Genomic DNA, 109,829 nt, shown 5'->3' on the forward strand with positions numbered 1-109,829 from the left:
AGCAAGCCCTTGGTCGTGAGTTGAGTTCATCATGGTGGATTTCAAAACTGATGATCCCTGGTGTGCAAAAAGTCATTGCTGTTAACCCAACAAATGATATTGCCGTCTCCAGTGAAGAGGTTTTAGCCATTGGTAAAGTAACACTCAATTTCAAAGGGCGTCTATAGTAATGCTTGGGTGCTTACTTCCAACAAATACAACACAATTTGAAAAGCGCCTTGCCGATGCTTGTGACTTTCATAAAGACATTGAAGATTCAATCAATTTTATCTCTCGTGCAAAGCTTGATATCATAGACCCAAGCTTCTTGCCATGGTTGGTTGAAGAATATGGGCTTGGAGAACTAACATCTTATGTTCCGGATTTCTCTGTTTTGCTTGAAACGGGACCGGAATGGCAGCGGGTACGTGGATCTTTAGCGGCTATTGATAAAGGGCTTGAATGGTTAGATCTGAATGCACATTTCGTAGGAGCATGGCCAGAGCGAAAATGGTGGAATTCATTCCAGCTTTATTTTGATCAATTGCCTGATACAGACAAACTTAAAGCTATTGAAGGGATCGTTAAGCTTTCTGAATGTTTGCGCTCTGATCTTTGGCGTGGTATTCATGGTTATGACGCTCCCATTGTAGAAGGGAATATATCTCGCTTAGATGACAGCATGTTTGACTCTCAAAGTGGTGTGTGCGTGACAGAAAGCGGCACAGTATTTTCCTTTGGGCGTTCTAAAGAAATAAGCCTCACTTTAACTGAAGAAGACGGAAAGTTCATTGGCAATTGGATTGATGATCAAGAAGAGCTCGTTTGGGAAGGTTTAGATTATCCATGGGATAGAGCAAATTTCCCTTGGGAGTCAGCGCAAATAAGTGAGCATGATGTATTGATAGCATCTCAGTTTAAGGATCGTTCCCTTTATAATGAAAATGATGAACTTATTGACAATTGGATTGATGATGAGAATGAGGAGTTCAGTTGGAAAAGTTTAGATTATCCATGGGATGAAGCAAATGTTCCTTGGGTATCAGATCAAAAAAATGGGCGCGATATATTGATGGCGAATTGGTTTAAAGATCGCACCCTTTATCTGGCTTTAAGAGATAACAATAATAAGCTGATTGGTTATCGAAGATGTAACATTGTCCAGCAAGTGACAAGAGTTTCAGATGGAGTTTACAGTTATTCAGGTCATCGCTTTACACCCTTTATAAAGGGTACAAAAGTTTTGCTTGCAGCACGAACACAGTTTGATGATATCAACGATAAACAAGCAGCGTTTGTTTCCGTTTTCGTGCATGCGGCTCCTGCAAAACATATCTCGCCTGGCAAACTATGGTTAGAGCCTGATGAGCTTATTGATGGCGTGGAGATTCTCAAAACCCCTGTCTCTCTATCTTTACGTAAAGACGTTCGTGAACAATTCAAAATTTTATTGAGGTTTTAATATGGAGCATGAAAGCGGTTTGCCGTTTGCAATTGACCGATCTGTAGGCAAAGACGAACAACAAAGCGTCGTATTCTATGGAGAACGCCCCTTTATTCAAAGCGCAGAACTCAATGAAGTTCAAACCATTATTCGTGGCCGTCATGATCGTTTAGGAAGACTTGTGGCCAAAGAAGGTGACCGTATTGAGCGTGCCGATGCTTTCGTTGATCAAAGCACTCAAAAAGTCACTTTGACAGAAGGGAAAATCTTTATCGCAGGGGATATTTTCCCTGTAGCAGAAACCGTTTTAAACAATGTCCCCATGCTTGGACGTGTAGAGATCGGTGTGAAACTCCAAAAACAATGGATAACCCATGAAGATGATCCACAGTTATTAGGTCAAATTCCAGGCACATTGGCAGAAGGTGAACCAGGAGCAGCAAGGGAAACAGCAAAGCTTGTATGGGCTTTACAAAATGACAAACAAGAAGGTGTTTTCTTCCCCGTCTATATCTTACAAGATGGCACTTTGATTGATCAGAAGCCCCCTTCATTGTTAGAGCCTGCCTTGCAAGCTATTGCAACTTATGACCGTGCTCATGGGCATTATATTGTCAATGGTTGTCGGGTGACAGCCTTAGGACAAAATGATGGCAAACAAATATTTAGTATAGAAGAAGGCGAAGCCAATATTAATGGCTTTAAGCATAAACGCCTTGCTGCTTTAAGGCATGAAGAGCCAGAAGACTACTGTGAAGGTATAGTGCCAAGTGAAACACATCTCTTTACATCCAAGAAAGCCAAGGCAACTAAATCGGAGAAGACAAGCTTTACGTTTGAAACTTATTATTTTCCCATCGCAACTGTTCACTCTATTTTACTCACAAAAGAAAAGACCACTAATGTCACCCGCGGTGGCGTAGCCTCAGGGCGTGATGGAGTTCCCGATAAAAGTGTTGTCAGTTTTGTGAAAGTCGTTCAAGGGGATAAGGAATTTAAAGAAGGTGTAGACTTTAAAAAGACTGGTGATACGATTGACTGGTCTTTATCTGGTGATGAGCCTAAACCAGGTAGCACTTATGAGGTCACCTATCATTATCGTGCAAAGGTGGATGCTGATAAGGTCACAGCGCGGGAAATTACTGTTTCAGATGGTGCTGAAGGTGGAGATATTATTGTCAGTTACACCTACAAACTCCCTCGTATTGACCGCATAGGCTTAAATGCTCAAGGTGGAGTGGTTTACATTCAGGGGATTTCAGCAGACAATCCCATAGCACCTAGTGTTCCTGATGATATCTTATCGCTTGCAACGATCACAAATAATTGGCTTGATTATCCACGTGTCGATAATAATGGCACACGTGTTGCCCCTTATGCTGAAATGTGGCGCTATTTTAACCGTGTTCTTGACCTTGATCGGTTGTTACAGCTTGAAAAGATTAAGAGCAATGTTGATTCAAAAGAACCTGTCTCTAAAAAAGGGATGATTGCCGATCCTTTTCTTGATGACAGTCTTCGTGATGAAGGAATCGAGCAAACAGGTGCCATAGGTCATGGCTTGTTACGCCTTGCCATTGAGCCTACATTTTACTACGCTTCCTTAAATGAGCCTGTTACCCTTGATTGGGAGAATGAAGTCATCATTGCGCAAGAATTGATGACTGCTTGCGAGAAAATCAATCCTTATCAAAACTTTGACCCATTGCCAGGCACACTCGCTCTCACCCCTGCAACGGACTTCTGGCGTGTTCAGCGTACAGATTGGCTTTCAGGTGTGACCAATGAATTGTCGATGGGCAGCCGTCCTGGGGGTGGTCGTACTACAGAAACGAAGGATGAACTGGTCAGCACACATCAAGAGCAAATTGATTTCTTAAGACAAATTGATCTCAACTTTAAGATTGAAGGCTTTGGTAAAGGAGAGATTTTAGAAAGTCTGACATTTGATGGCGTTAATGTTTTACCAAAAGAGACACTTACTGCCAATCCTCAAGGCATTATTGAAGGGAAATTTAAAATTCCCAAAGACATCACAGCAGGAACAAAGAACGTCATTGCTGTTGGTACAGGAAAAACAACGGCTACAGGCCTTTTCACAGGGCAAGGTGTGATTGATGTGCAGGTTATGCGGCGTGTGACAACAGTGCGTGTATGGAAGAAATCTGATCCGCAAGCACAAGTCTTTACGCCTGATGAAACGCGGCAAATAACAGGTATTGATTTCCATATTTGCAAGATTGGTAATCGTGCTCATGATTTGATGATTGATCTTGTTACAACAGACAATGGCTATCCTACATCTGACATTCAAGCACAAGCTCTTTATTCAATGAAAGAGGCTGAAACGGGATGGGCTGCAGCACGTTATAGTGTTCCATTAACTGTGCTTAATGATCGTTTAACCGCCTTTGTCATTAAAACAGATGATGGCGATCATTCTGTTTCATTAGCAAAACTTGGAGATTTTGACGAAGAAAACCAAAGATATGTTTCTAGCCATCCTTATATCACAGGTCCTCGTTTTTCTTCTGTGAATGCGCAAACATGGACAGCTCATCAAGATGAAGCCTTAGCATTTCGTGTACTTGCTGCTCGTTATACACAAACAGAAAAAACTGTCGATTTAGGTGAGTTTGATCTTAAAGAATGTTCTGATTTGCAGGTGCGTGCAGCGATTGAATTGCCTTCCAGTGAATGTTCTGTCATCTTTGAAATTGAACGCAACAACGGTACAATTTATCAACTCTTACCGTTCCAATTGCTGAGTTTAACGGAATATATCAGTGAAAAAGTCCAGTTACGTGCCATTTTAAAAGGGACCGGGAAGCTATCGCCAGTGTTGTTTGCTCCCATTGAATTGATCGCGGGCAAGATTAGAAAAGAAGCAACCTATGTCACACGTGCTTTTTCCTTTGGAGAAAAGTCGAGACTAACCAGTTATATTAAAACTTTTTTACCAGGCGGTTCGACTTTCAAAATGGAGCTGCAACTGGATGATGGTGATTTCACTTCCCTAAAATTAGAAGAAACAGAACAACTCGCACAGCCACTTTGGACGGAACGTAAATTTGTCAGTGAAGATAAGACAGCTGGGCAAGCGCGTTTGAGACTGACATTAACTGGCGGTCCTGCTGCACGTTCTATGGCAAGTGATTTTGGTGCGGGAATTATGTGACAGGAGTAATATCATGGCGAAAACAGAGAAGTTAGGAATGGAATTACCTCAAGAAGGTCGTTTTATCAGCGCTGAATTTCCTCTTTTACGTAAAAACCTGATTATCATTGACCAAGCCGTTTCTGATCTGGATGAAAAAGTGGATGAGAAGGCTCCTTCACAGCATACTCATGAGATGAGTGAAGTCAGTGGACTTGAAGATGCACTCAGTGGAAAGATGGAGGTAGATAAGACCTTTGCCTTGGTTGATTTAACTGATATCCAAGGTGCCAACGATGCAGCTGAAAATCATGTTTTGTATAAATCAGGTGAGGATCGCTTTGCCTTTGGCACTGCTCTCTCGCTCTTAGGCGAACACCAGCATACCATTGAAGATATCACAGGTCTTGAAGAGTATGTAGAAAGCGTCAATGTAGATTTGAAAGATTATGGGTGTTTGTCTGGTGAAAATGCGTGGGAAGATACCAATGTTTTCAAAGGTAAAGTCAGTGTTGAAAAGGACATTGAATTAACTGAAACCTCTTCTTTAACTTTGAAACAAAGTGATAAAGTGGTGACACAGTTAAATGCAACTGGAAGTTTGCTTAAAGGGCCTCTTAAGGTTGATGGCAAACCCGTTTACACCAAACCGCAAGCGGATAAAGCTATATCGGAAGAAATAGAAAAACTAAAACAGTCTTTGACTGATGAGAACTCGAGTTGCTCTGTTGTCATCAATAAGCTCGTTCATTGGCCTAAGCGTGCTGATGCCGAGTTACTTTACACACAAAGTGGGAAGATTAAGTGGCCAGATTGGATAACCGATGAAGCCGTGGTTGAAATCCAAGCGTGGGGCGGCGGCGGTTCTGGTGGGGGAGCTGGTCAGATACATTTGGGCGGCGGTGGCGGTGGAGGAGGATGCTCAGTATGGTATGGCCATAAATCAAGTTTGAATGAGCATGAAGACTTCATCATTGGTAAAGGTGGAGCTTCTGTAAAAGATAAAAATACGTCAGGCAATCCTGGTGGAAAAACAACTGTTGGAAAGAATCTTATCGTAGCCACAGGCGGCGGTGGGGGGTGGGGAGCTTCTGACACTAGTTCAGGACAAGGTGGTGTTGGAGGAGAAGGAAAAACCGTTACTGAATTAATGGACGGTCGTCCAGATCTTGCCAAAAGTGGCAATGGTAGCTCGGGAACGAAAGGCAATGCTAGATTTAAAAGTGGCTTTGGTGGTGATGCTGGAGGGGATACATCAAGAGGCGGCTGTGGAGGGACTGGCAGGGGGCACTTTATTTCAGGTAAACCAGGTCGTGGATTTGGTGGTGGCGGTGCTGGATCGCATTATCAAAATAATCCCAGTGGCAATGGAGCTAATGGTGCTGTTCTTATAAGAATATGGAAGAAACCATATGAAAAAGATCAGTGATCTAAATTATAAAGCTTTCAGTACTTTAATGCGACAGGAATAATATGATGGCGAAAACAAATAAGTTGGCAATGGAATTACCCTTAGAAGGTCGTTTTATTAGTGTTGAATTTCCTATTACACGTGAAGATTTGATAATAATTGATCAGGCGGTTTCTGATCTTGACGAAAAAACAGATGGTAAGGTGCCTTTACAGCACACTCATGAGATGAGTGAAGTCAGTGAGCTTGAAGAAGCATTAAGTGGCAAGATGGCAACAGATAAAACATTTGCTTTGGTTGATTTGACTGATGTCGAAGGTGCCAACGATGCACCTGAAAATCATGTTTTATATAAATCAAGTGAGGATTGCTTTGTCTTTGGTGATCCGACATCACTCTTCCACCCGCACCAACATGAAGCTGAAGATATTACAGATCTTGAGAAATATATAGCAACTGTCAATGTAGATCTGAAAGATTATGGATGTTTATCGGGTAAAAACGAATGGGAAAATACCAATGTTTTTAAAGGTAAGATCAACATTGAAGAAGGTGTTGAATTAGCTGAAACCTCTTTTTTAACTGTAAAGCAGAAAGATAAAGTGGTGACAAATTTAAGCACAACTGGAAGCTTGCTTAAAGGACCTCTCAAGATTGATGATGAACCCATTTATACTAAATCGCAATTGGATGAAGCTATGTCAAAAGAAATCGAAAAACTGAAACAATCTTTGACTGATGAAAATACAAGTTGCTCTAAGCTTGCTGATGCGGAATTACTTATTACACAAAGTGAGAAAATTAAATGGCCAGATTGGGCAACTGATGAAACCAAAGTTGAGATCCAAGCATGGGGCGGCGGCGGCGGTAGTGCAAAGAACAATGATTATCCGGGTGGCGGTGGCGGTGGTAGTGGCTGCGTAGTGTGGTATGGCTATAAGTCAAGTTTAAATGGACATCACGATATCATCATTGGTAGTGGGGGACATGATGGTGGTGGATCAGGCTATGGTGGTAATTCTGGAGGACACACAATTATAGGCAATAATTTTATTGCCGTCGCAGGTGGTGGCGGTGGTGGGCCCGGTGTTGAACAGAAGGTAGGAAACAGTGGCTACGGGAGTAGAGGAGATAACTTTGGTTTGGTAACTGATGAACATCCCGGTCTTGTCAGAGCTTGTAATGGTTATGCCGGAGGGCATGGAGAATATAAACAAAGAAGTGGCTTTGGTGGCAATGCAGGCAATGCGATAAAAGGGGTTACTGGAGCACAGGGAGGTGGTTTAGGTAACCTTATCTCAGGAGTTGGAGGTGCAGGTTATGGTGGTGGTGGTAGTGGTGCTCGTGGAGCTCAAGATGCTGGCGGTAAGGGAGCTAATGGTGCTGTCCTTATAAGACTATGGAAGAATTAACGTCCTAAAGATTTTTACAAAGGAGTTTTTATGCAATATGCAGTTGTTGAAAATGGTATGGTAACTAATATTATTGTTGCACCAGAGGATTATGTTTATCCGTTTGAAGGGGAAGCTATTGCTTCAAATGAAGCACAAATCGGTTGGATTTATAAAGATGGACAGTTCTCTCCTCCCCTTGATGAGGAAGGAAGCGTTTTAGAGACATCTGTAGAGTCTGTGAAGTAAATCGTATGAAAGAATAATTTCACCTAGGCTATAAGACTTTCAAGAGGAATATTAAATTGTTGGTGCAAATTTTTAATCATACGCAGTGTTAATTTCCTTTTGCCATTTAATATTTCATAAACACGATTTAAACGGCCAATTGCAGGAACTAAATCTTTAGCACTTAAACCCATCTGCTCCATTCTAAATTTAATGGCTTCAATTGGATGAGGAGGAGAAACAGGAAAATGTTCCGCTTCATAAGCCTCAATTAACAAAACAAGGATCTCCATTTTATCAAATTCTGGAGTATTCATTTCAGGTTGATTGTCAAACATTGCAGATACAATTTCTAATGTTTTTTGATAATCTTCTTCAGTGCGAATGGGTTTAATATTCATTGCTAAAACTCCTTTAATTCTACAGTATTGGCATCAATAGTATCGTATTGTTTATGTGTTCCTATGAACTTTATATAAAGCCAACCTGCTGGATAAAAGATTGATACAATTAAGCGATAGTCATTGCCTTTAATATTAAAAACAACACGATTATTTTTTAGTATGCTCGCGCTTTTATATTTCTCTTTAATATCATGAGGAAAACGCCACTGCGCATTTTTTGCTTCATCTACCCACGCTTTTAAAGGTTGCTCAGCATCAGGATGTTGCACCCAAAAAGTTTGAAGTGTGGAAACTTTAATAATCTTCATAAGGATATCCTGACTTTTTATTTAGAATAGTACCGTTTTGGGACTAAATCAAGATCTTTTAGTAATTTCCCTAAGGCCAAATAGATTTATTTGGCCTTTATTTTTTATCAGCCAATCATTTAAAGGAGCACCAAGAATGGCATCAGGATTTTTACATGGGGTTGAAGTCATCGAGAACGACGATGGCACACGCCCTATTGCGCCAATTCAGTCGGCAATTATAGGCATTGTAGGTACAGCACCCAATGCAGATGAAGAGGTCTTTCCTCTTAATACACCGGTTTTAATATCAGGATCTCTTTCTAAGGCAGCTAAACTCGATAAATACAACAGAAGTGAAGGGACACTGCCCAATGCTGTTGATCTGATTTTCAAACAAGCAGGTGCCATTGTTGTTGTGGTGCGCGTAGAAGAAAGCAAAGATGAAAACGGAACATTGATGAATGTTTTAGGTGGTGTCAATGCCAATGGCGCTTACGAAGGTGTCCATGCTTTAATAGGAGCACAATCCATCGTTGGGCAAACGCCACGTATTCTAATTGCTCCTGGTTTTACTCATAAACGCCCTACTGGCGTAGATCGGATAAAAGTCACAAACCAAGGCAGTGGTTACACTGAAGCTACTGTTACAATAGAAGGCAATGCCAAAGCAACAGCCAGTACTAATGAAGGAAGAGTATACGGCGCTTGGGTTAAAGAGAGTGGCAGTGGTTATGAAAAAGCACCTCGTGTAACCATTGAAGGTGATGGAAAAGGCGCCACAGCCGAAGCCTTCATCAAAAAAATGTCTAATCCTGTAGCAGCAGAACTGATTGGTATTGCTGAGCGTTTACGTGCTATTGTGGTGATTGATGGACCAAACACAACGGATGAAAAAGCAATTGAAGCCAGCAGAGATTTCGGTTCCAAGCGTGCTATCATAGCTGATCCATTTGTAAGCATTTTGCATAATGGAAAGATTTCACAAGAACCAGCAAGTTCAGTAGTTGCTGGTATTATTGCTAAAACAGATTTCACTCACGGTTTTTGGCACTCCCCTTCAAACAAAGTAATCAATGGCATTAGTGGCACAGCGCGACCCATTGATTTTGCTATTGGTGACAGTTCTAGTCGTGCTAATCTGCTTAATGAAAAGAATATAACAACAATCATTCGCGAAAACGGTTATCGCTTATGGGGTAATCGTACGCTTTCATCAGATCCAAAGTTCGCTTTTATATCCGTAGTGAGAACTGCAGATATGATCAATGATGCCATTTTACGTGGGCATATGTGGGCAGTCGATCGAAACATCACAAAAACTTATCTGAGCGATGTGAGTGAAAGCGTCAATGCTTATTTACGTGACTTGAAAGCACAAGGCGCCATCATTGGAGGGCGTTGTTATCCCGATCTAGAGCTTAATACACCAAGCGCCATTGAAAGCGGAAAAGTCTATTTCAATGTCGAATTCCAACCAACCACGCCAGCAGAACGTATTACGTTCCGTTCGCGTATTGTCAATGACTATATAGAGGAGATCCTTTAATGATTGCACCTAAATTACCAAGAACTTTGAAGCATTTTAACATTTATATTGATGGGATTCCCTATAGAGAAAAATGTGACAGTATTACTTTACCAAGTTTAAATCTCGTTGTTGAAAGTTTTCGTGCAGGTGGCATGGATGTTCCTGTTGGAATCGAAATGGGAATGGAAGAGCTCACGCTTTCTATGACTATTGCAGATTGTTCTGACCAACTTCTAGGTCTTTTGGGCAAAGAAAATATTGATATTTCTCTGCGTGGTGCAATTAAAGCACAGGGTTCAGGAGCAGAAGGAATTGTAATCTCCATGCGTGGATTTTGCAAAGGCTATGAATATGGCCAATGGCAGCCTGGCGCTAAGGTTGCCACAACGATCAATTATACACTGAATTATTTCAAATATGTCCAAAATGACAAGGAAATCGTTGAGATTGATGCTTACAACATGGTGAGAAAATTCAATGGCGTTGATCAATTAAAAGAATATAGAGAAATTTTAGGAATGTAAAATGACTACAAAACAAAACTCTACTTATAAATTGATTGCTCCTTTTACACTTGAAGACAAAGATTATACCGAAATCACCTTACGTCACATCAGAACAAAAGACATAAAAGCCACTATGCAAGAGAAAGAAGGCATAGATCAGGTAGCTGCTATGATCGCGCGTCTTTCTGGGTGGTCTTATGATGCTGTTGATGAACTTGACGCTCGTGACCTAAAAGCTATTGGAAAAATTTTGGAGGATTTTACAGAGCGGCGGGGTACCTAACCTGGGAAACCGCCGTTAAACTCATGGCAGATCTTGCTATCGTTTTTCATTGGTCTCTTCCAGATATGATGGAAATGGAAGCTCAAGAGCTCTGGATTTGGCGCAATGAAGCTGCAGAAAGGTATAAGAAAAATGAGTAAAACAGTTGCAGATGCTAAGGTGCGATTGACCCTTGAAGACAAGATAACCGCACCCATTAAACGTATTCAAAAGCGTTTGACGCACTTATCAAATAAATTAAGAGTCCCTCGCCTTATGGCTGCAACACGCAAAATGACAGCAAGCTTAAAAGGGGTCGGCAATGCTCTTGGTACAGTAACCAACCGTGTTTCTATGTTATCAGGAGCATTGGGCCTTGCTGGTGGTGGTCTTGTTGCAAGCTTGACTGCAGTGACTATGAAAACCATGCATATGGGGGATAGTCTTCACCACGCATCGCGCCATTTAGGTATGAGCGTTAAGGATCTTCAGTTATGGGGTGATGCAGCAGATAATTCAGGTTATTCTGCTGAAAAATTCCAACAATCCCTGGCTGTTTTAAACAGGCGTTCAGCACAAGCTTTAGCAGGACAAAAAAGAGGGATTATGGGGTTTCAGGCGCTTGGCATGTCTGTAAAAGATGCGTCTGGAAAGCTTAAATCAAACTCAGACTTGTTGGAAGAAATAACCGACAAAATGAGTAAGATAGACAATCAAGCGCAAAGGCAACATATTGCTGCCTTGCTTTTTGGTGGTGACGGTAAAGAAATGGCTGCCATGCTCTCACAAGGTATGGAACCTATCAAGGAGTTGTTTGAAAAGGCAAAAAAGAGCGGATGGCTTATGGGGGCTGATGTTGCTCACTATGCTGCAGATTTAAGTGATAAGCTCGGGGCTTTTAAGAAAAAACTGGGTGGTGTTGCCACTTTTATTGGGGCACGGTTCATGCCGGTAATCAATGATATGATTGATGCCTTTTCAAAGCTGATTGATGAAAACCGTGATCTCATTCAAACAACTGTCGCAAATTGGGCGAGGGTTTTAAGAAAAGCTATACAGGATTTATGTGATCCTACTTCTGAATTAAGGCAAAATATCACAAATGTTACAGAAAGTATTAAAGGCTGGTTTAAATGGTTAGAACCACTCACTGGCGAAATAAGCCTCTTTAAAATAGGTCTTGCAGCCCTTGTTTCTTTCATTGTAGGGCCACTTATAGCGGCAATTGCTGCACTTAGTGTGGCCTTTTTTACATTTGGTACAGCCATTATGACCACACCTATTGGATGGATCATTGGTGGTATTGCGGGGCTTATTGCAGCAGGAGTCGCGCTTTATGTTTATTGGGATAAAATCAAGAAATGGTTTAGTGCGCTATTAGATGGAATTGCAGATGCTTTTTATAAATTTGGGGCTATTATCATGCTTCTGCCCGGTGGTTGGATTGTAGGGCTCATTGTGGGAATATATAAGCTTTATAAGCATTGGGAAACGGTCAAAGCCTGGTTTATTTCAGCACTCAATAAGATTTGCGATGCCTTTGTTAAGCTGGGTGACTTCATCATGAAGTATACGCTTATCGGTTATGTAATTAATGGTATTAAGAAGCTTGTTGCAACAGCTGTTTGGCTTTACGAAAATTGGGATGAAGTCATGGCCTCTTGTGGGCGGTTATGGGACTCTCTTGGGGAGACAATTAATCAATTTTTTGATTGGTTTTCTAATCTCAATTTATTTGAAGTCGGTTCCAATCTAATTACGGGACTGTGGGATGGCATTAAAAGTAAATGGAATGCTATGACACAATGGCTTTCTAGTGCGGTGCAAAAATTAATGAGTTGGATGCCTGATTTTGTCAAAGACAAGTTAGGCTTCAACGTTACAGTAAGCAAAAGCACGACCGAGAGTTTAAAGAATCTCACACAAGAGACAACAACATACGCACAAAAGATTATTCATTCAACTGTTGTTCCAAACATCCCTCCTGAGCAACGTGATTACAGAAATGGAGAATATGTTAACGATGGAAGCAAACAACCTTCCGTAGTGGTATTTCAAGCGCCTGAACCGATTATGCCATATAAGGAACATAATAATAAGCCCACTAATTTTGATGCATCTATTAAAACTGGCGATTTAATCATCAATGGGGGCAACGGCTCTCCACAAGAGATCAGTGCTGCTATCAAAAAAGCTCTTGCAGATCAGGCTAGACAGCAACGTTTAGCGATTAACTCAAGTTTTTCGGATTAAGCGTCATGATATTAGCATTGGGGGATTTTATTTTTTCTGTTCAAACAGCTGCCTATCAAGAACTTGAGATGACTTATGATGTTCCATGGGTAGAACAAGGACGTCTAGGCAGTAAAGCAGCGTTTCAGTTGCCGGCCATTGCCAATGCAGAATATTCTCTATCAGGCGTGATTTATCCGGGTTTTAAGAGAAGTTATGGTCAGTTAAACAGACTACGGAGTATGGCTCATATGGGGCCACATTTGCTGGTCAGTGGAAAAGGCAAAATTTTCGGCAAATTTGTTATTCTTTCCGTAGATGAAAAACAGAGCTTTTTTCGTCTAAACGGTGATCCACGCAAGCAAGAATTCACATTGCAACTGAGAGAATATGGTGGAGATGGAGGCATTTGGTGAGTGATATTTACGTTACCAAAGATGGCGATATGGTTGATGCCATTTGCTGGAGACACTATCCAAAGGGTCAGCAAGCATTGGCTGTTGAGCGTGTTTACACAGCTAATGATGGACTTGCAAATCTCGGACCCATTTTAAAAGCAGGGGTTAAAATTATTTTGCCTTCCCTTCCCTACCCTCAAGCAACACCCGTCATTAAGCTCTGGGGCAGCAAACAATGAAACCTTTCTGCAGAGTGATGTCTAATGGTGAGGATGTCACAAAAGCTTTAATGGATTATGTTCTATCCATTGAAATAACCGATGAAGCAGAAGACAAAAGTGATCGGATCACCATAGAGCTCGATGATCGTGCGCGTATCAGTGATAATGGTTTTTTAGAGATCCCTTTAATTGGAACAGTTCTTTCCATAACGCTTGGCTATGAAGAGGGTAAAGCACGTGACATGGGATCCTATCTGATTGATGAAATATCTGTCAGCAGTCCACCACAAAGTTTAAGTGTGACGGGACGTGCAGCTTCTATGAGCACATCTTATCGAACCCCCAAAAGCCAATCTTATCATCAGACAACACTAGGCAAGATCATTTAAGAAATAGCAACGCGCAATGGCTATATTCCCGAGATTGATCCTTCTCTTGCAAAGATTGTCGTGCGTCACATTGATCAAACGGGTGAAAGCGACATGGCTTTTGCAGCACGTCTTGCTGCAGAATATGACGCTGTGCCAAAACCTATGGATAGCAGACTTGTTCTGGCTAAACGTGGTGAAGGCAAGGCTACCACTGGAGAGATGCTGCCTGTGGTCGCTATTCATGAAAGGATGTGTAGCTCTTGGGATTTTAAATATAGTGCACGTGATGAAGCAGGTGAAGCCCAGGGCTTAACTCCAGGTGAAGGAGATGATCAAAAAGCAGCATCAGCAGCACAAAACCCAGAGACAATTGAAGAGTATGATGAAGAAACATCCATTCATATGGATGAATCCCCTTTGCGTTCATTAGCTCGGTCAGAAAAAACACTTAAAAAGCAAGACAAAGTTGAAAACCAAGAGGAAGAAAAGAAAGGAGGTGTGATAGCAACCTATCATGATTTACGCAGTGGTGAAAAGAAAGAGGTCAAAACCGGTCAGGCGCCTTTTCATGAATTAAAATATACCTACCACAATCAATCAGAAGCCGTTGCTGCTATTGCCGCTTATCGTAATAAATCATCACGGGGTAAAGCCACATTTTCGTGTGATATGGGTGGAGATCCATTCATTCAAACTGAAATGAAGCTTATCCAAGTCCCTCCTTTCCGTCCTTACATTCCAGAACAATGGCGCATTAAAAGTGTCAAACATCGGTTGGATACAGCGGGCGGTTATACAACAAGCATAGAGTGTGAACTGTTTAATGAAGCACAAGAGAATACAGCGCAAAACGTCATAAACACCACACCCGATAAAGACGACACAATAGATGATAACGCCCCGCCTCATGCTTACGATGAAGGTGAAGGTGTTATTCATATGGAAGGGGAAGATACATGACAGAGATTGTAGAAAAATTACTCAATGGTGAATGCAAAGCACGTACACAAGGTCTGGTGAAATCCTTAGCACAAGAGATTGGTTGTGAAGAAGCTGTCGTTGCTGCGATTATTTCTGTGGAGTCAGATGGTAAAGGTTTTGATGATGAACAGCGTGTAAAAGTCCTTTTTGAAAAACATCAGTTTTATAAGAATTTACCCCCTCATAAGCGTAAACAAGCTGTCAAAGAAGATCTTGCGAGAGAGAAGTGGATTAGCCCCAAAGATGGAGGATATAAAGAGCAAAAAACAAACACTCAAGCTTTACAATTACTTATTGCAGCTATGACCATTGATGAAGACGCTGCTTTAAAATCTGCTTCTTATGGTGCTGGTCAAGTTCTTGGAAAAAACTATGGTCTTCTTGGTTGGGACAGTGTTCAAGATTTTGTCACCAGCATGTGTTCATGTGAAGACGAACAAATAAGAGCGATGTTTTCTTTTTTCAAAGTCCGTGGTCTTGCTTCAAGTTTACGAGACAAAGATTTTGATGCCATTGCACGTGCTTACAATGGCAGTGGTATGGTTAAAGAATATGGCCGACGCATGCGTAATGCTTATTGTGCCATCACAAAGAAATCAGCAGAGGTTAGTAATCCTGTTCGTGCCAGTGGTTTACGACTAGGATGTAAAGGCTACCGTATTGAAGCTCTGCAAAAACGTCTCAATGATCTTGGTTATCCTGTTGCCATTGATAGTGATTATGGACCAGATACACGCAGTGCAATCTTTTCTTTTCAAACTGATCATAATTTAGAGGTTGATGGTGTTGTTGGTGCAAAAACTCAAGCAGCGCTTGATGTGGCCACGCCAATGATTAGTCTTCGCCGTTCTGGTGTCAGCATGGCCGATTTGAGAAAAAAGGGTACACACATTATTAAAGATGCAGATAAAACCCAAATGGTGGGGGGTGCTGTTGCTGCCAGTTCAACTCTCATAGGAGCAGAACAAATGGGGGCATTCGATAGTCTTAAACTCTCAATAGGAAAAATGAGTGCTCTTGTCGAACCGCTTGTTCATATTGGTAAAGCAATCTCGGATCATTGGTGGATGGCTGCTATTTTTGTAGGATTGATTATTGTTCTCGTCTCAGATCGTGTCAAAAGAACTTATCTAAAAGCTTACAAGAAAGGCAGAACTATTTAGGAAGCTATTTTAAGAAAAAAGGAGAGCAGCGGATGAAAAGATATTTGGTGATTATAATAACAGCATCCATCGCTTTCTTTATAACTTTAGCAAAGGCATTTCGTCTTGGAAAGAAAGTTGAACAGCACAAACAAACTAAGGAATCTTTAAAAGTAGCTACAACAAGGTTGGAAATAGAAAATGAGATTAATAAGAAACGTGATGATGATGTACGTGCTGCTCTCTCTAACTGGGTGCGCGACAAATAAATACGCTTCCTCTTGTCTTGGATGGTTGCCTATTTATTTAGACAGAAAAGATCTCAATGCAATCAGTCCAAACTTAGCACGAGACATTTTAAAGCATAATGAACACGGTAAACAGTTGTGTGGATGGAAGCATGTTCAGAAAACCTGAATAACTTGCTCTGCATACAAATACAAAACTGGACCTCTCCCCATCTTACAGGGGAAAGGTATGGTTATATTCTTTGCGATTGTGACCGCCTCTGCCTTTGCTTCCCAAAATTGGGAAGCAAAGGCAGAGGCGGTCACAATCGCAAAGAATACCATCTTACTTTAGACATGGCGAAAGAACTTGCTATGGTTGAACGTAATGAAAAGGGTAAACAAGCACGTCAGTATTTTATCGAATGCGAACGGAAAGCAAAACAGCCTTTAGACCTCGTCAGTGCTTTGCAGAATCCTCTCGCAATTAGACAACTGCTTTTGGAAAGCATTACGCAATTGGAAGATTTGAGAACTGAGGTTAAAACACTTAAACCGAAAGCAGAAGCACTTGAAAGTTTAAAACGCTCTGACGGTCTGTTTGCTTTATATGAAGCTGCAAAGATGTTAGATGTACGTCCCACAGATTTTACTAAGCACTTACAGTTCCATAAGTGGGCTTATCGTAATTTTCCGGGTGGGCCTTTGTTACCTTGTCAGGATAAAATCAATAGAGGATTGATGGATTGTGTAATCCACACCATTCAAAAATCAGACGGAACAAAAATGAGCGTTTCCAGTGCAAAAATCACAGTCAAAGGATTGGCATGCCTGAGAGAACAGTTCCAAAAACAGACTCTGCATTAAGGATAAAGATAATGACAACTTCTATCGTAGAAAAAGTGGCGCAGAAATATGATTTATCAGAACAAGAGTTTCGCAAAAAAATCATAAAAAATTGTATCAATTTCAATATTTCTAAGGAAGATTTTGAAGATTTTATTTATCTTGCTGATGGGTATAAATTAAATCCCTTGAGAAAAGAAATATATGCTGTTCCTAAAAGAGGAGGGGGCATTGAAGCGGTTGTCGGTATTAAGGGGTGGTACAAGCTTATACGTTCACAGGATGATTACGATGGAATAGATATTATCTATCAACACGATAACAACGGAAAACTGCATGCTGCTCAATGTATTATATATTTGAAAAGCAAGAAATACCCTATAAAATTTACCGAGTTTTTAGAAGAATGTAGGCGCGATACAGAACATTGGCGAAAATCTTCTTCTCGCATGTTATGTTATAAGGCCATTACACAATGTGCACGTCTTGCCTTTGGTTTTGATGATATCTATGACGAAGACGAGGTCGATTGTATTGATGAAGCTTTTATCAATGAAGTTAATCACAATCCCCAAGATGAGAGAATATCTCATGATTTACTTGCGCAAATCAAAGAATTGATGAAACAAACAAAAACAGAAGAAGAAAAGGTACTCTCTTTTGCAGAAGTCGCAAGCCTCACAGAAATGTCTCATGAGACGGGGCAAATTATTTTAGAAGGTTTGAAAGAAAGACAACGCTTCCAAATGGAAGAAGAGCAACAAGCTTTACCTTCACCAAAACAACCAAACACACCAACTCAACAAGATCTACCAGGGGTGTGACATGGAACAAAGGACGCCAGAGTGGTTTCAAGCTCGTTTAGGTAAAGTTACAGCTTCAAATATTGACAGCATTGTCGGAAAAACAAGTAAAGGTTCACCGACAAGTAAATATGACGAGTACAAAAATAAACTTATCAGAGAACGTTTAGAAGATGAAATAATACCATCTTATGAAACGCCAGCCATGCGATGGGGGCGTAAATATGAAGATGAGGCAATTAAAAAATACAGTCTTAGACGTTTGGTTACTGTCACACGGTGTGGGTTTATTCCTCACCCGACAATTGAAATGGCAGGGGCTAGTCCTGATGGTCTCATTGGAGATGATGGCCTCATAGAAGTCAAATGTCCTCAACCGGCAACGCATATGTTTTTTTTGCGACATGGCAAAATCAAACCTGAATATATCTTGCAAATGCAATTTCAAATGGCTTGCACAGGGCGAAAATGGTGTGATTTTGTCAGTTATGATCCTTTGCTCAAAAAAAAATTAATTGGCTTTCGTTTAAAGATTCAACGCGTTCAACGTGATGATGAGCAGATTGAACGTATCAATAAAGCTGTCGAAACTTTTTTAGAAGAAATAGAACAAGAAACCCGAATCTTTACACAAGCTGCTTAAACCCCATAGGGGGCGCTGTTCGTTCCTCACACTTCCTCCCAACCAGCGCCCCCACCAATTTATTTAATATAAAAAGAAAGGTAATGAGATGATATTTGATGATGGCGATAGATACGTTACGACACGTGAATGTGCGCAGCTTTTTAGCGTATCGACAACAACGATTCGCAATTGGGTGACACGAGGATTGTTTCCCAAACCATATAAGCTGGGTAAATCAGTAAGATGGAGAAAAAAAGAAATCTTGGCATTTATTCCAAAGGAAATAAGCTGCAAATAACAACAATTTAGATAAAATTGTATAAACTTTAAAGGGTGGACTAAAAGGTGGACTAAAAATTATCTAATTAAGTAAAAATCTATATATTTCAACACGCTAAAGATAAAAACTGGTGCCGCATGCCGGATTCGAACCAGCGACCCCATCATTACGAATGATGTGCTCTACCAACTGAGCTAATGCGGCATAGATTTATTCATTAATCATTAAAATCAGTTCAAGGGTAATAACCAAAAGTATGCGCAAAAGCAAGTATGCAAATTTTTACAAGAACTCGCAAGACTCAACCATTACTGAGATTGGAAAAGGAGATTTACAGGAATTAATAATAAAGCCGTATCTTTTGCTTTTGGTAGTATGAAACACAAACAAACTATTTTACTCATTTTACAATTACACACCACTTTGAAGAATATAAAGAGAGATTATGCTTTTAAAGTGGCAAAATGATGTTAAAATGTTTTATTAAGCAAAAGACATCCGTGTAAAAATGAAAAAACTCACTTGATCTAAGCATTTTAAAATGAAAAAATCTGAATGCAATATTTAAAAGATTTAATGCTTTAAATAAACTTTTAGCCTAAAAAGAATAAAGTTTCCTCAAAATTTTCGTCGAGTAAAAATTTTAAATTATTTTTACTTAAATTATCGTGTATGTTTTCCATATAATTGTGACAAATATTTGTTTTTTAAAGATATACTTAGTAAAAAACTATAAAATGAATAATCTTTTAGTGAAATTTAAATTTTATATTTTTCATTGTTTATTTGATGTGATTTAAAGAGAATTTTATTATCTTTACAATATTTATGCTCTTATTATTACTTTACAAATATCACATTTACAAAAATCAGCTATTACATCATTTTTGGATATATTGTTTGTCGGGAAGATTACAGTATTTTCAAAAACACAAAGAAATTTTTTAGAAATAACCTCATGATGGTTACAGATAATTTAACCATTCCAGCGTATTTGGTACCCTTCCGTACTGATTTTCCATAAAATAAGGATTGGAAATGAAAATTGTACAGAGCTTCATATTTTCAAATTAATCAGAACTAAGTACTTAGCGTTTCTTAATAGATCTATAGTGATTATGAGATAGTGCGTATATTCAAAATAAAGGATTTTAATTTGTAGTTGTTAAAGATAATAAATTTTAAAGAAGCTTTTCATGATCTACACTAATACTTGATCTAACTGTGTTGTAGCCCATATGATGCATTTGCACGGTGTACACTATCAATATCAACGATTGATATTATAACAGTCAATATGACAAAATTGACAATATGAATATCGTTAATTCAAATATAGAGGAGCGTATCCGATTTTATTATTTTAACGGAATATCCATATAACGCGTTAACAGAAATATATATTATTGAGTTATTTTTATAAAAGTTAAACACCACAAGAGTAATAAATAATAATGCTTGAAGAAAAAAACAATGAATTGAAGCGTAGTCTTCAAAGTCGCCATATTCAAATGATTGCTTTAGGAGGCGTGATTGGAACGGGCCTTTTTTACGGATCAACAGAAGCTATTCAATTAGCTGGCCCTTCAATTATTTTAGGCTATCTTATTGGAGGATTGATTGTCTATTTCATTATGCGAATGTTAGGGGAAATGTTAGCAGAAGAACCAACCTCAGGTGCTTTTAGTTTTTTTGCCTATAAATATTGGGGACATTTGGCTGGTTTTATCACAGGCTGGAATTATTGGTTTCTTTATATTGTTGTGAGCATGACTGAACTTATAGTCATTGGCTTATATCTTGACCACTGGATCTTAATTGATCACTGGAAATCAGCTTTTATTGTTCTTTTACTTGTTACATTGGTTAATCTTATTGACGTTCGCCTCTATGGAGAATTTGAATTTGGCTTAGCTTTCATCAAAATAGCTGCTGTTGTTGGTATGATTGTTTTCGGAATTTTTCTTATTGTCACTGGAATGAACGGCTCCCAAGCGAGCATTCACCATCTTTGGGATCATGGTGGTTTTTTTCCTTATGGGGCAATGGGAGTTGCACTAGCTACTGCTATAGTAATGTTTTCTTTTGGGGGAATAGAGCTTATTGGTGTAGCTGCTGGAGAAGCTGAAAATCCACAAAAAACAATTCCAACGGCCATTCGTAAGGTTATATGGCGGATTATTATTTTCTATGTTGGTTCTATTAGCGTTATTATGATGATAATTCCATGGAATATGATTGGAAAAGACAGTAGCCCTTTTGTTGCTATTTTCGAAACAATCGGTATTCCTGCAGCTGGTCATATTCTGAATTTTGTAGTGATTATAGCTGCCATTTCAGTTTACAATAGTAGCATGTATTCCAATGGCCGTATGCTTTATAGTTTAGCTACGCAAAAAAATGCACCACGCATCTTTAGTCAATTGAATACTGCTCGTGTTCCTTATATTGCTATCCTTTTTTCATCGGTTTGTACCGCAGTGATAGTTGTTATTAATTTCTTTATACCAGAGAATATTTTTATCCATATCATGAGCATTACAACTGCAACAGCAGCACTCACTTGGGCTATTATTATTATTGTTCATTTAAAATTTCGAAAAGCGCATAAAGACAAAAAAGATGCGTTTGTTTATGGATTTGGTTTATATCCTCACGCAAATTATCTTTGTCTTTTCTTTCTGGCAATTTTGTTTGGCATCATGTTTGCAAGTGGTTTTAGAGAAAATGGGTTAATGATCCAACTCTTTAACACGATGGGAATTAGAGAAACCTTTATTGAATCATATATTCCTGCACACATGCCTGATATGAGTTTGGCAGTTGTCATCATTCCTATATGGTGCTTACTTTTATTGTTAGCGTATAAATTGAAGCGATAACTTTAAAAAGGCAATGTCAATGAATTGATTGGAATAAATATTGGGGATAATAAAATTTGATAAGGTGACACAAGTCTTTGGTGATTTGTGTGTTTTAAAAAACATCACTGTACAGCTTACTGAAAGGCGAGTTGCAATTATTGGTGCGAATGGTTCTGGAAAAAGTACATTTGTTCGCCTTATTAATGGTTTACAACTCCCATCAAGCGGTTTTGTGTGCGTTGATGGACTGGATACAAAGCACAATGCAAAAGCAGTAAAGCGTAAAGTAGGATTTGTTTTTCAAAATCCCGATAATCAAATCGTGTTACCATTGGTACACGAGGATTTGTCATTTGGCCTTAAAAATTTGAAATTAAGTAAGGAGGAAATTAAGCAGCGTGTTGATGAGATTTTACAGCGTTATGATCTGCAGAACTTCAAAAATCACGCAGTGCATTTATTAAGTGGTGGTCAAAAACAATTAATCGCTATTTCAAGCGTGATAATCATGAAACCAGACTATATTATTTTTGATGAGCCAACAACTTTACTCGATTTACGCAATAAACGTAAAGTTGCACAAATCATAGAAGAATTACCACAAACAGCAATTGTTGTATCGCATGATTTAGAGTTTTTAAAAAAATTTGATAGAGTATTAGTTTTTGATAAAGGAGAAATAATTGTTGATGATGTGCCTTCGGTTGCTATCAAAGAATACATGATGAAAATGTCATGATCAGTCTATATCTTCCACAGGATACATTTATTCATAGGCTTCGACCAGGAGTTAAGTTACTTTTCCTTACTGTATGTGGAACCATTATATCTATGGTTTCATCTATACCTATTTTAGGCCTGTTTTTATTATTAGTGGTTTTATTATATAGAATTGCTAAGATTCCTTTGAGCAATATGATAAGGCAGCTTAAACTGATAGGTTTATTGTTAGTTTTTATATTTATTTTTCAAGCTATTTTTAACAATTGGCTGACAGGCCTTGAAGTTATATTGCATTTTATCATTCTTATTCCTTTAGCATCCCTTATTTCATTTACAACAAAAATTTCTGATATGATGAATTCAATTGAAGCAGGACTTCAACCTTTCCGACGCTTTGGTATTAATCCATCAAAATTGAGTATGGTTTTATCTATGGCAATTAGATTTATTCCAGTTGTTAGTGAAAAATTCAATGAGGTACGTGAAGCACAAAAAGCACGCGGATTAGATACAAATATTATAGCTCTTGCAATACCTGTAATTATACGAATAATAAGAATGGCTTCAGAAGTTGCTGAAGCATTAGAAGCTCGTTCCTATGATAGTAATATTGATGATACACTTTCTAAAGATGATGGAAATACTCATATTGAAAGAATAATTTGATGAATACGAAAGATCTGGCTTATATCGCTCTATTTGTTGCCCTTTACGCAGTTTTAGGTCTTTTCCCTCCTATTTTTCTCCCCTTTTTAAATGGGGTTCCCATTACTGCTCAATCTATGGGGCCGATGTTAGCTGGATCTATACTTGGAGCAAAAAGAGGGGCTTTAGCATCAGTATTGTTTCTCTTACTTGTTGCCATTGGTCTGCCTTTGTTAGCTGGTGGACGTGGAGGTATTGGTAGCTTTTTAGGAATGGGAGGTGGCTACTTGATTGGTTTTCCAATTGCTGCATTTTTTATTGGATTTATGGTGCAATTGTTTTGGCTACGGTTAAACTTTATAACATTAGTAATCATAAATATTATATGTGGTTTTGGGATTGTGCATCTTTTTGGAGTATTGTGGTTAGCTTATGTTGCTAAGATTTCTTTGTTAGCAGCTTTGATGAACTCATTAGGTTTTTTTATAGGTGATTTTTTGAAAGTTTTGATTGCATCTTCTATAGCAATTATGATTAAAAAATCTGTTCCTCTAATTCACTCAAAAGAAGAGTAGTTAATATTTACTGCTAGATATAATCGCAAGACTCCACCTTTAAGAGCTACAAATATTACTCTAAAAACATATTTTAGTTATTCTTACCACTCCACTTTTATTCATGCTCTAAAAATTTTGCTTTAATCAATAAGTTAAGTGGTATTGATATTACATTGAATAAAAAGTTGATGTGTAAACTTTACGTTTACAAAGGATTAAAACACCAACAAGAAGGCTTCTTTGATATAACATCAATATCGATCAGAAACGATAACGTAGCCCCCCTGAGAAAGTACTTCCCGAAAGACCAGCTTTGGTTATTTTTTGCTGATAAACCATATCACCATGCAAAGCTATCTGAGACGACAATTGAGCCTGCACACCTACACCTGCTTCCATAGAAGAACCAAATGCGCCTAACTGGAATGTATCTTTGAACTGTACAAATTGCTTTCCTCCAAAACTACTCATAAGATGTAGTTTACCATAGAAGGACACTGAACGCCTCTCTCCAATTCTAGTAAGGGTTTTGATAAGACGTCCACCCAAACGCGTTGTTAATTGGCTTGGAGATCCTATTTTAATATCAAAACCACCAACATCTCGAGCGGAATTAAACATCAAATATTGATAGACAAGTTGCATCTGTGGCTCAAAAACAAGGCCTTCATATCCAGTCAAGAAAGCCTTACCACCTGTCAAAGCTGCACGCAGTGGCTTGCTCGTTATTCTTGCTGTTTTACTTTGCTCAAATGTTTCGACATTTCCTCGTGATAAACCATATGATAAAAGGCCATTAATATAAAACCCCATATTATGCTGCAAATTCGCATAAGCCGTTACAGACCAGTTATCAAAATTACTTTTCTTACTTTTTTCAACATCTTGAGGTTGGAGTGATAATTTACCATAAGTACCTACAACTCCAATAAATATATCGCTTTGTTCACTCTCTAACCTATTCAAAAGAGCAGCCGCCTCTATTGTGTGATAACCAAACTTGCCGCCATAACCATATTCCGAAATAGACAAATCAGAAGTGTAGTTGTGACTACCACCGTAACCACGTACGAAAAAGGCCGGCTTTCCATTGAAAAATGGATCAAACGACGTTACCATTGTTCTTAATAACTCAGTTTGATTGTTGATATCCATCAGCCCAGCATAGAATAAAGCATTGGGCAAAAGCAGATAAGTTGGAACTTGTGGAACAACCGCTTTAATCCCAAACTTGATATATTTATTTTCAAGACGGAAATCCCAAAAGTCCCCCTTACCTTCAACCAATCTTTGCCGAGGATTCGCTTTCCCAAATTCAGAACCGGGACCATATGCAATAAGATGATATTGATAAGGAAAATTAGGCAGTACAACATATTCAGAATTTAGTACAAAAGAATTTTGCTTTGCTCTTCCAGAAACCTGTATAATTGATATACCCGGATCATTTTTACTTGTGCTCACTTTTTCTCTTAAATGACTTAACATACCAAGCACATGAACCGTAGTGGTTCCAGAAACATCACCATAAATCAAAACTCGATCAGACTTTTGATCACTTGACCGACTACCACTTTCCAAAGATACATTAAGATAAATATGTGCACCACCGCCTTTTGCATTGTAAGCCTCACCTGATCCTTTTCCAATATGCAATGTTTTATAATCGTCTAAAGTTGGTCTTTCAAAAACAATAGCACTATCTTTAATCATCACATATGAAACAGATGACCACTGCGGATCTTGAACTTTACTTGTTGTTATAATCCATCTCGAACCGTTAGTTAAATAAAGCTCACCAGTATTTCCATCAAAAACGCGAGTACCACCACTTACTAAAGAAGCATCAGCCATAACTGTTACAGAAGACCCATTTTTAGCTTCTAATAATAAATCACCAGAAATTTCTGATTTTGATAAACTAATATGACCTTCAGCTCCAACACTATAAATAGCCGTATTATCTGGAACATGGAGGGCTGCTTTCTTAAAGGAAGCAAGTCCTGCTGCTAAAAAACCAGCCGTCCGTCTTGTCTCTTGAGTCTGATCTCCCTGAAAATATACACCATAAGATGCTTCACCCTTCACTATGATGGTTGAATTTTCAACATTAACCTTATTAATCCTAGGCTCGATAGGCGACGCACCTCCCCTTGCAGAGGCATCAACAGGCGCATTATCAATAAAAAAACCGTGCGCACGAATAACATCAACATTGCCATTCCTAAAATTAATCCACCCCCCAAGTCTTGCATGAAAAGCCGTATTACTGTTCACATTGCTTGCGTTATTACCATGCCCACTAATTTCCACTCCATCCAAATCAGCAGTCCCTCTTAAAAACGATTTAACACCTGTTCCATTTGTAAAAATAATCGACCCATTATTCATCAAACTTGTGGCAGCAGCAGAAATAAACAAACCAGCATTACGTTCTTTAGATTGAGAATCTCCCTGAACATTAATATTTGTCCTGACCAAACTAATACTTGAACCTTTATTGGTTACTACAACAGCCGCATGTGTTCCAGGATCCGTACGAACTACTCCGTCACTTATTGCAATCATCCCACCGCTCTCAACCTTAAGCTGCCTAAGTGAATCCTTAACCTCACTATTTTGTATTGCACTCATTGGTTGTTTTCTACCGCTTGCTATCGCTTTCTTTATTATTTTAGATATAAAATGATAAGGATTTTCGAAACCCAGATTGGTAATAATCACGGTTTCACTTCCTGCATCAACTGTTCTTGCTTGTGAAGAATTTCTTTCTTGTAACAAGGTACGTACACCTGCAGCTGTTCTCGATGTTCTCGATTCTGCGTTAACATCTATACTTTGAAAAAAACAAAGAGCGCTTATTGTAAAAACACACAAACACCTACGGTCTTTAAGCACTGTGATCATCATTTAATTATCCCGATAGAAATAAATAGAAATAATTTACAAAAATACTAAATAACCAAGAAAGGGCTCATAACATATTTTGAGCTGCTTTACAACATAATGTGCCTTATGTAGTATGTTTTATTTTAATTGTGTGTAAAAAAAGTCTCATTATGGGTTCTAATATTTTATAAGGGAAAGGATAAACAATGATTACAAAATATATAATACGAATAGCGTCTATTGTGACTGCAATAATGAGTTTTACAACTTTTTCTGCGGCAAATATAACCATTGAGCATGCTTCAGGTTCTACTTCTATTTCCACTTCTCCCCAAAAAGTTGTAGTGTTTGACCTTGCATCACTTGATAATATGAACCACCTTGGCATTAAGGTAATCGTCGGTGTTCCTGAAGGTAAAAAGCCTGCATATTTGCAACATTTTGATGATGCACGTTATGAAAAAATTGGTACTTTTTTTGAACCAAATTATGAAAAAATTGCTGCCTTTCAGCCTGACCTTATTATCATCTCTTCACGTACTCAATCCAAATATAAAGATTTATCAAAAATTGCCCCAACCATTGACTTGACAGTAGGAAATGAAAACTCTCTTAAAGACATCGAGCGCAATATCACTATTCTTGGAAAAATTTTTGGCAAAGAACAAGAAGCTGAACAAGAAATTACTAAACTCAATGAAATATTAGCAAAAGTTCGTAAAAACACCGAAGGGCAAGGCAAAGGGCTGATACTTATGACCTCTGGTGGAAAAATAAGTGCTTTGGGCCCTAAATCACGTTTTGATATCCTTCATTCTAATTTTGGAATTGCTCCTGCAACAGACAAACTGATTGTGCAAAAGCATGGACAACTCATTTCCCCTGAATTTATTTTTGACACAAATCCTGACTGGTTATTGGTTATCGATCGCGATGCTGCAATCGGGCGAGAAGGACAATCTGCAGCACAACTTCTCGACAATGAACTTATTCACCGTATAACAGCTTGGAAACAAAATCAGATCATCTATCTAGACTCTTGGAGCTGGTATCGAGCAAGTGGTGGTCTAACCGGATTATATGAAGCTGCACAACAACTCAACGAAGCTTTTGCAAAAAAGTAAATAATTTTACAAATAACTTGCTTACCATAAAAATAAAATTTAAGAGCAGAGGTTGTTTTAACCTCTGCTATTTTCATTTTTCTTAAAGGAAGTTCAGTATGAAAAGTTACTGGATAGCCATAATAGTTATTGTTTTACTTTCTATCGTAAGTATTTTTGTTGGTTATTCCGATGTAACACCTTCTAGCCTATTGTCAGGAAATCCGAATGCGTGGCTTCTTTTCTGGCAAACACGTATTCCCCGCACAGCTGCAGTGCTTTTAGCAGGTATGGCACTTGCACTTTCAGGCATGATTATGCAACTTCTTACACGTAATCGTTTCGTTGAACCCTCAACTGCTGGAACTGTTGAAACTGCATCACTTGGTATTCTTTTTGTTATGATTTTTGTTCCCAATATGCCTGTTCTTGGGAAAATGGTTGTTGCCACAACTTTTGCTATGGCTGGCACGTTACTTTTTATGTTTTTATTACGCCAGATCCCTTTAAAATCTACCCTCATTGTACCACTTACAGGAATTATGCTGGGATATGTTATTGGTTCCTTAACCAACGCTATTGCCGATTATGAAATGCTACTTCCTTCCCTTCAAGCTTATTTATTTGGCAGCTTTTCAATGGTTCTTGATGGAAAATACGAATTGTTATGGTTATCTTTTCCTTTATGCATACTTGCCTATTTTACTGCCGATCGCTTTACAGTAGCTGCTCTTGGAGAAGACTTAACCAACAATCTTGGCCTTAATTATCGTGCTGTCATGTTATGGGGGCTCTTTATCATTGCGTTAATTACCGCTGTGGTTATCTGCACAGTTGGTCGTATTCCCTTTGTTGGACTCATTGTTCCAAATCTTGTTTCAAGTTACAGAGGCGACAATATGCACCGTAGTGCTCCTTGGGTAGCAATTAGCGGCGCAGGAATGGTACTAATTTGCGATCTTTTAGGGCGAATTATTCACCATTCTTTTGAAATTCCTATCAGTGTAATGATGGGTGTTATTGGCAGCTTTATTTTCATTTTGCTTCTTTTACACTGGAGAAAACGTTTTGGGTAAAAAGAAAGCAACTATTCTCGTATTAACAATACTTATTGTCATAGCATGCGTTGCAAGCAGCCTTTATATGGCATGGAATATAACCATTTATACATGGACATTTCGTTTAACAAAATTAGTTTCCCTTCTTCTTATTGCTTATACGATAGCTGTTTCTACTGTTTTATTTCAGACAATTGTTAACAATCGTCTTCTTACTCCTTCTATTATGGGGTTTGATCAACTTTATATTTTAATTAAAACTGTTACCCTTTATTACCTTGGTTCTCTTTCTTTGCCCTTTTTGAACGAAGAAGGACAATTTATCTTTGAAGCGCTTATTTTAATTGTTTTTTCAATAAGTCTTTTTCACTTTCTATTTTCAAGAAACCTTAGAGGGTTTCATCTCACTTTATTAATTGGTGTTGTTTTAGGCGGATTTTTTTTCAGCTTGCGTATGTTTATGCAATTACAACTCAACCCAGATCAAATGATGAATTTAACTGACATCATGTTTGCGAATTTTAATAAATTAAATACATCATTAGTAAGCTTTTCTACAATCATTGTCCTCATCATTGCTTTGATTGGTTGGCGTTTGCATTATTTGCTTGATGTTCTTGCTCTCGGGCAGGAAACTGCTCTTAATCTTGGAGTTGATTACCGTAAAAGTGCCACAACTATTCTCATTTTTATTTTTATTCTTGTATCCATCTCGACAGCACTTGTTGGGCCAGTTACATTTTTTGGATTATTAGTGGCCAACTTGTCTTATGAACTATCACCTCAGGCAAGACACAGTGTTGTTGTGCCCATTGCAATATTATTGGCTATAATTTGTTTGGTTGGGGGACAATTTATTTTAGAACAATTCTTAAATATGGGAGGACGCTTGAGTTTTATTATTGAATGTTGTGGTGGAATTGTTTTCTTAACTTTGTTGATGAAGGGAAAATTTAAATGATTGAAATCAATCATCTTTCCAAAACTTATGGAGCCAGATTGGTTATTGACAATTTATGCCTTCATCTACCAAAGGGGGGAATTATTTCTCTTATTGGTCCCAATGGTTCGGGAAAATCAACTCTTTTAATGATGATAAGACGTCTTCTGCCAAGTGATAAAGGTACAATTAACATCGATGGTCTTGATATTTATAAAACTCCCCATGATGTTTTAGCTAAAAAACTCTCACTTTTGCGCCAAGATAATCCATTATCTGTCCGTTTAACCGTATATGATTTAGTCAGCTTTGGACGCTACCCTTATTCGAAAGGTCTATATAACAATGAAGATAAACAGTTCATTGACAGTGCTATCCGATATCTCGGTTTACAAGATCTAAAAACAAGATTTTTAGATGAACTTTCTGGGGGACAGCGTCAACGAGCTTTTATTGCAATGGTCATCTGTCAAGATACTCATTATGTATTGTTAGACGAACCATTGAATAATCTTGATATGAAACATTCCGTTTCCATAATGAAGCAATTACGCCGTACTGCCAATGAACTAAAAAAAACCATTCTTCTTGTCATGCATGATATTAATTTTGCATCATCTTATTCAGATATGATTGTTGCACTCAAAAATGGTAAAGCAGCTTATTGTGGAAACCCAAAAGAAATTATACGTTCAGAAATTCTCAAAGAGATTTATGATATGGATATCCAAGTAAAAACAATCAACAATGTGCCCATAGCTCTCTATTATCAATAATTTTAAGATTCTTCTTTTAAACTTGCACACACTTTAAAATCTGCTAGAAACAATGAAGTCGCATATTGGGGAATAGTTTAATGGTAGAACAGCGGACTCTGACTCCGTTAATCTTGGTTCGAATCCAGGTTCCCCAGCCATTTTGATTTAATGATTTTAATTTATGCGTCTTTCTCTCACACTTATTAAAACTATAATTCTCTATCTCTAAAAACTAAATTCTTTATTGAATTCAAAGGACGATTCTTAAATGCTTGATTTTATAAAACAAATCTATTATTCTAAGGGATAGCTTATTATGAAAAGTGACAATAATAATCTCACAAACATTATATCTATGATATGTTTGGTAAATAATGAGGGAATACAACTATGAAGCCAGAAACTATTGCTTCTGTTATGCATTCTATAACGTTGGCTTCAACAACGATAGAGACAATGGAAGCCTCTCAAAATCAGGTAGAGCCAATACAGAAAATGGCAAAACCTATTCCTATTATTAAACCTATGCCTCATTATCCCCTTTCTGCAAATATCTCTGATATGATGGCACATATTAACGAGCTTATTAGTCAGAAAACAACAAAACTTGTTACAGAAATTAATCACGTTTTCTCTTTAGAAAAAAACAAAGAGCAAAAAAAGCAATCAACTCAACAAGGTGCAATAATAGAACAAGAAGGATTCTATGAAGCAGCAAGAGTAGTAGAAAGAGTAACTAATAATTAAAGTAGAGTCACACAGTCAGATTACCACTCATAACACTAAAGTAAGTTTGTGAATATTCTGATTTAGTCGCTGATATAATATTTTGTTATCAATGTGATGAAAAATACAAATATAGCCTCACTTAGTCTAACAATTAGTGAGATAAAATAATATTTATTTTTGACACATAATCAATTAAGTATAATTTCATTTTTCTAAACATGAATATGAAAAATACTTGAGTAAAAGAAAATATAAAAAGAATTATTCATCAAGAATTTTTGCATAAATCAAGCATTCCCTCATAAACCTTGATCCCCTCTTTACCCTTTCCACTTCCCTTTCCCTCGATAGCGACCTCTCCTAAAAAAGCATATCCTGTTGTAAGACTGATCCCGTGCTCTCCACCAAAGATAATCGACCCTTTATGCGAACAACCCCCGTTTTCGACAGTCATACCTTTTGCGACATTCCTTAAGGTAGTATCATCCAACCATACTGCTCCTTCCCCCACATAAACCCCATACTTCCCTTTAAACTGAATCGTCGAGCTCCCACTGATCATCAATGCCCCCGTCCCATTCATCTCCACCCCCGTTGCAACTTTTGAAATCTTCACATCCGTCAACGTCAAACTCGCAGTCGCCTTATCTTCCACCTTCACCCCCGTACCACCTCCTTTTCCCGTAATTATTGTCCCTGTTAAAGTAGCACTTATTACCGAAATCCCCACACTCATCCCCTCTGTCGTAAACTCTTTTATCGTCCCATCCTTCATCGTCAAGCTCTTACCACCCGAAATATCCACCCCCGTTTCAACCTGTGCAATTGTCACCCCATCCAACTCAACCGTTCCCTCTGTCGCATACACCCCATTCCCACCCCCACTTCCTGTAATCACCGTCTTCGTCAACTTAGCCGTCATCTCTCCCCCCACATAGACCCCATAACTCCTCGTAAACCCAATCGACCCCCCAGTCATCGTCAAACTCTTCCCTCCCATCATATACAGCCCCGTTGCAACCTTTGAAACCGTCACATTCGTCAACGTCAAGTTAGCACTTACCCCTCTCCCCGACACCTTCACCCCCACCCCCTTATTCTCTCCCGTAACCGTCACATTCCTCAAGTCAGCCCTTGTCACCTTTTTCCCCACATATACTCCATACCCATTGTCGCTCGTAAACTGAATCTCCGTTTTCCCACTAATCATCAACGCCCCCGTCCCATTCATCTCCACCCCCTTCTCAACACTCTCAATCGTCACCCCATCCAACGTCAAATTCGCACTTGTCCCCTTATCCTCCACCTTCACCCCCGTACCACTTCCCTTTCCCGTAATCACCGTCCCTTTTAACTCAGCACTTATTACCGAAATCCCCACACTAACCCCTGCTGTTGTAAACTCTTTTATCTCCCCCCTCTCCATCGTCAGCTTCTTACCACCTAACATCTGCACCCCTGTCCCAACCTTTGAAATCTCCACATCCGTCAACGTCACCTCTCCCCCGTTGCATACACCCCAGTCCCACCATTCCCACCCCCACTTCCTGTAATCACCGTCTTCGTCAACTTAGCCGTCATCTCTCCCCCCACATACACCCCATTCCTACTAGTCCCACTTCCTGTAATCTTCGTCCCATCCAAATTAACCGTCACCTCCTCTCCCCCCTCCACACTAACCCCCACCCCACTATTCTCCACAACCGTAATCGCCCCCCTTGTCATCTTAAACGTCCCACCACCCATCATACTCACCCCCGTTGTAACCTTTGAAACTATCACATCCTCCAACGTCACTTCTCCCTTCCCCGACATATCTACCCCCGTACTCGTCTCACTTCCCGTAATCTTCCCCCTAATCATCTTAAACGTCCCACCCGACATCCTCACCCCATTATTCCCCGAAACCGTCACCCCCTCTAACATCAACGTCCCCGTTTTCCCCACACTCACCCCCCCTTCACTAATCGTTCCCCCCGTCATAGTAACCGTTCCCCCCTGCACACTAAGCCCCGTCCCCGTAGCCGCAATCTTCGTCAACTCCCCACTAATCTTCACCGTCCCCTTACTCACACTCACCCCATACATAACCTTTGAAATATCCACATTCGTCAACTTCACCTCTTCCTTACTCGAAGTATTCACCTCCACCCCCTTACTCGTCCCACTTCTCCCCCCATTTCCCTTAATCGTCGCCCCTATCACCTCAGCCTTCCCCGTCTCCGTTATCCGAACCCCCACCCCATGTGTCCCCTCAGCCGTAATCGTTGACTCCCCATTAATCTTCAACACCCCTGTACCTTTCACCTCAACCCCCACTGCATTTTGCCCCTTAGCCGTAATCGCCGATTCCCCACTAATAGTCACCTTTCCCTTACTTACCTTGACCCCCGTTTCAAACCCCGAAACCGTTACCTTAGTCAACTCAACCGTCCCCTCCCCCGCCATATCCACTCCTATCCCCCGACCACTCCCACTCTCATTTCCCACAATCTTCCCCCCATCATATTAACATTCGCCTTCCCCGTTCCCTCCACCTTAATCCCCACCCCATGTGTCCCCTTAGCCTCAATCGTCGACTCCCCATTAATCTTCAACGTCCCTCCCTCCACCTTAATCCCTACCCCATTCTCCACAGTCGTAACTATCTTCGTCCCCCCAGTCACTGTCACCGTCCCCGAAGTCCCACTCTTCATCTCCACCCCCGTTGAAAAACTCTCAACCGTCGTTCCCATCAACATCACTTCTCCATCCCCCATCATCACCACCCCCGTACCCTTATCCCCACTCCCATTATCATTTCCCACAATCTTCACATTCGTCACAGTAGCACTCGCCTTCCCCTGTCCCGACACACTAAGCCCCGTTCCATTAGCACTCGTAACCACAATCTTCCCCTCCAGTCATCTTCAACTTCCCATCCCCCTTCACCTCAGCCCCCGTTGTGACCTTCGTAAAATTCGTACCTATCAACGTCAACGTTCCCCCTTTCACCTCAGCCCCCACTACTCCCCCACTCCCCACAATCGTCCCCCCCGTCACTTCAGCCTCTCCCTGCCCCTGCATCACGATCCCCTTACCACTCGATCCAACCGTAATCGTCGTTCCCTTCCCCGTCATAGTAACATTCGCCTTCCCCGCCCCCTTAATCTTTATCCCCGTCTTGACATCCGTAAAACCTGTACCCATCAATTCAACCGTCCCATCCCCATCCATCACTATCCCCGTACTATTACCCCCCTTCTCCACTGTCACCCCCTGCCCCTTCATCATCAACATCACCCTCCCCTTATTCTTCACCTCAAGCACAACTCCATCTTTCTTAACCCCAATCGATCCTGTCACCACCGTAACAGACCCATCACCCACCTCTATCCCCTTATGCACATCTGTAACAGTAGCATCCATCAACTTCAGCTGCCCTTGCTCATGCACCTTAATCGCCGGCTGATTATCATTCCTACCACTACTACCTCTATCACCAGTATTTATAACCGTCAGCGTACCACTCATCATAATATCCGCCCCCCCACGCACCTCCACAGCAGGCATACCAATGTACTTATCCATATCTATATTCCAATCATCACTCAGCACCCCATCCCCCCTCATCACACTTCCATCACACACAATTGGCTTACTACCATCGCTACCAGTATCAACAGCCACCCTACAATTACCCTGTGACCCAGCATATACTTTTTCCTGAGCAGCTATAAGAGACACACCTGCTAGAAGAGCTGTCGATAAAAAACAAAAACAAACATGATGCTTCAATACGCGACGCATAACCATAACCCTCTCATCATCTTTAACGGAATAGGATCAAAAGAGACGAACTATTTGCAAAACGAGAATCGAAAATTAAAACACACCTGATACAAATCAGATCTAACGCCATACCCCCATTGAGACCTATACAAAAGACATCACTCATCAACACAATAATCTAATGAATAAGGCTAAACACACTCCCCAAAACAAAAAAAATAAACCTATAAGATAAAAAATCCTATACAAACACACATCACGCAGGAAACAGAAAGTAAACGTAAAAACAAATGAAACATACTTTCTAAAAAAATATCCACCCCCTTTACGACATTGGCAAGGACCGTATTTTTTAACATGACACGCCCACCATTCATCACATGAACGCCTAGCCCTTTACCCTGTCCGTCGATTTTGATGAGCGCCCCCTTAATATCTGCCTTGTTTGCACCCTCCGTTGCATCAACCTTGAGGAAAGTAGTATCAGCATTATTACCTTCATACTTCATCCCCACATTGACTAACAAAGCATTCCCCTGCTTGAGAAGTACCCCATGCTCTCCATGAAACTTTATCACCCCATTCTGCATGACCACAATCCCATTTTCGACAGTCATACCTTTTGCGACACTTTTCAGGGTAGTACCACCCAACCATGCCGCTCCTCCATTCACATACACCCCCGTACCACTCCTCACAGCTTCCCCACTTCCCGTAATTGTCGTCATCGCCACCTCTCCCATCACATCTTTCCCCACATAGACCCCATACTTCCCTTGAAACCCAATCGTAGAGGTTCCCCCTATCGCCAACATCCCACCCCCCGCTGCAAATATTCCCATTCCAACCCCCGAAATCTTCACATCCGTCAATGTCATTACCATCGTTCTCCCTCCCATTGCATATACACCCACCCCTTTATTATCCTTTCCCGTAACCGTCACATTCGTCAAGTCAGCCTTTGTCACCCCTTTTCCCACATACACCCCATAACCATTCCCTTTAAACTCAATCGATCCCTGATTCATTGTCAACGTCCCACCTCTCGTCACATGTACCCCTTTTTGCACTCCTGAAATCTGTACCCCCTCTAATCTCACTGTTCTCCCCCTCAATGCCCCCCTCAACGCTCCCCTCACCTCATGACTTCTCCTTCCCGTAATTGTTGTCATCGTCACCTCTCCCATCACTTTATCCCCCGCATACACCCCGTACTCACTAGCCCCAGTTCCCGTAATCTTCGTCCCCGTCAAGTCAGCCCTTGTCACCTCTCCTCCCACATACACCCCATACTTCCTTTTAAACTCAATCGTAGAGCTTCCTTCTATCGTCAACGCCCCCGCCCCATTCATCTGCACCCCTATCCCAACCTTTGAAACCATCACATCCTTCAACGTCACATTTCCCCCCGCCACATACACCCCTTGACCACCTCCCTTTCCCATAATCTTCGTCTTCGTTAAAGTAGCACTCTTCACAGAACTTCCCACATAGACCCCATAACCATTGTCGCTTGTAAACTCAATCGTCGAGCTCCCACTCACCGTCAACGCCCCCGTACCATTCATCTCCACCCCCGTTGCAACCTTTGAAATCTTCACATCCGTCAACGTCAAACTCGCAGTCGCCCCACTCTTCACATACACCCCGTACTCACTCCCATTCCCCTCTCCCCTAATCACCGTCTTCGTTAACTCAGCCTTTGTCACCTCTCCTCCCACATAAACCCCATACTTCCCTTTAAACTGAATCGTAGAGCTTCCTTCTATCGTCAACGCCCCCGCCCCATTCATCTCCACCCCCGTTGCAACCTTTGAAACCATCACATCCGTCAACGTCACCTTTCCCCCCGCTACATACACCCCTTGACCACCTCCCTTTCCCGTAATCTTCGTCCCCGTCAAGTCAGCCCTTGTCACCTCTCCTCCCACATAGACCCCATACCCCCCTGCAAAATTAATCGTTGTCGAGTTTCCACTCACCGTCAACGCCCCATTACCCATCATATACAGCCCCGTTCCAACCCTCTCAATCTTCACATCCGCCAACGTCATCGCCACCTTTCCCTCATGCGCCACATACACCCCTTGACCACCTCCCTTTCCCGTAACCGTCACATTCGTCAAGTCAGCCTTTGTCACCCCTTTTCCCACATATACTCCATAACCATTGTCGCTTGTAAACTCAATCGTCGAGCTCCCACTAATCATCAACGCCCCACTTCCTGACATATCTATCCCCGTTTGCACCCCTTTTATCATCCCGCCACTGATCGTCAGATCATTCCCTGCCTTCATCTCCACCCCCGTTGCAACTTCTGAAACCATCACATCCGTCAACGTCAAACTCGCAGTCGCCCTATCCTCCACCTTCACCCCCGTACCACTTCCCTTTCCCGTAATCACCGTCCCTTTTAACTCAGCACTTATTACCGAAATCCCCACACTAACCCCTGCTGTTGTAAACTCTTTTATCTCCCCCCTCTCCATCGTCAGCTTCTTACCACCTAACATCTGCACCCCTGTCCCAACCTTTGAAATCTCCACATCCGTCAACGTCACCTCTCCCCCCGTCGCATACACCCCCTTACTCACCCCACTATTCACAGCTTCCCCACTTCCTGTAATCACCGTCTTCGTCAACTGAGTCATCTCTCCCCCCACATTAACCCCATAACTCCTCGTAAACCCAATCGACCCCCCAGTCATCGTCAGCTTCTTACCACCTAACATCTGCACCCCCGTTGCAACTTCTGAAACCGTCACATCCGTCAACGTCAAACTCGCAGTCGCCCCTCCCTTCACATACACCCCTGTCCCAACCTGTGAAACCGTCACATCCGTCAACGTCAACTCAGCACTCTTCACCTTGCTCCCCACACTCACCCCTTTACTCGTCCCACCCCCCTTTCCTGTAATCTTCGTCCCATCCAAATTAACCGTCACCTCCTCTCCCCCCTCCACACTAACCCCCACCCCATTCTCCACAACCGTAATCGACCCTCTCTCCATCGTCAGCTTCTTACCACCTAACATCTGCACCCCCGTTGCAACTTCTGAAACCGTCACATCCGTCAACGTCAACTCAGCACTCTTCACCTTGCCCCCCACATACACCCCTTTACTCGTCCCACCCCCCTTTCCTGTAATCTTCGTCCCATCCAAATTAACCGTCACCTCCTCTCCCCCCTCCACACTAACCCCCACCCCATTCTCCACAACCGTAATCGACCCTCTCTCCATCGTCAAGCTCTTACCACCCGACATCGTCACCCCCATTGTAACCTTTGAAATATCCACCTCCTCCAACGTCACCTCTCCCCCCGTTGCATACACCCCAGTCCCAGTCTCACTTCCCGTAATCTTCCCCCTAATCATCTTAAACGTCCCACCCGACATCCTCACCCCATTATTCCCCGAAACCGTCACCCCCTCTAACATCAACGTCCCCCCCGACATATATACCCCCCCTTCACTAATTGTTCCCCTCGTCATAGTAACCGTTCCCCCCTGCACACTAAGCCCCGTCCCCGTAGCCGCAATCTTCGTCAACTCCCCACTAATCTTCACCGTCCCCTTACTCACACTCACCCCATACATAACCTTTGAAATATCCACATTATTCAACGTCACCTCTCCCTCCCCCATCATCACCACCCCCTTACTCGTCCCACTTCTCCCCCCATTTCCCTTAATCGTCGCCCCCGTCACCTCAGCCTTTCCCCCAGTTATCTGAAGCCCCACCCCATTATCCCCCTCAGCCGTAATCGTCGACTCCCCATTAATCTTCAACACCCCTGTACCTTTCACCTCAACCCCCACCGCCTTTTTCCCCCTAGCCGTAATCGCCGATTCCCCACTAATAGTCACCTTTCCCTTACTTACCTTGACCCCCGTTTCAAACCCCAAAACCGTTACCTTAGTCAACGTCACCTCTCCCTCCCCCGCCATATCCACCCCCACCCCCTGACCACTCCCATTCCCATGTCCCTGAATCTTCCCCCCCATCATATTAACATTCGCCTTCCCCGTTCCCTCCACCTTAATCCCCACCCCATGTGTCCCCTTAGCCTCAATCGTCGACTCCCCATTAATCTTCAACGTTCCCCCCTCCACCTTAATCCCCACCCCATTCTCCACAGTCGTAACTATCTTCGTCCCCCCAGTCACTGTCACCGTCCCCGAAGTCCCACTCTTCATCTCCACCCCCGTTAAAAAACTCTCAACCTCCACCTTATTCAACTCAACCGTCCCCGTCCCCATCATCACCACCCCCTGACCCTTCTCATTTCCCACAATCTTCACATTCGTCACAGTAGCACTCGCCTTCCCCTGTCCCGACACACTAAGCCCCGTTCCACCATTAGTACTCGTAACCTCAATCTTCCCCTTTGTCATTTCCAGCTTCCCCCCCGACACCTCAGCCCCTGTTGTGACCTTCGTAAAACTCGTACCCACCAACGTCAACGTCCCATCTTTCACCTCAGCCCCCACTACACTCCCACTCCCCACAATCTCTCCCCCCATCACAGTAGCACTCGCCTCTCCCTGCCCTTGCATCACGATCCCCCTACCACCCCCCACAACTGTAATCTTTCCCTCCCCCATATTAACACTCGCCTTCCCCCCATTCCCCTTAATCATTATCCCTGTCTTGACATCCGTAAAACCCGTACCCATCAATTCAACCGTCCCACCCCCATCCCCAACCTCTATCCCCGTACTATTACTTCCCCCTCCACTCACCCCCCGCCCCTTCATCATCAACGTCACTTTCCCCCTATTCTTCACCTCAACCACAACTCCATCTTTCTTAACCCCAATCAATCCTGTCATCACCGTAACAGCCCCTTCACTCTCAGCCACTATCCCCTTACTCACATTTACAATAGTAGCATCCACCAACTTCAGCACTCCTCCACCATGCACCTTAATCGCCGGATAAGTATTATCACTACTGCCTGTAACCCTCAGCATACCACCCATCGTAATATTTGTATCCCCCCACGCACCTCTACAGCAGGCCAACTAGGGTACTTACTCATATCTATATCTCGATTATCACGTAGCACCACATCACTCGCACCCCCACTCAACCCATCACTCCCATTACACACAATCGGTTCATCATTACCACTACCATCAGCAACCACCCTACAATTACCCTGTGACCCAGCATATACTTTTTCCTGAGCAGCTATAAGAGACACACCTGCTAGAAGAGCTGTCGATAAAAAACAAAAACAAACATGATGCTTCAATACGCGACGCATAACCATAACCCTCTCATCATCTTTAACGGAATAGGATCAAAAGAGACGAACTATTTGCAAAACGAGAATCGAAAATTAAAACACACCTGATACAAATCAGATCTAACGCCATACCCCCATTGAGACCTATACAAAAGACATCACTCATCAACACAATAATCTAATGAATAAGGCTAAACACATACCCCAAAACAAAAAAAATAAATCTATAAGATAAAAAATACTATACAAACACACATCACGCAGGAAACAGAAAGCAAACGCAAAAATAAATGAAACATACTTTCTAAAAAAACATAAACACCAATTAACAATTTAAAATAAAACACACCTAAAAAATGCAAAAACTGGTTGTTATGAAATAGTGCTGGAGTATTTTTATTTTTGTAACTTTCTATAGAAAATCCTATATCATAATTAAATTTAGAATCCATTCTAACGTCTAAGAAACAAAAGCGTGTGAAGCAATCTATTATTGCTAGCTATTCTAACGCCTTTTGGATATTATCCATTTTAAATAAGAAACCGTATTTGATCTAATAGAACAAATACCATTTTGAAATAATACCCTTCTTACCCGCAATCCCCTCGCGTGCTGCATTACTTACATAACTAAAAGTTCATTATAATCATCTGAATAATAAAAAGAAAATTGCACTCCACAATCCAAAACTGAACCTGAGAAACTTAACTTATTACCTATGGGGAGCTTCATACCTATCTAACGTTTGAATTAAGCAATCCATAGATAGAACTTTCAAGATGTAATGCCCCGCGTTTTCTCACTCAACAATGCAATGCAAGTACACTGTAAACAAATAAATGTTTTCTGAAAACAATACCGATAAAAAGAACAGCTTTTTAAAATCTCATAGCTATTTTAGCTTATTCGACAGTATCAAAATCGAGATTAAGCATTTTTGCTAAAAACTTTATAGACCATATTAAATCGTTTACTAAATTGAGAATGTTATAAAAATAGCTATAAAGTCTCAGACTTAATAAAGCAGCACGCTATTATTTGAATAGAGGAGATTGATGCAGTTGCGTATGTATTCTTTTCATGGCTGATTTCTAGTAACTAAAATTGCTTTAATTACTCACATGTCTTTAAAATATCCAAATGCAACTGCTCTTCTTGGAGGAAGAAAATATGTCTTCTGATATTTTTGTTACAATTTTAGTCCACTCAAACTAAAGAAGCGTACATCTACTTGAGATAAATACCGTAATATTCTTTATAAATGAGGTAGAGATTACGCTTCATTTATAGCTTGGTTATAAACTAGAATTAACTTCTGATTATAAGAACAATCAAAAAAGTTTCTCTTAAAATTGATAAAAATTTCTCAATACATTTTTGCTAAAACATGATGTCAAGATTTTCAAAAACCCGTTTCTATTCGATTATAAACCAATTGCGTGAACGCATAAATCTGCCCTCCGACAAATGGAGCTGTCAGCGCTAAAACAAGAAAAATAATAATGATTTTTGGAATAAATGTCAGAGTCATTTCCTGCACTTGTGTTAACGCCTGAAATAACGCAATACAAATCCCTATAGACATAGCAGCAAGAACTGCTGGACCACTGGCAATTAAAATGGTCCATATAGCAGCCGTTACCATATCAATAGCATCAGCTTCATTCATACTTCAACCTCAGCCTCAACATGAGATTGATCATTATTTGAATCAGGTTTACTGCCCATTACCGTAATACCCGGACCGATAAGCACTTTTTCATTATTATCTAATGTCGCGACCATACCATCAGTATAGATATCTATAGATTCAACATATCCTTCAATTATCTTACCATCAGCATCCTCAAATTGAATATATTTTCCAACATATCCTTCCGCTCCATTAATGGAACCATTTGAAAGTATCTGATCAAGTTTATCATTTGTTTTTATAGTTTGTTCAACAACTGAAAAGCTTGCTAATTGGGCTACAAATTCTGTTGAATCCATAGGATTGGTTGGATCTTGATTGTTCATCTGTGCTACCAACAATTTTATAAATGTATCAAAATCTGTGTCTTTCTTAGCTTCAACAACATCTTGTCTTCCACTATCTCTGCGCAAAAAACTTGCAAGATTACCACTACCAACCGCACCTAACGTCATATCACACCTCACTAACCTGTCTAACTTCTCTTGTGTTTGTATTTGTTAAAGGTATTTTTCCCATAATTTGCGCTTCTCTTGGGAATAAACCACGAATAACTTTCAACACTTCAAAAATTTTATTTTGCTCAGTCAAATAAATACATTCTTTCAGCCCTTCCAAAAGATCACTATCCGTAAAAGTTTGAAGCAACTTTTTTAACAATCCAACAAAAACTACCGATGCTTGTTCAGCTTCTCCTGGATTAATCAACATAAGTTGAGCAGAAAAATAAAGTTGTTTAAGTGGCGTATCAGTATCTTCCACTTGTAAAACATGCCCCTCTAAAAGAAAAGTCACATCATTGAGCAATTCAAAAGTCACTTTACGATCCACACGTAAAACTGCACCATTAATAAAAATTTTTTCATTCGGCTTTAATGTCAAATACATTGGCTGCCTCCTCATTCACACATCTCTGGATTAGTAGAAAGACCATCGCGGATAGATTCCGAAATCTCAACGAGAACATCAAAATCAGCAACTTCTCCCTCATCTAATTTCTGAATTTCCTTTAAAATAAAAAAACCAATAGAAATAAGAGATGCCTTCAATTCTGGTGGCAAAGCATTTTCTGCTTGTCCGAGATCTTCAATAAGAATGATCCAAAGTTTCCGAGCAAATTGAACTGCTTCATTAACCTCGTGTGAACCAGGGCCTTTTGCTTTTGCGTCCAAAAGAAGTTTAATGCAACGATCAAACAAAGAACGTTCACGCTCACGCGCGCTCATTGCATCATCTTCCATGACATCTTCATATCGCATTTGGTACATCAAATAACTGCACCTCTTATCTTAAATAATTAACAAGACTTAACTGGCTTATCCGCCCTGTCAAAGTATAAGAAAGATTTAACATCGCTTCTAATGCTTGAACTTTCTGAACAGCCTCTGTTGAATCAACACCAATCAAATCAATCTTTGCTTTCATGAGAAGATCTGTCTGAATCTCAATTCGTTGCGTAGCCGTTTTTACCCTCGCCTCAGCACTCCCTATTCTGGAAGCTATAGCAATAATTTCACTAATAGAACTACTTGTAGATGTTTGATCAGCAGAAGTCCGCGCCTTTGAATATAGACTTTCTTGCGCATCTTTTGACAAACCAATATCGCCAAACTCTGCCACCAAAACCATACTTTTCATGGCATCGCGAAATCCTTTTTCATTAGCACTTGCTGCAACATTAACTGTCTCACCATTCGACAAAATACGCTTTTCAATAGAGCCATCTTGAGCATTCGAAAAAACTTTGGTGAAATTTTCTTCATCAAACAAGCTACTAAATGACCCATCAATAAATTCTTCCATCTCTTCACTGGTAAGATCTTCCGGTTTTCTACCGCCCAAAAATTCATCAAATGTTTCTCTTACGACCTTACTAGGCCCAGTTTCACCACCAACTTTATAAAAATTTAATGGTGGTTCACTAGTATTAGTCCCACCAAATACATATTCACCGTTATAATTGGTATTTAAAGCAGAAATAAATGCACTCAAAGAATCCTGTGCAACTGCTTGTATCACAGATGGAGTCGTATTTCCTGGATCGCCCACAAGCATATTATTAAAAAGAGTCAATGCTCCTGGTGCAGCTGCTTCATCACCTGATGAAATCAAACTGTGTATCGCAGCTTGCATAGAGGACATTCTTAACATCGCCAATTTATTGGTATTACTAAAACCTTCAAGATAACTCATCTGGCTTTCAATATTCACCAAACGCCCTGTTCTGCGCCCTAATGTAAGACCTGGATCATACAATTTTCCAGTAGTCGCTTCATAGCTTGCTTGCATTAATTCAGATTGCCCATTAGCAATTACATCACGCCGAGCATTACTTAAAACATATGTTGAAACTGATGGAACTCTCATTTTATACCTACCGAATTGCTATCATAAGATCGTCTAACATTTTACCAACCGTACTAATAATACGCGTGGTGGCTGCATACGTCTGTTCTAATTGTAACATTAACACCATTTCATCATCTGTATTTACACCCGTTCCGTTGGATAATGCTTCAGATGCATGTAAAAACATTGTGCTGTGATATTTTGCGTCTTTATCCGCATCTGAACGTAATCCTTCAAGCCAACCAATTGAATTCTTACTAAAATCCATAATAGATTGTTCGGGAGACAAACCTGTATCTATTCCAAATGGCCGCTTTTGATCAAAAGCATCCACTAATGATTGAAGATCCTCACCAAAATGTTCTGGCCCACCGCCTTCTGTATTACTATCAAATACAGAATTAAGCCGTATTCTCCCTGACAACCCCTCAATAGGATCAATAACACCATCTGGCTGATTATCATCTAAAAACAAGGAAGGAGGCCCTGGAAACATCTGCATTAAAGCATTTGCCATTTCATCCAACTGCTTTTGATACTGTGGTGCTATTTCATCACGTATCCTCAACAATCCACCAAGATTGCCACCACCATTGGGCTCAACAAAAGATGGATGACCTAACGGCACGCCATCAACAAAGACTTGCTTTCCCGCAACACCAGCTGGCAAGGAGCCGCTTGATTGAAATGTTACCTCCCGTGGGGTTTTATCATACAAAGTACTACCATCCATACCATAAATGGTCATACTCCCATCAGAATGATACACTGTATTGATGCCAATTTCTTGAGATAAAGCTTTTAAAACTGTATCTCTCTGGTCCATATAGATGCTATCATCCCGCCCCGCATTCCTTTCTCGAACCACATACTGATCAAGCTCATGAAACTGTCGCAATAAATCATTAATATGATCAACAGAGTCCTGAATATCGCTATCTGCATCATTGCGTAGCTTTTCGATTTCGCGATTGCCTTCATTTAAACTGTAAACCAAATCACGTGCACGATCAACGGCCGCATCTCCTGCAGAACGCTGTTGCGGATCATTCGCATAAGTTTGTAGTGCTTTTTGAAAATCGCTAAGTAATTGTGAAGGTGCCCGTGAAAACTCATCCACCCCATAAATACTAGACAAACGATTAAGCCCGTTAGCAACACTACCAGTAACAGCAGCTTGACTTGATTTGACCAAATAATTATTCAACAAATGGACATCACCGTCACGACGAACTGTAAGATGAATAGCACCTCTCGGCCCTGATTCTATATATGAAGTTCGCCGGACATAGTTTGGGTCTTGAGCACCAACTACATTTTGCGAAACAATACCCAATTGGCCTGTAGTCGCCTTGAGAGAGTTTCGTGCTGTATTAATTGTTGAGTTAAACCCCATAATTTGAAATCCCTTTAAATTTTACCTAAATTATCGTTTCAAATTAACAATAACATCCATTAATTCTGAACCCGTTTGAAAGACTTTGGAATTGGCCGTATAATTACGTTGAGCCTCAATCATATCCGTTAATTCATCACTCATCTCAACATTTGAATCTTCAAGATAGCCTGAGAACAACAAACCAAATACACCATCTCCAGAACGTCCCATCATTTGACCCCCTGTACGACTATTAATCCCAAAAACAGTGCCACTTAAAACAGTCAAATTTTCTGGTGACGTCACAGTGGTCATACCGACGTACCCTACAACACGCATCTGGTGATTAGTATATCTTACCTCAATCTCACCATTGCGACCAAAAGTGAAACCATCAAAAGCACCAGATTCCATACCATCTGCTTCAAGTTCAAAGGCAGATAAATTACCCACCTGAGTAACTAAAGAATCTTTTCCTACCCCACCAAAGTTCACATCAACTTCAAAAGTACCATCTTCCCCATCATTTTCTGGCAGCGCTAATTTAAAATCGTCTACCGGATCTTTAAGATTACCATCTTTATCAAAAACCAAATCCGTAGTATCAACCTTGTCCTCTCCAACATAGGCATCAACTGTCCACTCATTGTCATCAGTTTTACGCATATAGAAATCAACCTGGACCTTCTTACCCTGGCTATCATAAGTGGTTACCGATTTTTTATGATTATAACTTTCAGGGTCTTTGGGATCAATATCTCCAGGACCCAAAACCATTGCACTGGCGTCAAAATTTACTTTAAAATCAATTTTTGTCGTGACTTCAGGACCAAATAAATCAGTCGGACCACCTTTAATTTGAACTCTTTGCCCATCCTCATCTAAAAGATAATATCCCGCTAAATTACGAACATATCCATCCTTATCGCGAGTAAAAGAACCTGCACGCGTTAAATATTCTATTCCGTTTTCATCTGCAACACGAAAAAAACCATTACCATCAATCATCACATCAGCCATCCGACCTGTTGCACGCGCCGGACCGCTAATTGAAATGTCATGACCAACATGACTCCTCACTCCACCAGGAACATAAGCATAATCTCCAGAAGGTATTACATAATTAGAAAATTGGACATCTGTACGTTTATATCCAATCGTATTAACATTGGCGACATTTTCTGCCACACCAGAAAGGCGTGTCCCTTGAGCGTTCATACCTGAAACACCCGTACGCATCATCCCATAAATACTCATATTATCTCCTGTTAATGTTAGCTTATTACGTTATTATAAGCAGACTTTCTTGCGCGAAACTTTTGCTTAATATTTCTATCAAAATAAAATGATCTTAAAAAAGACACATTTTACAAATAGTTTAATTTTTGACATAGGAGAGAGCGAAATTATGAGCGCTAACTACAGTGTCTTTTAAGAAAAAGGCAGAAAAATAGAAAAAAGTAGAGGTTTTTAAAAACATTAATTTTTGACGACTAAACTGTAACCAAGAAAGCGTTTTGAATCGATAATGTCGTAACCGATTTTCAATTTGAGTTTCTTGCGGAGTTTACTAATATGGCTTTCAACAACGTTTTCTTCGATAACATCGTCAAAAACGCCATAAATAGCGTTAAAAATTTGTGTTTTGTTAACGCGTTTTCCGTAGTTTGTTGCAAGATATTCAAGGATACGTCTTTCGCGGCGTGGAAGAGGAAAGTTTGTACCATTGATAAGTGGATCGCGCCCATCATTAAAAACGCTAATGGGACCAATTTCTATTGCAGCACTGGTGCTACGAACATCACCTCCGGTACGTCGGTGAATGGCGGCAATACGTGCAAGAATTTCACGCACATGTATTGGTTTGCGTAAAACATCATCAATGCCAGCTTGAAAAAGTTCTATTGTATGATCGAGAACATTTGTTTCCGTCATAGCTAAAATAGGTGCAGAACTGTATGCACGGATTTCCTTTGGAAGTTCAATTTGATTTTCGCATTTTCCTAAGAGAATCGCTTCAATCGAATTTACTTCATGTTCTGGAGCTGTTGAAATCCATTCACTGAAATCTGAAGGAAGGAGACCTGTTGTAGCTACTCCTTCTCGAGCGAACAGCGTAGAATAGCCATCCGTTACTAACTTACGGTCATCTACTACAACTATCATGCGCTTCTCACTCAAATAACTTAACTTAAAATCTATTTTCAGAAAGATCTAAATCTTAACAAGACGTATATTTTAATCTTTAAAAACACAAGTTATTTTTATAATTTATCTTATATAAATCAATGATTTACTATTTATAGTTGTATTATTATTTTAATAATACAACTTATATTTGTTTAATGTATATAAAATTGTTCAAAATGAAACAATATGCCATTTTTTCTTCAAAAATGATTCAAGGTGCGTTTTTACAAAATGCTCGAGAATTAGGAGTCCATTGACCAAAACCGCTTGCAATCATATTACGCATAACACGACATACGTAACGTTTTTGGGCTGGGTCATTATTGGGGCCAGCGTGATAACGTGCAACTGCCATAGTCCAGTTGCCTTCTTTTTGATGCAAACTCAGTAAAAAGCGCGCTGCATAATCTACATTAACATGAGGTTGCAGCATCTCTGCTACAGAAGAAAAATGCTTACGATGATAAAAATAGTTGATTTGCATACAACCTACATCGATTAATTTAGCACCACGCTGTTGGGCAGTTTTAAAAATACGTAAAGCTTCCGCTTGCGTTTTAGCAAAAACAGTTTTGCCATCAATATTTAATGCATAAGGCTGAAGTGATTCTTTATGACCTGTCTCTGTTAAACCAATCGCATAAAGAATACCCAAAGGAATACCATAACGCTTAGAGGTGCCAATCATTTCCGCTTCACACACATTTCCAGCAGCTATAGCACTGCTCAGTGTAACAAAGCTACACAACCAACCGATAAGGATTATGTGGGTGAACATTATCAACGGAAACATCCAACAGCGATGAATCCACCAATAAAAATTGTTTGAAAAATTGCTTTGATTCATTTTGTTCATTCTGACCCTTATGACCAAAAGCCCGACGCTGACCATTGAAATTTTGTCCACTATCATTCTGCCCTGCCCCTTGATCCATCTGCAAAGACTGACCATGCTGGATAGTTTGAACATTTTTATCAATAATACTGACTAATACGCGACTGTCATCATTAACAGGAACCTTTTCCAAAATGCGGACCAACATCTGTTGATTGTTAGCCAAAAGGCGTGCTGTTTCTTGACGTTGAATATACAATTCAACATGAAGCCCTTGCGCACTCATACGCAATTTAGCATCAATCGTCCCAAGCTCAGCAGGTGTTAACTTCAAACGCAAAAGCTGCACATGGCCAACCTTTTTATTCAACGTAATGTCAACATCACTTAACTTATTGATTAAAGCAGAATTTTCTTTTTCAAGAGTAAGTTTATCACCTATTTCCAAATCCTCTAGAAGTTGAGATTTTTCAACCCCCACCTCCAAACGGGCCATTAATGGTTCACTATTTTGTGTAACACTGTGCGTAAAATTTGGTACAAATTTCTGTGCAAGTGGATTTTTTTCAACGGCTTTAGTTTGGTTCTCTCCTTGGATTTCATCTTTAACCACATCCGTTTTTTGAATCTCTGCAATCTTTTGATCTTGCACATTACCCTTCACAAAAGACGGTACGTTCTCATTTTTTTCAAATCTGTCTGATTCTTGTTCTTGCGCAATTTTTTCTTGTTTCACAAACTGCTGTACCAAGCATAAAGGATACGAAACGTCTTGAAGAGAAACTCTTTTTTTATCTATTAAACGCTTATCTTTTGTTTTTAAAGTTTCAACATCATCCTGTTCTAAATCTTCTTTTAAAGCTTCTTCTTCTATTGCCTGAGAAAAATCTTCTTCAAGAACCTTTTCATCCAACAGCTTCGTACCTTGGCTAACCAGCGCTTTAAACGCTTCACGCAACTGATTGTCTCCGCCTTCTTTTGATTGAACCAAAGCCTTATTAACTTTAGACACTGACGTAGAAAGAATATCACACAATTCATCAGTATTTATCATCATATCTATGTTCCCAATAATTTATCGACTTCGTCTATTTTTTCTTGTGCTTGCTCGATAAGCTGATTTATTTCTGTTGATGTAGAAGATGGAGCATTTTGTTGCTCAACAGCTTCTTTTGACATTATATCTAACTCTTTTTGATTTTGTGGTTGTATAGAATCTTGTGTCTTAACTTCTTTTTGACCATCCACTAGAGAAGAAGTAACCTTTTGTGCCACAGCCTGCACAGCAATAAATAATAAGTAATCTTTTTTTGATAAATCTTTGTCTGAAATATTCTGTAACAATTGCTCCGCTTCATGTGCTGTTACAGAACTAGCTAAACTAGCAGCATAATAAAGGCGGGCTGGTGTATCATTTACATTGAGTTCATGCGCCAATGTTAAAGCTTTTTGAGCACTCAATTGCGCTCTTTCCATACGCGCACCAATCAATGCAGTGCGACTGACATCCATATATGCCATTAATTGTACCATAGGCGGCGCATACGAAATCAATGCCTCTAACTGTTGATCATCTAATTTCTCATCAATGCGTGGTATAGCAATTCCAAACTCACGCCAAAAGTCCTTCGCATAAGGTGACTTCCCAAATCGACTTGCATAATTGCGCACTAATAAAGTCAAAAGATCTGTCTCACCAAGAATCGTCACAACCTTAATCTCACGACGAATTGCACTTTCTTCAAATAAAGTTCCCGGGGAAAGAAGCCTTACTTGATCCAATTGTTTCATCGCCAAAACAGGATCTTTTATAATCGTATTACCAACCGTAGAAAGAATGATAGAAAAGAATAAAGCAGGTGGAATAGATTGAATATCTTCATCGGTTAAATTTGCAAAAGTTTTAAAAAAGACTTCTTGTTTATGAGACAAATAAGCCAAAGCACCAGTCATTATATTTTCTGCAATCATCCCTTGGCCATAATTTTTTAAAATTACGCGCACAACCGAAGGGTTGCCACCATTAAAAAGGTAAATTAATAATGCATAAAGATTTTGCTTATCTTTCCAAATATTAGGATTAAAACTTAAAAATTTTTCACCAATTTCTCTTAAAAGCTGCGGTTGTTTTCGCAGTACTTCTTCTTGGCCTGATACAATTTGATCTTGTAAATTTTGTAAAGAACGAACAAGCTGCATTGGATGAGATAAAATAACCTCTGACCCAACAGAAGACTCCTCAGATTTAGAAGAGGGCACAGCCTGCACTACAAACATTTCCTTAGCTTTTTTATAAGAAACTGACTGTGAAGAACCCCCTGCGCCTTGCGCAAAAACTTGTGTAAATGTTATAAAAAACAAAAGACCAGCACCATACGCTCTTTTCACAATCATGGTGTTTTTTCCTTTTGAGAAACTGGTTCCATTTGTTTTGGATGTTTAGACAAGGCCTTTTGTAATGCAGGCATTTTCTGTGTACGATCAACATTCGGATCCCGTACAAAAATGGATATACGTCGATTTTCAGAAGCATAAGGATCTTGTTTGTTCTTTAAATCCCGATCTGCATAACCTTCAACACGCAAAATGCGTCTTTCATCCAAACCACCGCGCACTAACATATAATAAGCCATCTGAGCACGCGATGTTGAAAGTTGCCAATTATCACGAGCTGCATTACGGTAAGGGCGTGCATCAGTATGTCCACTAACCACCACATCTCCTGGATGCTTTGCAATAACCTTTGCTATACGATCAATAAATCCAACTGTTTGTGCTGTAGGAACAGATGAACCAACTTTAAACATTTCATACTCAGGCTGATCCATCAACTCAATCATAACACCTTCTCTGATTGGAAACACATTAGCCGATAAATGATTTTCATCAGTTATTTTTTTAATAAGATCCGCCACCTCTTTTGCAAAATCACGTGACTCCTGAGAAGAGGTATCTTCTTGCGCAAGTTGTTGCTGTGCCTGACCTTCTTTCCATTCTATTGGTTGTCCATTCAACGTGCTGTTATCAGGTGCCACATTTTCCTTCCAATAATGAGGGGAAAATGGATCACGATAATCAGTTACTGGTAAATTTTCTTTCGAATCACCCTTGTTATTACCCATAAGAGTTTCATGCTTTCCATCACTCTCAGAAAGATCCTGCATATTTTGCTGAGATTGAACAATTTTGTCTAATCCGCCATAGGGATCACGCATTAATTCTGTTTCTTCCAAAGAAACCGGCTGAACGCTCTCTGATTTGCTATCGCCTCCACATGTCTGACCAACAGGACAAATCTTGTCATCCTCAACATCATTTTTTTTCTGAATACTACGGCTACTTGTTTGAGAATCCGTAAGTTTGATTGGATTAAAATAATTTGCAATAGCTTCTCTAGTCTCTTCATCTTTTGCGTTAACAAGCCACATCACAAGAAAAAACGCCATCATTGCCGTCACAAAATCAGCATAAGCAATTTTCCAAGCGCCCCCATGGTGCTCATCATGATCGCCATGTCCCCCACGACGAACAATAATAATTTCAGAGTGAGACTGTCCATCTTCAGATTTCATTGAACCAACTCCTGTAACGTCGTCAATAATGGAGTCAGCTGTGTAGCGGTAACCACGTTACCGCGACGCAAACGTATCTCTGTACTGTTAGTTGATTGAAATTCAAATTTAGAAGCATCAAACCCCTCCTGTTTCTTGAGCTGTTCAAACAGTTTTTCATTTCCTTCCAACACTAAAGACTGCTCTGCATCAATAACTTGATTTACCATCTTTGTAGCAAATTGTTGAAGTGCTTCTTGCGTAATTTTCTCACCAATAAAAGCAGCAAGTACCTGCGCAATATCTCTAGCAATCCCTTGACGTAAATCAGCAAACCCTTCTATTAATTGGCTGTGCATCTGAGCACCTAGGGTTTCAACCATACCTTGCTTAGCCGCTTCAATAGCTTTGGCATGCTCTTCTTCCATTTGTTGCTTTTCAGCCGCAAATTGTTTTTGCAACTTTTCTGTCGTTTCTTGTTCAACCTGATCAAAAGTCTTTTGTTCGACAACTGCAAAATCAACACCATTTTCAGAAGCAACATGGAGAGGCAACATCTCTTCCATACCTTCTTCTAAAAAATCAGTACCGGATAACAAAAATTCTTCATATTTCTCGTTATCACATGTCTGTTCACTTTCATCATTAAAAAGTAAAACTTCTGTATCTTCATCGACAGGTGAAAAATCACTCAGAAAAGAAGCAAGTGATACACCTGCTTCTCTTTTAAATTTTTCACCTATCTTTTTCATTCCATTGATCGCTTCCATTCAACATCTCACTTTAGCAAATCTATGCGGGCTGTACAGTTGCATTGGCATCATTAACCCATTCACGTAAAACCTCAGCAAAGCGTTGTTCATCCATTTCTATCATTTGCTCAAGACGATTTTGGGGTGCTACACGCATACGACTGCGCAAGTCATTAAGCGTATCATCTTTTACCCCTGCAATTCCACCAAATTCTCCATTAGTGTTAGATTGATTTTCTAAAGCAGGCACATCTTTAAGACCTGCCAAAGCATTTGCTTCATTATCAAGAGCCTTTTGTCCCTCACGCATTTCACGCATCAATGGGCGCACACCTAAGAACAAAATCAACAAGACAGCAACAACCAAAGCCAATCCGTTAACAAAACTGGATAAATAAGGTGACAATGATTTCCAAATAGGCGTTTGCATAGGTGTTAGATCTTTATCAGAATAGCCCATAAAATCAACTGCTGTAACATTGATAACATCACCACGTTTTGGATCAAGCCCTGCAGCTGTTGCTACCATCTGCTGAATACGATTAATTTCATCATTAATGAAACTTTCAGAATCTCCATTATTACCTTTTGCAAGAGCCAAACGTGCACGATCTACCACAATAGCAACAGCCAGTTTTTTCACGCTATAACCATCTTTAACAGTGGAAATAACCTTAGAGTTAATTTCATAATTAGTAGTTTCTTCACGACGGTCTTTTTTATCAGTTGAGCGTTCTCCACCACCATTAGCAATTTCCTCTTGTGGAATATTTTGCTCCACCCCAACAGCATCATTATTGCGGCTATTTTGACTGTCCGCTTGATCACGCACAGAGCGCACAGAACGTACAACCTGCGATTCCGGATCAAAAACAGTTTCATTAATCTGTTGACGGTTTGTATCTAAATCAACTTGCACACTAGTTTGGAAGTGATCAAGGCCAAGGTAAGGTACTAATTGCTTACGAATATTAGCATCAATTTGTGATGCAACTTGTTGTTCAAGCAAAGCCATCCGAACAGAAGCTCCATTCGCCGCATCAACCCCAGAAGCCAATAACTGCCCCCGTGTATCCATAACTGTAACAGAACTTGCTTCAAGCGAAGGAACCGCTGCAGATACCAACTGGCGAATAGATTGAGCAGATTCAGCTGAAAAACCACCATCTGTACGAATTACAACAGAAGCTGTAGGCTTCTGATTAGCCTTACGGAATGACCCTTTGTCTGGCAAAACAATATGAACACGTGCAGCCTTTACACCTTGCACAACTTGAATTGTGCGGGCAATCTCACCTTCTAAAGCACGTTGGCGAGTAATTTCCTGCATAAAAGATGTTAACCCCAATGACCCCATATTATCAAACAATTCATACCCTGCATTATTTGATGTAGGAAGCCCTTTTTCTGCAAGAAACATCCGAGCCTTTTCCGCCTGCCCCACAGGAACTTGAATAGAACTTCCATCGGAAGAAACATCAAAAGCAATTCCCGTTTCACCCAAAGCCACCCCCATACGGTTCACATCATCACGAGAAAGACCAATATAAAGTGTCTCATAAGAAGGACGTGTTAAATAAAAACTGGAAAATAAAATCGTTCCAAATAACGTGATTCCAACCAGACCAAGCGCAACAAGACGTTTTACCCCTAATTTCTGAAGAGCTTGCCCGGAAGAAGAAAGAAAAGCCAAAAGTTTATCAAGCATATAGTTGCACCATTTTTATTGAAAAAACCCATTTCGAGCTAAATAAAGACAACTTTTCTATAGTTGTTTATCTACTCTTTTTCCCTGAAGTCATAAGAAATAAAACTTGCGCGAAAATGATGCCCACTCTCAACAAAAAAATCTCATGATACCTATTGACTATTATCTTAAAACATTATGTTAATAATAATATCGTCTTTTAATAAAAGAAAGAAGTCAAAAAATTAACTTTTACACTATATCTATGCTTACAACATAAATACATATAAATACAATATGTATTTCATAAATAAACAATATGTATTTTACTATAATTTATCTTTAAATGTGCAAAATTATTTTTTTTCTTTACAGATAAGTTATAATGAAATATTTATTGCTCTAAATAATCCATTTGTTTCCTTCTTATAAGCGGGGAGGGGTCAATATGGGGTTTATAAGTAAGGAAAGTATTATGCACAAAAAGTCCCTTTTATTATCTACAGCAACTGCAACTATCGTATTGTTTAGTGCCCATCTTAATGTACATGCAGCGAACACTCTTAGCGCTACTGGTAGCCAAGATCCGCAGATGGTTTCTGGTCAGAAGTACGAAGCTAAAGATGAGGGCGGAAGCGCTGTTAGTGCAACAGGGGGTGGTAAAATTGACGGTAGCAAATTAACGTTGACTGCTAAGGAAAAAGGTAAAGGAACTGGCGCAAGCGCTAGCGACTCGGGAAGTGTGATTGAGTTGAAGGGCAATACATCCATTGAGCAACTTGCGACTGGTCTTAAGGCAGAAAAAGATGCTCAAATTATGATGACTGGCGGCACTATTGTTATAACTGATGTAGCAGTATCTGCTGCAAGCAAGGGTGTTGTTACATTAAATGACGTTCTCATGACATCTGAAAAACAAGGATTGGTTGCGACGGGTGGATCACACATCATAATGAATGGTGGCTCTATTGATGCAGGTAAAGGTGCGTCTAGTGACCTTTTTAGTAATGTAAATGTAAGAGGTGATGGCTCTGCTATAGCAGTCAAAGCTAAAGATAAGAGTATTATCACCTTAAACAATGTTGAAACAATCCTATCTGATGGTGTTGGATTGTCTGCAGAAGGAGAAGAAACAACGATCACAATGAACGGTGGTATTGTCAATGCAGAAAAAACAGCTGTGGAGGCTAGAAATAAAGGTATTATCAACTTAAACAAAGTGACAGTTGAGTCTGGCGATCGTGGACTATTTGCAGGCAAAGGGGCGCAAATCATGATGAATGGCGGCTCTATTGATGCAAGCGTAGCGGTAAAAGCTCAATACAACAGCACTGTCATTTTAAACGATGCTGTAACAATTAAATCTGTAAAGAGAGGGCTATCTGCAAGTAACGAAGCCCAAATCATAATGAATGGCGGCTCTATTACAGCAGATAAAATGGCAGTAGAGGCTGTAGAAAAAAGTGTTGTAGAATTAAACAACGGTGTAAAAATCACGTCTAAAGATAAAGGACTGTTTGCAGACCAAGAATCAAAAATCACAATGAACGGGGGCTCTATTAAGGCGACTAATGCAGCAGTAAAGAGTAAAGGTGCTGTCGAACTTAATAATGTTGAAGTCACATCTGAAAATGCCGGATTAGTCGCAGAAGAAGAAGCAAAAATCACAATGAATGGTGGCTCTATTACTGCAGATAAAAAAACAGCAGTGGAAGCTAAAAAGAAGAGTGCTATTAACTTAAATGGCGTAGCAATCACGTCTAAAGAAAAAGGACTGTCTGCAGAAGCACAAGAAGCACAAATTACAATGGTGGGAGGAAAAGTTAGCGGAAAGAACACAGTTTATGCAAAAGATGGAGGGCAAATTGCTCTTACAAACGTTGCCGTTACATCCAATCAAGGTATTGGTTTGTTTGCAGAAGGTGAAAACACGAAAGTTACAATGAATGGTGGTTCTGTTACTGCAATTGCAGGAGATAATCCCGACGAGCAGGATGGTGTTGCCTTTTATGTAAAAGAAGGAGGGCAAATTGATATTGCCAATGTTTCTGCAACAGCAGATAAAGTCGGTTTAGAATTATACAACGAACAAAAGGGAGATAATAAAGTCAATTTTACCAATACAAAACTTATTGTTAAAAATGGTACTGGTATTTATCTTAATGATGCTTCTCACGATGAAGATGAAGGTCAAGAAGATCTTAGATCATCTGAAGAGCGTGCCCCTAAGGCTTTTAATAATGATATCACGCTTAAAAATTCAGAAATTCGTGCTGATGTTCTACTGACAGTCACAGAGAAGGCTAAAGCTACTATAACCGCAGATCACTCTATCCTAGAAGGCCGTGTAGGTACTGGAGAGGAAGGTAAGATAATCTTCGATCTCAACAATGGCTCTCAATGGATTTTAAAGGCCAGTAAAACAGAAAAAGGTGAGAAAGATCAGTTAGCTCCTATCGCTAATAGATCTCGTTCTGATATTTCTATACTCAATCTCAACGATAGTTCCATTGTTTTTGATAGTCCAACAGAGGGTCATTATCAGATATTGCAAGTAGGATCAGGAAATCCTGGTACACAAAAAGTCTATAACGCGAAAGGTAATGCTAAACTCTACCTAAATGCTGAATGGAGTGATGGTAAGGAGATAAAAGATCAAAAAGCTGATCATCTGCTCATTAAAGGTGATGTGTCAGGATCAACAACAGTGTATGTTAACACCCAAGGAAGTGCTACAGAAGCTGCTGGTTTTGTCCCTTCGAATGAACGTGGAATTTCTCTAATCCAAGTCTCTGGAAAAGCAGAAGAAAATTCTTTCAAATTAGCAAATGGTTATACTACAGTTAGTGGTTCACCTTATAGATATACACTGAATGCCTATGGGCCAGAATCCAGTAAAGGTTCGACTAGTGCTAACCAAATGTTGATTGAGAAAGATCCTGTTGCAGATGATGAAAGTGTCCGCAATGATGGTGCTAAAGGTAATGATTTCTGGGATTTCCGTTTACAAAATCAATACCTTGCCAATTCAAACGTAAAAGCTCTTGTGCCACAAATGGCAAACTATTTGGTGATGCCTAGTGTTTTATTCTCCACTGGTTTCACTGATATCGAAAATCAAAATGCTCTCTTAACCGATATTCGGATAGCAATGCCATGGGAAATGCAAAATGAGAAGAAGAATCCTTTCTTCCTGTCTTCCTATGGAAGTAAAACAACTTTATCGTCTAACCGCACTGCTCTCGAATATGGTTATGGTGCTGATATCGGTTACGCTGCAATACAAACAGGCGTTGCATTGGCTCCATTGGAATGGCAAAACACCTCTTTACACTTTGGGCTTTTAGGAACTTACGGAAAGCTATCTTTCACGCCACAAAATATGGCAGATGTTGACAAAACTGCACTCGAAAAATGGGGTGTTACAGCTTATAGTAGTGTGCAAAATAATAATGGAGTGTACTTCAATGCGCTCTTATCCTATGGTCTCTTGAAAGGAAATGTCTTCAATGCTGTCATTGGTCGTACTGCAAAATTAGACGATGCGAACACATGGAGTGCATCTGCTACTTTGGGTAAAAAGCTAGCAACCAGTGTTGAAGGATTGATGTTTGAACCACAGGTGCAAATTGCTTATCAGCAATTGTTGTTGGGTAGCATTCAAGATGCTAATAACTTTAAGGTAGATGTAGGCAATCCTCATCAGTGGGCCGTTCGTATGGGTGGACGTTTAACTAAAAATGTTAACCGTGTTGAAGATGGTCATCTCTTTTCCTTCTATGGTAAACTGAACCTTATCAGTACTTTTGGTGATGAAGGAACAATACGCGTTGGTGATAGCTTCCATCTTGATCCTATGGGATCAGCAATTGAAGGAGGAATAGGTGTCAATGCGCAACTATTCCAGAATATCGCACTCCACGGGGATATTAGCTATCAGCAAAAACTTCAAAAAGCTGGTATATCTGGAGCGACTCTCTCAGGGGGATTGAAGTACCGTTTTTAAAACAAAATAATATTCACTTTGATTAAAAAGGCAGCACAATGTGCTGCCTTTTTAATATATAAAATCCTTTTACCCCATCACATAAAAACTGGTCATCAAAAGGAAACTTCCTCTTTATTTCTGGGAAAAATTAATACACGATGTTGTTGTAATTAACGATTGAAAGTGCCTAACATCAACAGTTGTAACGTTACCTTCTATAGTGAAGGTGAATTGAACATCACCAAAACTTCTGGCGATTATAACAATATAAGCCAACAATAACTTCTCCTTTAATCCTATAGAATCCACATTAAAAAAGGAGAAAATTTATATGAAACGCGTTCAAAATATCACACTCCCTAGAAATTTTATCATCAGAAAAAACTCAAAAAGCCGGATTATCCGGAAATTTTCTCAGAAACATTGCATTACCATCTAAAAAAAATGTTTTTATCTTTTAAATAATAAAATATATATTGTTTTTTATTCTTTACATAAAATACAGAATAAGTTAAACGCTTTTAACAAATTTAGGAGGTGGATAAATATTTAAGGGTACATAGATGCGTAAAAAATGTCTTTTATTATGCACAATGAGTGGGGTTTTATTTTGTTCTTATTATAACATAAGTTATGCATATAGTGATACAATAGGGAGAGTTTCATCTAATATTAATAGCCAGCCAATATTCTCAAATAATTTAAGCATTTATGACAGAGAAATTGCAATAAAGGCTGATCGCTATCCTTTAACAATTACAATGAATAGAGGAAGTGTTTCAGGTTTTTATGCTCTTAGCGCAACGAATGGTGGAAGTATTAGTGGCACAGGCATTCGTGCAAGAGCAGAGCATGTTGGTTTGGTAGCCTCAGATGGGAGAATTAGCCTTAAAAATTCAATCATAACTACCAATCGCGGAGTTGGTATTGCCTTTCAACCGCCAATAATACCTCATAGAGGATATAATACTAATGTAGTAACATTTCTCAATACAAAGTTGTTTGTTAAAAGTGGTATAGGTATTTTAGGGCCTTTTGCAGACGGTGCAATAATCCTCCGAGATTCAAAAATTAGCGCTGATGTTTTAGTGAAAAATAAAGCGCATCCAGAAAACAATAATGCCATTCTTATGCTAACTGCAATTCACTCTACCTTAGAAGGTGGTACAAGATTTTTACAAGAAGAATCTGCATCACAACGAGAAGCTGCAAATGTAATACAACATCGTAATAACCAATCTTCAATCTCCTCTACAATTCCACAACGAAAAATAATTTTTAATCTCGACAATGGTTCTAAATGGATTTTAAGGGCTAGTAAAACAGAAACAAATGTTCAAGATAATATGCTTAGTCCCCTTCGAAAAAATTTGATTCTTGATATTACGGAAAGATCTCGTTCTGATATTTCTATACTTAATCTCAGCGATAGTACTGTTGCTTTTGAAAGCCCAACAGAAGGTCATTATCAAACATTGTATGTAGGAACAGGAACAGATGGCCGTGAGGCAGTTTACAATGCAAAAGGTCATGTAAATCTTTACTTAAATGCTCAGTGGAGTGATAATAAGAGTGCACATCAACAAAAAATTGATCGCCTTTTCATCTTTGGTAATGTAACAGGCTCAACAACAGTCCATATCAATGTTTACGGAGATCCTGCAGACGTAACTGTATTTCATCCGTGGAATGAACGTGGAATTTCTTTAATCCAAGTTTTTGGAAATGCAAAAGAAAATTCCTTTGAATTAGCAAATGGCTATACCACCGTTCACGATTCACCTTACAAATATGTGTTGAATGCTTATGGACCAAAATCAAGCCGTGGTGCAGCTAATATCAACCAAAAATTGCCTGGTGTAAATCCGCATAATAATGCTTTTTGGGATTTCCGCCTACAAAATCAATACCTCGATTCCAGTGCAAAGATAAAAGCTCTTGTGCCGCAAATGGCAAACTATTTAGTGATGCCGAGTGCTTTATTTTCTGCAGGTTTTACTGACATTGAAAATCAAAATACCCTCTTAACTAACATTCGAACAATGCCATGGGAAATGAAAAGCAATAAAAAGAGCTCTTTCTTCTTGTCTTCTTACGGAAATAAAGCGACTTTATCATCTAACCGCACTGCTCTTGAATACGGCTATGGTGCTGATATCGGCTATGCTGCGATACAAACAGGTGTCGCATTGACCGCATTAGAAGGACAAAACACTTCTTCATATTTCGGGCTTTTAGGCACTTATGGAAAACTGTCTTTCACGCCACAAAATATGGCAGATGTTAAGAAGACTACACTCAATAAATGGACCCTCACAGCCTATAGTAGTATACAGCATAATGGTGGGGTATACGTTAATATGCTTTTGTCTTATGGTTTCTTGAGAGGTAATATCTCCAATGCCATTATCGGTCAAACTGCAAAAGTGGATGATGCAAAAACATGGAGTGCATCTGCTACATTGGGAAAACAGTTAGCAACCAGTGCTGAAGGCTTGGTGTTCGAGCCGCAAACACAGATTGTTTATCAGCAGTTGGTGTTTCGCACTATTAAAGATGCCGATAGATTTAAGGTGAATATGAACAATCCTTATCAGTGGTTAATTCGTATGGGTGGGCGCCTAATTAAAAATGTTAATCAATTTGAAAATGGTCGTACCCTTTCCTTCTATGGTAAACTCAATCTTATCAGTACTTTTGGTGAAAGAAAAACAATACAAGCAGGCAAGAAGAACTTCCAATTTGATTCTATAGGATCTGCAATTGAAGGAGGAATAGGTTTTAATGCACAGTTTGTTCAAAACGTTACATTCCATGGAGATATTAGCTATAAGCAAAAACTTCAAAAAGCTGGTTTATCTGGAGCTATTTTCTCAGGAATATTGCGTTATCATTTTTAAAAAGTGTTTACATATCTTTAAGTTATAAAATATATATTGTGTTTTATACTTTACATAAAATACATAATAAGTTAAATGATTATTTAGAGATCTTAGAAGAGAAATACTATTTAAGGATATATACATGCGTAAAAAAAGCCTTTTGTTATGTACCGTAAGTGGATTTTTTTTATGTTCTTATTATAACACGAGTTATGCACAAAATGATAGAGAATTGGTATTGTCGCGTACCGAGAGCTCTTCTTTAATCATACCTAGGGATCTAAGAAACAAAATAGGTAATAGCTATGCAAACAGTAGTAATGCAATAAATGCAATAATGGTTGATGGATCTCGTTCTTCGTCAAAAACAATAGTAGGAAGAAACGTTTCAGGTTTTTATGCTCTTAGTGTAACGAATGGTGCAACTATTAATGCTGAAGATATTCATGCAACAGGAGGACAAGTTGGTTTGTCAGTTTCAGATGGTAAGATCAATCTTTCAAGGTCATTCGTAACTGTCGAGCGTGGAGCTGGTATCTCTTTCTTTTCTTACAAACAATTTGATTTAAGAGAGGATACCGATGTAGTAAGGTTGCTCAATACAAAGCTGTTTGTTAAAAGTGGTATGGGTATTTTAGGACCTTTTGCAAACAGTAAAGTATTTCTTAAAAATTCAGAAATTGATGCTGATGTTTTAGTTAAAAATAGAGTGCGTGAAGGGGACAACATTGGTACTCTTACACTAACCGCAGATCACTCTATTTTAAAAGGGGGTACAAGGATTTTAAAACAAAAAGATATAGACGAAGCAAAGGCACGGTCGATACGTAACCATAATACAAATCGTCGAACACAGATCTACATTCCACAATCTATCAATGGAGAAGATCCTACAGAATCAATTTCTTCACAAATGACTGCTCAAAGAACAAGCAGATATTATCAAGCAATACAGGCATATCAAGCATATTATAATGAGCGAAGTGTGTCGTTTGGCCGTTTATGGCAAAAAACAGTTTTAAATCTCAATAATGGTTCTACATGGATCTTAAGGGTTAGTAAAACAGAAACAAATGCGCAAGATAATATGCTTGGTTCTATTCCAACAGCATTAATTCTTGATATTGCTCAAAGATCCCGTTCTGATATTTCTGTGCTTAATGTCAACGATAGTACTATTATTTTTGAAAGCCCAGCACAAGGTCATTATCAAACATTGTATGTAGGATCGGGAGATCCTGGTACCCGAGAAGTCTATAATGCAGGAAGTAATACTAAACTCTATTTAAATACTAATGGGCGAAAAGCTGACCGCCTATTTATTAAGGGAAACGTATCAGGATCAACAACAGTATATGTCAATATTCATGAAAATGTTTCAAATTCAGCTAATTTTCTGTTTATAACTGACTCTCTTTCTTTAAATAAACGTGGGATTTCTCTTATCCAAGTTTTCGGAAATGCAGCAGAGAATTCCTTTAAACTAGCGAAAGGTTATATGACAATCAACGGTTCACCTTACAAATATACGTTGAATGCCTATGGGCCGACATCACGTAATGGTATAGCTAATGTCAGTCAAACCTTATCGGATATAAATCCACATAATAGTGCTTTTTGGGATTTCCGCCTGCAAAATCAATACCTTCCTAACTCAGACGTAAAGGCTCTTTTACCGCAAATGGCAAACTATTTAGTGATGCCAAATGCTTTATTTGCTGCAGGTTTCACTGATATTGAAAATCAAAATGCTCTCTTAACCAATATTCGCCCAATGCCATGGGAAATGAAAGATAATAAGAAACTTTTCTTTTTCATATCTTCTTATGGAAACAAGGTGACGTTATCATCTAACCGCACTGCCCTTGAATACGGTTATGATGCTGATATTGGTTATGCTGCAATACAAACGGGTGTTGCATTGGCTGCATTGGAAGGGGAAAATACTTCTTCATATTTCGGGCTTTTAGGCACTTATGGAAAACTGTCTTTCACGCCACAAAATATGGCAGATGTTAAGAAGACTACATTCGATAAATGGCTTTTCACAGCATACAGCAGCATACAGCATGACAGTGGAGCGTACATTAATACGTTCTTATCCTATGGTCTCTTTAGAGGAAATATCTCCAATGCCATTATTGGTCAAACTGCAAGAGTGGATGATGCTAAAACATGGAGTGCGTCTGCTACTTTGGGAAAACGGCTAGTAACTAGCATTGAAGACTTGGTATTTGAACCACAGACACAGATTGCTTATCAGCAATTGATGTTTAATACTATTCAAGATGCCGATAAATTTAAGGTGGATATCAGCAATCCTTATCAGTGGTCAATTCGTATGGGTGGGCGTTTGGTTAAGAATGTTAACCAGTTTGAAGATGGTCGTACCCTTTCTTTCTATGGTAAACTTAATCTTGTCAGTGTTTTTGGTGATGGAGGAACCGTACAAGTTTGCAAGAAGAGTTTCTATTTTGACCCTATAGGACCTGCAATTGAAGGGGGGATAGGTGTTAATGCAGAACTTATTCAAAGCGTTACATTCCATGGAGATATTAGCTATCAGCAAAAACTTCAAAAAGCTGGCTTGTCTGGAGCTATTTTCTCAGGAACATTGCGTTATCATTTTTAAAAACATTATTTTACTTTGATCAAAAAGATAATTTTACGTGCTTGTCTTTTTGATATGTTAGCGTTTTATTGCGTTACTAAAAAGGAATTAGCTTACCTAAAAAGTTGCTTTTCTATTTTTGTGAAAGAGCTAAAGTACGATAGGTGTTTTGATTAGCAATTGGGAATGTCTGAGCACTAAGTTGTTTTTGTATCTGTAAAGCTGATAGACGTGCTGATTCAGCATCCAGATTAATATCAACTAAAGCCCTAATATTTGAATCGATATTCCCAACTAATGTTTTGACAAGTTCAGGTTGAATATCAATTAAATCAATTGTAGAATTAATTTTAGCTTCTGCAGTTAAAATTGAAGTAATTGAATTTTGAATATTGTTCTGAAGACTCTCAAAAAGGATATCACGTACTTCAGTAGATAATTGATCAATATCCCTCATTTTTACAAAATCTACCAGAGAAATGCCATTTGCAACTGTCTTAAGTTCAGCTTTTGCATTATTTAAAGCTTTATTATCTTTTGCATTGTCATCAATAGCTTGTTGAACATCATTATACACCACTTTATGAGTCAACGAAGAATCAGCAGCGTAGTGAGTTGTTGCTTGAATAAAAGTATCTTTTAATTTTTGAACGTCTTTTTGTACCGCATCAAACGCCACTTTGGTTGCATCAAAATTTGTTATTGTACCTGTGTTAAAAATATTCTTCAAAATGCCTTTAGACATATCGATTGTGCCATCGATATTAAAAACACCAAAGTTCAATTCTGGACCGCCAATTTCAATGCTATCAACATAAACTGTTAAACCTTCATGCCTATAAGAAGAAGGAATTTTAGCTTTCATCCCACCATTGGCAACAATATTTCCTGCATTAACAGCAGCCTCTTCAATAGCATAAGAGAGATCTTTCACATGTTCTGCAATATAATCTTGAATCTTTGAAAAATTTTCAGAATCCTTTGTGTATGCAGAAACCACTAACTTTTCGATTGTATTTAACGAATCTTTAGCAAGATCAACCACACTCTTTGCAACTTCAACCTGCTCTTTGCTCTGCTTAATAGCATCAACAACTGAAACTATTGTAACACTGTCATATTTCATCATTGATGAAATTGATCCATAAGTAGCATAATCTGGCGTATTGCGAATTTGTAGCTCTGCTTCGCGCTGATCTTGTACTCGGTTTGAATGATTATCAATTGATTGTGGTGTTTGCAATGCAACCGCTGACTGATTTGCCAATAAGTTTATATCCATAATTATAGCCCCAAAGAAAAATAGATGGGATATGCTAGGGACCCTCCCCCAAGCTTTGCATCAAAACAATAAATATCTATTAGAAATATAAAAAAATAAAGTATATCTTTATGTTTATAATAATAAAGTACATTGTAAAGTATATTTGTATTTTAAATACAAATATATATTAAATATAGTTAATGGCTATATTAACTATATTTAAAAAGATCTTATTAAACTTCCAACGAGCAGATTCCAACCGTCGATTAACACGAAAAACAAAATTTTAAACGGTAAAGAAATAACTGTTGGAGGAAGCATCATCATTCCCATTGACATTGTCAATGTCGCCACAACAAGATCTATTACCAAAAAAGGTAAAACAATAAGAAAGCCAATTTCAAATCCACGGCGTAACTCAGAAATCATAAAAGCAGGAACTAAGACCCGAAAATCAATATCAGCCCCTGTTGTAACATTAAAAGAAGGGTCGGAAAGATCAACAAATAGATCAAGATCTTTCTCACGAACTTGCGATATCATAAACTCACGAAAGGGTTGGCTAATTTTTTCTATCGCTTTTTGTTCGCTGATTTCATTTTTTATTAATGGCTGAACCCCCTGCTCCCAAGCAGTATTAAATGTCGGCGCCATCACATAAAAGGTCATAAATAAAGCCAATGATATCATTACCAGGTTAGAAGGTGTCGTTTGCAATCCTAAACCTGAACGCAAAAGCGAAAAGGCAATAACAAAACGGGTGAAACTCGTCACCATAATTAACAAACCAGGCGCCACTGACAAAACGGTCAACAAGCCAAAAAGCTGAACAATCCGTCCACTAATTTTGCCGTCAGTTGGTGCGAGGAGCCCTGAAAGGCCTCCAGTGCTTGCCAAATTTGTTTGTTGTGCAAACACGTCTGTAGCATCTGTTGTTACCAACAAAAGCATCATGAATACAAAACCGACAAATTTCTTCATTGTTCTATTACCAAACTCGAAATCAAAATATTGCTTATTTTATCGTCAGAACGAATTTTAGCGCGATCAAAAAGATCGCTACGTAAATTCATTAAACCCGATGGCCCCTTTACTTGTTCAATCGTCATTTGATGTAAAAACGATACAAAATCATTCGATATATCAGCTACCATATCTGACGAAATATTTTCACCAGGTTTAACAACTAACGCAATCTCCATTCGAATCCAAGTTTTATCTGGCACCGCTATATTAGTCAAAATAGGAGGCAAAATAATCATACGTGAATCGTCCATAATCAAACTTGCTGAAGTTTTTGCCACTGGTTCTTTAGAATCATTGGAACTTGGTGTTACTTCTTTACTCACCCACATACCAAGAAGCCACCCAGAAGCTGCAGCAACGACTGTCAAAACAACCCCAACGATCAATAATGTTTTCACACTATCGTCTTTTTTTTCTGTTTTTTCTTCTTCCTTCGGCGCTTCTGCCATAAAGAACCCCTTATTATCATAAATAATGATGTGCAGTTATTATATTGATTACCTGCAATTATTATTGAACAAATCTCAAATTTTAAAAAGACCTTTATAGTATAATTGAATTAGAAAGGTGCAATTTGATTGAGTAATTGTTGACCGTAAGGAGGTTGTTGTATCTCACTCATACGTCCACGCCCTCCATATGAAATGCGTGCTTCAGCAATTTTGTCATAATCAATCATATTATTGCCAGAAATATCACGTGGACGAACAACCCCCGCAATATTGAGAATACGCATTTCATAATTAACCCGCACTTCCTGCGAACCGCTAATAACCAAATTACCATTTGGCAAAACATCTGTTACAACAGCAGCAATGGAAAGGCGAATGTTTTCTTGCCGCTCTACTTTACCATCACCTTTAGATTGGTTTGATGATGATGCTTCAACACCACCTGCAAGCTTTTCTAAAAATGAATACTCTGTTCCAACAGTATATTTGGAACTGGAATCGCGCTTTAAATCACTTTTATTATTGAAACTGGCACGATCATTAATAAATATTTGCACAGTTAATACATCACCAGGCTTCATTGCCCGTGGATCACGATAAAAGTTATTAACAACATTGGGACGATAGAGCGAATATTTACTCTCTTTTGGTGCAAGTGGATAAAAATGGGCTGCACGTGAAGGTGCAAAGCCTAAATCTGCACGTACGGGAGAAAAATCTGGTGCGGAATTAAAATCCTTCGGATTATAAGAACAAGCAGCCAATGGCATTAACATTAAAGTTATGCCAGCCTTTAAAAAAAAGTGTAAAGAGTGTTTTTGACTGTGTTTCATCTTTTTCACTTTCATCATTACTTTGTATCAATCACTTGTTGTGCTTGTTTCTTTTTTGACGAGGTTTGTTGTGCACTCACAAGTATTTGCGTTAATTCAGCTGATTTTTCAGGAGGTAATTCATTCATAATAGCACTTGATATTTTAGGGCTAAGCTTAAGCACAAGTGAAGCTGCCACCAGGTCACTCATTAAAGCTAATTGAGCAGCTGCTGCATCGGGACGCATCTTTGAAATAATCTCAACCAAAGAATCCTCTGCCATTGACAAAAATTCATTACGCTTTTCCAGCCAAACTTCATATTCGCGCCGTTTTTCTTCTAAAGTTTTTACACGTTCATCAATTTGATCACGCAACTGTTGTAATTGTTGACGTTGCAATTGAAAACGCGCATCTGCAGCCTGACTGCCAATATTGTCACAAAAACGTTCTACTTCTTCTGTATCTTTCTTAGACAAACCTTGTGTCGATGAAACAGGTGAAGCCTTTGTTTCTGAAGCACTATCTGCAGGTGTTGTCGTAGATATTGTTGTAGGTGTCTTTGTTGGTGCTGCTGTAGACGCCTTTGTAGGTGCTTTTGCCTGATCCAACCGGTTTGCAGATTTAACCTTCTTTGTGGATGAAGGAGCTGGCGCCGATTTTTGTGCTGGATTAGCAACAGAAGCAAAAATGAACATTGGCTCAGGGCTTAGATCAAGTGCATCTTGCGCATAACCCTTGCCGGCTCCACACACAATGAGCATCGCTACATAAAACCAAGAAGAATAAAACTGTAATTTTATCATTGAACAACAAGCTCCGCATGAAGAGCACCTGCAGTTTTAATAGCCTGCAAAACTGCTATAATGGCTGTTGGTTTGACACCAATTTGATTAAGCCCTTTAATAAGATTATCTAAATCTACCCCATCTAAAATACCAATGTTGGATACTGGCTGATCAACATCAACAGATGTTCTGGGCACAACAACCGTATCTCCATCACTAAAAGGATTTGGCTGTGAAACAGCTGGCTCTTCTGTTACACGAACTGTCAAACTTCCGTGTGAAATCGCCACACGTGAAACACGTACTTTTTCACCAATGACAACAGTCCCTGTACGTTCATCAACAACCACACGTGCCACTTCATCTGTAGGAATAGGAAGCATTTCAATTTCAGAAATAAAACGCGCCATTGAAATATTGCGGGGTTTATTTAAAATAACAGTTTTCGCATCGCGTTCTTTAGCAACATTATGCTTATAACGCTTATTGGAAAAAATATTAATTAAATCTGACACACGAACAGCTGTTGAAAAATCAGAGTTGCGCAATTCCAAAATAACCTCATTACCTTGGTTGAAATTGCCCTCAATCTTCTGCTCCACCAACGCACCATTAGGAATACGACCCGATGTTGGAACACCTTGCGTCACACTTTCTGCCACACCTTGAGCACCAAAACCAGAAATAACCATATTACCTTGCGCTACCGCATAAGTTTTACCATCCGCCCCAAGAAGCGGTGTCATCACCAATGTGCCACCTTGCAAAGACGTTGCATCTCCCAACGCAGAAACCGTCACATCAATGCGTGATCCTGGAGTAGCAAAGGGCACCATCTCAGCCGTAACGATAACAGCAGCGATATTATTGGCACGTGATGCACCAGCAGGAGGGCTCATTCCCAAATTATCAAGCATGGCTCGCATAGCTTGCTCTGTAAAAGGTGCATTTCGTAAAGAGTCACCTGTACCATTCAAACCAATCACCAAACCATAGCCTACCAATTGATTGGAACGCACACCTTGAATTTCTGCAATATCTTTCAAGCGTGCGACCGCACCTGGGCGAGCCAAATCAGCGTAATACATTTTAGCAGGATCACCACCAGATCCTAACCAAGCAGCATCAGATGCCGCTGGAGAGGTATACTGTTCTACATTTTTGCCCCCTTCATCCGCAAATGCTGGGATAAAGACTGAAAAAAAGCCTATCGAAGAAGCAAAAAAGAAACGAGAAAGAGAACGAGTAACCATTAAAAACCTACTCTCACGTCACCATTTTGTAAAACAGTGCCCATCACAATACGGCCTGAATCGGCATTACGAACTCGAATAAGATCGCCTGAGGATCCCGACTGTAAAACCACACCCAAAGCAGTGATCTGCAAATTATTTGTTTGAAAAATTAATTTGGTTGTTTGACCACGCTCGACTAAAACCGGGTCCCCCAAAGAAGAAAGTGAAATGGGGCGACCAGCTGTTAAGGTGCGTTTTGCAACCTTATTAAGAAGCTGATTCATCTGTGTAGCATACAAAGAAGCAGCTTCAGATTTTATAAAAAAACTTTTTTCGCTTAAACCTACATCACTCACACGCTGGCCAGCATAAACGGACTTATTAGGAACGAGAAAACTGACCCGGTCAGCATAAACTACTGTCGATGAAAAGAATGATAACAAAAAGGCTGTAAGTAGAAGCAAAAGCTTTTTCATAGCACTTACCTTAAATTCTTAGAAACAACCGCCGCCATTTCATCTGACGCCTGAATCACTTTAGAATTCATTTCATAAGAACGCTGCGCTGCAATCAGCTCTGTGATTTCTTTGACAGGATCAACATTAGACGCTTCAAGCATTGCCTGCATAATGCTGCCATATCCTTCATCCTTTGGAAAACCTGGTACCGGCGCACCAGAAGCAGGCGTCTCACGGAAAAGGTTATCCCCTACTGCTTCCAAACCAACTGCGTTGACAAAGTTAACCAAATTAAGGCGACCAGCTTCCACAGGGTTAGGATCCATATCAGTTTGATAATAAACAGTTCCATCAGGACTTACTGTTATATTCTTACTTCCTACAGGAATTGTGATAACAGGTTGCACTAAATTGCCATCTAATGTTTCAATCTGTCCTGTTTCACTTAAATTAAAAGCACCTGAACGTGTGTAAAAAACATTGCCATTAGGATCTTGCACTTCAAACCAGCCATTTCCGTTAATAGCTAAATCCAATGCATTGCCAGTTTGAACAAAAGCTCCTTGCATATTGACCTTACGAACTGCTGCAGTGCGCACCCCCATTCCAATCATCGCACCCTCAGGAATAATAGCTTGATTGAGCATATTGGGAACACCAACTGCACGATCTGCCACATACATTAAATCGGCAAATTCTGCACGCGCACGTTTGAAACCCGTTGTGTTAATATTCGCTAAATTATTAGCAATAACATCAAGGTTAGTTTGCTGAGCAGCCATACCTGTTGCAGCAATTGAAAGTGATCTCATGACCATGGTTTTTTCCTATATTCTTTATAAACTCTGTTCAGCCTATCTTAAATTTGCATACGGCTCACTTCAAGATATGCTTGTACCATCTTATCACGTAAAGCAATAGCCGTACTTAAAGACCGTTCAGCTTCCATAACAGAATTCACAACTTCACGCACACCAACATCACTGCCAGCCAAGCTACCAATAGAAAGACTTTCTGCATTTTGTAATTTCATTTCAGCTGTCCCTACAACTTCAGACAAAATTTTACTAAAACTGACATTGTTGCTCTCTTCAGCTGCCCCAACAGATAAATGTTGTACAGCAGCACTATTCATCTGCCCGCTTACTTGGTTTGATGAATCCAAAGAACTGCTAGATATTATGGAAGTGAGGGCTTGGATCATTTTTAAACGCTCCTACAAAAATTCAAATATAAAATCGCCGACAACGCAATGAATTGCTTTATCATTTCAGTAAATCAATTGTTTGTGAAACCAAATCGCGTACCTGGCGGACAACTTGTAAATTCGCCTCATAAGAGCGATTTGCTTCACGCATATCTGCCATCTCTACAATAGAATTGACATTGGGATATTTCACATAGCCATTACTATCAGCAGCCAAATGCCCTGGTTCATAACGCATAATAAAAGGCGCTTTATCATTGCCAACACGTGTCACCTGCACACCTTGTGCATCACTGTGCGGATTAAGAGCAGCTTCAAAACTAACAGTCTTGCGCCGATAAGGTGCCGCACCTGGAAATTTCCCCGTTGAATTGGCATTGGCTAAATTCTCAGCAATAATACGCAAACGCATTGACTGTGCACTTAAACCTGTTGTGGCAACTTGCTCTGCCGCAATTAGTCTATCAGCCATAATTATGACCCTCCTTTAACCGTCACCATCATCATACGATGAAAAGCCTTAACAATGGCAGTGTTGAGAGACATCTCACGATTAACCTCCCCGCCTTTACGCATTTCTTCTTCTAAATCAACATTATTTCCAGAATGCGTAATTTCCATCATATTTTCAGAGCGAATAGCTTGGGCTTCCATACCATTGTCTGTCAAATCTATATGACGAGCGTTGGTAACAGCCATGGAAATCGTTTGGTTTTGCAAAACAGTCGGAAAATCTTGCACATCACGGGCTTTGTATCCTGGTGTATTAGCATTAGCCACATTACTAGCGATCGCCTTCTGGCGCACAGTTAACCAATCTGCTTGTTTGTTGGCAATATTAAAAAGATTGACTGAATCCATAATTTTATAATCCTTAAATCCTTGGAAGAGGTGATAAGAAAACAATCTTGTGCGAGCCTTGTCTGTATGTTCTTTAAAGTAAAATAAAATAAAAATATCAATTTATATTTATTTTTTAAAGAATAAAATCTAAAAGATAAATAGAAACACAATATATAATGTATAAATTTTATATCAGTCTTTCCCTTTGTAAGTCATAAAATCAAAACATTGGTTTTTACTGAAAATCATCTCTCTACCTTCATAAACTAAAAGCCATCTCTCTTATAGATACTGAATAATCGCTATTGATAAACAAAATAACCTCTTAAAAAGACGCTCTTTGACTTTGTTTCTCATAAGTAATTATTGATTTTTCAATAGCCTTGCCAATTCATCGTAAGGATCACTAACAAGCGGCATATCAGGGCTTTGTTTCATAGCAGCATAAATAGATGGCACTAAAAAGATTGCCTGATCCAGGATTTGATCTGTCCCCGCACGATAAGCACCCATTGCACGCAAATCACGTGTTTCTTCGTATCGAAAAATCATTTCCTTCAAATTTTGAACCAATATGCGCTGTTCATCTGTCCAACTACGAGGTGCCAAACGTGAAATAGAAGCCGGAATATCAACAGCAGGAAACCTTCCCTGAGCAGCAATAGCACGATCCAGCACAATATGGCCATCTAAAATCCCGCGAATTGCATCAGAAACAGGATCATTATGATCATCGCCATCAACCAACACTGCATAAACACCCGTAATAGACCCCTTGCCTTCTCTACCAGGGCCTGCTCGTTCTAATAAACGTGGCAACTCACTAAAAATCCGGGGAGGAAACCCACGTGAAACAGGTGGTTCATGAGCAGAAATAGCAATTTCACGCATCGCTAATGCATAACGTGTAACCGAATCGACCACGAGTAAAACATTATCGCCTAAGGAAGAAAAATATTCGGCAATTGTTGTCGCCATGATTGGAGCTAAACGCCGCATCATTGGGCTTTCATCACCTGTTGCAACCACCGCAACTACTTTGTCTAATTTGTTGTGCAATGTATCATCAAGCATATCACGCACTTCACGACCACGTTCACCTGTGAGTGCTAAAACAACTGTATCAAAATGATTAGCTTGCATCATCATCGACAAAAGGGTTGATTTTCCAACCCCAGAGCCAGCAAAAATTCCAATACGCTGACCAAAGCAAAGAGGCGTGAAAATATCAATCACTTTAACGCCTGTACGTAACCCCTTCTTCACACGTGCACGTTTGAGTGCTGGTGGCACGTCACCCTCAACCGCCATATTGCGTGGACCAGAAAGTAATGCCCCTTTACCATCAATAGCCTCTCCCAAAGCATTAACAACACGACCACACCAAGAACGATCTGGCGCTACAAAAAGCGGACCTTGCGGAAAAACAGAAGCCATAAGAACAGGAACAACGGTTTCATCATAAGGTTTAATCAAAACATTTTCTTCATTAACACGAATAATTTCACCCCTCACCATCTGCTCATCACAATCAATACACACTGTCTCCCCAAGCAATACAGATTGTGATAAACCACGCGCAACCAATGCACCACGCGCCACATCGCTTATAACCCCCCTTGATTAACCAAACAAGAGGAAGGGTTAGCTTTATGCGTGACAAAAGAAAGCAATCGGCTCAAAGCTGTAGGTGGAGCATCTGCCTGTTTTCCCTTAACAGATGAAACAGCATCCTCTACATTTGTAGGATCTGCATCTTTAAGCTCTGCATTCACAAGATCTGCATCTGCAAGAGAAGTCTTTGTATCTGAAGAAACTACTGGCGTAGTATCTGTTAAAACAGCCGTTGGTGCAGAATCATTTTTGCTTTTTTGCATTGCATAATACACTCTTTATAAAAGACTTGTATGATCAATCACTTAAGATTTTCCACCAAGAATTTGAATAGATTTAGAACGCATTTCTTCCTGCTGACGCAACATTGCCTCAACCCGTTCAAAAGCACGACTTACCTCAATAAGACGCGTCATCTCAGACACACCGTTCACATTAGAACTTTCAATATAACCTTGTACAACTTTATCACCAAGCCCCCCTTCTGACGGCACAGCAGGTCTATCAGGAATAACAGAAGCATTAGGGCCATAACGCAATTGAGTCCCTTTCTGAAATTGAAACAAACCAATTTTTCCAACCAAAACATCCTTTTGATAAATACTCCCATCTGCTGAAATACGAGGAGTGCCCCCTGCAGGATTAAGCTGGATTGGTGCGCCCCCATCATCTAAAAAAGGCAATCCTGTCACCGAAACCAAACCACCTTCTGGTGTCATAATCATTCGACCATCGCGGGTATAAACTGGCCCAAAAGAAGCTTGCATAGAAAAATATGAATCACCCCCTACAGCAACATCAAGAGCATTACCGGTTTTCACCAAAGCACCTCGATCTGTTGAAATATATCCCTTACCAGCGCTCACAAAAACAACCTGATCTCTTTGTTCGCGTGCAACGGAAGATACCAACGTGTCAAACTTCATACCACCAGCGCGAAAACCTGGTGTATTAACATTCGCCATGTTCTGTGCAATTGTTTCCATCCGGCGTGCCAAACTGATTTGACCCGACACTCCCACATAAATCGGATTTTGCATAAATCTGCCTCTTTTTCTTATACTATTAAAGATACTCTCTAAGCACTACCCCGCTTAAGAGATTGTAAAGCTACCATTGTCTCAGGAGAAAACGCTAATCCGCTTCCCAAATTTGAATCTTGTAAAAGTGCGAGAGCAGGATTTGTATCTGTTCGATTTTGTGCGTCATACATAGCAGAAAAACGTGCAATAAACTGCTCTAATTTCTTTGGATCTTTTAAATCTTCAAGGGACATACGTGATTCTAACAAAGATTTTTGCGCCTCAATTTTTGATGAACGCACACTTTCTGGAATATTTAGAGCCATAAAAACTACCGCTGATAAAGCTTTATCACCAAGAATTTGATAAGCCCAACTTTTTTCTGAAAGAAGATCACCCCTAGTCATTTCCCCGATAGTACGGGTAAAATACAAGGCCAAACGCGTTCCTTCATTTTCTTCACCAACTTTTACTTCTAAAGTCTGCTGCATATATTTATTTACAGTGCCTGTTTTTGCACTCTCTCTTTGAGTGGTTTCTTCACCATAAACAGCAAAATTAAAAGCTGCTGCAAATTGCTGATAACGCCTATCTGTCAATTGAGAAGCATAATTAGGGTCTGAAAGCACTTTACGCATCATACCTTTTGCATAAATCATATCTTCCAAACCATAAGCCTTCATAGCATAGCGATAGATTTTATCATCTGCTAAAAACTCATCAACTGATTTTATACCTATAATATGACTCACATAATAGTCTGTCTCGCGCTTAACCTGAGGCTCATTAAAAAGCTGACTCGACGTTTGTTTCATATTATCGATTGTACTTCTATAACTCATATATGTGCTAATCATAGCAAACCTTCCTCTCAGCAGATTTTTTAAAGTATAAAACTTGTCTGAAACTGATGATAAAACTGCTTCTTATTACAACAATATTTTATTATGATAGTATTTTCAATTTAGTTTTGTTGATATACTTAAGATTTTTTTCATAAATCCTTGTGTATTCTAATACTTTTTTATAGCATGATATAAAATTACAAATAATTCATCATGAAAAATTGGTAAGCTTTGCACAAGCATAAACATTTATCTTTCAGCAAAATTTAAAAATAGGAGACCACGGTATTGGGTGTCATTATAGGATTAGTGCTTACTTTAGGATGTATAATTGGCGGTTACGTAGCCATGGGCGGACATCTTGATGTTTTAGTACAGCCATGGGAATTTGTTATTATTTTGGGTTCAGCCATTGGTATTTTCATCATCTCTAACCCTTTTAATGTGATTAAAGATGCAATGAAAGCAACATTGGAAGCAACAACAGACGCTGTTCCCAAACAAAAAGATTTTTTAGCAACCTTAGGTTTGCTCTATGTTCTTATGCGGGAAATGCGCTCAAAATCACGCTCCGAAATGGAGAGTCATGTTGATAACCCCAAAGAATCTGCACTCTTCCAGCAATATCCTTTGGTTTTAAAAGATAATTCTCTAACCAGTTTTATTTGTGACTATTGTCGTCTTATCATCATGGGAAACGCTCGCCCTTTTGAAATTGAAGCTTTAATGGATGAAGAAATTCACACAATCGCAAAGGATTCTGAAAAATCTTCTCATGCTCTGCAAAATATGGCTGATGCTTTACCAGCGCTTGGTATTGTAGCGGCTGTTTTGGGTGTGATTAAAGCTATGGGTGCTATTAGTGAACCACCAGAAGTGTTAGGACGCTTGATTGGAGCAGCTCTTGTTGGAACATTTGCGGGTATTTTCTTTTCCTACAGTGTCTTTAGCCCCATCGCCACAAAAATTAAAACAGTGCGTCATAAAAAAACGCGTATCTATATTGTCGTGAAACAAACACTGTTGGCTTATATGAACGGCGCAATACCACAAATTGCACTAGAATATGGACGCAAAACCATCTCAGCAAAAGATCGTCCAACAATTGATGTTGTAGAACAACACACAATCGTTGGTCCAGGTGCTGAAAAAGAGGCCGCTTGAACATGACTGAACAAACCGAACAGACTGAGCAAACTGCACAAACCGAGCAGACTGCGCAAACCGAGCACAATATCAATGAAGAGAAAAAGCAAGATGTGTTGGCCCAACACATTTTGCGTGCAGCTGGTCTGTCAAGTGATGACCTTATGTCATTTCAATATGTGTTTCGTGACGCAGCAAGCAATCTTTGTGCGCAGTTAGTCCATTATACATCCTTAGAATTTGCTACCGATGTACAATCGCTTGATACACTTAAAAGTGATAAGATTAGTCAAGTAATCGGAACAGATACATTATTGATTTATTTTAGCTCCAGTCTTTGGGGAGATGATGTTATCTTTGTTCTTGATGCAACCCTGGTTGATCTTATAACAGAAGCATTTTTTGGTGCAGCAGAGCCAAAGATTATAAACCGTAATGGACGCCCTTTTAGCCCAACAGAATACAAAATAAGTGAATATTTTGGAAAACTGCTGGCTAATACAATGGATGGAATATTTGGCACAGGTGATGGCTCTCTTTTACTTTTCAAGCAAACACTCAAAGCGCAAGAATTTAATTTAGAAACCTTTCATCAATCGCAGATGTTCTCTTGCACTCTTGGGGTCAAATGTAATGAAATAGAAGCAAACGTGAATATTTTAATGCCACGCAGTTGCCATCGCCCTATTCAAGAAGCTGTTACACGGGCCTTGCGCGCACCTGCAAAACATACAGATCCACTTTGGGCTAAACGTTTAAAACAAGAAGTGAGTCGCGCACACGTATCTATTGAAGCTTTTATCCAACAAGGATCAATGATCTTAGATGAATTATCAAAACTTCAAGTAGGGCAGGTTCTGCCCCTTCCTGCCAATGCTGTTAAACAGATAAAATTACGCAGTGGCAAAAAATCTCTTTATAAATGCTCCCTTGGTAAAATGGGGACAAATTTTTCCATCCGGGTCACTGATCCTATTGATGAAGAAAAGGAAATGATTGATGAGCTGGTTCATAGTTAATATAGCAAGTGCACTTCTAGCACTGGTATCATTAGGTGTTTTTATTATAACCACACGAAAATTGACGACAACAATCCACATGGGTCGAGAATTGGCTAAACAAGTTCAGACCGGAACTGCTTGTCTTGATCGAGCAATTTCAATATTGCGTGAAGAACATCAAGAATTTCGCGATGAAAACCGCAAAATGGATGCACGTATTATTGAATCAACGCGGATTCGGCGCAATATTGATCGCTCTGTTGCTCATATGGAAAATGTCCGTAATCAACTACAAAGCGATTTTGACCATTTTCGCGCTACTTTAACTGCCAAAACTCATAGACCTACAATGGGATCTAGTAAACCACATACGCACCAACAACCACCCATTGTTCCAAAAAACTTTCCGGTTTTTGTGCAGCGTAAAATACACTAAGATCCTCTGAATAATAAAATACAATTTTAAAAAATAGAAAACCTCAAAGCCTTTATAAACGAAAGAATATAAAGTCAAAACAAAAAATACGGTGACAAAATGACAAATGATATAAATCCTCCTGGTGGTGCTAAAGGGGTTAACCCAGCAACGCCACCTCGTCCAGCAACATCACCCAGCCCCACAGGAACAAGACCTGGAATGCCAGGTAGTGTTGGAACAAGTGCACAAAAACCAGGAATTAGTACCCCTGGTGCAACAGCAAGCAGTGGCCCTGCTTTTACTGCATCAGCAGGAAAAACTGTTGGAAGCATGAGTGCTACAAATGCACAAAAAAGCACAAATGACGTGCACAGCAATCCAGAACTCATTATGAGTATCCCAGTTGAGGTTCAAATTGTTTTAGGCTCAACCACTATGCCAGTAGCAAACCTAATGGATTTAGGTCGCGGTTCAGTAATTACGCTTGATAAGCAAATTGGAGACCCTATTGATATTATCGTCAATGGTCGTATTATCGCACGTGGTGAGGTTATTGTTCTAGAAGATGACCCTTCCCGTTTTGGGGTAAGCCTTACCGAAGTTATGGGTAAATAAGTCAACTTGCAAAATGTGAAAAACAAATATGACGCAGGCAACGAAAGAAAAAATGACAGAAGTAATAAATGTTGTATCAGAAGATGAATTGGAAAATACGTTACCTGATACACATGTGCCTTCTACACTTATTGATACACTTTCTGGGCAACAAAAAGCTGCAGCGCTCCTTGTTGCTCTAGGAAAACCCGCTGCTGCGCGTCTTTTAAAACATTTCACTCCAGATGATTTACGTCGTCTGAGTGGGCAGGCTCATACTTTGCCCAACATTTCTCTTGCTGATTTTGAGGTTCTAGTTCGTCAATTTGAAGATGCCTTTGCTGAAGGAGCTTCTTTTTCTGAAGCTGGTTTACGTTTTGATAATCTGGTACAAGAAACATTATCAGAAGAGGAAGCTGCTTTAGTTCTTGACCCTTCAAAGGCACCCGCTCCACCTCGCGAAAGTCTTTGGGAGATTATTGCAAAATTAAGCATTGATGTTTTGCAAATGCATTTTGCACAAGAACATCCCCAAGTGGTTAGCTACATTGTTTCACGTCTTCCTTCTGAAATTGCAGCAAAAATTTTAATGGCGCAGCCCATGGCTGTGCGTGCTGATCTTACCCGTAGAAGGTTGCATTTACGCTCAGTTTCGCCAGAAATAGATACAGTCCTTGATGAAGCGCTGCGCCCTGTCTTCTCACAAGATAATAATATAGGAGAAAAAGCTCATCACGGACAAGTGGCCACCATCCTTAATGAGCTTGATAAAGCAGATGTTGATGAAATGCTTGCAAATCTTGGAGATTTGAGTCAAGAAGATCTGGAAAAAATCAAAGCCAAGCTTTTTGTTTTCGAAGATATTCCGCGTTTGGCAGAACGAGCACGGTTACTGCTTTTTGATAAGATTACAGCTGATACCGTTATTACAGCTTTGCATGGTACAGACAATCAGATGAAAGACCTGGTTTTAAATTCTCTTTCACAACGCACACGTCGTATAGTGGAAGCAGAACTTTCTTCAGGCAATGACTCCATCCAACAAGAAGCAATTATAAATGCACGCCGTAGTATTGCCCAAACAGCAATCAAACTCTCAGAGCAAGGAACAATTAATCTCTCAGGTGAAGAAGGAACGTCTTAAAAGGCGCACTTAAACCAACATGTCAGATGAAAAGCCCGATAAAGAGAGCCAAACAGAAGAACCAACAGAACACAAAATTCATAAAGCAGAAGAAAAAGGAAATCTTCCCTTTTCTCGTGAATTGCCTATTTTCTCTTCTCTTTTAAGCTTTAGCGTAATTTCTATTTTTATCGCTTTTCCAGTCATGTCGCAGCTTTCGCATTTTTTGCTTCAATGGCTCGAACGCCCTGAATCTTGGCGCATTAATACTGCAGAAGATATTAAACATTTGATTTATTTGGTAGGTGGTAATGTAGGCTTAGCTTTAGCACCTATTTTAATTATTATACCCCTGATTGGTATAAGTGCATCAGTTATACAACATGTACCACGTATTATTATGGAGCGCATCCGTCCACAATGGTCACGCGTTTCACTCAGCAATGGATTTGAACGCATTTTCAGTAAAGCAGGGTTGGTGGAATTTTTAAAATCATTAACCAAGCTGATTGGTGTAAGCATCATTGTTTATATTATGTTTTTCAAAAACAATACAATTTTCATCAATGCATTATTAACAGATGCATCAGCTTTACCTGAATATATTCGTAAAGAACTTGTCGGTCTGTCGCTTTCTTTCATTGTAGCCGTCGCCGCTATTGCAGGATTTGACTTAGCATGGTCACGTTTCTACTGGCGCCAAAAATTACGCATGAGCAAACAAGAAATTAAAGAAGAGCATAAAAGCCTTGAAGGAAACCCTATGATCAAAGCACGGATGCGTTCCTTAACACGTGACCGCATGCGTCGGCGAATGATTGCCAATGTTCCTACTGCAACCTTAATTGTGGCGAACCCGACCCACTTTTCTGTTGCTTTGCGCTATAAACCACCCCTTGATTATGCACCAGTTGTGGTTGCAAAAGGGCAAGACATTCTGGCTTTACAAATTCGTGAAATTGCTATCGAAAATGACATCCCTGTTATTGAAAATGTAGAATTAGCACGTACATTGTACAAACAAGTTGAAGTCGACCAAGTTATCCCACCTGAATTATATGAAAGTGTTGCTGCTCTAATTCGTTTCATCAACAGTCAAAAGATCCATTAAAATAAGCATTTACAACTTTTTTCAAAATTCAATACCAAATTAATATAAACTCTAAAATAATAACACAAAGTCATAAGATGAAAAAGATTATATAACTGAAATCCGTGAAATGTTTCTGGCAAAACAGGTAGCGCAATTTATTCCAGAATTGCGACTGATCGAGGTAGGTGACTTAATTGCCTGTATCCACACAGAGCGTTTTAACCATCTTTCCGAACTTATTGAAAGTGCTACGGAATTGCGTTTTTACCCGAATACCATGCGTTTTGCCCGTAATGCCAGTTATGAATTAGATTGGAACACTACACCAAAAATCTTGCTTCATATGGAATTTTCAAATGAAGGTGTACAAGCCTTTTTCCAGCTCATCATGTCATCAGAAGAATTTGGGGTTGAACTGGATAAATGTATTTTTGAAAACCCATCCGATGAAGAAACCAATACTAATCATTTGGTGAATGCACTCAATAATGCACGAATACAAAAAAGACTCACCCACTAAAATATGCACTGTCTCATTAAAAATGAACTGCATTGTGGGTTAAAATCATAACACCTCAAAGATAAGAAGGATGTAAGATAAAAAGCAAAGATGCTATAATGCTATATACAAATAAGCTTCTCGTATTCTCTAAAAAATAAGAAGTTCTTTTTACAACATTCCCCTCACCCCGCGTGGATCTTATTAAGGTGGATATATTTAATACAAAAATAATTTTCTAGCATTCATAACTTCCGGAGAAGTCTCTCAAAAATCCTTTTCCAAAGTACATTTTTGAAAACTTTATGTTTCAAAAAAATCTTATACCATAGTTTAAATATTTCTATCCCGTATTTGATCAGCTGGAAGATAATTAAACTGTTTCACAAGCAAATCTTTCATAATAGGCGTTGGAAAATGCTGATTAACTTCATCTATAATCTGTTTTTTAACCGTTTCAAATTTTATCTTCTCGACAGCACGTACATCTGAATAACTGTCCCAAAAACACTTAAAAATAGCATCATTAATCAATATTCCTAAAGGAAGCGATATGTCTTTCTCAATTTTCTTGTCTACAAGATAAGTTAATTGTGAAATTATATAACCCTGGACAACTCCCTCAACTAAAATGGGAACACTGATGATTTCTGTTTGACCAGAACTAACCTCTTCTACGATGGGAGCAGACGCTTCTGAAATATCGGGGTTTACAGCATTCACTTTGACACTCAGCATTAAAGTGCCAAGGGCCACTAAACAACCCCATACCCCCATCGCAATCATTTTAATCATTTGCGGCTTCCAGCATTAACTAAAACAGGATCATAAGTTCCATCTGTTTCTTCAGCGCGAGCAACTGTTTGCATAATTTGAGAAAGTTCCTTAACAGCTTCTAAATGCACTTGAAGTAATTCACTATTGCGCTGTAATTTTTCCTGTAAATCAGATAGCAAACTTTCTATTTTACTTTCAACATCTTGGTCCAAATACCGCATAACATCTTTCATCGACTGATTAAGATCACGCAGACCACGTGTTTTACGTAAATTAACCTCTTCATAATCTGGAACACCGTGGCTTTCAAGCATATTGCTTTCATAATCAACCACTTCTGTCAGCCCTTTAACAGCAGCCATAAATTTTGTTATTGCCCAATCACGACCAATTAGATCATTATTGAGAACTTTTGTTTTTAATGCAACATTTTCATCATTACATTGCGCTACAGACATTTTTATTCCCCTTTATGGTATTTCAATTGTCATATTAATAGTTTGTGTTCGATATTAATGTGCCAGATCAGCTTATTTTATGAATGATCGCATCAATGATAAAACGACGTCTTTAATGGGTAGCATTTATTTTATTTCCCTCTCCATTATATGACCCCTCTTCTTTCTTAGCCTGTTCAGAAATCAACATTTGCGCAATGCCAATTCCTCCAGATGTAGCAAATTCTTTAGCCAATTGTTCAGCCATCATAAATTTCCAAATTTGCCCTGCCTGCCCCTTTCCAAAAATGGATTGCATCTCAGTTGTGAACATATTTTCAACAAAAGTCTGCAGTATAAAGGCTTCAAAGTTTTTAAAGACTTCAGTGTTTTTGTTCTCTACGCTGTGTGGTTTTAGGTGTACTTGTTGAAGTTCGTGTTGTGTTACGTTATGTGAGTTTGTGTAATCAGCGTGCACAAGTTGAGCAAAATTGTTTTCTTGATTTGCAGCAGTTTGTGTGCGTGCTGTGGTGTGTAAATCACGCAACTTTTCAACAGAAGCACGATATTCAACTGGGTCAGCTGCGCGCGCAACATCAAGAACAATATCTGAAGGTGGCTGAATAGCCATGAGCTTCCCCTTTATTTAACTACCATTTGCTTTTCTTTGTTTTAAATTCTTAAGTTTCGTCTTAAATTTGACAACAATGCATGCTTCTCTCTAATTTCATAGAAATGGTTTATACTCACTTGAGTAAAACCACCCTTTGTGCACCCAATAAATTATGTGCACAGAATTTTACACATAATGTATTTTTCAACAAAATACAATGTTTAAATAAATCACCCCGCGTGGATCAACACAAGAACATTATGTAAAGCAACTAAAGCACCATATGCTGCCTCTTTTTAACGACTACTCGTTTTTCTTCGTAATTCATATTTTCTAAAAAGATAGGATTTTTTTTACTCTTTCAATAGCTTTTAAAAATAAAGTAAACCCTATAACATTTAAACACTATAAAGCACCAAACTTATGTCAAACTGACGTCTTTTATCATTTTATCTGCAATATAATCTTCGAGCATATTATTAAATTGTTGACGTTCTTCTATAACTTTAACCTCTTTACACTTTTCTTCTAATCGTTGCAAACGGCTAGAAGCTTCATGCACAATTTGTTTTTTTTGTACAATTTGTCCCTGAAGATGTTTTTCTGTTTTGGCTATACGTTGTAAGCGCCGTGCTAAAAAACTGGCATCCAAAAAATCAGGAGTTTTTTCCTTTTCCATTAAGGAAAAAAGTGCCCGCGTCTCCTCTTCACAAGCAGAAAGGTCATTGTGTAAACCTTCTAATTCAATCTTATGATAAGTTTTCATAAAACTTTGTATCTTAAGAAGCTTACGGTAGCGTTTGCCCTTTTGCATTTTAAGGTCCCCTATTGAGCCAATCTTGAAGCTCTAAACTGAAAAAATGTAAAAGCTCTGGTATCAAGAAATAAAGTAAAAATATCCCCCCTGCGACAACAAAAGGCAATGAAATAAAATAAACCGGAATGGTAGGTGTTAATTTATTTACTAATCCGATCCCAATATTGATCAAAATCGCATAAGTAATAAAAGGTGCTGCAATAGATAGTGTGGTTAAAAATGCTCGCGACAAAACATCACGATAATCAATCAAAGCGGCTTCTGGATTTGGAATAAAAGATGGTGAGACAACATCATAAGAAGCTAAAAGGCCACGAATAGTCACCATATGCAAATCACTTGCAAAAAAAAGCATAACAGCCGCCAAAACAAATAGATGAGCAATTTGAGTTTCTGGCATTGAGTCAATCACACTATGACCAGGTTGACCTGAATATCCTATAGACATGGCAATGATTGTCGCCATAAATTGCAATGCCCACAGATAAACATGGGCAATAACTCCCAAACTAGCCCCAATAAGCATTTCAGAAAACAAAGCGCGTGTAAGAACTGCAATATCAGGCTTATCACCAAGTTCTTTAAAAAATCAACAACAAGGGGAAGCATAACAAATGAAAAAGCAATAGCAAGCAATAAACGGAAATTCATGGGAATACGTAAGCTTGATATGCCCGGCATAAACATCAAACAAGCCCCTACCCGTGCAAAAACTAACATGGCGATGATAACCAACTGGTCAATTGGCAAAGACGTCACAGGTAATAAAGACGTCAATGACATCAACTCTTCTCCCGTGAAGAGATAACTCCTAATGTTTTAACTTCAACACCACGAGCAATTTCTGCATGAGAAAGAACAGGCAACGTCGAGAAAAGGCGTTCCATAATCATGCGAACATAAGGTCGCGCTTCAGGCGATGTAATCAGTACAAAACGCACCGCTTTTTCCATATACTGGCGAATGATAGCTGTTGCCTCGGTTCCAAATTTTTCAAGTTCAACAGGATCCATATCAAATTCAATAATTTCACCCTTTGCATCACGTTTTAAAGCTTTGTGGAAAGCAAGGTCCCAGTAACTTCCCATCCGTAAAACCTGCAGTACACCACCTTCAGATAAGTCACCACAAATTTGCTGCGATAAACGCAACCGCACATGCTCAGCAATCAAATCAGAACGCCGCACATGGGGTGCAATTTCAGCCACCGCTTCTAAAACAAGATTTAAACTGCGAATGGAAACACGTTCTGATAATAAAAGCTTTAAAACCGCTTGTAACCCAGAATAAGAAAGATGTGCAGGACAAATTTCTTCCAATAATTTACGATATTCGCCACCCAAACGTTCAAGAAGAATGCGCATATCTTTATAAGAAAACAATTGTGCTAAATTATTGCGTAAAACTTCACTCAAATGGGTCAACAACACAGAAAGATTATCGACCGCCATATAACCTTCACGCATCAATTCAGAGCGAAATGTTTCTGAGGTTGCAAAAGCACGCATACCAAAAGCCGGCTCGCACACTTGTTCACCTGGAATATTGGGAATAGGTTTATTGCTCGGCATAATGAGGACCTCACCTATGCGCATTTCGTAAGATGCCACAACCGTACCATATAATTTGATCCAATAGCTTTTTGCCGGCACTTTATAATCATCTGATATCTGTATTTCAGGAATAACAAAACCATATTCTTGCGCAAATTTACGGCGCATTTTTGCAACACGGTCAGCCAATTCAACTTTTTTCGATAATAAATGCTTAGACAATTGCTTGCCCATGGCAATTTCAACACGTACCGTTTCAAGTGATGCTTTAAGCGACTGGCTTTCTTCCTGATGAGCCTTTTGTGCATCTTGTGCCAACTGTGCCTCTTGTGCAAGAGATTCTTTGCGCAAGCGATGTGGAATAGAATAACCAATCGAAGCCATAAGCAAAGACAAAAGAATAAAAGGAACAGCTGGCAAACCAGGCATCAACCCTAACATAAATAAAAGAAGAGAAGATACAAAGAGCGCTTTGGGATACCTTCCAAGTTGCCCCAAAACAGCCTTTTCAGCTGAACCACGGGTACCCCCTTTAGAAACCAAAAGACCTGCCGCCAAAGAAACAATCAAAGCCGGTATCTGTGTAACAAGACCATCACCCACGGAAAGCTTAGTAAAAACATCCGCCGCACCAGATAAGGTCATTCCATGGCGTGTAACACCAATAATAATACCCCCAACAATATTAACAGCCGTAATAATAAGCCCGGCAATAGCATCCCCACGCACAAATTTTGATGCCCCATCCATTGCCCCAAAAAAGGAACTTTCTTCTTCAAGTTCATGACGGCGACGTTGCGCTTCTTTCTCATCAATAAGGCCTGATGAAAGATCAGCATCAATAGCCATTTGCTTTCCTGGAATAGCATCTAGAGTAAAACGTGCACCCACTTCAGCAATACGCGTTGCACCTTTGGTGATCACCAAAAAATTGACAATAATAACAATGGCAAAAACAACAAGACCAATAACAAAATCCCCCCCCATCACAAACTGCGAAAAACCGTGAATCACATTTCCTGCGGCTTTATAGCCTTCATCACCATGGGTTAAAATAACACGGGTTGTCGCAATATTAAGGGATAAGCGCAATAAGGTCGTAATCAACAAAACTGTTGGAAAAGCTGAAAAATCAAGTGGCCGCTGAATCCACAACGAAACCATTAAAATCAAAACAGAAAATGCAATGGAAAAGGAAAGCCCCAAATCTAAAATAAAAGCAGGAACAGGTAAAAAGAGAACTGTGAGAATAATGATAATTCCCATCGCAAACGCAATATCTCGACCAGAAAATTGATTCTGGTTTCCAATATGGGTACCCGGACTACGCTGCACACTTTTCTCCTTAAACAATTATATTCCATACCCCCCTTGCCAAAAGAACTTTAAAAAATTCTTTAATGCACTTTTTATCGCAAACTTTAAGTAACAAAGCTTGTGTGAAAATGGTGTGTAACTACACAATTAATGGTGTTGTGGCTACACAATTTTGACATACTTTAAAATTTACACATCAATATAACAAATCTTTTATCCCCTATAAACCATAACACAAAACACATTATCCCTCGCGTAGTCTAAAAATAATTTTAAGCTTGCCGAATGTTTGATATCAGCCTATATTACAGTGTGTAACATTGTGTGAATATACATTGATACAATAAGAAACTGCGAGAGGTTTCTAAAAACAGTAAGAGGTTTATTATGACTGATATGGTAAAAACTGCTATGCTTTATTCAACGCTGATTATCAGCGCCAATGCCATTATTGTTTTAGCTTTGGTGCTTGGCATTCAATAAAGTCTCATTGAGAGAGGCTCATTTAAGCTCTTCACATCCATAGCAAAATCTGAGCATTTTGAGCAGTCAAATAAGGATGTTATATATACAAGTAAAGAAATATAGAGAATTTTAAAAATTAAGAGGAGGGGAACGTGTTTTTTTGCTTAAGTTATATTGTTGATACGTAATTATCGCTTTAAGAGTTTGTGTGAAAATTTTCGTTACTAAGACATTTTTAGAGGAATCTGCTTTTTAAAGCCTGTTTTTTTTATAAGTAATTCTTAGCAAGATTGCTCTTTTAAATTCAAAGATTAAGCATTTTTATTATAACATTCCTATCAATTGGTCTTACAATAAGAGTACTTATTACTAAACTCGATCTGACTTCAGCAATTATTTTTTATAAGACATGAACGACAGTTTATAAGAAATAAATGGTAATCGTTTTACCATCGTCGTTTTAGCCTTTTCATCTTTCTAGACAGGCTATAATTTTTTAAACTCAAGCTGTTTATAAAAATCTCATTTATCACACTGTTTATTTAATCATATTACTTATTTAAAGCATCAAACAAAAAAACAACATAAATAGTGCACCAAAGCAGTATACTCAACAAGGACAAACAAAAATGAAGTTGCAGCAAATTGAAGATGGTATTTTTGTTAGTGCCCAAATCAGCGTTGCAAACATTAAAACACTCGCAAAAACTGGAATTAAAACTATTGTCTGCAACAGGCCTGATCAAGAAGAGCCTAACCAGCCTGATTTTGCCACCATTCAAGCAGCCGCTCATCAACACGGAATACAAGCTCACTATATTCCGATTACACCTTCGACTATAGAAAAATCTCACATTGAAGCTATGCAAACAATTTTAAAAACAGCACCGCTTCCTCTCCTCGCCTATTGCTGCTACGGTACACGCTCAATTCATCTTTGCTCTTTAGCACGTATTATTTAACCTTGTGTTTTAATAAAACAGAAAGAAACAAACATTAAACCTTCTTATTATAAAACCATGAGGCCATGTAACTAAGAAGCGACAAAAACAATGATGAAGTCTGATCTCCAAACTGTTAATTCCCCTACTCATAAACGAAAACTTCACCTGTTTCATGACGTTTTGGAATATATCTTTATTCTCATAATCAGCTTAAGCTCTATTTTTGCGATTCTTTTTTCCTTTTTAGATCGGATCATGATGTTTTTTTAAAAGTCAGCAACTGATCTAGCAATGAAAGCGGTTGAATTTTTTCCAAAACCGCTTTTGCTTCATTTTCATCATGTTGCATTTGTTTTTTCAAAGGCTCTAATCCATCAAATTTTTTTTGCCCTCGTAAAAACTGTACAAAAGAAACGGTACAGCTTTCATCATAAAGATTGTCAGTAAAATCAAACAAATAAGTTTCTAAAAGTGGTGCTCCACCATCAATAACTGTTGGGCGACAACCAAAACTTGCGACACCATCATGCAAAACACCATTCAAACGGCGCAATCGTACTGCATAAACACCATGTGCTAAGCCGGTTTGGGGAGGCAACACTTGATTGGCAGTAGGAAAGCCCAAAGACCGACCAAGCTTTTCACCATGTATAACATTTGAGCGCACACGATAATGGTACCCTAATAAATGAGCTGCTTTTTCCACCTGCCCTTGTGATAAAAGCTGACGAATAAAACTAGAAGAAATTTCCTCCCCCTGTAGAGTACACAAAGAAGGAATTTGAACAACTTCAAAACCGCATTCTTTTCCTTTTTGACGCAAAAACTGCGCATTTCCACTTTTTTTTCGACCAAAGTGAAAATTATCCCCCGTTACCACAACACAAACATCAAAAGCTTGTTTTAAAACAACGCTAATAAATTCATCAGCTGAAAGAGCAGCAAACTGTGCATCAAAATGCTCTTCAACTACACCCTGAAAACCCAAAATTTTGAAGATTTCAGCTTTTTCAGCTGCTGGTGTCAAACGATCAACACAAGCTGAACCTTGAAAAAAACTTCTTGGATGCGGTTCAAATGTTAACACAAGAGCTGGCTTGTTTTTTATACGTGCTAAATCTAACGCTTTTTGCAACACCGCTTGGTGACCACGATGAACACCATCAAAATTCCCAATAGCTAAAACTGCACCACGTAAAACTTCAGGAATCTCTGTGTATCCTTGAAGACGCAAAAAATTATCCATTATTGAAGCGCCCACATCATCGCTTGTGGCTGATAACCATAATGGTTAAGAAAAGAGTGCAAAGCTTCTTTATTGACCACACCATTGTGCGTATAGTCATGACAATGGATGCCCCCCAGAATATAAAGGACATCAACCCCAAAATCGATAGCGCCTTTTACATCGGTTAAAATGCCATCTCCAATAGCTAAAATCCGACTTTTTTCTATTGTCCCACGAATGTTTTTTAATTTTTCAAAAGCACATTCATAAATAGGTGTATGGGGTTTACCCGCAATACGGACCTCACCGCCTAAATATTGGTAAAGCTGTGCTAAAGCACCAGCGCACCACAATGTTTGATCCCCACAATGAACAGTGATATCAGGATTGGCACAAATAAAAGGCAAACCCCGTTCTTGTAGGCGCTGCAGCATATCTTCATAAGCCTGTGGCGTTTCTCCAAAGTCTTCAAAAAAGCCACTGCAAACCACCGCACAAGCTTCCTCTTCTTCAACCAGCTCACATGCTAACCCTTTAAACAAAGCCAAATCACGTTGCGGACCAATAAAAAAGATTTTCTGCGGTGCACTCAAAATAAGATCACGTGTCACATCACCTGAAGTGATAATTGCATCATAACAATCACTGGCAACTTTCATTCTTTGCAATTGAGCTATAACATCTTCACGTGGTCGGGGTGAATTGGTAAGCAAAACAACGCTTTTTCCCATCTTGCGCATTTTTTGCAAAGCTTTCACAGCTGAATCAAAAACGCGCACACCATCGTGCACAACCCCCCAAACATCACAAAACACAGCATCATAATGGGTAACTATAGGATCAATATGAGTGAGTTCTTTCATGATTATCTATTTATATTATAGTGCGCCCGCTTTTTATTTTTTTAACTTCTTATCGCAAGATCATTTTTTTGTCATCTGCTTTCTTAAGCCACCATATTTTTACCCAAAAAACCAATTAAATCTTGAGGGTAATTTTGGCTTTCATCAATTAAGATGGCAAAATTTAAAAAATCAGAAACCCAGCCAAGCTAGAACGAGAATGTTTTAATTAAAACATCTAATAAGGCCATTTTGATCGTGCAACCCGAAAAGGTCTTGAGTAAGGTGGATAATAACGCTGATAACGCAAGTAACGAATGTAAACTCGAAACAACATAGGATCAATTTTTGCCATCTTGCGTAGCACATAAAGGCCAATCAACCAAATACACGTCCCAATAATTGTTGCAACAATGCTCATTGCTGAAATAATAAAAACGCCAATTAAAAGCGTTAAAATCAGCAGTGGTTCGCGCTCTGCTCCCATAATTAGCTTAGGCTCGTAAAGAAAACGATATATGGGCTCGTAGTCTAACTCCTCATCCATTGCATTTCTCCAATCACCATATTTTCAGGAACAACAGCACCAGAAAAAAGCATACCTCTAAAAAGCGACATACCAAAAACAATTATACAGATAAAAAGGACTACATAAATAATCCTCATTAAAAAGTCACTAATATCATTTCTAAAAATTAAAGCAACTCCACCGGCGGCTGCAATCCCAAACAAAGAAACAACAACAGTAACAGGTCCTGATATTAATCTCATAATTCTTTTTAAAGGTGTTTCCCATGGAAAAACCACATCATCAGTTGGTATGCCAGCAGCATAAGCGGAATTTCCTAAAATGAAAAATAACAGAAAGACAATGCCTAAATTGAAGATAATTGCATGACTTACACTTTTAACAAATTAGAATAAATTGAGTATCATTATGATACCTACAAAACAAGAGTATATAGACTGTATAAGCTGACAGTTTTGCCATTTTCAATCATTGCCATACTATCCTGGATGCTCCCACTTTAAGAGCCACATCTGATTTAACAGCACAAATATTTTTGAGATACCCCCTGCCCGTAATTCCTTACGTTTTACATCACATACATAACTCTTAAGTAATTTTTTTCCACAAATCTTCTCATCGTTATGGTTATAGATATACATGTTAACTTCAAGCTTGCATCTAAGCATAACTAAAATTTCAAGAAACCGGTAAACCTAAATTTATATCTGCTTATCCAAACCATGAACAATCAGATGAGCACAGATTAATATTAAACAGTAGCGCAGTTATCAGTAATTGTTTTTGCACCATGACCATGGCTAAATAAAATTGTCATCACCATGGAGATTTTAAAAATTCTGATGAATGCTTATGAAAAAGTGTAGCACTATACTATAATTTAAAAAGTTTTACTTCTGATCAGAAATTAATTCTAGAATTGCTTTCTGTTTTACAGATGTAAGAACTCTAAAACTTTTTAAAAGCAAGTATTCTTCTTTGCTCGATATGATTTCATCATAATGGCACGAGATACCTTCTTTTGTTGCAGTATCAGGATAAAAAAAGGAAATAGGAACATCAAATATATCGGCAATATCTTTCAAACGTCCAGCTCCTACACGATTTAATCCTTTTTCGTACTTTTGGATTTGTTGGAAGCTTATACCTAAATGGTGAGCTAATGTTTTTTGAGACATTCCCAACATTCTTCTTCTATATCGGATTTTCTTGCCGACAAAAATATCATTATGAGGATTTTTTTGCACTTCTATCCCCCGCCGGGTAGCGAGCGCCCTCGCATTGGTATTCCGGGAGTCAAAAGTACTGAGTTTAGGTCAGCTTTTTTGCTTTTAGTGCCATAGCACCTGGACATCACAAAAACTCCCGGAATTCCGGGAACCCCATATAATAATGGGTTAATTTTTGTGCCTAAACTTGGAAGGACTTTTGAATCCCTCTTGATCGCTGCGTATACGATCAATACACTTTTTAATTAATAAAGTAATTTCAGAAAATTGGCAATAAAATAGTTTTCAATCTACAAAGGTTATCTTTAATTGAGAGGTAGAAAGCCTCTCATTTTGAGAGGTGGAAAGCGCTTCATTTTGAATGATGTACGAATAAAGTAAAGAATAATGATGCGCTCATGTTTTGTGCACTTCTAGGTCACCCCCCGCCAGGCGAGCGCCCTCGCATTGGTATTCCGGGAGTCAAAAGTACTGAGCTCAAGTCAGCTTTTTTGCTTTTAGTGCCATAGCACCTGGACATCACAAAAACTCCCGGAATCGTGGAGAAAACCATAGAGTGGGTTAATCTTTGCACTTGAATTTTAGGGGGTTTTGAATCCCTTTTTGATTACCGCGTATACGATCAACACACTTTTTAACTCATAAAGTGATTTCAAAAAATTGGCAATAAAAACAGTTTTCAGCCTACAGAGGCTGTCCTTAATTGAGAGGCAGAAAGCCTCTCATTTTGAATGATGTGTAAACGAATAAAGTGAGCTCTCATTTATTGGAGAAGTATTGGAAAAATGTAAGCTCATAACCAGAGGAAATGCTGGAACGTATTAAGAGCGTGTCATGCCACCGTAAAATTTAGGAAGAAAAGCAACTGATAAGAATGCGGCTAACACCAGCATAAGATTTTAAAATTTTCGTGGAGATATTTTAAAAAAGCACCAATATTGTTCTTATTGTCTTTTTTATGTTTATAGATCAATTGAAGGGAGATGATAAAATCTATAACTGAAGTGAAGAAAATATCACTCAAATAACTTTGATGCATTTTATTGACAGAAGAGACAAACACCGTCATAAAATATCATTAAGACTAACATGAGTGATAATATTTGCATGATCTCTTGTGATTTTTTGCTTTTTTTCAAACTCTATTTTGTTTTCCAAACATAACATATCTTTATGAGCTTAATTAAAAAATTTATAACTGTTGCTTCAGGAACTTGCGCGAGTCGTCTTTTTGGTTTTGTGCGCGAAGTATTAATGGCAGCATCTTTTGGTACAGGCCCTGCTGCTGACGCTTTCAACGCAGCTTTTCGTTTTCCAAACACATTTCGCCGTCTTTTTGCTGAAGGCGCTTTTAATGCAGCTTTTGTTCCCCTATTTTCAAAGAAAATTACTGAAAATGGAACAGAAAATGCACGCAAATTTGCAGAAGAGGTCTTTGGCGTTCTATTCTCGCTACTCTTACTTTTAACTATTGCTATAGAAGTGAGTATGCCTTTTTTAGTGCGCACTGTAATTGCACCAGGATTTGCAGAAGATGCAACAAAATTTGAAGCTACAATTCGTTTTACTGCAATCATGTTTCCCTATTTAGCGTGCATGTCTTTAGCGGCCATGATGGGGGGAATGCTCAATGCATTACAACGTTATTTTGTTGCAGCTATTGCTCCTGTCTTTTTAAATATTATGATGATCGGCGTGCTCGCCTATGCTTGGATATTTCAGCTTGATGCTTGGCAGATTGGGCTAAACCTTTCCTGGGGGGTTATGGTTGCTGGCCTTCTTCAACTTACTTTAATTGCAGTTGCTCTGCGTCAAAGTGGGATGAAAATTTCCCTACGTCTTCCTTATCTTAGCCCCAATGTTCGCCAGCTCTTAACCCTGGCATTCCCTGCTGCCATTACGGGGGGAATTACGCAAATCAATTTATTGATCAATACCAATATTGCATCCAGCCATCCGGGTGCTGTTTCTTCTTTGGTTTATGCTGACCGCCTTTATCAATTACCATTAGGCGTCGTTGGTATTGCTGTTGCGACTGTTCTTTTGCCTGAATTAACAAAAGCCTTCCGCAATAAAAATAACAAAGAAGCAAACTATTTGCAAAACCAAGCTATTGCATTTACCCTCTTTTTAACCTTACCGGCATCAATCTTTTTTTTCCTAATATCCACCCCCATTGTTAGCCTTTTCTTTGAACGCGGGCAATTTACAAGCCAATCAACACTCACTGTTGCACATTTGCTTGAACTTTATGGATTAGGGCTTCCAGCTTTTGTATTAATAAAAATCTTTATTCCTAATTTTTTTGCTCATGAAGATACAAAAACACCAATGATTTTTGCAGGCATTTGTGTTTTGATCAATATCGGTTTAGCGCTTACATTATTCCCGATTTTGTCAGCACGTGGCATTGTGATTGCAGAAATTACCTCTGGATGGGTTAACACACTTTTGCTTTGTGGCACCCTTATCAAACGCGGTTATTGGAAATGTGATATGCAACTTATCAAATGGATTGCATGCTTGATCGTTGCCATTCTCTTAATGGCTGCCGCTTTGTATTATGCACTTGGGTTTTTATCTTTCCCTTTGTCCTCACAAGCGCCACTGTTTTTGCGAATAGGAACTTTAGCAGGTTTAATCTTCTCCATTCTATTGTTTTATTGTATCATCTGCTTTTCTCTTGGCATGAGTTATTTTCCTTTTTTACGTAAAAATTTGAAACAGCGCCTATAATATCTTATTTGACTTTCAAAAAAGAAGCTTTACCACAACAAAAGCAACACGTAACATCATTAAGAAAGGCTTATTCCTATGGACACTTGCGCATCCCTCGTCTTTTCTGGTGTGCAACCAAGTGGCAATTTGCATCTTGGTAATTATCTAGGTGCAATTAAGCGCTGGGTTGAACTGCAAGCATCTCATACATGCCTTTATTGTGTTGTGGATATGCATGCATTAACGGTTAACCCTGCCCCACTCACCTTAGAAAGCTCCACCCGTTCAGTTACAGCAGCCTTTTTAGCTGCTGGTATTGACCCACAAAAACATATTGTGTTCAACCAATCACGTGTTTTTCAACATGCTGAATTAGCTTGGGTCTTTAACTGTATTGCCCGTATCGGTTGGCTCCAACGGATGACACAGTTTAAAGATAAAGCTGGAAAAAACCGTGAACAAGCATCCGTTGGGCTTTTTGCCTACCCAAGTCTTATGGCTGCTGACATTTTACTCTATCGTGCAACACATGTTCCAGTAGGAGAAGATCAAAAGCAGCATATTGAACTCACACGTGATATTGCGCAAAAATTCAATCATGATTACGCTGACCGAATTGCACATTTAAATGTTGGTATCCCCATACAAGAGGGAGAAAACAAGGAACAAGGCTTTTTCCCAATACCAGAAGCTCTTCTTGGTGATACGGGTATGCGCATTATGTCTTTACGTGATGGCACAAAGAAAATGTCAAAATCAGATCCTTCAGATTTGTCACGAATTAATTTAACTGATGATGCTGATCTTATCGTTCAAAAAATACGCAAAGCAAAAACTGACTCTGCTCCCCTCCCCGATGAGCTTACTGCTCTAGAAGGGCGCCCAGAAGTTGATAATTTACTTGGTATTTATGCAGCCTTTGCGCAAATCAGTAAAGAGAAGGCTCTTTTAGAGTTTGCAGGTCAACAATTTTCGCTCTTTAAGTCTACTCTAGCTGACCTTGTTGTCCATAAATTGGCACCAATTACACAAGAATTACGCCGTCTTCATCAAGAAGATGCTTATATTGATTCTGTTTTGCGTGATGGGGCTGAACGTGCTAGCCTATTGGCTGAAAACACAATGAAACACGTTCGTGAAATTGTTGGCTTTTTACATCGTTGATAGAACAATAAGCTTTGAATAATAGAATTTGCAAATTGATTAACAAATATCAAGATATCGCTACCATATCCTACCTTTCTCATGATAATATAAAAGAGATGAGCTTATTTAAATCATTAATCGTCAATTAAGAGGGCGTTTTTATTTCGGTTATCGTGCTTCTAAACGATCTTTTGGATAAAAATGTTGAAATGATTATATATATCAATACTTAAGCTTTTTTTGCGTTAATTGTTTCCTTAAGCTTGTGCAACAAAAGGATAATGTATGTTTATTCAAACTGAAACCACACCAAACCCTGCAACACTCAAATTTTTACCAGGCCGTGTGGTCCTTGAGAAAGGTGTGTTAGAATTTCATAACAGCAAAGAAGCTGATCAAAATTCGCCTCTTGCTGCTAAACTTTTTACAATTCCCAATGTCAGCAGTGTTCTTTTAGGACATAATTTCATTGCCGTGACAAAAAATGAAGGGGAATGGCAACATCTCAAGCCAGCGATCTTGGGCACAATTATGGAGCATTTTCTCTCCAATGATCCCACTGTTACCAATGATGCTACTCTGCAAACACAAGTCCCTGAGGCTCATGAAGAATTTTATGACGAAAAAGATACAAATATTGTCATGACAATCAAAGAGATTCTTGAAACACGTGTTCGCCCAGCTGTTGCCAATGATGGTGGGGATATCACTTTTCGTGGTTTTGAAGACGGTATTGTTTATTTAAATATGCGTGGTGCATGCGCTGGGTGTCCATCCTCAACAGCGACACTTAAACACGGAATTGAAAATCTTTTGCGCCATTTTATTCCAGAAGTTTTAGGCGTTGAAGCCATGCCACAAGATGTTATGCTATAAACTTGAAAACCCAGTAAGCAAAAAGAAAAAAGCCATCTTGTACGAATATCCCGTATAAATTATTTGCTGAAAATCATTTTTTGAACGTTATGGGAATTTGTCTATTATTTACTGCAAACTATACTTATCAGCCCGAAAATATAGGAGAGGAATAAGAACGCCTCATAATACACATGCTTATGACGCTTAAAATACTTATAAACTTTTAAAACAATAAAAAAACGGGCCCGATGGCCCGTTTCTTTTTACCTATGGGTTTAAGGCGCTTAGAAATCCATTCCGCCCATTCCACCCATTCCGCCGCCACCCATTGGGGGCATTGGAGTTTCTTTTTTCGGAAGTTCAGCAACCATTGCTTCTGTAGTGATGAGAAGGCTGGCAATTGATGCAGCATTTTGTAAAGCTGAACGTACAACTTTAACTGGGTCAACAATTCCCAAAGAAATCAGATCACCAAATTGACCTGTTGCAGTGTTGTAACCAAAAGTGTCTGAACTATTTTCAAGCACTTTGCCAACAATAATCGCTGCTTCTTCACCGGCATTGGTAGCAATTTGACGTGCTGGTGCTTGTAGAGCACGACGAACAATATTGATACCAGCTTCTTGGTCTGCATTGCTTCCTTTAACAGTAATTGCGTTTGCAGCCCGCAAGAGTGCAGTTCCACCACCAGCAACAATACCTTCTTCCACCGCTGCACGCGTTGCGTTCAAGGCATCATCAACACGGTCTTTCTTTTCTTTTACTTCAACTTCTGTTGCACCACCAACACGAATAACGGCAACACCACCAGCAAGTTTAGCAAGTCTTTCTTGCAGTTTTTCACGGTCATAGTCAGAAGTTGTTTCTTCGATCTGCGCCTTAATCTGGCTTACACGAGCATTGATTTGTGCTTTTTGTCCAGAGCCATCAACGATGGTTGTGTTTTCCTTAGAAATATGTACTTTCTTTGCACGGCCCAGCATATCTAAAGTGACATTTTCAAGCTTAATGCCAACATCTTCAGAAATAACCTGACCTGATGTCAAAATCGCAATATCTTCTAACATCGCTTTACGGCGGTCACCAAAGCCTGGTGCTTTAACAGCACAAATCTTCAAACCACCACGCAGTTTATTAACCACAAGCGTTGCCAAAGCTTCACCTTCCACATCTTCAGCAATAATGAGAAGAGGCTTACCAGACTGAACAACAGCTTCAAGAACAGGAAGCAAGGATTGCAGATTAGACAATTTCTTTTCATGAATAAGGATGTAAGGATCGTCGAGATCAGCCACCATTTTTTCAGCATTTGTGACAAAATAAGGTGAAAGATATCCGCGATCAAACTGCATACCTTCAACGACTTCTAATTCCGTTTCAGCAGTTTTTGCTTCTTCCACGGTGATAACACCTTCATTACCAACTTTGTCCATAGCATCAGCAATGATTTTACCAATTTCTGAAGCACCATTAGCAGAAATCGTTCCTACTTGTGCTATTTCAGCAGAAGTTTGGATTTTTTTTGCTTTTTTGAAAAGACTTTCAACAACTTCTGCAACAGCAGAATCGATCCCACGCTTTAGATCCATTGGGTTCATACCAGCAGCAACAGCTTTTATACCTTCTTGCACAATAGCTTGGCCCAAAACAGTTGCTGTTGTTGTTCCATCACCAGCAATATCGTTGGTCTTTGAAGCAACTTCACGCAACATCTGTGCGCCCATATTTTCGAACTTATCTTCCAGTTCGATTTCTTTTGCAACTGACACACCATCTTTTGTAATACGAGGTGCACCAAATGATTTGTCAATCACCACATTACGGCCTTTAGGACCGAGTGTTACCTTAACAGCATTAGCAAGGATATCAACACCGCGCACTAAGCGCTCACGTGCTTCACGGCCAAATTTGACTTCTTTAGCAGCCATTTAATTTCTCCTTGGATATAGTAAACGAAACAAATTGAGAGAATGGATTAACCCAAAATCCCCATAATATCGGATTCTTTCATGATTAAGAGTTCTTCACCATTAATCTTCACTTCGGTTCCAGACCATTTCCCAAATAAGATACGGTCTCCTGCTTTAACTTCGAGAGGCACGCGCTTTCCATTATTATCAAGAGCGCCATTACCAACAGCGAGTACCTCACCTTCTTGAGGTTTTTCTTTTGCTGTATCGGGGATGATAATCCCACCAGCGGTTTTATTTTCAGATTCAACCCGACGAACGACAACACGATCGTGAAGTGGGCGGAATTGTGTGTTAGCCATGTTTTAAACCCTTAAAACTTAGTATAACTGATTAATCTTAAATTCTACTAGCACTCTCTAGCGATGAGTGCTAACGAATAAATCTTATATAAAAATATTGATCTGCAATGTCAAGGATTCTAAATAAAATAATTCGTTTTATATTGATTCTAATTGGCTCTTTGATTCTAATCGAGAAATGCTTATCTTTTACTAAACTAATGAATATATATTAAGGGATTTTATTATGCTTAAAACACGCCAAGAAACCGATAGTCTGGGGACAGTTTCGGTTCCTCATGACCGTTATTGGGGAGCACAAACAGAACGTTCTCGACATAATTTCAACATTGGCTCAGAAAAACAGCCTCTCTCATTGATTTATGCTTTAAGCCTTATCAAAAAGACAGCAGCTCTTGTGAATATGCAAAAAGGAAAACTCTCGCAAGACATAGGGCAAGCAATTGTCACTGCTGCTGATGAAGTGCTTTCTGGTGCATTTGATACACATTTCCCCTTAGCTGTTTGGCAAACAGGATCTGGCACACAAAGCAATATGAATGTCAATGAAGTGATTGCCAATCGCGCTAGCGTGCTTTTGGGTGGAACACTTGGCAGTAAAGCACCCGTGCACCCTAATGACCACGTGAATATGAGCCAATCATCAAACGATTCTTTTCCAACAGCGCTTCATATTGCCACTACACTGCAAACACGCCAACATTTTTTTCCAATCCTTGATACTCTTATTGCCAGTCTTCAAACAAAAGAAGAAGAATTTGCAGACATCATAAAATTGGGGCGCACGCACACACAAGATGCCACCCCCCTTACTTTGGGGCAAGAATTTTCAGGCTACCGCGCTGCGCTAGAAGCCAACCGCCAACGCATTGAAATGGCTCTTATTGATGTCCAAATGCTTGCGCAAGGGGGAACTGCCGTTGGAACAGGCCTTAATGCTCCAAAAGGATTTGACGTTGCATTTGCTGAAACGATTAGTCCACTCACAGGAGTAACTTTCACAACCGCTCACAATAAATTTGAAGCTCTCGCCCACCATGGAGCTCTTGCTAATTTCCACGGAAGCTTAAATGCATTGGCAGCTGATTTGTTCAAAATTGCAAATGATATTCGTTTCTTAGGATCAGGACCACGCTCAGGCTTAGGCGAATTGAGCTTACCAGAAAATGAACCTGGTTCTTCCATTATGCCAGGAAAAGTTAACCCTACCCAATGCGAAGCTTTAAGTATGGTTGCCTGCCAAGTCTTTGGAAATCAGACTAGTGTGACATTTGCTGCAAGCCAAGGCCACTTCGAACTCAATGCCTTTAAACCTGTTATCGGTTATAATGTTTTGCAGTCTCTCTCACTTCTTAGTGACTCTATGCACTCTTTCGATGTTAATTGTATCAAAGGGCTGCGCGCTAACACAGATCACATCCAGTCCCTACTTGAGCGCTCTCTCATGCTCGTTACAGCGCTTGCACCAGAAATTGGCTATGAAAAAGCTGCTGACATTGCTAAAACAGCTCACAAAAATGGCACAACCTTACGGGAAGAAGCCTTAAAAGCCGGGATTGCTGAAGCTGACTATGACCGACTGGTTGATCCAAAAAAGATGATCCACCCACAATAAGGTTATTTTATGTTATTGATGAATTCATGTCATGATGCATTGTTATTATAAATGACATTTACGTTATAATATCGGGCTGTTCGCGGCCCAAATATTTTTTTATTTTTAACAATTCAAGCGCTGCTAGAAATAAAGGTTGAAGTACTTTTTGCAGATCTTGATTATATTTGCGGGGGTTGCTTTCATACTGTTCCAGATAAATGCGTACAGTTGCTCCCCCCGTTCCTGTTCCAGATAAACGCACGACCAATCGTGCCCCATTTTCAAAAAACACCCGCACCCCTTGCTCTACACTGGTACTATCATCAATGGGGTCATGATAAGCAAAATCATCACAGTGTGTAACGGTTAATCCAGCAACTTTTGCCCCAGCTAAGGGCAACAACGTGCGCAAATGCTCTATCATCCTATAAGCTTTTTGTGCTTCAACATTCTCATAATCATAACGTGAATAATAAAAACGCCCATATTTGTGCCAATGTTTTTGTACAATTTGCGCCGCTGTTTGCCCTGTTAGAGCCAAAAGATTTAGCCAAAACAACACGGCCCATAAACCATCCTTTTCGCGCACATGGTGTGAGCCTGTTCCAAAGCTTTCCTCACCACACAAGGTAACTTTTCCGGCATCTAGAAGCGTACCAAAAAATTTCCATCCTGTTGGCGTTTCAAAAAGATTGATCCCCTTTTCTTGTGCTACAAGGTCAGCAGCACGCCCTGTTGGCATTGAGCGTGCAATCCCAGAAATGCCCTGCCTATATCCTTTAATCAAGTGTGCATTTTCTGCCATAATAGCCAGTGAATCAGAAGGCGTGATAAATTGTTTGCGACCAATAATGAGATTGCGATCACCATCACCATCAGAAGCAGCGCCAAGATCAGGCCCTTGATCAGACATGAGCAAACGATAAAGATCCTTTGCATGCACCAAATTGGGATCGGGATGAGAGCCACCAAAATCTGGTAAAGGGGTACCATTGACCACTGTTCCTTGAGGAAAATTTAAGCGCTTTTCAAAAATTTCTTTCGCATAAGGCCCTGTGACCGCATGCATAGCATCAAATCGCAAGGTTAAGCCCTTTTTCACTGCTTGAGAAATGCAGTCAAAATCAAAAAGCTTTTCCATTAGAGCAGCATAATCTGCCACAGGGTCGATAACATCTACCTTCATGGAACCGATAAAACTTTGCCCTTCTATTTCTAAATCAATGTCTGGAGCTTCAACAATTTTATAAGAAGAAAGATGTTGCGATGTTGCAAAAATAGCATCACACAAACAGTCAGGTGCCGGGCCACCATTGGAAATATTATATTTTATACCACAATCACCATTCACACCTCCAGGATTGTGGCTTGCTGATAAAATAATCCCCCCATGTGCATGATATTTGCGAATAAGGTGCGACACAGCAGGTGTCGATAAAATGCCTCCTCTTCCCACCTTAACACAGCCCACACCATTTGCAGCCGCCATTTTTAATACAAGCTGAATAAGGGTATCGTTTAAATAGCGCCCATCTCCACCAAGGATGAACAATTTTCCCTCAAGAGATCCAACATTGTCAAAAATGGACTGAATAAAATTCTCAACATAATGGGGTTGCTGAAAAACCGATACCTTTTTGCGTAAACCAGATGTTCCCAGTTTTTGATCATGAAAAGCTGTTGTCAAAACAGTGTTGACAATCATGAAAATAACCTTCCTACTATCTTCTCAACTTGAAAGGGAACATCTGCTACAATTAATATCTCATCAAATAGCTTATCTTACACAGAAACTTCCCATGGCACCTTTTAGTTAAATGACTACCCCTTTTACAGCTCCTTTTATTTAAGGAGCTACCCGTTTAAGCTGCTTTTCATTTACCTTGATGCAAGCATGAAATACTTGCAAATTTGTCACAATCTACTACACTTCCAACATTCGTCGTTGAAAAACAAAAACCGTTTTTGCAACACAATCCCAAAAGGCTTATAGGAGCGTAATTATGATCAAAAAACAAGTTCCCAACGTAACTTTCCACACACGTGTACGGGATGAATCAGTCGGCGGGGATAATCCTTATCGGTGGCAAGATGTCAATAGTGACACTTACTTTAAAGGGAAACGGGTTATTCTTTTTTCTCTCCCGGGAGCATTTACGCCTACTTGTTCAACCTTTCAGCTTCCTGATTTTGAAAAACTTTATGATGAATTTAAAAAAGTCGGCATTGATGAAATTTACTGCCTCTCCGTCAATGATTCCTTTGTCATGAACGCCTGGGGTCAAAAGCAAGGCATTAAAAACGTGAAATTGATCCCTGATGGTTCCGGTGAATTTACCCGTAAAATGGGAATGCTGGTTTCTAAAGACAATCTCGGCTTTGGAATGCGCTCATGGCGTTATGCAGCGGTCATTAATGATGGAATTATTGAACATTGGTTTGAAGAAAAAGGCTATTCAGATAATTGCCCAACAGACCCATACGAAGTTTCATCACCACAACATATCTTAAAAACACTTCAAGGCTAAGTGTTAAACAAAGATCACTTCTTTAAAGAAGATCACATTTTTTAAAATGCACATTAAGGCAGCACAAATTACCTTGCATTTAAGGAATTTGTGCTGTTTTTGTTTTTAAACCTATATGGAACTTTTAAAAAGGAAACACATTTACCTTTTTTGGTCTCTCAAAATATCCTGCACTGCTTGAACCAACTGATTTTCTTTAACGGTTATTTGCGCTGGGCGGCTTTCACGCCATGTTTGATTATCCTTAATTTCACTGGCTAAACGTGCACCTTCTACCAAATCTTTAATCTGAACTTCGCCTTTCTGGCGTTCTTGTGACCCATGAATCACTACACAAGGTGCATGGCGCCGATCCGCATATTTCATTTGTGCTTTAATACCTGACTCCCCCAAATATACTTCAGAGCGAATGCCTGCATTGCGCAATTGCATCACCATTTGTTGATAACGCACAACACTACCTTGCTCTTGATCCATCATCAACACCACAACCGGGCCTGTTTTTTCCCTCACAGGTAATGTTCCATAGCTTTGCAAAGCTGCCATTAAGCGTGACAAACCAAGTGAAAAACCCGTCGCGGGCACATTGTCATTGCGAAAACGTCCAATCAACCCATCATAACGCCCACCCCCACCAATAGATCCACAGCAAACCATTCCATAAACACCAGGAACATTACGAAAAAGCAACTCAGCTTCAAAAACAGGCCCCGTATAATAATCCAACCCTCGCACAACTGATGGATCAAGCTTTATGTATGACTCATAACCATTGGTGGCAAAAATTTCCAGCATTTCTTCAAGTTCGCGAATCCCTTCAAGCCCACAAGCATTACGGCCAACAATTGCTTTGAGATGATTAATCTTTCCCCTCGTAGTTTCGCCCCTTGCACACAGCAAGCTAAGAATGTACTCAATCTGGTCATTAGTCAGTCCCACTCCTTTCGTAAAATCACCGCTTTCATCCAAACGGCCCTCCCCTAAAAGCAAACGTACACCTTCAAGACCAAGTCGATCAAGTTTATCAATTGCTCTAAAAACAATTAAGCGCTTGTTAGCCTGTTCATCTCCACCCAAACCAAGATTTTCTAAAACGCCATCCAAAATTTTCCGATTACTCAGATGGATAACACAATTATGGCGTCCAACTAATTTTTCTAAACTATCTACTGCCATCATGCAGACTTCTGCATCAGCTATCACTGTTGGTGCCCCTACAATATCAGCATCCAACTGCATAAATTGACGAAAACGCCATGGCCCTGGCTTGTCATTACGGAAAACAGGTCCAAAACGGTAACTACGATAAGGTTTTGGCAAAACTTCAAAATTCTCAGCAACATAGCGAGCAAGAGGCGCTGTGAGATCATAGCGCAAAGACATCCACTGTTCATCATCATCTTGTAAAGAAAAAACACCTGCATTCGGGCGATCTACATCAGGCAAAGACTTTCCAAGTGCATCTGTATACTCAAAAATCGGTGTTTCAAGTGCTTCAAAACCGTAAAGTTCATAAACTTCACGTATCTGAGCCATCATTGTTTCAAGCGCCTGTAATTTTATACCTGTATGATCAGTCAATCCCCGTGGTAAACGTGCTTTAGTTTTTTTTTGTTTCGTAGACATGATGTTTCTCTATTCAGCAATGTATGTTTACGCATAACTCTGTGTTTTCACGAACGATCATGTCTAGCTTATCGAAATGAACGCTGCAAGACTTTATATAACCTGTGGTTATAGACAACGATCTGATTTTAACCTCACAAAAGAATATGCCCCCATTATCATCAGCTTCTGTCCGCACACCAAAGCATTACCCAATATATGCCAAGGTTTAGCTGCATTGTCTCTACATTTGTTGTTTCTTTATGTTCACGCATAACCCATGTTCGCGGGATAAGATATCTACTGTATTAAAATAAACGTTGCAGTAACTTTATACTGCCTTGTAGCGGATACCACATCACCCCTTTTCATATTACCTGCCAATCATGCTGCCATCACTTTGCCATCATATTGCTTTTCTCAATAACTAGGCACTATCAAATCGATTTCATTTTCATCAAAGACTTTCTAGATTTGTGGCAAAACTGCAAACGATAGATGTTTAACAGTGCCTTACTACCGTTTTAAGAAATTTTTTTCTACATCAATACGCAAAGAGCAGATGCATTTTAATCAAATTAAAAGTGTTTTAAAGTGATAAAAATTCGGTAAAAACAATGCACAATAAAATAAAATCTGCCTGCTCTCGAAAAGACAAATAGTGCCAAACTCTTTGTAATCAACATTGACAGCTATTAAAAAACGCTATTCATCGTATAAAATCGTTCTTTTCTTAACTAAGAAAACACATATTCTCCCTATCTTAAAAGACGCGTTTGGCAATGTATGAGATGAAGTATCATCTTTAAAATACTTAAGGAATAAAATGAAAATAACAATTTTTGGCGGTGGAATTTGGGGAAGAGCTCTTGCATTTGCTTTTGCACATAAAAATGAAGTCTGCATTGTTTCAAGACGTGACATCACCTCTGCACTAGAACCTTTAAACAAAATATTGAGTCACAATTCTCATTCAATCATTTCACAATGTTCCTTAGACGAGAGTTTAAATTCTACACTTTTTGTCATTGCTATTAGTGTGCAAGCTTTAAGAGAATGGTTTGCTTACACATGTTTGAAAAAAGATTCAAAAATACTCATCACAAGCAAGGGAATTGAAGAAGATAGTGGAGCATTTGTCAGCCAAATTGCCAAAGATTTTATTGCTCCAGAAAATCTTTGTTTTTTAGCAGGTCCAAGCTTTGCTAAAGAAATCATTCTCGCTCTCCCATGTGCCTTAACTATTCATTCGCATAATTCCACCCTTGCTCAAGAATTTGCAAACAGAATGCCTGACTTTATCAAACCCTATATTGAAAATGACATCATTGGTGGAGAAGTGGCAAGTGCATATAAAAATGTCATTGCTATAGCGGCTGGAATTTGTGACGGACTGCAATTAGGTCAGAATGCTAAAGCATCTCTCCTATCGCGTGGACTTGTAGAAATGTATCAATTTGCAGAACATTTTGGTGCAAAAATGCAAACTTTCTTAGGGCTGTCTGGTGCAGGTGATCTGTTCTTAACAGCAAATTCCCTTCTTTCCAGAAATTATCGTGTTGGGTTAGGATTAGCGCAAAACAAACCTTTGCAGAATATTTTAAGCGAGCTAGGCGAAGTAGCCGAAGGCATTAAAACTTCTAACGCAATTACTCAAATTGCTCAAAGAGAAGGAATTCACGCACCTATCGCTATAGAAGTTCAAAAAATCATTCAAGGTAAAAACCCTTTAGAAAGTATGAGCACTTTGATGAAAAAATAACTTTAAAAAAATTTCAATAAAGAAATTTTATTTAATCTAAGCAAAGCTTTAAAAGTAGGCAGCAATGTTTACAGTTTTTGGCACCATAACAATCCACATACAGTTGTAATAATAGCACCGATAAGGCTATCTAATGCCGTTAGGCTTTAGTCTTGTTGGTAATATATAAAATATTTTTTCTGTACTTAAGTTTATTACAAAAATTCACCACATATGAAAAAATTATTTAAGCGTATTCTCAACCTCTAACAAAGAATATTAAAGAATATTCACATACCAATTATACCCTTTTATGCTTAGGAACAGAGGTGATTTTTAATCTACTTTTTAGTTTGATAGATTATTGCTTAGCGGATTTAGAGTGTTTGTAGCATTATTATGCAATAGCGTAGCCCTACTTTTTTTCCAGATGAAAGAAGCAAATAAGATCTGACAAGAAAGCCTTTTCCCTTTTTTATCAGTGCTTTTATTGCCTTGATGAAATACGCACGATGGCTAAAATGACAAAAACTTAAATACAAACACGACCTTTGCAAAGTATATGACACTTTTAAAAAGCTGAAGAAACACCGCAAGTTTAAAGCTTGATACCTATATCAACATTCACAAGAAACACCATAATCATTCTTTTTTATAAAAAGCCAAGAGTGACCTTTCTAACCTTGAACCCAAACAAGATTATTGAGCACTGCAACGACACCTTTTACAGCGCTATATCTCATAAAAAAAAGAACAAATGCTTTGTATCCCTATCATTTATGCACCCTACCATTTAAACAAAACAGATACACCCATTTACCCGTTTGTAGTAGATAAAAAGGAGTGCAGAAGAAATAACCTCTCGCCCCTCTTTGAAGAGGCAACAAACATATAAGCGGCCACGCAAATATATAAGAACTATGTATTTGTATTATGAAGACGAGAAGAGAGTTGCAGAGAAACGGTCAGATAAGAATTTTACAGCAGATATAAAAAAAGATGAACGAAAGCAATAAGAAGCAATTATTGATTTCCCACAGTGATGTTTTTTTGAGAAGAGAGTACAGATATTGTTAGGATTTTTGTTGGTTGCGGGGGCAGGATTTGAACCTGCGGCCTTCAGGTTATGAGCCTGACGAGCTACCGGGCTGCTCCACCCCGCGCCATTGCAGAGATCCCACAGTTATTGTGACGATGATATTTTTTGTAACAAAATCACTTGACTGCTGACCTCTATTGAAGACTTGTTTGAGAAGACCCTTGTATGTTTTTAACAGACCTGGCAGTGACTTACTCTCCCGTGCCTTAAGACACAGTACCATCAGCGCTGGAACGTTTCACGGCCGAGTTCGGGATGGGGATCGGGTGCAGGCATTCCGCCATAACCACCAAGTCAGCTAAGAACATATAAAGGAACGAGAACTGGTTTTTTTGCTTAGTTTTTTGTTTATTGAAAATACAATAAACAAAAATAGGGAATGAATATAGGGAATGGGAACGATCAAGCCTATCGAACGATTAGTATCAGTAAGCTTCATATGTTACCACACTTCCACACCTGACCTATCAACGTGGTGATCTTCCACGGTTCTCAGGGAATACTCGTTTTCAGGTGGGTTTCCCGCTTAGATGCTTTCAGCGGTTATCCCGTCCGTATATAGCTACCCTGCTATGCGGCTGGCGCCACAACAGGTCCACCAGAGATACGTCCATCCCGGTCCTCTCGTACTAGGGACAGATCCTGTCAATATTCCTACACCCACGGCAGATAGGGACCGAACTGTCTCACGACGTTCTGAACCCAACTCACGTACCGCTTTAAATGGCGAACAGCCATACCCTTGGGACCTGCTCCAGCCCCAGGATGCGATGAGTCGACATCGAGGTGCCAAACAACCCCGTCGATATGAACTCTTGGGGGTCATCAGCCTGTTATCCCCGGCGTACCTTTTATCCGTTGAGCGATGGCCCTTCCACACGGGACCACCGGATCACTATGACCGTCTTTCGACTCTGTTCGACTTGTCAGTCTCACAGTCAGGCAGGCTTATGCCATTGCACTCAACGAACGATTTCCGACCGTTCTGAGCCTACCTTCGCGCGCCTCCGTTACTCTTTAGGAGGCGACCGCCCCAGTCAAACTACCCACCATACACTGTCTTGAATCCGGATAACGGACTGCAGTTAGACATCCATATCCATAAGGGTGGTATTTCAAGGATGACTCCACAAGAGCTGACGCCCCTGCTTCAAAGTCTACCACCTATCCTACACAGATAGACACAAATGCCAGTGTAAAGCTATAGTAAAGGTGCACGGGGTCTTTCCGTCTAACCGCAGGAACCCCGCATCTTCACGGGGAATTCAATTTCACTGAGTCTACGTTGGAGACAGCGGGGAAGTCGTTACGCCATTCGTGCAGGTCGGAACTTACCCGACAAGGAATTTCGCTACCTTAGGACCGTTATAGTTACGGCCGCCGTTTACTGGGGCTTCAATTCGATGCTTGCACATCTCCTCTTAACCTTCCAGCACCGGGCAGGCGTCAGACCCTATACATCGTCTTGCGACTTCGCAGAGCCCTGTGTTTTTGGTAAACAGTCGCTACCCCCTGGTCTGTGCCACCCTTTAACGGTTGCCCGAAAAAGGGTCACGCTTCTTCCGAAGTTACGCGTGCAATTTGCCGAGTTCCTTCAACGTAGTTCTCTCAAGCGCCTTGGTATTCTCTACCTGTCCACCTGTGTCGGTTTCGGGTACGGTCTATACGTGGGAGCTATTTCCTGGGACTACTTCACTGCAAGATCAATCCAATAAGACCTTACAATATACGCAATCCGTCACTTCCCACAGGTCCACGAATATTAACGTGGTTCCCATCGACTACGCCTTTCGGCCTCGCCTTAGGGGCCGACTCACCCTGCTCAGATTAACTTTAAGCAGGAACCCTTGGACTTTCGGCGAGGGAGTCTCTCACTCCCTTTATCGTTACTCATGTCAGCATTCTCACTTCCGATACCTCCAGGAGCTCTCACGAGTCTCCCTTCACAGGCTTACGGAACGCTCCGCTACCACTTACTCATAAGAGTAAATCCACAGCTTCGGTGTATGGCTTGAGCCCCGTTACATTTTCGGCGCAAAGACCCTTATTTAGACCAGTGAGCTGTTACGCTTTCTTTAAATGATGGCTGCTTCTAAGCCAACATCCTGGTTGTTTTGGGATCCTCACATCCTTTCCCACT

96 protein-coding genes, 3 tRNA genes, 2 rRNA genes and 3 pseudogenes (2 of these 104 only partly in view) are annotated in these 109,829 nt (G+C 39.4%); 48 read left to right on the forward strand and 56 right to left on the reverse strand.

Going from position 1 to position 109,829, the window contains the following annotated elements:
* The 6 genes in view from BWD121_RS05405 to BWD121_RS05430 are tightly spaced (at most 44 nt apart) and all read left to right on the forward strand, a layout consistent with a single transcriptional unit that may run on beyond the window.
* Nucleotides 1-167, forward strand: partial view of a baseplate J/gp47 family protein gene (locus BWD121_RS05405; protein ID WP_078663267.1) — the 3' portion only. It extends 658 nt beyond the left edge of the window; 167 of the gene's 825 nt are visible here — the last part of the coding sequence; the start codon falls outside the window, past its left edge; its stop codon occupies nucleotides 165-167.
* A 2-nt stretch (nucleotides 168-169) separates the two neighbouring features.
* On the forward strand, nucleotides 170-1,441 hold the full coding sequence (locus BWD121_RS05410) for a phage tail protein (RefSeq protein WP_078663268.1): 1,272 nt from the start codon (nucleotides 170-172) through the stop codon (nucleotides 1,439-1,441).
* 1 nt (nucleotide 1,442) lies between these two features.
* Nucleotides 1,443-4,601 (forward strand): DUF4815 domain-containing protein, encoded by a 3,159-nt coding sequence (locus BWD121_RS05415; protein ID WP_078663269.1) that lies wholly within the window; start codon nucleotides 1,443-1,445, stop codon nucleotides 4,599-4,601.
* A 13-nt stretch (nucleotides 4,602-4,614) separates the two neighbouring features.
* A complete protein-coding gene (locus BWD121_RS05420) occupies nucleotides 4,615-6,009 on the forward strand; it encodes a Bgr_08870 family protein (protein WP_078663511.1) in 1,395 nt (464 codons plus the stop codon).
* A gap of 44 nt (nucleotides 6,010-6,053) precedes the next feature.
* On the forward strand, nucleotides 6,054-7,403 hold the full coding sequence (locus BWD121_RS05425) for a Bgr_08870 family protein (protein WP_240536686.1): 1,350 nt from the start codon (nucleotides 6,054-6,056) through the stop codon (nucleotides 7,401-7,403).
* Nucleotides 7,404-7,433: 30 nt separating this feature from the next.
* Nucleotides 7,434-7,631, forward strand: a complete 198-nt coding sequence (locus BWD121_RS05430) for a hypothetical protein (protein ID WP_078663513.1) — start codon at nucleotides 7,434-7,436, stop codon at nucleotides 7,629-7,631.
* Nucleotides 7,632-7,654: 23 nt separating this feature from the next.
* Here BWD121_RS05430 and BWD121_RS05435 read toward each other — a convergent pair whose 3' ends face one another.
* Together BWD121_RS05435 and BWD121_RS05440 are read right to left on the reverse strand one after the other, a co-directional pair.
* The gene (locus BWD121_RS05435) at nucleotides 7,655-8,011 is read right to left on the reverse strand and encodes a transcriptional regulator (RefSeq protein ID WP_078663514.1); all 357 of its coding nucleotides are present in this window, start codon (nucleotides 8,009-8,011) and stop codon (nucleotides 7,655-7,657) included.
* A gap of 2 nt (nucleotides 8,012-8,013) precedes the next feature.
* Complete coding sequence (locus BWD121_RS05440) at nucleotides 8,014-8,322, reverse strand: type II toxin-antitoxin system HigB family toxin (RefSeq protein ID WP_197684863.1); 309 nt, start codon at nucleotides 8,320-8,322, stop codon at nucleotides 8,014-8,016.
* A 136-nt stretch (nucleotides 8,323-8,458) separates the two neighbouring features.
* Here BWD121_RS05440 and BWD121_RS05445 point away from each other — a divergent pair, with 136 nt between their 5' ends.
* From BWD121_RS05445 to BWD121_RS05515, 14 genes and pseudogenes are all read left to right on the forward strand, one after another.
* The gene (locus BWD121_RS05445) at nucleotides 8,459-9,850 is read left to right on the forward strand and encodes a phage tail sheath C-terminal domain-containing protein (protein WP_078663515.1); all 1,392 of its coding nucleotides are present in this window, start codon (nucleotides 8,459-8,461) and stop codon (nucleotides 9,848-9,850) included.
* Nucleotides 9,850-10,356, forward strand: a complete 507-nt coding sequence (locus BWD121_RS05450; RefSeq protein ID WP_078663516.1) for a phage major tail tube protein — start codon at nucleotides 9,850-9,852, stop codon at nucleotides 10,354-10,356. The genes BWD121_RS05445 and BWD121_RS05450 overlap by 1 nt, the downstream gene beginning before the upstream one ends.
* Before the next feature lies 1 nt (nucleotide 10,357).
* Complete coding sequence (locus tag BWD121_RS05455; RefSeq protein WP_078663517.1) at nucleotides 10,358-10,621, forward strand: phage tail assembly protein; 264 nt, start codon at nucleotides 10,358-10,360, stop codon at nucleotides 10,619-10,621.
* 23 nt (nucleotides 10,622-10,644) lie between these two features.
* The gene (locus BWD121_RS05460; RefSeq protein WP_078663518.1) at nucleotides 10,645-10,761 is read left to right on the forward strand and encodes a GpE family phage tail protein; all 117 of its coding nucleotides are present in this window, start codon (nucleotides 10,645-10,647) and stop codon (nucleotides 10,759-10,761) included.
* Nucleotides 10,754-12,853 (forward strand): phage tail tape measure protein, encoded by a 2,100-nt coding sequence (locus tag BWD121_RS05465; protein ID WP_078663519.1) that lies wholly within the window; start codon nucleotides 10,754-10,756, stop codon nucleotides 12,851-12,853. The genes BWD121_RS05460 and BWD121_RS05465 overlap by 8 nt, the downstream gene beginning before the upstream one ends.
* A gap of 5 nt (nucleotides 12,854-12,858) precedes the next feature.
* Complete coding sequence (locus BWD121_RS05470) at nucleotides 12,859-13,248, forward strand: phage tail protein (protein ID WP_078663520.1); 390 nt, start codon at nucleotides 12,859-12,861, stop codon at nucleotides 13,246-13,248.
* Entirely contained in the window at nucleotides 13,245-13,469 is a 225-nt protein-coding gene (locus BWD121_RS05475) for a tail protein X (protein WP_078663521.1), read from the forward strand. Before BWD121_RS05470 ends, BWD121_RS05475 begins: the two co-directional genes overlap by 4 nt.
* A pseudogene (locus BWD121_RS05480) lies at nucleotides 13,466-14,782 on the forward strand (contractile injection system protein, VgrG/Pvc8 family). The gene BWD121_RS05475 and the pseudogene BWD121_RS05480 overlap by 4 nt, the downstream one beginning before the upstream one ends.
* Nucleotides 14,779-15,966 (forward strand): N-acetylmuramidase domain-containing protein, encoded by a 1,188-nt coding sequence (locus BWD121_RS05485; protein ID WP_078663522.1) that lies wholly within the window; start codon nucleotides 14,779-14,781, stop codon nucleotides 15,964-15,966. The pseudogene BWD121_RS05480 and the gene BWD121_RS05485 overlap by 4 nt, the downstream one beginning before the upstream one ends.
* A 32-nt stretch (nucleotides 15,967-15,998) precedes the next feature.
* Nucleotides 15,999-16,214 carry a hypothetical protein gene (locus BWD121_RS05490; protein ID WP_078663523.1) on the forward strand — a complete coding sequence of 72 codons (216 nt, stop codon included), beginning with the start codon at nucleotides 15,999-16,001 and terminating at the stop codon, nucleotides 16,212-16,214.
* A 258-nt stretch (nucleotides 16,215-16,472) separates the two neighbouring features.
* On the forward strand, nucleotides 16,473-17,039 hold the full coding sequence (locus BWD121_RS05500) for a phage antirepressor KilAC domain-containing protein (RefSeq protein WP_240536708.1): 567 nt from the start codon (nucleotides 16,473-16,475) through the stop codon (nucleotides 17,037-17,039).
* 11 nt (nucleotides 17,040-17,050) lie between these two features.
* Nucleotides 17,051-17,842 (forward strand): recombinase RecT, encoded by a 792-nt coding sequence (locus BWD121_RS05505; protein WP_158078245.1) that lies wholly within the window; start codon nucleotides 17,051-17,053, stop codon nucleotides 17,840-17,842.
* 1 nt (nucleotide 17,843) lies between these two features.
* A complete protein-coding gene (locus tag BWD121_RS05510) occupies nucleotides 17,844-18,464 on the forward strand; it encodes a lambda exonuclease family protein (RefSeq protein WP_078663483.1) in 621 nt (206 codons plus the stop codon).
* An 88-nt stretch (nucleotides 18,465-18,552) separates the two neighbouring features.
* Nucleotides 18,553-18,744 carry a helix-turn-helix domain-containing protein gene (locus BWD121_RS05515; protein WP_078663298.1) on the forward strand — a complete coding sequence of 64 codons (192 nt, stop codon included), beginning with the start codon at nucleotides 18,553-18,555 and terminating at the stop codon, nucleotides 18,742-18,744.
* A gap of 110 nt (nucleotides 18,745-18,854) precedes the next feature.
* Here BWD121_RS05515 and BWD121_RS05520 read toward each other — a convergent pair.
* Nucleotides 18,855-18,930: transfer RNA gene (locus BWD121_RS05520), tRNA-Thr, on the reverse strand.
* A 1,250-nt stretch (nucleotides 18,931-20,180) separates the two neighbouring features.
* Here BWD121_RS05520 and BWD121_RS05525 point away from each other — a divergent pair.
* From BWD121_RS05525 to BWD121_RS05540, 4 genes are read left to right on the forward strand one after another with little or no spacing between them, the layout of a single operon-like run.
* Nucleotides 20,181-21,608: an amino acid permease gene (locus tag BWD121_RS05525; RefSeq protein ID WP_078663685.1), complete on the forward strand. Its 1,428-nt coding sequence runs from the start codon at nucleotides 20,181-20,183 to the stop codon at nucleotides 21,606-21,608.
* A 40-nt stretch (nucleotides 21,609-21,648) separates the two neighbouring features.
* Nucleotides 21,649-22,329, forward strand: coding sequence for an ATP-binding cassette domain-containing protein (locus BWD121_RS05530; RefSeq protein ID WP_078663686.1), 681 nt, complete (start codon nucleotides 21,649-21,651; stop codon nucleotides 22,327-22,329).
* Nucleotides 22,326-22,979, forward strand: a complete 654-nt coding sequence (locus BWD121_RS05535) for an energy-coupling factor transporter transmembrane protein EcfT (RefSeq protein ID WP_078663687.1) — start codon at nucleotides 22,326-22,328, stop codon at nucleotides 22,977-22,979. Before BWD121_RS05530 ends, BWD121_RS05535 begins: the two co-directional genes overlap by 4 nt.
* Nucleotides 22,979-23,533, forward strand: coding sequence for a biotin transporter BioY (locus tag BWD121_RS05540; protein ID WP_078663688.1), 555 nt, complete (start codon nucleotides 22,979-22,981; stop codon nucleotides 23,531-23,533). The genes BWD121_RS05535 and BWD121_RS05540 overlap by 1 nt, the downstream gene beginning before the upstream one ends.
* Before the next feature lie 243 nt (nucleotides 23,534-23,776).
* Here BWD121_RS05540 and BWD121_RS05545 read toward each other — a convergent pair whose 3' ends face one another.
* Nucleotides 23,777-26,425: an autotransporter outer membrane beta-barrel domain-containing protein gene (locus BWD121_RS05545; protein WP_078663689.1), complete on the reverse strand. Its 2,649-nt coding sequence runs from the start codon at nucleotides 26,423-26,425 to the stop codon at nucleotides 23,777-23,779.
* A gap of 185 nt (nucleotides 26,426-26,610) precedes the next feature.
* On the opposite strand from BWD121_RS05545, the gene BWD121_RS05550 reads away from it, so the two are divergent.
* From BWD121_RS05550 to BWD121_RS05575, 6 genes are all read left to right on the forward strand, one after another.
* Nucleotides 26,611-27,528 (forward strand): siderophore ABC transporter substrate-binding protein, encoded by a 918-nt coding sequence (locus BWD121_RS05550; protein ID WP_197684867.1) that lies wholly within the window; start codon nucleotides 26,611-26,613, stop codon nucleotides 27,526-27,528.
* A gap of 98 nt (nucleotides 27,529-27,626) precedes the next feature.
* Complete coding sequence (locus tag BWD121_RS05555) at nucleotides 27,627-28,583, forward strand: iron chelate uptake ABC transporter family permease subunit (protein ID WP_078663690.1); 957 nt, start codon at nucleotides 27,627-27,629, stop codon at nucleotides 28,581-28,583.
* Nucleotides 28,576-29,526 carry an iron chelate uptake ABC transporter family permease subunit gene (locus BWD121_RS05560; protein WP_078663691.1) on the forward strand — a complete coding sequence of 317 codons (951 nt, stop codon included), beginning with the start codon at nucleotides 28,576-28,578 and terminating at the stop codon, nucleotides 29,524-29,526. Before BWD121_RS05555 ends, BWD121_RS05560 begins: the two co-directional genes overlap by 8 nt.
* The gene (locus BWD121_RS05565) at nucleotides 29,523-30,281 is read left to right on the forward strand and encodes an ATP-binding cassette domain-containing protein (protein ID WP_078663692.1); all 759 of its coding nucleotides are present in this window, start codon (nucleotides 29,523-29,525) and stop codon (nucleotides 30,279-30,281) included. Before BWD121_RS05560 ends, BWD121_RS05565 begins: the two co-directional genes overlap by 4 nt.
* Before the next feature lie 66 nt (nucleotides 30,282-30,347).
* A tRNA-Gln gene (locus BWD121_RS05570) sits at nucleotides 30,348-30,421 on the forward strand.
* A 232-nt stretch (nucleotides 30,422-30,653) separates the two neighbouring features.
* Nucleotides 30,654-31,010 (forward strand): hypothetical protein, encoded by a 357-nt coding sequence (locus BWD121_RS05575; RefSeq protein WP_078663693.1) that lies wholly within the window; start codon nucleotides 30,654-30,656, stop codon nucleotides 31,008-31,010.
* Between the two features lie 250 nt (nucleotides 31,011-31,260).
* On the opposite strand, the gene BWD121_RS05580 is transcribed toward BWD121_RS05575, so the two are convergent.
* The 20 genes from BWD121_RS05580 to fliF form a co-directional block, all read right to left on the reverse strand.
* Complete coding sequence (locus tag BWD121_RS05580) at nucleotides 31,261-32,490, reverse strand: right-handed parallel beta-helix repeat-containing protein (RefSeq protein ID WP_078663694.1); 1,230 nt, start codon at nucleotides 32,488-32,490, stop codon at nucleotides 31,261-31,263.
* Nucleotides 32,487-33,482 carry a hypothetical protein gene (locus tag BWD121_RS05585; RefSeq protein ID WP_143245256.1) on the reverse strand — a complete coding sequence of 332 codons (996 nt, stop codon included), beginning with the start codon at nucleotides 33,480-33,482 and terminating at the stop codon, nucleotides 32,487-32,489. The genes BWD121_RS05580 and BWD121_RS05585 overlap by 4 nt, the downstream gene beginning before the upstream one ends.
* Complete coding sequence (locus tag BWD121_RS05590; RefSeq protein ID WP_078663696.1) at nucleotides 33,449-33,880, reverse strand: hypothetical protein; 432 nt, start codon at nucleotides 33,878-33,880, stop codon at nucleotides 33,449-33,451. Before BWD121_RS05590 ends, BWD121_RS05585 begins: the two co-directional genes overlap by 34 nt.
* Nucleotides 33,864-34,787: a hypothetical protein gene (locus BWD121_RS05595; RefSeq protein WP_078663697.1), complete on the reverse strand. Its 924-nt coding sequence runs from the start codon at nucleotides 34,785-34,787 to the stop codon at nucleotides 33,864-33,866. Before BWD121_RS05595 ends, BWD121_RS05590 begins: the two co-directional genes overlap by 17 nt.
* A gap of 200 nt (nucleotides 34,788-34,987) precedes the next feature.
* Nucleotides 34,988-39,790 carry a right-handed parallel beta-helix repeat-containing protein gene (locus tag BWD121_RS05600; RefSeq protein WP_158078246.1) on the reverse strand — a complete coding sequence of 1,601 codons (4,803 nt, stop codon included), beginning with the start codon at nucleotides 39,788-39,790 and terminating at the stop codon, nucleotides 34,988-34,990.
* Complete coding sequence (locus BWD121_RS05605) at nucleotides 39,733-40,041, reverse strand: hypothetical protein (RefSeq protein ID WP_078663699.1); 309 nt, start codon at nucleotides 40,039-40,041, stop codon at nucleotides 39,733-39,735. The genes BWD121_RS05600 and BWD121_RS05605 overlap by 58 nt, the downstream gene beginning before the upstream one ends.
* Nucleotides 40,042-41,420: 1,379 nt before the next feature.
* Nucleotides 41,421-41,687, reverse strand: coding sequence for a flagellar biosynthesis protein FliQ (gene fliQ, locus BWD121_RS05615; RefSeq protein ID WP_078663701.1), 267 nt, complete (start codon nucleotides 41,685-41,687; stop codon nucleotides 41,421-41,423).
* Nucleotides 41,684-42,166, reverse strand: coding sequence for a flagellar hook assembly protein FlgD (flgD, locus tag BWD121_RS05620; RefSeq protein ID WP_078663702.1), 483 nt, complete (start codon nucleotides 42,164-42,166; stop codon nucleotides 41,684-41,686). Before flgD ends, fliQ begins: the two co-directional genes overlap by 4 nt.
* A gap of 1 nt (nucleotide 42,167) precedes the next feature.
* Nucleotides 42,168-42,599, reverse strand: coding sequence for a flagellar biosynthesis repressor FlbT (gene flbT, locus BWD121_RS05625; protein ID WP_078663703.1), 432 nt, complete (start codon nucleotides 42,597-42,599; stop codon nucleotides 42,168-42,170).
* Nucleotides 42,600-42,610: 11 nt separating this feature from the next.
* The gene (gene flaF / locus BWD121_RS05630; RefSeq protein WP_078663704.1) at nucleotides 42,611-42,979 is read right to left on the reverse strand and encodes a flagellar biosynthesis regulator FlaF; all 369 of its coding nucleotides are present in this window, start codon (nucleotides 42,977-42,979) and stop codon (nucleotides 42,611-42,613) included.
* Between the two features lie 16 nt (nucleotides 42,980-42,995).
* Complete coding sequence (locus BWD121_RS05635; protein ID WP_078663705.1) at nucleotides 42,996-44,078, reverse strand: flagellar hook-associated family protein; 1,083 nt, start codon at nucleotides 44,076-44,078, stop codon at nucleotides 42,996-42,998.
* Between the two features lie 7 nt (nucleotides 44,079-44,085).
* Nucleotides 44,086-45,456 (reverse strand): flagellar hook-associated protein FlgK, encoded by a 1,371-nt coding sequence (flgK, locus tag BWD121_RS05640; protein WP_078663706.1) that lies wholly within the window; start codon nucleotides 45,454-45,456, stop codon nucleotides 44,086-44,088.
* Nucleotides 45,457-45,486: 30 nt separating this feature from the next.
* A complete protein-coding gene (locus BWD121_RS05645) occupies nucleotides 45,487-46,695 on the reverse strand; it encodes a flagellar hook protein FlgE (RefSeq protein WP_078663707.1) in 1,209 nt (402 codons plus the stop codon).
* Nucleotides 46,696-46,917: 222 nt separating this feature from the next.
* Nucleotides 46,918-47,604: a response regulator transcription factor gene (locus BWD121_RS05650; protein WP_078663708.1), complete on the reverse strand. Its 687-nt coding sequence runs from the start codon at nucleotides 47,602-47,604 to the stop codon at nucleotides 46,918-46,920.
* 235 nt (nucleotides 47,605-47,839) lie between these two features.
* Nucleotides 47,840-48,316, reverse strand: a complete 477-nt coding sequence (locus tag BWD121_RS05655; RefSeq protein WP_240536709.1) for a transglycosylase SLT domain-containing protein — start codon at nucleotides 48,314-48,316, stop codon at nucleotides 47,840-47,842.
* Between the two features lie 52 nt (nucleotides 48,317-48,368).
* Entirely contained in the window at nucleotides 48,369-49,520 is a 1,152-nt protein-coding gene (locus BWD121_RS05660; protein WP_078663710.1) for a flagellar hook-length control protein FliK, read from the reverse strand.
* Between the two features lie 2 nt (nucleotides 49,521-49,522).
* A complete protein-coding gene (locus tag BWD121_RS05665) occupies nucleotides 49,523-50,857 on the reverse strand; it encodes a chemotaxis protein (protein WP_078663711.1) in 1,335 nt (444 codons plus the stop codon).
* The gene (locus BWD121_RS05670; protein WP_078663712.1) at nucleotides 50,854-52,035 is read right to left on the reverse strand and encodes a flagellar motor protein MotB; all 1,182 of its coding nucleotides are present in this window, start codon (nucleotides 52,033-52,035) and stop codon (nucleotides 50,854-50,856) included. Before BWD121_RS05670 ends, BWD121_RS05665 begins: the two co-directional genes overlap by 4 nt.
* On the reverse strand, nucleotides 52,032-52,784 hold the full coding sequence (locus tag BWD121_RS05675) for a hypothetical protein (RefSeq protein WP_078663713.1): 753 nt from the start codon (nucleotides 52,782-52,784) through the stop codon (nucleotides 52,032-52,034). Before BWD121_RS05675 ends, BWD121_RS05670 begins: the two co-directional genes overlap by 4 nt.
* Nucleotides 52,785-52,806: 22 nt before the next feature.
* A complete protein-coding gene (gene fliF, locus BWD121_RS05680; RefSeq protein ID WP_078663714.1) occupies nucleotides 52,807-54,474 on the reverse strand; it encodes a flagellar basal-body MS-ring/collar protein FliF in 1,668 nt (555 codons plus the stop codon).
* 454 nt (nucleotides 54,475-54,928) lie between these two features.
* Between fliF and BWD121_RS05685 the strand changes: the two genes are divergently transcribed.
* The 3 genes from BWD121_RS05685 to BWD121_RS05695 all read left to right on the forward strand — a co-directional run bounded on the left by BWD121_RS05685 (nucleotide 54,929) and on the right by BWD121_RS05695 (nucleotide 63,955).
* Complete coding sequence (locus BWD121_RS05685; protein WP_158078247.1) at nucleotides 54,929-58,459, forward strand: autotransporter outer membrane beta-barrel domain-containing protein; 3,531 nt, start codon at nucleotides 54,929-54,931, stop codon at nucleotides 58,457-58,459.
* Between the two features lie 545 nt (nucleotides 58,460-59,004).
* A complete protein-coding gene (locus BWD121_RS05690) occupies nucleotides 59,005-61,341 on the forward strand; it encodes an autotransporter outer membrane beta-barrel domain-containing protein (protein ID WP_078663716.1) in 2,337 nt (778 codons plus the stop codon).
* 319 nt (nucleotides 61,342-61,660) lie between these two features.
* On the forward strand, nucleotides 61,661-63,955 hold the full coding sequence (locus BWD121_RS05695; RefSeq protein WP_158078248.1) for an autotransporter outer membrane beta-barrel domain-containing protein: 2,295 nt from the start codon (nucleotides 61,661-61,663) through the stop codon (nucleotides 63,953-63,955).
* A gap of 112 nt (nucleotides 63,956-64,067) precedes the next feature.
* On the opposite strand, the gene BWD121_RS05700 is transcribed toward BWD121_RS05695, so the two are convergent.
* The 14 genes and pseudogenes from BWD121_RS05700 to BWD121_RS05765 form a co-directional block, all read right to left on the reverse strand.
* Nucleotides 64,068-65,216 (reverse strand): hypothetical protein, encoded by a 1,149-nt coding sequence (locus BWD121_RS05700; protein WP_078663718.1) that lies wholly within the window; start codon nucleotides 65,214-65,216, stop codon nucleotides 64,068-64,070.
* Between the two features lie 201 nt (nucleotides 65,217-65,417).
* The gene (gene fliP / locus BWD121_RS05705; RefSeq protein WP_078663719.1) at nucleotides 65,418-66,179 is read right to left on the reverse strand and encodes a flagellar type III secretion system pore protein FliP; all 762 of its coding nucleotides are present in this window, start codon (nucleotides 66,177-66,179) and stop codon (nucleotides 65,418-65,420) included.
* Nucleotides 66,176-66,673, reverse strand: a complete 498-nt coding sequence (locus BWD121_RS05710) for a flagellar basal body-associated FliL family protein (RefSeq protein ID WP_078663720.1) — start codon at nucleotides 66,671-66,673, stop codon at nucleotides 66,176-66,178. Before BWD121_RS05710 ends, fliP begins: the two co-directional genes overlap by 4 nt.
* Nucleotides 66,674-66,783: 110 nt before the next feature.
* Nucleotides 66,784-67,452 carry a flagellar basal body L-ring protein FlgH gene (flgH, locus tag BWD121_RS05715; RefSeq protein ID WP_143245272.1) on the reverse strand — a complete coding sequence of 223 codons (669 nt, stop codon included), beginning with the start codon at nucleotides 67,450-67,452 and terminating at the stop codon, nucleotides 66,784-66,786.
* A 74-nt stretch (nucleotides 67,453-67,526) separates the two neighbouring features.
* Entirely contained in the window at nucleotides 67,527-68,294 is a 768-nt protein-coding gene (locus tag BWD121_RS05720; RefSeq protein ID WP_078663721.1) for a MotE family protein, read from the reverse strand.
* Complete coding sequence (locus BWD121_RS05725) at nucleotides 68,291-69,529, reverse strand: flagellar basal body P-ring protein FlgI (protein ID WP_078663722.1); 1,239 nt, start codon at nucleotides 69,527-69,529, stop codon at nucleotides 68,291-68,293. The genes BWD121_RS05720 and BWD121_RS05725 overlap by 4 nt, the downstream gene beginning before the upstream one ends.
* Nucleotides 69,529-69,987 (reverse strand): flagellar basal body P-ring formation chaperone FlgA, encoded by a 459-nt coding sequence (gene flgA, locus BWD121_RS05730; RefSeq protein WP_078663723.1) that lies wholly within the window; start codon nucleotides 69,985-69,987, stop codon nucleotides 69,529-69,531. The genes BWD121_RS05725 and flgA overlap by 1 nt, the downstream gene beginning before the upstream one ends.
* Nucleotides 69,988-69,992: 5 nt before the next feature.
* Nucleotides 69,993-70,781, reverse strand: a complete 789-nt coding sequence (flgG, locus tag BWD121_RS05735; protein ID WP_197684876.1) for a flagellar basal-body rod protein FlgG — start codon at nucleotides 70,779-70,781, stop codon at nucleotides 69,993-69,995.
* 47 nt (nucleotides 70,782-70,828) lie between these two features.
* Nucleotides 70,829-71,134 carry a flagellar hook-basal body complex protein FliE gene (locus BWD121_RS05740; RefSeq protein ID WP_240536697.1) on the reverse strand — a complete coding sequence of 102 codons (306 nt, stop codon included), beginning with the start codon at nucleotides 71,132-71,134 and terminating at the stop codon, nucleotides 70,829-70,831.
* Between the two features lie 100 nt (nucleotides 71,135-71,234).
* Nucleotides 71,235-71,651 carry a flagellar basal body rod protein FlgC gene (gene flgC / locus BWD121_RS05745; RefSeq protein ID WP_197684877.1) on the reverse strand — a complete coding sequence of 139 codons (417 nt, stop codon included), beginning with the start codon at nucleotides 71,649-71,651 and terminating at the stop codon, nucleotides 71,235-71,237.
* Complete coding sequence (flgB, locus tag BWD121_RS05750; protein ID WP_078663727.1) at nucleotides 71,651-72,037, reverse strand: flagellar basal body rod protein FlgB; 387 nt, start codon at nucleotides 72,035-72,037, stop codon at nucleotides 71,651-71,653. The genes flgC and flgB overlap by 1 nt, the downstream gene beginning before the upstream one ends.
* A gap of 345 nt (nucleotides 72,038-72,382) precedes the next feature.
* A pseudogene (locus BWD121_RS05755) lies at nucleotides 72,383-73,896 on the reverse strand (flagellar protein export ATPase FliI).
* Between the two features lie 42 nt (nucleotides 73,897-73,938).
* On the reverse strand, nucleotides 73,939-74,673 hold the full coding sequence (gene flgF, locus BWD121_RS05760; protein WP_078663728.1) for a flagellar basal-body rod protein FlgF: 735 nt from the start codon (nucleotides 74,671-74,673) through the stop codon (nucleotides 73,939-73,941).
* Between the two features lie 38 nt (nucleotides 74,674-74,711).
* The gene (locus BWD121_RS05765) at nucleotides 74,712-75,512 is read right to left on the reverse strand and encodes a DUF1217 domain-containing protein (RefSeq protein ID WP_078663729.1); all 801 of its coding nucleotides are present in this window, start codon (nucleotides 75,510-75,512) and stop codon (nucleotides 74,712-74,714) included.
* A 276-nt stretch (nucleotides 75,513-75,788) separates the two neighbouring features.
* Between BWD121_RS05765 and motA the strand changes: the two genes are divergently transcribed.
* The 7 genes from motA to BWD121_RS05800 all read left to right on the forward strand — a co-directional run bounded on the left by motA (nucleotide 75,789) and on the right by BWD121_RS05800 (nucleotide 81,395).
* A complete protein-coding gene (motA, locus tag BWD121_RS05770) occupies nucleotides 75,789-76,664 on the forward strand; it encodes a flagellar motor stator protein MotA (protein WP_078663730.1) in 876 nt (291 codons plus the stop codon).
* A 2-nt stretch (nucleotides 76,665-76,666) separates the two neighbouring features.
* Nucleotides 76,667-77,665, forward strand: coding sequence for a FliM/FliN family flagellar motor switch protein (locus BWD121_RS05775; protein ID WP_078663731.1), 999 nt, complete (start codon nucleotides 76,667-76,669; stop codon nucleotides 77,663-77,665).
* On the forward strand, nucleotides 77,646-78,083 hold the full coding sequence (locus BWD121_RS05780; RefSeq protein WP_240536698.1) for a hypothetical protein: 438 nt from the start codon (nucleotides 77,646-77,648) through the stop codon (nucleotides 78,081-78,083). Before BWD121_RS05775 ends, BWD121_RS05780 begins: the two co-directional genes overlap by 20 nt.
* A gap of 312 nt (nucleotides 78,084-78,395) precedes the next feature.
* Complete coding sequence (gene fliN, locus BWD121_RS05785) at nucleotides 78,396-78,680, forward strand: flagellar motor switch protein FliN (protein ID WP_078664082.1); 285 nt, start codon at nucleotides 78,396-78,398, stop codon at nucleotides 78,678-78,680.
* Nucleotides 78,681-78,732: 52 nt separating this feature from the next.
* Complete coding sequence (locus BWD121_RS05790) at nucleotides 78,733-79,803, forward strand: flagellar motor switch protein FliG (RefSeq protein ID WP_240536699.1); 1,071 nt, start codon at nucleotides 78,733-78,735, stop codon at nucleotides 79,801-79,803.
* A gap of 19 nt (nucleotides 79,804-79,822) precedes the next feature.
* On the forward strand, nucleotides 79,823-80,893 hold the full coding sequence (locus tag BWD121_RS05795; protein ID WP_078663733.1) for a flagellar type III secretion system protein FlhB: 1,071 nt from the start codon (nucleotides 79,823-79,825) through the stop codon (nucleotides 80,891-80,893).
* Nucleotides 80,894-81,002: 109 nt separating this feature from the next.
* Nucleotides 81,003-81,395 (forward strand): hypothetical protein, encoded by a 393-nt coding sequence (locus tag BWD121_RS05800; RefSeq protein WP_240536700.1) that lies wholly within the window; start codon nucleotides 81,003-81,005, stop codon nucleotides 81,393-81,395.
* Nucleotides 81,396-81,707: 312 nt separating this feature from the next.
* On the opposite strand, the gene BWD121_RS05805 is transcribed toward BWD121_RS05800, so the two are convergent.
* From BWD121_RS05805 to fliR, 5 genes and pseudogenes are all read right to left on the reverse strand, one after another.
* Nucleotides 81,708-82,169, reverse strand: a complete 462-nt coding sequence (locus tag BWD121_RS05805; RefSeq protein ID WP_078663734.1) for a hypothetical protein — start codon at nucleotides 82,167-82,169, stop codon at nucleotides 81,708-81,710.
* Nucleotides 82,166-82,609, reverse strand: coding sequence for a flagellar protein FlgN (locus BWD121_RS05810; protein ID WP_078663735.1), 444 nt, complete (start codon nucleotides 82,607-82,609; stop codon nucleotides 82,166-82,168). The genes BWD121_RS05805 and BWD121_RS05810 overlap by 4 nt, the downstream gene beginning before the upstream one ends.
* 112 nt (nucleotides 82,610-82,721) lie before the next feature.
* Nucleotides 82,722-83,219 (reverse strand): rod-binding protein, encoded by a 498-nt coding sequence (locus tag BWD121_RS05815; RefSeq protein ID WP_078663736.1) that lies wholly within the window; start codon nucleotides 83,217-83,219, stop codon nucleotides 82,722-82,724.
* A gap of 403 nt (nucleotides 83,220-83,622) precedes the next feature.
* Complete coding sequence (locus BWD121_RS05820; RefSeq protein ID WP_078663737.1) at nucleotides 83,623-84,015, reverse strand: hypothetical protein; 393 nt, start codon at nucleotides 84,013-84,015, stop codon at nucleotides 83,623-83,625.
* A gap of 1 nt (nucleotide 84,016) precedes the next feature.
* Nucleotides 84,017-84,738 (reverse strand): annotated as a pseudogene (gene fliR, locus BWD121_RS05825) (flagellar biosynthesis protein FliR).
* Here fliR and BWD121_RS08520 point away from each other — a divergent pair.
* Nucleotides 84,668-84,826: a hypothetical protein gene (locus BWD121_RS08520; protein WP_240536714.1), complete on the forward strand. Its 159-nt coding sequence runs from the start codon at nucleotides 84,668-84,670 to the stop codon at nucleotides 84,824-84,826. The pseudogene fliR and the gene BWD121_RS08520 sit on opposite strands and share 71 nt — an antisense overlap.
* Here BWD121_RS08520 and flhA read toward each other — a convergent pair.
* Nucleotides 84,801-86,837: a flagellar biosynthesis protein FlhA gene (flhA, locus tag BWD121_RS05830; protein WP_240536711.1), complete on the reverse strand. Its 2,037-nt coding sequence runs from the start codon at nucleotides 86,835-86,837 to the stop codon at nucleotides 84,801-84,803. The genes BWD121_RS08520 and flhA overlap by 26 nt on opposite strands.
* A 1,145-nt stretch (nucleotides 86,838-87,982) precedes the next feature.
* Here flhA and BWD121_RS05835 point away from each other — a divergent pair.
* Nucleotides 87,983-88,315: a TIGR01244 family sulfur transferase gene (locus BWD121_RS05835; protein ID WP_078663739.1), complete on the forward strand. Its 333-nt coding sequence runs from the start codon at nucleotides 87,983-87,985 to the stop codon at nucleotides 88,313-88,315.
* 235 nt (nucleotides 88,316-88,550) lie between these two features.
* Here BWD121_RS05835 and BWD121_RS05840 read toward each other — a convergent pair whose 3' ends face one another.
* The 5 genes from BWD121_RS05840 to BWD121_RS05860 all read right to left on the reverse strand — a co-directional run bounded on the left by BWD121_RS05840 (nucleotide 88,551) and on the right by BWD121_RS05860 (nucleotide 92,149).
* The gene (locus tag BWD121_RS05840; RefSeq protein WP_078663740.1) at nucleotides 88,551-89,543 is read right to left on the reverse strand and encodes a bifunctional riboflavin kinase/FAD synthetase; all 993 of its coding nucleotides are present in this window, start codon (nucleotides 89,541-89,543) and stop codon (nucleotides 88,551-88,553) included.
* Entirely contained in the window at nucleotides 89,543-90,388 is an 846-nt protein-coding gene (locus BWD121_RS05845; protein ID WP_078663741.1) for a TIGR01459 family HAD-type hydrolase, read from the reverse strand. Before BWD121_RS05845 ends, BWD121_RS05840 begins: the two co-directional genes overlap by 1 nt.
* 217 nt (nucleotides 90,389-90,605) lie before the next feature.
* A complete protein-coding gene (gene trbD, locus BWD121_RS05850) occupies nucleotides 90,606-90,914 on the reverse strand; it encodes a conjugal transfer protein TrbD (protein WP_078663742.1) in 309 nt (102 codons plus the stop codon).
* Nucleotides 90,899-91,258, reverse strand: coding sequence for a TrbC/VirB2 family protein (locus tag BWD121_RS05855; protein WP_078663743.1), 360 nt, complete (start codon nucleotides 91,256-91,258; stop codon nucleotides 90,899-90,901). Before BWD121_RS05855 ends, trbD begins: the two co-directional genes overlap by 16 nt.
* Nucleotides 91,259-91,786: 528 nt before the next feature.
* The gene (locus tag BWD121_RS05860) at nucleotides 91,787-92,149 is read right to left on the reverse strand and encodes a helix-turn-helix transcriptional regulator (protein WP_197684878.1); all 363 of its coding nucleotides are present in this window, start codon (nucleotides 92,147-92,149) and stop codon (nucleotides 91,787-91,789) included.
* Between the two features lie 1,149 nt (nucleotides 92,150-93,298).
* Here BWD121_RS05860 and murJ point away from each other — a divergent pair.
* The 3 genes from murJ (at nucleotide 93,299) to BWD121_RS05875 (ending at nucleotide 96,865) form a co-directional block, all read left to right on the forward strand.
* A complete protein-coding gene (murJ, locus tag BWD121_RS05865; RefSeq protein ID WP_078663744.1) occupies nucleotides 93,299-94,861 on the forward strand; it encodes a murein biosynthesis integral membrane protein MurJ in 1,563 nt (520 codons plus the stop codon).
* 78 nt (nucleotides 94,862-94,939) lie between these two features.
* Nucleotides 94,940-96,007 carry a tryptophan--tRNA ligase gene (trpS, locus tag BWD121_RS05870; RefSeq protein ID WP_078663745.1) on the forward strand — a complete coding sequence of 356 codons (1,068 nt, stop codon included), beginning with the start codon at nucleotides 94,940-94,942 and terminating at the stop codon, nucleotides 96,005-96,007.
* A gap of 267 nt (nucleotides 96,008-96,274) precedes the next feature.
* Nucleotides 96,275-96,865 (forward strand): NifU family protein, encoded by a 591-nt coding sequence (locus BWD121_RS05875; RefSeq protein WP_078663746.1) that lies wholly within the window; start codon nucleotides 96,275-96,277, stop codon nucleotides 96,863-96,865.
* Between the two features lie 266 nt (nucleotides 96,866-97,131).
* Here the strand turns inward: BWD121_RS05875 and groL are convergent, their stop codons facing one another.
* Both groL and groES read right to left on the reverse strand, forming a co-directional pair.
* Nucleotides 97,132-98,775 carry a chaperonin GroEL gene (gene groL / locus BWD121_RS05880; RefSeq protein ID WP_078663747.1) on the reverse strand — a complete coding sequence of 548 codons (1,644 nt, stop codon included), beginning with the start codon at nucleotides 98,773-98,775 and terminating at the stop codon, nucleotides 97,132-97,134.
* A gap of 47 nt (nucleotides 98,776-98,822) precedes the next feature.
* The gene (gene groES / locus BWD121_RS05885; RefSeq protein WP_010702864.1) at nucleotides 98,823-99,119 is read right to left on the reverse strand and encodes a co-chaperone GroES; all 297 of its coding nucleotides are present in this window, start codon (nucleotides 99,117-99,119) and stop codon (nucleotides 98,823-98,825) included.
* 226 nt (nucleotides 99,120-99,345) lie between these two features.
* On the opposite strand from groES, the gene fumC reads away from it, so the two are divergent.
* Complete coding sequence (gene fumC / locus BWD121_RS05890) at nucleotides 99,346-100,734, forward strand: class II fumarate hydratase (protein WP_078663748.1); 1,389 nt, start codon at nucleotides 99,346-99,348, stop codon at nucleotides 100,732-100,734.
* 58 nt (nucleotides 100,735-100,792) lie between these two features.
* On the opposite strand, the gene BWD121_RS05895 is transcribed toward fumC, so the two are convergent.
* A complete protein-coding gene (locus tag BWD121_RS05895) occupies nucleotides 100,793-102,421 on the reverse strand; it encodes an alpha-D-glucose phosphate-specific phosphoglucomutase (protein ID WP_078663749.1) in 1,629 nt (542 codons plus the stop codon).
* Nucleotides 102,422-102,719: 298 nt separating this feature from the next.
* Here BWD121_RS05895 and BWD121_RS05900 point away from each other — a divergent pair, with 298 nt between their 5' ends.
* Nucleotides 102,720-103,244: a peroxiredoxin gene (locus BWD121_RS05900; protein ID WP_078663750.1), complete on the forward strand. Its 525-nt coding sequence runs from the start codon at nucleotides 102,720-102,722 to the stop codon at nucleotides 103,242-103,244.
* A 141-nt stretch (nucleotides 103,245-103,385) separates the two neighbouring features.
* Here BWD121_RS05900 and hisS read toward each other — a convergent pair whose 3' ends face one another.
* On the reverse strand, nucleotides 103,386-104,870 hold the full coding sequence (gene hisS, locus BWD121_RS05905) for a histidine--tRNA ligase (RefSeq protein WP_078663751.1): 1,485 nt from the start codon (nucleotides 104,868-104,870) through the stop codon (nucleotides 103,386-103,388).
* A gap of 805 nt (nucleotides 104,871-105,675) precedes the next feature.
* Between hisS and BWD121_RS05910 the strand changes: the two genes are divergently transcribed.
* Complete coding sequence (locus BWD121_RS05910; RefSeq protein ID WP_078663752.1) at nucleotides 105,676-106,611, forward strand: NAD(P)H-dependent glycerol-3-phosphate dehydrogenase; 936 nt, start codon at nucleotides 105,676-105,678, stop codon at nucleotides 106,609-106,611.
* A gap of 1,065 nt (nucleotides 106,612-107,676) precedes the next feature.
* Here BWD121_RS05910 and BWD121_RS05915 read toward each other — a convergent pair.
* The 3 genes from BWD121_RS05915 to BWD121_RS05925 all read right to left on the reverse strand — a co-directional run.
* A tRNA-Met gene (locus BWD121_RS05915) sits at nucleotides 107,677-107,753 on the reverse strand.
* Nucleotides 107,754-107,867: 114 nt separating this feature from the next.
* A 5S ribosomal RNA gene (rrf, locus tag BWD121_RS05920) occupies nucleotides 107,868-107,983 on the reverse strand.
* A gap of 104 nt (nucleotides 107,984-108,087) precedes the next feature.
* Nucleotides 108,088-109,829 (reverse strand): 23S ribosomal RNA (locus tag BWD121_RS05925); it runs 1,071 nt beyond the window's last position.

The sequence above is a fragment of the Bartonella sp. WD12.1 genome, assembly GCF_002022415.1.
Classification (GTDB): Bacteria; Pseudomonadota; Alphaproteobacteria; order Rhizobiales; family Rhizobiaceae; genus Bartonella.

What these genes read in the sequence shown, in the direction of transcription:
- BWD121_RS05685 (WP_158078247.1), top strand. Translation starts at nt 54,929, where the DNA reads ATGCACAAAAAGTCCCTTTTATTATCTACAGCAACTGCAACTATCGTA.
- BWD121_RS05845 (WP_078663741.1), bottom strand. Translation starts at nt 90,388, where the DNA reads ATGAAAGAACTCACTCATATTGATCCTATAGTTACCCATTATGATGCT.
- BWD121_RS05900 (WP_078663750.1), top strand. Translation starts at nt 102,720, where the DNA reads ATGATCAAAAAACAAGTTCCCAACGTAACTTTCCACACACGTGTACGG.
- BWD121_RS05675 (WP_078663713.1), bottom strand. Translation starts at nt 52,784, where the DNA reads ATGGAAGCGATCAATGGAATGAAAAAGATAGGTGAAAAATTTAAAAGA.
- BWD121_RS05410 (WP_078663268.1), top strand. Translation starts at nt 170, where the DNA reads ATGCTTGGGTGCTTACTTCCAACAAATACAACACAATTTGAAAAGCGC.
- flgG (WP_197684876.1), bottom strand. Translation starts at nt 70,781, where the DNA reads ATGAGATCACTTTCAATTGCTGCAACAGGTATGGCTGCTCAGCAAACT.
- flgA (WP_078663723.1), bottom strand. Translation starts at nt 69,987, where the DNA reads ATGAAAAAGCTTTTGCTTCTACTTACAGCCTTTTTGTTATCATTCTTT.
- BWD121_RS05535 (WP_078663687.1), top strand. Translation starts at nt 22,326, where the DNA reads ATGATCAGTCTATATCTTCCACAGGATACATTTATTCATAGGCTTCGA.
- fumC (WP_078663748.1), top strand. Translation starts at nt 99,346, where the DNA reads ATGCTTAAAACACGCCAAGAAACCGATAGTCTGGGGACAGTTTCGGTT.
- BWD121_RS05460 (WP_078663518.1), top strand. Translation starts at nt 10,645, where the DNA reads ATGGCAGATCTTGCTATCGTTTTTCATTGGTCTCTTCCAGATATGATG.
- BWD121_RS05555 (WP_078663690.1), top strand. Translation starts at nt 27,627, where the DNA reads ATGAAAAGTTACTGGATAGCCATAATAGTTATTGTTTTACTTTCTATC.
- BWD121_RS05595 (WP_078663697.1), bottom strand. Translation starts at nt 34,787, where the DNA reads ATGGTTATGCGTCGCGTATTGAAGCATCATGTTTGTTTTTGTTTTTTA.
- BWD121_RS05690 (WP_078663716.1), top strand. Translation starts at nt 59,005, where the DNA reads ATGCGTAAAAAATGTCTTTTATTATGCACAATGAGTGGGGTTTTATTT.
- murJ (WP_078663744.1), top strand. Translation starts at nt 93,299, where the DNA reads ATGAGCTTAATTAAAAAATTTATAACTGTTGCTTCAGGAACTTGCGCG.
- BWD121_RS05810 (WP_078663735.1), bottom strand. Translation starts at nt 82,609, where the DNA reads ATGTCTGTAGCGCAATGTAATGATGAAAATGTTGCATTAAAAACAAAA.
- groES (WP_010702864.1), bottom strand. Translation starts at nt 99,119, where the DNA reads ATGGCTAACACACAATTCCGCCCACTTCACGATCGTGTTGTCGTTCGT.
- flbT (WP_078663703.1), bottom strand. Translation starts at nt 42,599, where the DNA reads ATGTATTTGACATTAAAGCCGAATGAAAAAATTTTTATTAATGGTGCA.
- BWD121_RS05490 (WP_078663523.1), top strand. Translation starts at nt 15,999, where the DNA reads ATGAAAAGATATTTGGTGATTATAATAACAGCATCCATCGCTTTCTTT.
- BWD121_RS05895 (WP_078663749.1), bottom strand. Translation starts at nt 102,421, where the DNA reads ATGATTGTCAACACTGTTTTGACAACAGCTTTTCATGATCAAAAACTG.
- BWD121_RS05655 (WP_240536709.1), bottom strand. Translation starts at nt 48,316, where the DNA reads ATGATTGGCACCTCTAAGCGTTATGGTATTCCTTTGGGTATTCTTTAT.
- BWD121_RS05665 (WP_078663711.1), bottom strand. Translation starts at nt 50,857, where the DNA reads ATGATTGTGAAAAGAGCGTATGGTGCTGGTCTTTTGTTTTTTATAACA.
- BWD121_RS05790 (WP_240536699.1), top strand. Translation starts at nt 78,733, where the DNA reads ATGACAGAAGTAATAAATGTTGTATCAGAAGATGAATTGGAAAATACG.
- fliQ (WP_078663701.1), bottom strand. Translation starts at nt 41,687, where the DNA reads ATGAATGAAGCTGATGCTATTGATATGGTAACGGCTGCTATATGGACC.
- BWD121_RS05430 (WP_078663513.1), top strand. Translation starts at nt 7,434, where the DNA reads ATGCAATATGCAGTTGTTGAAAATGGTATGGTAACTAATATTATTGTT.
- BWD121_RS05820 (WP_078663737.1), bottom strand. Translation starts at nt 84,015, where the DNA reads ATGCAAAAGGGCAAACGCTACCGTAAGCTTCTTAAGATACAAAGTTTT.
- flgK (WP_078663706.1), bottom strand. Translation starts at nt 45,456, where the DNA reads ATGGGGTTTAACTCAACAATTAATACAGCACGAAACTCTCTCAAGGCG.
- flgB (WP_078663727.1), bottom strand. Translation starts at nt 72,037, where the DNA reads ATGGATTCAGTCAATCTTTTTAATATTGCCAACAAACAAGCAGATTGG.
- BWD121_RS05815 (WP_078663736.1), bottom strand. Translation starts at nt 83,219, where the DNA reads ATGGCTATTCAGCCACCTTCAGATATTGTTCTTGATGTTGCGCGCGCA.
- BWD121_RS05840 (WP_078663740.1), bottom strand. Translation starts at nt 89,543, where the DNA reads ATGGATAATTTTTTGCGTCTTCAAGGATACACAGAGATTCCTGAAGTT.
- BWD121_RS05470 (WP_078663520.1), top strand. Translation starts at nt 12,859, where the DNA reads ATGATATTAGCATTGGGGGATTTTATTTTTTCTGTTCAAACAGCTGCC.
- BWD121_RS05425 (WP_240536686.1), top strand. Translation starts at nt 6,054, where the DNA reads ATGATGGCGAAAACAAATAAGTTGGCAATGGAATTACCCTTAGAAGGT.
- BWD121_RS05720 (WP_078663721.1), bottom strand. Translation starts at nt 68,294, where the DNA reads ATGATAAAATTACAGTTTTATTCTTCTTGGTTTTATGTAGCGATGCTC.
- BWD121_RS05660 (WP_078663710.1), bottom strand. Translation starts at nt 49,520, where the DNA reads ATGATGATAAATACTGATGAATTGTGTGATATTCTTTCTACGTCAGTG.
- BWD121_RS05540 (WP_078663688.1), top strand. Translation starts at nt 22,979, where the DNA reads ATGAATACGAAAGATCTGGCTTATATCGCTCTATTTGTTGCCCTTTAC.
- BWD121_RS05805 (WP_078663734.1), bottom strand. Translation starts at nt 82,169, where the DNA reads ATGATTAAAATGATTGCGATGGGGGTATGGGGTTGTTTAGTGGCCCTT.
- fliF (WP_078663714.1), bottom strand. Translation starts at nt 54,474, where the DNA reads ATGCTTGATAAACTTTTGGCTTTTCTTTCTTCTTCCGGGCAAGCTCTT.
- BWD121_RS05455 (WP_078663517.1), top strand. Translation starts at nt 10,358, where the DNA reads ATGACTACAAAACAAAACTCTACTTATAAATTGATTGCTCCTTTTACA.
- BWD121_RS05725 (WP_078663722.1), bottom strand. Translation starts at nt 69,529, where the DNA reads ATGGTTACTCGTTCTCTTTCTCGTTTCTTTTTTGCTTCTTCGATAGGC.
- BWD121_RS08520 (WP_240536714.1), top strand. Translation starts at nt 84,668, where the DNA reads ATGGGAATACGTAAGCTTGATATGCCCGGCATAAACATCAAACAAGCC.
- BWD121_RS05800 (WP_240536700.1), top strand. Translation starts at nt 81,003, where the DNA reads ATGTTTCTGGCAAAACAGGTAGCGCAATTTATTCCAGAATTGCGACTG.
- BWD121_RS05635 (WP_078663705.1), bottom strand. Translation starts at nt 44,078, where the DNA reads ATGAGAGTTCCATCAGTTTCAACATATGTTTTAAGTAATGCTCGGCGT.
- BWD121_RS05575 (WP_078663693.1), top strand. Translation starts at nt 30,654, where the DNA reads ATGAAGCCAGAAACTATTGCTTCTGTTATGCATTCTATAACGTTGGCT.
- BWD121_RS05695 (WP_158078248.1), top strand. Translation starts at nt 61,661, where the DNA reads ATGGTTGATGGATCTCGTTCTTCGTCAAAAACAATAGTAGGAAGAAAC.
- fliN (WP_078664082.1), top strand. Translation starts at nt 78,396, where the DNA reads ATGAGTGCTACAAATGCACAAAAAAGCACAAATGACGTGCACAGCAAT.
- BWD121_RS05445 (WP_078663515.1), top strand. Translation starts at nt 8,459, where the DNA reads ATGGCATCAGGATTTTTACATGGGGTTGAAGTCATCGAGAACGACGAT.
- BWD121_RS05505 (WP_158078245.1), top strand. Translation starts at nt 17,051, where the DNA reads ATGACAACTTCTATCGTAGAAAAAGTGGCGCAGAAATATGATTTATCA.
- BWD121_RS05465 (WP_078663519.1), top strand. Translation starts at nt 10,754, where the DNA reads ATGAGTAAAACAGTTGCAGATGCTAAGGTGCGATTGACCCTTGAAGAC.
- BWD121_RS05515 (WP_078663298.1), top strand. Translation starts at nt 18,553, where the DNA reads ATGATATTTGATGATGGCGATAGATACGTTACGACACGTGAATGTGCG.
- BWD121_RS05780 (WP_240536698.1), top strand. Translation starts at nt 77,646, where the DNA reads ATGAGCTGGTTCATAGTTAATATAGCAAGTGCACTTCTAGCACTGGTA.
- BWD121_RS05420 (WP_078663511.1), top strand. Translation starts at nt 4,615, where the DNA reads ATGGCGAAAACAGAGAAGTTAGGAATGGAATTACCTCAAGAAGGTCGT.
- BWD121_RS05565 (WP_078663692.1), top strand. Translation starts at nt 29,523, where the DNA reads ATGATTGAAATCAATCATCTTTCCAAAACTTATGGAGCCAGATTGGTT.
- BWD121_RS05775 (WP_078663731.1), top strand. Translation starts at nt 76,667, where the DNA reads ATGACTGAACAAACCGAACAGACTGAGCAAACTGCACAAACCGAGCAG.
- hisS (WP_078663751.1), bottom strand. Translation starts at nt 104,870, where the DNA reads ATGTCTACGAAACAAAAAAAAACTAAAGCACGTTTACCACGGGGATTG.
- BWD121_RS05550 (WP_197684867.1), top strand. Translation starts at nt 26,611, where the DNA reads ATGATTACAAAATATATAATACGAATAGCGTCTATTGTGACTGCAATA.
- flaF (WP_078663704.1), bottom strand. Translation starts at nt 42,979, where the DNA reads ATGTACCAAATGCGATATGAAGATGTCATGGAAGATGATGCAATGAGC.
- BWD121_RS05910 (WP_078663752.1), top strand. Translation starts at nt 105,676, where the DNA reads ATGAAAATAACAATTTTTGGCGGTGGAATTTGGGGAAGAGCTCTTGCA.
- BWD121_RS05485 (WP_078663522.1), top strand. Translation starts at nt 14,779, where the DNA reads ATGACAGAGATTGTAGAAAAATTACTCAATGGTGAATGCAAAGCACGT.
- flhA (WP_240536711.1), bottom strand. Translation starts at nt 86,837, where the DNA reads ATGGGAATTATCATTATTCTCACAGTTCTCTTTTTACCTGTTCCTGCT.
- BWD121_RS05710 (WP_078663720.1), bottom strand. Translation starts at nt 66,673, where the DNA reads ATGGCAGAAGCGCCGAAGGAAGAAGAAAAAACAGAAAAAAAAGACGAT.
- BWD121_RS05765 (WP_078663729.1), bottom strand. Translation starts at nt 75,512, where the DNA reads ATGATTAGCACATATATGAGTTATAGAAGTACAATCGATAATATGAAA.
- BWD121_RS05435 (WP_078663514.1), bottom strand. Translation starts at nt 8,011, where the DNA reads ATGAATATTAAACCCATTCGCACTGAAGAAGATTATCAAAAAACATTA.
- trpS (WP_078663745.1), top strand. Translation starts at nt 94,940, where the DNA reads ATGGACACTTGCGCATCCCTCGTCTTTTCTGGTGTGCAACCAAGTGGC.
- flgD (WP_078663702.1), bottom strand. Translation starts at nt 42,166, where the DNA reads ATGACGTTAGGTGCGGTTGGTAGTGGTAATCTTGCAAGTTTTTTGCGC.
- flgH (WP_143245272.1), bottom strand. Translation starts at nt 67,452, where the DNA reads ATGTTAATGCCATTGGCTGCTTGTTCTTATAATCCGAAGGATTTTAAT.
- groL (WP_078663747.1), bottom strand. Translation starts at nt 98,775, where the DNA reads ATGGCTGCTAAAGAAGTCAAATTTGGCCGTGAAGCACGTGAGCGCTTA.
- BWD121_RS05525 (WP_078663685.1), top strand. Translation starts at nt 20,181, where the DNA reads ATGCTTGAAGAAAAAAACAATGAATTGAAGCGTAGTCTTCAAAGTCGC.
- flgF (WP_078663728.1), bottom strand. Translation starts at nt 74,673, where the DNA reads ATGCAAAATCCGATTTATGTGGGAGTGTCGGGTCAAATCAGTTTGGCA.
- BWD121_RS05670 (WP_078663712.1), bottom strand. Translation starts at nt 52,035, where the DNA reads ATGAAATCTGAAGATGGACAGTCTCACTCTGAAATTATTATTGTTCGT.
- BWD121_RS05450 (WP_078663516.1), top strand. Translation starts at nt 9,850, where the DNA reads ATGATTGCACCTAAATTACCAAGAACTTTGAAGCATTTTAACATTTAT.
- BWD121_RS05605 (WP_078663699.1), bottom strand. Translation starts at nt 40,041, where the DNA reads ATGGTTATGCGTCGCGTATTGAAGCATCATGTTTGTTTTTGTTTTTTA.
- trbD (WP_078663742.1), bottom strand. Translation starts at nt 90,914, where the DNA reads ATGGATGAGGAGTTAGACTACGAGCCCATATATCGTTTTCTTTACGAG.
- BWD121_RS05650 (WP_078663708.1), bottom strand. Translation starts at nt 47,604, where the DNA reads ATGATAGTTGTAGTAGATGACCGTAAGTTAGTAACGGATGGCTATTCT.
- BWD121_RS05510 (WP_078663483.1), top strand. Translation starts at nt 17,844, where the DNA reads ATGGAACAAAGGACGCCAGAGTGGTTTCAAGCTCGTTTAGGTAAAGTT.
- BWD121_RS05415 (WP_078663269.1), top strand. Translation starts at nt 1,443, where the DNA reads ATGGAGCATGAAAGCGGTTTGCCGTTTGCAATTGACCGATCTGTAGGC.
- BWD121_RS05875 (WP_078663746.1), top strand. Translation starts at nt 96,275, where the DNA reads ATGTTTATTCAAACTGAAACCACACCAAACCCTGCAACACTCAAATTT.
- BWD121_RS05835 (WP_078663739.1), top strand. Translation starts at nt 87,983, where the DNA reads ATGAAGTTGCAGCAAATTGAAGATGGTATTTTTGTTAGTGCCCAAATC.
- BWD121_RS05440 (WP_197684863.1), bottom strand. Translation starts at nt 8,322, where the DNA reads ATGAAGATTATTAAAGTTTCCACACTTCAAACTTTTTGGGTGCAACAT.
- fliP (WP_078663719.1), bottom strand. Translation starts at nt 66,179, where the DNA reads ATGAAGAAATTTGTCGGTTTTGTATTCATGATGCTTTTGTTGGTAACA.
- BWD121_RS05645 (WP_078663707.1), bottom strand. Translation starts at nt 46,695, where the DNA reads ATGAGTATTTATGGGATGATGCGTACGGGTGTTTCAGGTATGAACGCT.
- BWD121_RS05700 (WP_078663718.1), bottom strand. Translation starts at nt 65,216, where the DNA reads ATGGATATAAACTTATTGGCAAATCAGTCAGCGGTTGCATTGCAAACA.
- BWD121_RS05545 (WP_078663689.1), bottom strand. Translation starts at nt 26,425, where the DNA reads ATGATGATCACAGTGCTTAAAGACCGTAGGTGTTTGTGTGTTTTTACA.
- BWD121_RS05795 (WP_078663733.1), top strand. Translation starts at nt 79,823, where the DNA reads ATGTCAGATGAAAAGCCCGATAAAGAGAGCCAAACAGAAGAACCAACA.